Origin of the sequence: Clostridium sp. SHJSY1, assembly GCF_031626875.1 — a bacterium.
Classification (GTDB): domain Bacteria; phylum Bacillota; class Clostridia; order Clostridiales; family Clostridiaceae; genus Clostridium.
In genome coordinates, this window is sequence record NZ_JANDMF010000001.1 from 1 (window position 1) to 115343 (window position 115343).

General features: G+C 29.8%; 109 protein-coding genes. 7 read left to right on the top strand and 102 right to left on the bottom strand.

Features of this window, described 5'->3' with window-relative positions:
- The first annotated feature begins 259 nt into the window (after positions 1-259).
- Entirely contained in the window at positions 260-1600 is a 1341-nt protein-coding gene (locus tag NNC19_RS00005) for a DUF2334 domain-containing protein (RefSeq protein WP_310936529.1), read from the top strand.
- A 53-nt stretch (positions 1601-1653) separates the two neighbouring features.
- Here NNC19_RS00005 and NNC19_RS00010 read toward each other — a convergent pair whose 3' ends face one another.
- The 5 genes from NNC19_RS00010 to NNC19_RS00030 form a co-directional block, all read right to left on the bottom strand.
- On the bottom strand, positions 1654-2448 hold the full coding sequence (locus NNC19_RS00010) for a Nif3-like dinuclear metal center hexameric protein (RefSeq protein WP_310936530.1): 795 nt from the start codon (positions 2446-2448) through the stop codon (positions 1654-1656).
- Entirely contained in the window at positions 2445-3149 is a 705-nt protein-coding gene (locus NNC19_RS00015; RefSeq protein ID WP_310936531.1) for a class I SAM-dependent methyltransferase, read from the bottom strand. Before NNC19_RS00015 ends, NNC19_RS00010 begins: the two co-directional genes overlap by 4 nt.
- Before the next feature lie 62 nt (positions 3150-3211).
- Positions 3212-4324, bottom strand: a complete 1113-nt coding sequence (gene rpoD / locus NNC19_RS00020; protein WP_310936532.1) for an RNA polymerase sigma factor RpoD — start codon at positions 4322-4324, stop codon at positions 3212-3214.
- 6 nt (positions 4325-4330) lie between these two features.
- The gene (gene dnaG, locus NNC19_RS00025) at positions 4331-6127 is read right to left on the bottom strand and encodes a DNA primase (RefSeq protein WP_310936533.1); all 1797 of its coding nucleotides are present in this window, start codon (positions 6125-6127) and stop codon (positions 4331-4333) included.
- A 140-nt stretch (positions 6128-6267) separates the two neighbouring features.
- Positions 6268-7299: a deoxyguanosinetriphosphate triphosphohydrolase gene (locus tag NNC19_RS00030; protein WP_310936534.1), complete on the bottom strand. Its 1032-nt coding sequence runs from the start codon at positions 7297-7299 to the stop codon at positions 6268-6270.
- 185 nt (positions 7300-7484) lie between these two features.
- Here NNC19_RS00030 and NNC19_RS00035 point away from each other — a divergent pair, with 185 nt between their 5' ends.
- Entirely contained in the window at positions 7485-8552 is a 1068-nt protein-coding gene (locus NNC19_RS00035) for a CotS family spore coat protein (RefSeq protein ID WP_310936535.1), read from the top strand.
- A gap of 49 nt (positions 8553-8601) precedes the next feature.
- Here the strand turns inward: NNC19_RS00035 and ppdK are convergent, their stop codons facing one another.
- From ppdK to mtaB, 15 genes are all read right to left on the bottom strand, one after another.
- Positions 8602-11229, bottom strand: coding sequence for a pyruvate, phosphate dikinase (gene ppdK, locus NNC19_RS00040; RefSeq protein ID WP_310936536.1), 2628 nt, complete (start codon positions 11227-11229; stop codon positions 8602-8604).
- 71 nt (positions 11230-11300) lie between these two features.
- The gene (locus NNC19_RS00045) at positions 11301-11936 is read right to left on the bottom strand and encodes a helix-turn-helix transcriptional regulator (protein ID WP_310936537.1); all 636 of its coding nucleotides are present in this window, start codon (positions 11934-11936) and stop codon (positions 11301-11303) included.
- Positions 11937-12125: 189 nt separating this feature from the next.
- Positions 12126-12764, bottom strand: coding sequence for a DUF4342 domain-containing protein (locus tag NNC19_RS00050; RefSeq protein ID WP_310936538.1), 639 nt, complete (start codon positions 12762-12764; stop codon positions 12126-12128).
- A gap of 5 nt (positions 12765-12769) precedes the next feature.
- Complete coding sequence (gene recO, locus NNC19_RS00055) at positions 12770-13510, bottom strand: DNA repair protein RecO (RefSeq protein WP_310936751.1); 741 nt, start codon at positions 13508-13510, stop codon at positions 12770-12772.
- A gap of 19 nt (positions 13511-13529) precedes the next feature.
- Positions 13530-14420: a GTPase Era gene (gene era, locus NNC19_RS00060; RefSeq protein ID WP_310936539.1), complete on the bottom strand. Its 891-nt coding sequence runs from the start codon at positions 14418-14420 to the stop codon at positions 13530-13532.
- Between the two features lie 9 nt (positions 14421-14429).
- Entirely contained in the window at positions 14430-14831 is a 402-nt protein-coding gene (locus NNC19_RS00065) for a cytidine deaminase (protein ID WP_310936540.1), read from the bottom strand.
- A gap of 207 nt (positions 14832-15038) precedes the next feature.
- Positions 15039-15740, bottom strand: coding sequence for a diacylglycerol kinase (locus tag NNC19_RS00070; RefSeq protein ID WP_310936541.1), 702 nt, complete (start codon positions 15738-15740; stop codon positions 15039-15041).
- Positions 15741-15771: 31 nt separating this feature from the next.
- Complete coding sequence (ybeY, locus tag NNC19_RS00075) at positions 15772-16275, bottom strand: rRNA maturation RNase YbeY (protein ID WP_310936542.1); 504 nt, start codon at positions 16273-16275, stop codon at positions 15772-15774.
- Between the two features lie 22 nt (positions 16276-16297).
- Positions 16298-18361, bottom strand: coding sequence for an HDIG domain-containing metalloprotein (locus NNC19_RS00080; RefSeq protein WP_310936543.1), 2064 nt, complete (start codon positions 18359-18361; stop codon positions 16298-16300).
- A gap of 38 nt (positions 18362-18399) precedes the next feature.
- Positions 18400-19533 (bottom strand): sporulation protein YqfD, encoded by a 1134-nt coding sequence (yqfD, locus tag NNC19_RS00085; protein WP_310936544.1) that lies wholly within the window; start codon positions 19531-19533, stop codon positions 18400-18402.
- On the bottom strand, positions 19530-19817 hold the full coding sequence (gene yqfC, locus NNC19_RS00090) for a sporulation protein YqfC (RefSeq protein ID WP_396136385.1): 288 nt from the start codon (positions 19815-19817) through the stop codon (positions 19530-19532). Before yqfC ends, yqfD begins: the two co-directional genes overlap by 4 nt.
- An 86-nt stretch (positions 19818-19903) precedes the next feature.
- Positions 19904-20356: a GatB/YqeY domain-containing protein gene (locus tag NNC19_RS00095; RefSeq protein WP_310936752.1), complete on the bottom strand. Its 453-nt coding sequence runs from the start codon at positions 20354-20356 to the stop codon at positions 19904-19906.
- A gap of 30 nt (positions 20357-20386) precedes the next feature.
- On the bottom strand, positions 20387-20563 hold the full coding sequence (gene rpsU, locus NNC19_RS00100; protein ID WP_008429643.1) for a 30S ribosomal protein S21: 177 nt from the start codon (positions 20561-20563) through the stop codon (positions 20387-20389).
- A gap of 125 nt (positions 20564-20688) precedes the next feature.
- A complete protein-coding gene (locus NNC19_RS00105) occupies positions 20689-21033 on the bottom strand; it encodes a histidine triad nucleotide-binding protein (RefSeq protein WP_310936546.1) in 345 nt (114 codons plus the stop codon).
- A gap of 19 nt (positions 21034-21052) precedes the next feature.
- Positions 21053-22360, bottom strand: coding sequence for a tRNA (N(6)-L-threonylcarbamoyladenosine(37)-C(2))-methylthiotransferase MtaB (gene mtaB / locus NNC19_RS00110; protein WP_310936547.1), 1308 nt, complete (start codon positions 22358-22360; stop codon positions 21053-21055).
- Positions 22361-22653: 293 nt separating this feature from the next.
- Here mtaB and NNC19_RS00115 point away from each other — a divergent pair, with 293 nt between their 5' ends.
- Positions 22654-25539: a YhgE/Pip domain-containing protein gene (locus NNC19_RS00115; RefSeq protein ID WP_310936548.1), complete on the top strand. Its 2886-nt coding sequence runs from the start codon at positions 22654-22656 to the stop codon at positions 25537-25539.
- A 93-nt stretch (positions 25540-25632) separates the two neighbouring features.
- Here the strand turns inward: NNC19_RS00115 and NNC19_RS00120 are convergent, their stop codons facing one another.
- The 13 genes from NNC19_RS00120 to gpr form a co-directional block, all read right to left on the bottom strand.
- Positions 25633-26391, bottom strand: coding sequence for an RsmE family RNA methyltransferase (locus NNC19_RS00120; protein ID WP_310936549.1), 759 nt, complete (start codon positions 26389-26391; stop codon positions 25633-25635).
- A 12-nt stretch (positions 26392-26403) separates the two neighbouring features.
- Positions 26404-27345 (bottom strand): 50S ribosomal protein L11 methyltransferase, encoded by a 942-nt coding sequence (gene prmA / locus NNC19_RS00125; RefSeq protein WP_310936753.1) that lies wholly within the window; start codon positions 27343-27345, stop codon positions 26404-26406.
- A 212-nt stretch (positions 27346-27557) separates the two neighbouring features.
- Complete coding sequence (locus NNC19_RS00130; RefSeq protein WP_310936550.1) at positions 27558-28199, bottom strand: pentapeptide repeat-containing protein; 642 nt, start codon at positions 28197-28199, stop codon at positions 27558-27560.
- Positions 28200-28274: 75 nt separating this feature from the next.
- Positions 28275-29399, bottom strand: coding sequence for a molecular chaperone DnaJ (gene dnaJ, locus NNC19_RS00135; protein WP_310936551.1), 1125 nt, complete (start codon positions 29397-29399; stop codon positions 28275-28277).
- A 125-nt stretch (positions 29400-29524) separates the two neighbouring features.
- A complete protein-coding gene (gene dnaK / locus NNC19_RS00140; protein WP_310936552.1) occupies positions 29525-31378 on the bottom strand; it encodes a molecular chaperone DnaK in 1854 nt (617 codons plus the stop codon).
- A 68-nt stretch (positions 31379-31446) separates the two neighbouring features.
- Complete coding sequence (gene grpE / locus NNC19_RS00145) at positions 31447-32058, bottom strand: nucleotide exchange factor GrpE (protein WP_310936553.1); 612 nt, start codon at positions 32056-32058, stop codon at positions 31447-31449.
- 34 nt (positions 32059-32092) lie between these two features.
- Positions 32093-33124, bottom strand: coding sequence for a heat-inducible transcriptional repressor HrcA (gene hrcA / locus NNC19_RS00150; protein ID WP_310936554.1), 1032 nt, complete (start codon positions 33122-33124; stop codon positions 32093-32095).
- Between the two features lie 173 nt (positions 33125-33297).
- The gene (gene hemW / locus NNC19_RS00155; protein ID WP_310936555.1) at positions 33298-34422 is read right to left on the bottom strand and encodes a radical SAM family heme chaperone HemW; all 1125 of its coding nucleotides are present in this window, start codon (positions 34420-34422) and stop codon (positions 33298-33300) included.
- Positions 34423-34497: 75 nt separating this feature from the next.
- Positions 34498-34938 carry a hypothetical protein gene (locus NNC19_RS00160; RefSeq protein ID WP_310936556.1) on the bottom strand — a complete coding sequence of 147 codons (441 nt, stop codon included), beginning with the start codon at positions 34936-34938 and terminating at the stop codon, positions 34498-34500.
- Between the two features lie 162 nt (positions 34939-35100).
- Positions 35101-36906, bottom strand: a complete 1806-nt coding sequence (gene lepA / locus NNC19_RS00165) for a translation elongation factor 4 (RefSeq protein ID WP_310936557.1) — start codon at positions 36904-36906, stop codon at positions 35101-35103.
- A gap of 122 nt (positions 36907-37028) precedes the next feature.
- Entirely contained in the window at positions 37029-37400 is a 372-nt protein-coding gene (locus NNC19_RS00170; RefSeq protein ID WP_310936558.1) for a hypothetical protein, read from the bottom strand.
- A gap of 113 nt (positions 37401-37513) precedes the next feature.
- A complete protein-coding gene (locus NNC19_RS00175; protein ID WP_310936559.1) occupies positions 37514-38605 on the bottom strand; it encodes a stage II sporulation protein P in 1092 nt (363 codons plus the stop codon).
- Between the two features lie 80 nt (positions 38606-38685).
- A complete protein-coding gene (gene gpr / locus NNC19_RS00180; protein WP_310936560.1) occupies positions 38686-39660 on the bottom strand; it encodes a GPR endopeptidase in 975 nt (324 codons plus the stop codon).
- Between the two features lie 175 nt (positions 39661-39835).
- On the opposite strand from gpr, the gene rpsT reads away from it, so the two are divergent.
- Positions 39836-40099, top strand: coding sequence for a 30S ribosomal protein S20 (gene rpsT / locus NNC19_RS00185; RefSeq protein WP_310936561.1), 264 nt, complete (start codon positions 39836-39838; stop codon positions 40097-40099).
- Positions 40100-40143: 44 nt separating this feature from the next.
- Here rpsT and NNC19_RS00190 read toward each other — a convergent pair whose 3' ends face one another.
- The 4 genes from NNC19_RS00190 to NNC19_RS00205 all read right to left on the bottom strand — a co-directional run bounded on the left by NNC19_RS00190 (position 40144) and on the right by NNC19_RS00205 (position 50424).
- Positions 40144-44922, bottom strand: a complete 4779-nt coding sequence (locus NNC19_RS00190; protein WP_310936562.1) for an alpha-amylase family glycosyl hydrolase — start codon at positions 44920-44922, stop codon at positions 40144-40146.
- Between the two features lie 177 nt (positions 44923-45099).
- A complete protein-coding gene (gene holA / locus NNC19_RS00195; RefSeq protein WP_310936563.1) occupies positions 45100-46134 on the bottom strand; it encodes a DNA polymerase III subunit delta in 1035 nt (344 codons plus the stop codon).
- A gap of 74 nt (positions 46135-46208) precedes the next feature.
- A complete protein-coding gene (locus NNC19_RS00200; RefSeq protein ID WP_310936564.1) occupies positions 46209-47912 on the bottom strand; it encodes a ComEC/Rec2 family competence protein in 1704 nt (567 codons plus the stop codon).
- A gap of 22 nt (positions 47913-47934) precedes the next feature.
- Complete coding sequence (locus NNC19_RS00205) at positions 47935-50424, bottom strand: cation-transporting P-type ATPase (RefSeq protein WP_310936565.1); 2490 nt, start codon at positions 50422-50424, stop codon at positions 47935-47937.
- A 407-nt stretch (positions 50425-50831) separates the two neighbouring features.
- On the opposite strand from NNC19_RS00205, the gene NNC19_RS00210 reads away from it, so the two are divergent.
- On the top strand, positions 50832-51980 hold the full coding sequence (locus NNC19_RS00210; RefSeq protein ID WP_310936566.1) for a 3D domain-containing protein: 1149 nt from the start codon (positions 50832-50834) through the stop codon (positions 51978-51980).
- A 120-nt stretch (positions 51981-52100) separates the two neighbouring features.
- Here the strand turns inward: NNC19_RS00210 and NNC19_RS00215 are convergent, their stop codons facing one another.
- The 7 genes from NNC19_RS00215 to NNC19_RS00245 form a co-directional block, all read right to left on the bottom strand.
- The gene (locus tag NNC19_RS00215) at positions 52101-53588 is read right to left on the bottom strand and encodes an Ig-like domain-containing protein (RefSeq protein WP_310936567.1); all 1488 of its coding nucleotides are present in this window, start codon (positions 53586-53588) and stop codon (positions 52101-52103) included.
- A gap of 195 nt (positions 53589-53783) precedes the next feature.
- A complete protein-coding gene (gene sigF, locus NNC19_RS00220) occupies positions 53784-54539 on the bottom strand; it encodes an RNA polymerase sporulation sigma factor SigF (protein WP_310936568.1) in 756 nt (251 codons plus the stop codon).
- 10 nt (positions 54540-54549) lie between these two features.
- A complete protein-coding gene (gene spoIIAB / locus NNC19_RS00225; protein ID WP_310936569.1) occupies positions 54550-54981 on the bottom strand; it encodes an anti-sigma F factor in 432 nt (143 codons plus the stop codon).
- Between the two features lie 14 nt (positions 54982-54995).
- Positions 54996-55331 (bottom strand): anti-sigma F factor antagonist, encoded by a 336-nt coding sequence (spoIIAA, locus tag NNC19_RS00230; RefSeq protein WP_310936570.1) that lies wholly within the window; start codon positions 55329-55331, stop codon positions 54996-54998.
- A 188-nt stretch (positions 55332-55519) separates the two neighbouring features.
- The gene (locus NNC19_RS00235; protein WP_310936571.1) at positions 55520-57817 is read right to left on the bottom strand and encodes an AAA family ATPase; all 2298 of its coding nucleotides are present in this window, start codon (positions 57815-57817) and stop codon (positions 55520-55522) included.
- A gap of 151 nt (positions 57818-57968) precedes the next feature.
- Positions 57969-59015 (bottom strand): DNA polymerase IV, encoded by a 1047-nt coding sequence (locus NNC19_RS00240; RefSeq protein ID WP_310936572.1) that lies wholly within the window; start codon positions 59013-59015, stop codon positions 57969-57971.
- 13 nt (positions 59016-59028) lie between these two features.
- Positions 59029-59979: a DUF4003 family protein gene (locus NNC19_RS00245; RefSeq protein ID WP_310936573.1), complete on the bottom strand. Its 951-nt coding sequence runs from the start codon at positions 59977-59979 to the stop codon at positions 59029-59031.
- A 273-nt stretch (positions 59980-60252) separates the two neighbouring features.
- On the opposite strand from NNC19_RS00245, the gene NNC19_RS00250 reads away from it, so the two are divergent.
- A complete protein-coding gene (locus NNC19_RS00250; protein WP_310936574.1) occupies positions 60253-60663 on the top strand; it encodes a hypothetical protein in 411 nt (136 codons plus the stop codon).
- Positions 60664-60715: 52 nt separating this feature from the next.
- Here the strand turns inward: NNC19_RS00250 and NNC19_RS00255 are convergent, their stop codons facing one another.
- The gene (locus NNC19_RS00255; RefSeq protein ID WP_310936575.1) at positions 60716-63262 is read right to left on the bottom strand and encodes a calcium-translocating P-type ATPase, SERCA-type; all 2547 of its coding nucleotides are present in this window, start codon (positions 63260-63262) and stop codon (positions 60716-60718) included.
- A gap of 280 nt (positions 63263-63542) precedes the next feature.
- On the opposite strand from NNC19_RS00255, the gene NNC19_RS00260 reads away from it, so the two are divergent.
- Positions 63543-65186: a putative manganese-dependent inorganic diphosphatase gene (locus NNC19_RS00260; RefSeq protein ID WP_310936576.1), complete on the top strand. Its 1644-nt coding sequence runs from the start codon at positions 63543-63545 to the stop codon at positions 65184-65186.
- Positions 65187-65241: 55 nt separating this feature from the next.
- Here NNC19_RS00260 and NNC19_RS00265 read toward each other — a convergent pair whose 3' ends face one another.
- The 57 genes from NNC19_RS00265 to NNC19_RS00550 form a co-directional block, all read right to left on the bottom strand.
- Positions 65242-66012: a flagellar hook-basal body complex protein gene (locus tag NNC19_RS00265; RefSeq protein ID WP_310936577.1), complete on the bottom strand. Its 771-nt coding sequence runs from the start codon at positions 66010-66012 to the stop codon at positions 65242-65244.
- 15 nt (positions 66013-66027) lie between these two features.
- Complete coding sequence (locus NNC19_RS00270) at positions 66028-66798, bottom strand: flagellar hook-basal body complex protein (RefSeq protein ID WP_310936578.1); 771 nt, start codon at positions 66796-66798, stop codon at positions 66028-66030.
- Positions 66795-66917, bottom strand: a complete 123-nt coding sequence (locus NNC19_RS00275; protein ID WP_310936579.1) for a hypothetical protein — start codon at positions 66915-66917, stop codon at positions 66795-66797. Before NNC19_RS00275 ends, NNC19_RS00270 begins: the two co-directional genes overlap by 4 nt.
- A gap of 77 nt (positions 66918-66994) precedes the next feature.
- Positions 66995-67471, bottom strand: coding sequence for a hypothetical protein (locus tag NNC19_RS00280; RefSeq protein WP_310936580.1), 477 nt, complete (start codon positions 67469-67471; stop codon positions 66995-66997).
- A gap of 13 nt (positions 67472-67484) precedes the next feature.
- On the bottom strand, positions 67485-68210 hold the full coding sequence (locus NNC19_RS00285; RefSeq protein ID WP_310936581.1) for a FliA/WhiG family RNA polymerase sigma factor: 726 nt from the start codon (positions 68208-68210) through the stop codon (positions 67485-67487).
- Positions 68211-68234: 24 nt separating this feature from the next.
- Positions 68235-68858 (bottom strand): PilZ domain-containing protein, encoded by a 624-nt coding sequence (locus NNC19_RS00290; RefSeq protein ID WP_310936582.1) that lies wholly within the window; start codon positions 68856-68858, stop codon positions 68235-68237.
- Positions 68859-68869: 11 nt separating this feature from the next.
- On the bottom strand, positions 68870-69724 hold the full coding sequence (locus tag NNC19_RS00295) for a MinD/ParA family protein (RefSeq protein ID WP_310936583.1): 855 nt from the start codon (positions 69722-69724) through the stop codon (positions 68870-68872).
- Positions 69718-70842: a flagellar biosynthesis protein FlhF gene (flhF, locus tag NNC19_RS00300; RefSeq protein ID WP_310936584.1), complete on the bottom strand. Its 1125-nt coding sequence runs from the start codon at positions 70840-70842 to the stop codon at positions 69718-69720. Before flhF ends, NNC19_RS00295 begins: the two co-directional genes overlap by 7 nt.
- Entirely contained in the window at positions 70843-72906 is a 2064-nt protein-coding gene (gene flhA, locus NNC19_RS00305) for a flagellar biosynthesis protein FlhA (protein ID WP_396136386.1), read from the bottom strand.
- Between the two features lie 43 nt (positions 72907-72949).
- The gene (locus NNC19_RS00310) at positions 72950-74785 is read right to left on the bottom strand and encodes a fused FliR family export protein/FlhB family type III secretion system protein (RefSeq protein WP_310936586.1); all 1836 of its coding nucleotides are present in this window, start codon (positions 74783-74785) and stop codon (positions 72950-72952) included.
- Positions 74786-74801: 16 nt separating this feature from the next.
- Positions 74802-75071, bottom strand: coding sequence for a flagellar biosynthesis protein FliQ (fliQ, locus tag NNC19_RS00315; protein WP_310936587.1), 270 nt, complete (start codon positions 75069-75071; stop codon positions 74802-74804).
- Between the two features lie 11 nt (positions 75072-75082).
- A complete protein-coding gene (gene fliP / locus NNC19_RS00320) occupies positions 75083-75862 on the bottom strand; it encodes a flagellar type III secretion system pore protein FliP (RefSeq protein ID WP_310936588.1) in 780 nt (259 codons plus the stop codon).
- Positions 75855-76244: a flagellar biosynthetic protein FliO gene (locus NNC19_RS00325; protein WP_310936589.1), complete on the bottom strand. Its 390-nt coding sequence runs from the start codon at positions 76242-76244 to the stop codon at positions 75855-75857. Before NNC19_RS00325 ends, fliP begins: the two co-directional genes overlap by 8 nt.
- Positions 76245-76248: 4 nt before the next feature.
- The gene (fliL, locus tag NNC19_RS00330) at positions 76249-76731 is read right to left on the bottom strand and encodes a flagellar basal body-associated FliL family protein (RefSeq protein ID WP_310936590.1); all 483 of its coding nucleotides are present in this window, start codon (positions 76729-76731) and stop codon (positions 76249-76251) included.
- Positions 76732-76812: 81 nt separating this feature from the next.
- On the bottom strand, positions 76813-77004 hold the full coding sequence (locus NNC19_RS00335) for a flagellar FlbD family protein (protein ID WP_310936591.1): 192 nt from the start codon (positions 77002-77004) through the stop codon (positions 76813-76815).
- Positions 77005-77099: 95 nt separating this feature from the next.
- Positions 77100-79856, bottom strand: a complete 2757-nt coding sequence (locus tag NNC19_RS23475; protein WP_396136381.1) for a flagellar hook-basal body complex protein — start codon at positions 79854-79856, stop codon at positions 77100-77102.
- A gap of 84 nt (positions 79857-79940) precedes the next feature.
- The gene (locus NNC19_RS00350; protein ID WP_310936592.1) at positions 79941-80327 is read right to left on the bottom strand and encodes a TIGR02530 family flagellar biosynthesis protein; all 387 of its coding nucleotides are present in this window, start codon (positions 80325-80327) and stop codon (positions 79941-79943) included.
- Positions 80328-80355: 28 nt separating this feature from the next.
- The gene (locus NNC19_RS00355; protein WP_310936593.1) at positions 80356-81072 is read right to left on the bottom strand and encodes a flagellar hook capping FlgD N-terminal domain-containing protein; all 717 of its coding nucleotides are present in this window, start codon (positions 81070-81072) and stop codon (positions 80356-80358) included.
- A gap of 10 nt (positions 81073-81082) precedes the next feature.
- Positions 81083-82561, bottom strand: a complete 1479-nt coding sequence (locus tag NNC19_RS00360) for a flagellar hook-length control protein FliK (protein ID WP_310936594.1) — start codon at positions 82559-82561, stop codon at positions 81083-81085.
- Between the two features lies 1 nt (position 82562).
- The gene (gene fliJ / locus NNC19_RS00365) at positions 82563-83006 is read right to left on the bottom strand and encodes a flagellar export protein FliJ (RefSeq protein ID WP_310936595.1); all 444 of its coding nucleotides are present in this window, start codon (positions 83004-83006) and stop codon (positions 82563-82565) included.
- 16 nt (positions 83007-83022) lie between these two features.
- Positions 83023-84327 carry a flagellar protein export ATPase FliI gene (gene fliI / locus NNC19_RS00370; RefSeq protein WP_396136382.1) on the bottom strand — a complete coding sequence of 435 codons (1305 nt, stop codon included), beginning with the start codon at positions 84325-84327 and terminating at the stop codon, positions 83023-83025.
- A 16-nt stretch (positions 84328-84343) separates the two neighbouring features.
- Positions 84344-85069: a FliH/SctL family protein gene (locus NNC19_RS00375; protein WP_310936596.1), complete on the bottom strand. Its 726-nt coding sequence runs from the start codon at positions 85067-85069 to the stop codon at positions 84344-84346.
- A gap of 4 nt (positions 85070-85073) precedes the next feature.
- Positions 85074-86090 carry a flagellar motor switch protein FliG gene (fliG, locus tag NNC19_RS00380; protein WP_310936597.1) on the bottom strand — a complete coding sequence of 339 codons (1017 nt, stop codon included), beginning with the start codon at positions 86088-86090 and terminating at the stop codon, positions 85074-85076.
- A 5-nt stretch (positions 86091-86095) separates the two neighbouring features.
- Positions 86096-87667: a flagellar basal-body MS-ring/collar protein FliF gene (fliF, locus tag NNC19_RS00385; RefSeq protein ID WP_310936598.1), complete on the bottom strand. Its 1572-nt coding sequence runs from the start codon at positions 87665-87667 to the stop codon at positions 86096-86098.
- 21 nt (positions 87668-87688) lie between these two features.
- Positions 87689-87994, bottom strand: coding sequence for a flagellar hook-basal body complex protein FliE (gene fliE, locus NNC19_RS00390; protein ID WP_310936599.1), 306 nt, complete (start codon positions 87992-87994; stop codon positions 87689-87691).
- 11 nt (positions 87995-88005) lie between these two features.
- The gene (gene flgC / locus NNC19_RS00395) at positions 88006-88410 is read right to left on the bottom strand and encodes a flagellar basal body rod protein FlgC (RefSeq protein ID WP_310936600.1); all 405 of its coding nucleotides are present in this window, start codon (positions 88408-88410) and stop codon (positions 88006-88008) included.
- 5 nt (positions 88411-88415) lie between these two features.
- A complete protein-coding gene (gene flgB, locus NNC19_RS00400; protein WP_310936601.1) occupies positions 88416-88823 on the bottom strand; it encodes a flagellar basal body rod protein FlgB in 408 nt (135 codons plus the stop codon).
- Between the two features lie 244 nt (positions 88824-89067).
- Positions 89068-89967, bottom strand: coding sequence for a flagellin (locus tag NNC19_RS00405; protein WP_310936602.1), 900 nt, complete (start codon positions 89965-89967; stop codon positions 89068-89070).
- 140 nt (positions 89968-90107) lie between these two features.
- Complete coding sequence (locus NNC19_RS00410; protein ID WP_310936603.1) at positions 90108-91478, bottom strand: flagellin; 1371 nt, start codon at positions 91476-91478, stop codon at positions 90108-90110.
- A 407-nt stretch (positions 91479-91885) separates the two neighbouring features.
- Positions 91886-92968: a flagellin gene (locus NNC19_RS00415; RefSeq protein ID WP_310936604.1), complete on the bottom strand. Its 1083-nt coding sequence runs from the start codon at positions 92966-92968 to the stop codon at positions 91886-91888.
- 342 nt (positions 92969-93310) lie between these two features.
- Entirely contained in the window at positions 93311-93634 is a 324-nt protein-coding gene (locus NNC19_RS00420) for a hypothetical protein (protein WP_310936605.1), read from the bottom strand.
- 8 nt (positions 93635-93642) lie between these two features.
- On the bottom strand, positions 93643-95235 hold the full coding sequence (gene fliD / locus NNC19_RS00425) for a flagellar filament capping protein FliD (protein WP_310936606.1): 1593 nt from the start codon (positions 95233-95235) through the stop codon (positions 93643-93645).
- Between the two features lie 12 nt (positions 95236-95247).
- The gene (gene fliS, locus NNC19_RS00430) at positions 95248-95631 is read right to left on the bottom strand and encodes a flagellar export chaperone FliS (RefSeq protein WP_310936607.1); all 384 of its coding nucleotides are present in this window, start codon (positions 95629-95631) and stop codon (positions 95248-95250) included.
- A gap of 11 nt (positions 95632-95642) precedes the next feature.
- Entirely contained in the window at positions 95643-95921 is a 279-nt protein-coding gene (locus NNC19_RS00435) for a hypothetical protein (RefSeq protein WP_310936608.1), read from the bottom strand.
- A gap of 5 nt (positions 95922-95926) precedes the next feature.
- Positions 95927-96280, bottom strand: coding sequence for a flagellar protein FlaG (locus NNC19_RS00440; protein WP_310936609.1), 354 nt, complete (start codon positions 96278-96280; stop codon positions 95927-95929).
- Between the two features lie 11 nt (positions 96281-96291).
- Positions 96292-96507 carry a carbon storage regulator CsrA gene (gene csrA / locus NNC19_RS00445; protein WP_310936610.1) on the bottom strand — a complete coding sequence of 72 codons (216 nt, stop codon included), beginning with the start codon at positions 96505-96507 and terminating at the stop codon, positions 96292-96294.
- Between the two features lie 3 nt (positions 96508-96510).
- Positions 96511-96891: a flagellar assembly protein FliW gene (fliW, locus tag NNC19_RS00450; RefSeq protein WP_310936611.1), complete on the bottom strand. Its 381-nt coding sequence runs from the start codon at positions 96889-96891 to the stop codon at positions 96511-96513.
- A gap of 18 nt (positions 96892-96909) precedes the next feature.
- Positions 96910-97902, bottom strand: coding sequence for a flagellar hook-associated protein FlgL (flgL, locus tag NNC19_RS00455; protein ID WP_310936612.1), 993 nt, complete (start codon positions 97900-97902; stop codon positions 96910-96912).
- Positions 97903-97929: 27 nt separating this feature from the next.
- The gene (gene flgK / locus NNC19_RS00460) at positions 97930-99759 is read right to left on the bottom strand and encodes a flagellar hook-associated protein FlgK (protein WP_310936613.1); all 1830 of its coding nucleotides are present in this window, start codon (positions 99757-99759) and stop codon (positions 97930-97932) included.
- Between the two features lie 11 nt (positions 99760-99770).
- Positions 99771-100181 (bottom strand): flagellar export chaperone FlgN, encoded by a 411-nt coding sequence (gene flgN, locus NNC19_RS00465; protein ID WP_310936614.1) that lies wholly within the window; start codon positions 100179-100181, stop codon positions 99771-99773.
- On the bottom strand, positions 100181-100459 hold the full coding sequence (locus NNC19_RS00470; protein ID WP_310936615.1) for a flagellar biosynthesis anti-sigma factor FlgM: 279 nt from the start codon (positions 100457-100459) through the stop codon (positions 100181-100183). The genes flgN and NNC19_RS00470 overlap by 1 nt, the downstream gene beginning before the upstream one ends.
- Before the next feature lie 258 nt (positions 100460-100717).
- The gene (gene fliY / locus NNC19_RS00475; RefSeq protein WP_310936616.1) at positions 100718-101845 is read right to left on the bottom strand and encodes a flagellar motor switch phosphatase FliY; all 1128 of its coding nucleotides are present in this window, start codon (positions 101843-101845) and stop codon (positions 100718-100720) included.
- Positions 101838-102833 carry a flagellar motor switch protein FliM gene (fliM, locus tag NNC19_RS00480; protein ID WP_310936617.1) on the bottom strand — a complete coding sequence of 332 codons (996 nt, stop codon included), beginning with the start codon at positions 102831-102833 and terminating at the stop codon, positions 101838-101840. Before fliM ends, fliY begins: the two co-directional genes overlap by 8 nt.
- A gap of 21 nt (positions 102834-102854) precedes the next feature.
- Positions 102855-103250: a chemotaxis protein CheW gene (locus NNC19_RS00485; RefSeq protein ID WP_310936618.1), complete on the bottom strand. Its 396-nt coding sequence runs from the start codon at positions 103248-103250 to the stop codon at positions 102855-102857.
- A gap of 27 nt (positions 103251-103277) precedes the next feature.
- The gene (locus NNC19_RS00490; RefSeq protein WP_310936619.1) at positions 103278-103640 is read right to left on the bottom strand and encodes a response regulator; all 363 of its coding nucleotides are present in this window, start codon (positions 103638-103640) and stop codon (positions 103278-103280) included.
- 19 nt (positions 103641-103659) lie between these two features.
- Positions 103660-104259 (bottom strand): chemotaxis protein CheC, encoded by a 600-nt coding sequence (locus NNC19_RS00495; protein WP_310936620.1) that lies wholly within the window; start codon positions 104257-104259, stop codon positions 103660-103662.
- Between the two features lie 29 nt (positions 104260-104288).
- Positions 104289-106310: a chemotaxis protein CheA gene (locus NNC19_RS00500; RefSeq protein WP_310936621.1), complete on the bottom strand. Its 2022-nt coding sequence runs from the start codon at positions 106308-106310 to the stop codon at positions 104289-104291.
- A gap of 12 nt (positions 106311-106322) precedes the next feature.
- Positions 106323-107090 (bottom strand): protein-glutamate O-methyltransferase CheR, encoded by a 768-nt coding sequence (locus NNC19_RS00505; protein WP_310936622.1) that lies wholly within the window; start codon positions 107088-107090, stop codon positions 106323-106325.
- A gap of 8 nt (positions 107091-107098) precedes the next feature.
- Complete coding sequence (locus tag NNC19_RS00510) at positions 107099-108166, bottom strand: chemotaxis response regulator protein-glutamate methylesterase (RefSeq protein ID WP_310936623.1); 1068 nt, start codon at positions 108164-108166, stop codon at positions 107099-107101.
- 12 nt (positions 108167-108178) lie between these two features.
- Positions 108179-108661 carry a chemotaxis protein CheD gene (locus NNC19_RS00515; RefSeq protein WP_310936624.1) on the bottom strand — a complete coding sequence of 161 codons (483 nt, stop codon included), beginning with the start codon at positions 108659-108661 and terminating at the stop codon, positions 108179-108181.
- A 14-nt stretch (positions 108662-108675) separates the two neighbouring features.
- On the bottom strand, positions 108676-109134 hold the full coding sequence (locus NNC19_RS00520) for a chemotaxis protein CheW (RefSeq protein ID WP_310936625.1): 459 nt from the start codon (positions 109132-109134) through the stop codon (positions 108676-108678).
- An 11-nt stretch (positions 109135-109145) separates the two neighbouring features.
- On the bottom strand, positions 109146-111107 hold the full coding sequence (locus tag NNC19_RS00525) for a flagellar assembly protein A (RefSeq protein WP_310936626.1): 1962 nt from the start codon (positions 111105-111107) through the stop codon (positions 109146-109148).
- 110 nt (positions 111108-111217) lie between these two features.
- Entirely contained in the window at positions 111218-112009 is a 792-nt protein-coding gene (locus tag NNC19_RS00530) for an aminotransferase class IV (RefSeq protein WP_310936627.1), read from the bottom strand.
- Between the two features lie 14 nt (positions 112010-112023).
- Complete coding sequence (locus tag NNC19_RS00535; RefSeq protein WP_310936628.1) at positions 112024-112662, bottom strand: HAD-IB family hydrolase; 639 nt, start codon at positions 112660-112662, stop codon at positions 112024-112026.
- Between the two features lie 105 nt (positions 112663-112767).
- Positions 112768-113961 (bottom strand): pyridoxal phosphate-dependent aminotransferase, encoded by a 1194-nt coding sequence (locus NNC19_RS00540; RefSeq protein WP_310936629.1) that lies wholly within the window; start codon positions 113959-113961, stop codon positions 112768-112770.
- Positions 113962-113983: 22 nt separating this feature from the next.
- Positions 113984-114808, bottom strand: coding sequence for a PHP domain-containing protein (locus NNC19_RS00545; protein WP_310936630.1), 825 nt, complete (start codon positions 114806-114808; stop codon positions 113984-113986).
- A gap of 120 nt (positions 114809-114928) precedes the next feature.
- Positions 114929-115270, bottom strand: a complete 342-nt coding sequence (locus tag NNC19_RS00550; protein WP_310936631.1) for a DUF1292 domain-containing protein — start codon at positions 115268-115270, stop codon at positions 114929-114931.
- Positions 115271-115343: the final 73 nt, after the last annotated feature.

The following is a 115343-nucleotide window of genomic DNA, read 5'->3' on the forward strand; positions in this document are numbered from 1 at the left end:
GAGTTATTAAAGATAGCCTAAGAATCTGTTTTTCTATTCAACTGTAAAATTATTCAAGTTAAAATGCACTATTATAGATATTAATATACTATTCTTAATAAATAACAAACTTGTATAAACTTTTTAATTTGTTCTCTTTTTATAACTTCTAAGTACAGGCTATGCATTGTATAATATTTCAAAATTTATTATTATAGAATTATAAACATTTTATTATATATACTAAAACTAAAAATATATTATTACACAGGGGGAAACTATGAAAATAACAAATAAACTAATAATAATGGCTTTAACTTTTTTACTAATTGGATGTTCACCATCTAATAGTGATTCAAAATCTGATAACACACTCATAACTGAAAAACCATCTTTGGATTATAACGAACTTAAAGATTTGAATATACCCAAAGATGATATTAAATTAAAAATTAATGGTAAAATTTTAGAACTTTCTACTCCTATTTATTTAGAAAAAAATAGATATTATTTTTGTTTAAACGATATTGTCGATAAACTCAACGGAAGTTTTGATAAAGATAGTGATTCCTTGCATATTTCATTATTAAATAAATCTTTTGATATAGATACTTCAAAAAATATTATCAATTCAAATAATAAAGAAGTTAAATTAAAAAAATCTTTAATTTCTCAAGATGACTTTTACTTTATAGGATTATCTGATCTTTCTGACATTTTAGAAATGTATACTAGATGGGATGTAGCTACTAAAACAATATCATGCAAAACAGAGGGATACAATAACGAAAATATTACACCTTATATTTCTAAAATAGATCAAGTTGGCTATTTGCGTTTAGAAGATATAGATTTAACCACTCTTTCTTATGATAAAGAATTTCTAGAAAAACTCAGAATTATAGGTAACTATCTTTACAAAAAGAATATTCCTTATCATATAGCTTGGATACCTCGTTTTGTATCTCCTCAAAACAATATTGATATAGACCCAATGACTCAAAATGATTTTAGAAATGCAGAAATGATATTTACCCTTGATTTCTTTACAAAACATAATGGATCTATAGGTTTACATGGTTATACCCACCAATCAGATAATGAGGAGTCTGCAATAGGCACAGAATTTGGTCACAAACACCCTTCAACAGAAAGATTTAAAGAAAGAATAGAAAAAGCACTAGCTACAGCAAAATATCTTGATATTCCTATAGATTTTTTTGAGACCCCACATTATCAAATTACAGCTGAACAAAATAAAATAGCTGAACAATATTTTAAAATTTTATATCATCCATTTCAAGATGCAGGACGAAATGGTATAGATCTTACTAAACCTCAATTAAGTCCTTATAATAAATCATCATATTATATATCAACACCACTTGATTACATTCCTGAAAATAAAATTGATTCTGCCATTAATTTTATTAAAAATGCTGATATAAATAAAATGGGAAGTGTTTTCTTCCATCCAAGATTAGATTTTTCATACATCACTTTATCAGATGAGAATGGAACTCCGAGCTATAACTACACAGATAATTCTGTATTAAAAAGGGTTATTTCTGCTCTTGAAGAAAAAGGATTCAAAATGTCAAAAGTAACTGACATAAAATAAAATAAATATTCCATAAAGATAGAGGAGAATCTATCTTTATGGTTATTTTCACTCTATAAAAAACTATAGGGATCTTTACTAACCTTAGAATGTATAAATTCTATATTCTCAAATTTATCTTCTAACTTTTTCATAACATTTAGAAATACAATCCATTCTGTTGAAAAATGTCCTGGATCTAATATAGTTACTCCATTCTCTTTATAATCAGAAACAAAATGATAAGTAGTATCCCCTGTAACTATACAATCTGCTCCCAAAGCTAAAGCTTTACTAAAGAAATCTTGCCCACTTCCATTTATCACAGCTATTTTTTTTATATTTTCACTAGCTATTGCCCCTCTTATATTTTCAACTTGTAAGCATTCTTTAAGTTTCTTAACAAATGATTTTACAGGAATTTCTTCATTTAATTCCACAAATCTTCCTATTCCTGAACTTTCACATCCTTTTATAGTACTCTTTTCAATCAAAACACTCTTTTCAAATCCTAATAGTTTTACTATTTCTTCATTAATTCCACCATTAACTGAATCTAAGTTTGTATGACTTGAATATAGTGATATATCATTTTTAACTAATTCTATTACTTTCCATCCCTGTAAATCTTCTCTTACAATTTTACTTGGTTTTTTAAAAAAAAGTGGATGATGTGTGATAATAAAATCTATATCTTTATCCTTAGCTTCACAAATTACTTCTTTTGTACAATCTAAAGCTAAAAGCACCTTTTTAACTTGCTTTTCTTCTTCTCCTACCATAAGTCCTACATTATCATAACTTTCTTTCAAAAATGATGGAGCAATCTTTTCCATTTCTTTAATTATATCTCTAACTTTAGTAGTCATCTTTTTGAAACCTCCAACTTAAATTTCTTAATATAACTTAACTTTTCTTCAATTTCATTTCTTCTCTTATTAGCTGACTCACTATCATCTTTAATAAACCCAGATATTCTCTCATATTTTTCTCTCTTACTTTCTAAATAAGAATTCATCAGTTCATGTTTTTCTCTTAATAATATTGGAGAGATCTCATAAAAAATAGATTCTAATTCTATCTTTTCTATTTTATTAGATTTCCTAACTTTAAATAATTCATAATATATGCCTTCATCCAAACATAAGTCTTCTTGCATTACCTCATAACCATTAGAATATAAATACTCTCTAAGAACCTCAGGATTTTGAGCCGGTTGAAGTATAAGAAATTTATAACATAATACTTTTTCTTTATCATTTTCAAGTATATCTCTAATTAAATTTCCTCCCATACCTGCTACTACTACTGATTCAACCTCACCTTTTTTTACTGTTTCTAATCCACCACCAAGTCTAACCTCTATTTTATCTTCTAAATTCTCCAAAGTAACATTTAACTTAGCTTTTTTCACAGGCTCTTTGTTAATATCAGATGCAATAGCTCTTTCACATAAACCTTTTTTAACCACATAAATAGGAATATATCCATGATCAGTTCCTACATCAATAATACTGTCGCATTTATCAATATGATTTACAATAAACATAAGTCTTTTACTTAATTCCATAAATACTTAACTCTCCTTAGTAGTAAAAAACATCTGTCCTAAAACAGATGTTTTTATATATATTAATCTAAATAATCTTTAAGTTTTTTGCTTCTTGATGGATGTCTAAGTTTTCTTAAAGCCTTAGCTTCAATCTGTCTTATTCTTTCTCTAGTTACATTAAATTCTTTACCTACTTCTTCTAGAGTTCTTGCTCTTCCATCATCAAGTCCAAATCTAAGTCTTAGAACCTTTTCTTCTCTTGGGGTTAGGGTATCTAATACATTAATTAATTGTTCTTTAAGCATAGTGAAAGCTGCAGCTTCAGCTGGTGCTGGGGCTTCATCATCAGGAATAAAGTCTCCTAAATGACTATCTTCTTCTTCACCAATAGGAGTTTCTAATGACACTGGTTCTTGAGCAATCTTTTGAATTTCTCTAACTTTTTCAACTGGCAAATCCATAACCTTCGAAATCTCTTCTGGGAATGGATCTCTTCCTAGTTCTTGAAGCAGTTGTCTTTGAACTCTAATAAGTTTATTTATAGTTTCAACCATATGAACCGGAATTCTAATTGTTCTTGCTTGATCTGCAATAGCTCTTGTTATTGCTTGCCTAATCCACCAAGTAGCATAAGTCGAAAACTTAAACCCTTTCCTATAATCAAACTTTTCAACTGCTTTTATAAGGCCTAAATTTCCTTCTTGTATCAAATCTAAGAATAGCATTCCTCTTCCTACATATCTCTTTGCTATACTTACTACAAGTCTAAGATTTGCCTCTGCTAATTTTTTCTTTGCATATTGATCTCCAACTTCAAGTCTTTGTGCAAGCGCTATCTCTTCTTCAGAAGATAATAATGGAACCTTACCTATTTCTTTTAAATACATTCTTACTGGATCATCTATAGCAATCCCCTCTGGCACAGATAAATCTATTTCTTCTTCCTCTTCCACATCCACACCATTTAGATCTCCAATAACCTCAATCCCCATAGATTCTAGCACTTCATAAATTTTCTCAATTTGTTCAGTACCTAATTCTATATTTTCTATTTCATCCATTATTTCTTTATATGTTAAAGTTCCGTTCTTTTTACCTTTTTCAATCAAGTTTTTTACCACGGACATCTTTGAATTCTTATCTTTATTATCATTTTTCTTATTTACTGCTTTTGTCTTTATTTCTTCTGCCATTACTTGTTACCTCCTTTCGCCTTGACCACTAGAACATCTCCTTACTTTCAACTCTTCCGTTAACTCTTTAAGTTTAATAGCAAGTTTTATTGATTCTTCTATCATACCCTTTTGTTCCAATTTCTTCTGCTCCTTTTTTAGACTCTCAATCTTATCCTGTAACTTAAATGATTTAATTTTATTAATATAATCTTCTATTAGCTTTTTTGTATTCTCAGCCTCTAAAACTTCAATTTCTTTAATTTTTACCCATTCTTTTGAAGATTCTATATCATCACAATTATTTTCTACATAGGATAAAAGATTCTCAATTCTTTCTTCTCTTCCTCTACATAAAAAAGCAAATATTTTTTTATGTGCTTCTAAATTAAAATCCTCTATAGATAGAGTTTTAATTATATCTTCATAATATTCATCATTAAGCATTAATTTTATCAAGGATTTCTCTGCTTTTATATAACCTGGCTCTACATATAATTTTGTTCCAACTTCTTCCTCTTTATTCATAAAAGGCTCTTCTTTTATGTTTTTAGCCATTCTTAGCAAATCATACAAAGATTGTTCCCTCAATCCTGTATCCTCTGATATCTTTTTTATGTATACATCTTTTTCTACAGGATTCAAATCAGCTAAAATATCAGTAACTCTCTCCCCATAAATAATAAGTGATTGTTCATCTTTAAAATTAATTCCTTCTTCTGCTCTTTTTAATCTATAACTGATTAAAGGAATAGCATTATTAATTAATTTTAGAAATGCATCTTTGCCATTAGATCTAATAAATTCATCTGGGTCTTTTCCTTTTGGAATAATAAGAACCCTAACATCAAAACCAGCATCTCTTAAGATTTCAAGTCCTCTAAGAGTTGCTGTTTGCCCTGCTACATCAGCGTCATAAGAAATTATAACCTTATCAGCATATCTTTTTAGTAGCCTTGCTTGATTTACTGTCAAAGCAGTACCTAAGGATGCAACTACATTGGTAATTCCATGTTGATGAAGTGATATACAATCCATATACCCTTCCACAATTACAAAATATCTATCTTCCATTTTATTTTTAATGGCAAGATTTAACCCATATAAATTGGTACCCTTTTGGAAAACTAAAGTTTCTGGTGAATTCAAATATTTTGGCTTAGAATCATCTAAAACCCTTCCACCAAAGCCAATCACCCTACCTTTTATATCAAAAACGGGAAACATGACTCTCTTTCTAAACCTATCATAAATAGTATTCTTTTTTTCATTTTTTATAACCAAACCAGCTTCAAGCATAATTTTTTCATTGATGCCAATTCGTTTTAGATGATAGATTAAATTACTCCAGCTATCCTTAGCGTATCCTAACCCAAATTTTCTTATTGTAGATTCCTGAATTCCTCTGTTTAAAAAATACTCTTTTGCTTTTCTATCAGCCATCAAATTATTGAAGAAAAATCGCCCTGTTTCAACATTTACTTTAAACAAAACATCCTTTTTCTTTGAAATCTTGCTAGGCTCTCCATTACCTAAATCTAGAGGAATATTAACTTTTTCAGCTAAAAGTTTAATAGCTTCAATAAAATTTAAATTTCTTTGCTTCATTACAAAAGTAATAACATTTCCTGCTTCTCCACAAGAAAAGCACTTATAAATTTGTTTATCTTGTGATACTGAGAATGAAGGAGATTTATCATTATGAAAGGGGCAAAGCCCCATATAATTCCTACCTGCCCTTTTAAGCTTTACAGTTTCAGAAATTATATCTACAATATCATTTTCTTGTTTGATTCTTTCTATTATATCTTCAGAAATACGCAAGGAGTATTCTCCCTCCTTACTAAATAATTTTCACCAATTTCATATTATTCGACATTCTAATTTAAAATCCTTCTTAAAAATTAATATTTTTATATTTACTGTATTATCTTCTCTTATGCAAAGGTAATTTATTCTATAATTTAATATATTATCAACTTTGGTACATATAATTTATTAAATAAGTTCAAACAATAGTCATCACTCATTCCTGCTATGTAATCTGCTACGCCCCTTTCTTTTCCTTCTCTTTTTGAGATTTCAAAATATAATTCAGGCATTTTTTCTGGATAATTCATAAAATACTTTATTAATTGTTCTAATATAAATTTTGCTTTTTTTCTCTCTTCTTTAAGTTCTTCACCTAAATAAATATTTTTAAACATAAATGCTCTAAGCTCTCTCATCGCCTCACCAATTTCTTTGCTTAGTCCTACATCCTTAACCCCATTATTTAAATTTTCTTTAGAAGTTATAATTAAATCTGATACTAAAGTATTTATTCTATCAGAATGAGAATATCCAAGTACATTACAAATTTCTTTTGGCAACGCTTCTTCCATTAATAATCCTGCTCTAACAGAATCATCTATATCATGATTAATATATGCAATTTTATCACTATATTGAACTATTCTGCCTTCTAATGTCTTAGCTCCTTTGTTAATACTGCTACTAAGTCCACTATGATTTAATATTCCATCTATAACTTCTTCAGTAAGATTAAGTCCATTTCCTTCCCTTTCAAGTTTTCTTACAACTCTTACACTTTGTTCATTATGCCTAAATCCTTGTGGCAAAAATTCATTTAAAACTTCTTCTCCATTATGTGCAAAAGCTACATGACCTAAATCATGTCCTAAAGCAATAGCTTCCACCAGAGTTTCATTTAATCCTATCCCAACTGCAATAGTTCTTGCAACTTGGCTAACTTCTAAGGTGTGAGTCAATCTTGTTCTGTAATGATCACCGAAAGTTTTTATATAAACTTGCGTTTTATGTTTAAGTCTTCTAAAAGATTTTGAATGAAGTATTCTGTCTCTATCAACCATAAAGCAAGTTCTATAATTATCTTCTTCTTCATCCCTTTCTCTTCCTTTTGTCTCAGATGATAAAGTAGACTCTTTAACTAATGTCAACCGTTCACAACTTTCAATTTTTTCCCTTACGTTCATATATCATCACCTCTTTTTTATTATTCTATACTTATCTCATAAATCCTTTATTTATTACATGTAAATATTATTTGCATATACTTTAATTTTATATCTAAAAATACTGTTTTTTTTGAAAATCTATATAGTATATTTAAAGAATTATATTAATATCATAGTAATGAGTAATTTAAAAGGAGAATCAAATGAATAATATAGTGTGTAACCCAGATAAATCATTATTTTGTGAAGATAATATTTTGAAAAATATTTTGCCATCATTCAATATTTATGATGCAAATGTAGCTATGGTGAAATTTAAAGATACTGATAAACAAAGAGCTGTGTATAAAGTTATTTACAAAAATAATTCTTACTGTCTAAAAAAAGTATATTTTCCTGAAGAAGAATTACTATATGTTTATTCTGCATTAGAATGGCTTCATAGAAATGATTTACACGTTCCAAATCTTCTTCCCTCTTCAGATAAGGGTAGATTTGTAAAATATAATAACATGCTTTTCATACTCACTCCTTGGATTGATGGTGCAAAGTGTGATTTTGATAAATTTAATGATGTAATCTCTTCCTCCTTAGAACTTGCAAAATTGCACAAAAAATCAGAACAATTTACTCCTATCGAAGGTAGCTTAAACAGAAAAGGGTTTGATAATATATATTTATCCAATTCAAAACACTTTGAACAAATTTTACAAAATTCAAATTTAGCATTTAAATTTCATGATTTATTTTCAAAAAAATATATAGAAGATTTTGATATTAACCTACAATTATGCAAAATTTCTTTAGAAATTTCTTCAAGTATAGATTTTAAGGATTTGTCTATTTCATTATGTCATGGAGATTATGTAAATAAAAATTTAATTTTTTCTTCAGATGATGAATTGTGGATGATAGATTTTGATAAGTGCAAATTAGATTATTGTGTCCATGATCTTTCATACTTCATGCGCAGACTTTTAAAAAGGGAAAATACAAACTGGAACATAGATATAGCTCTATCAATCCTTAAATCATATACCTCATATAAACACTTAACTAAATCAGATTATAAATATATAATTTCTTATTTGGCATTCCCACAAAAATATTGGAAAATATCAAAAGACTATTATAAAAACATAAATAAATGCAATAAAATTGCGTTTCAAACACTTATTAATAAAGCAAGTTTAAGAAATAGAAATCAACTTGAATTCATTAACGATATTGTTCATATTCTTTCAGAAAACAACTGGTCAATTCCTCTTTGAAAACTAAAAATTCCTGCAATAATTATTTCTATTGCAGGAATTTAATTAATTATCTCTTATTTTTAACTTGTGCTTGAGCTGCTGCAAGTCTTGCTAAAGGAACTCTAAATGGTGAGCATGATACATAATCAAGTCCAACATTATGACAGAATTCAACTGATGATGGATCTCCACCATGTTCTCCACATATTCCTAAATGAATATTAGGTCTAGTTGCTCTTCCCTTTTCAGCTGCTAATTTAACTAACGCTCCAACACCTGTTTGATCTAACTTAGCAAATGGATCTTGTTCATAAATCTTCTTTTCATAGTATGATCCTAAGAACTTAGCAGCATCATCTCTTGAGAACCCAAAAGTCATTTGAGTTAAGTCATTTGTTCCAAATGAGAAGAACTCAGCTTCTTTTGCAATTTTATCTGCTGTAAGTGCTGCTCTTGGTATTTCAATCATGGTACCAACATGATACTCTAAATTTACTCCCTTTTCTTTCATTACTTCATCAGCAGTTTTAACTACAACATCCTTAACATATTTTAATTCCTTGATTTCACCTACTAATGGAATCATTATTTCAGGAACCACATCATATCCTTTTGAATTTCTAACTTCTATTGCTGCTTCTATTACTGCTCTAGTTTGCATTTCTGCTATTTCTGGATAAGATACAGCCAATCTACATCCTCTATGCCCCATCATAGGATTAAATTCATGTAATCCTTCAACCGTAGCCTTTAGATCAGTAAATTCCAATCCCATCTCTTTAGCTAAAGCTTCTATATCTTCATCGCTATGAGGTACAAATTCATGTAGTGGTGGATCTAAGAATCTAATTGTTGCTGGTTTTCCTTCTAAAGCTTCATAAATTTCTATAAAATCTTGTCTTTGCATTGGAAGTATTTTATCTAATGCCTTTCTTCTTTCTTCTTCATTCTTAGATACTATCATTTCCCTAACAGCCATTATTCTATCTTCTGCAAAGAACATATGCTCTGTTCTACATAATCCTATACCTTCTGCTCCAAATTCAACAGCTTGTTTTGTATCTCTAGGAGTATCTGCATTTGTTCTAACTTTTAATTTTCTAATTTCATCTGCCCATCCCATAAATATAGCAAAATGTCCTGATATTTCAGGAGAAACTGTTTTAACCTTTTCTGCATACACATTACCAGTTGAACCATCAATTGATATATAATCATTTTCTCTGTAAGTCTTTCCACCTACAGTTAATGTTCTTTTAACTTCATCTACCTTTAGTTCTCCGCAACCTGCAACACAGCAAGTTCCCATACCTCTAGCAACAACAGCAGCATGTGAAGTCATTCCACCTCTTACAGTTAAAATTCCTTCTGCCGCAACCATTCCCTCAATATCTTCTGGAGATGTCTCAAGCCTAACCAAAACCACTTGTTCGCCTTTCTCAGCTCTTTCTTTAGATTCTTCAGCTGTAAATGCTATCTTACCACAAGCAGCTCCTGGTGACGCAGGAAGCCCCTTAGCTACTGGCGCTGCTTTTTTTATCTCCGCTTGGTCAAAAGCAGGATGTAATAAAGAATCTAATTGCTTAGGTTCAACTTTTAAAATTGCTTGCTCTTTAGTAAGCATTTTTTCTTCAACTAAATCTACAGCTATTTTCAAAGCTGCTTGAGCTGTTCTCTTACCATTTCTAGTTTGAAGGAAATATAACTTACCTTCTTCTATAGTTATTTCCATATCTTGCATATCTTTGTAATGAGTTTCTAATGTGTTAATAATACCAGTTAATTGTTTATATATAACTGGATCTTGCTCTTCTAATTGCGAAATTGGTTTTGGAGTTCTAATACCTGCAACAACATCTTCCCCTTGTGCATTCATTAAATATTCTCCATATATTTTATTTTCCCCAGTTGCAGGATTTCTTGAGAATATAACTCCTGTACCTGATGTTTCACCCTTATTTCCAAATACCATTTCTTGCACATTTACAGCTGTTCCCCATTCTCCAGGGATATCATTAAGTCTTCTATATACTATAGCTCTTGGATTATCCCAAGATCTAAATACAGCTGTAATAGACTCAATTAATTGAGTTCTAGGTTCTTGTGGAAAATCTTCTCCCTTTTCACTTCTATAAAGCTTTTTATACTCACTTACTAATTCTTTTAAATCATCAGCTGTAAGTTCTGTATCATTTTCCACTCCTCTTTTTTCTTTCATCTCATCAATTTTATTTTCAAATAATCGCTTTTCAATTCCCATAACAACATCTGAAAACATTTGAATAAATCTTCTGTATGAATCATATGCAAATCTTGGATTGTTAGTAAGCCTTGCTATAACTTCTACAGCTTCATCATTTAATCCAAGGTTTAATATTGTATCCATCATACCTGGCATTGACGCTCTTGCTCCTGATCTTACCGATACAAGCAAAGGGTTTGTAGCACTACCAAATTCCTTTCCTGATAACTTTTCAAGTTCTTTAATACTTGTTGTTATTTGCTCCAATACTTCAGATGATATTTTTTTACCATCTTCATAATACTTATTACAAGCTTCTGTAGTAACAGTAAATCCTGTCGGAACTGGAATTCCTAGTGTAGTCATTTCTGCTAAATTTGCTCCTTTACCTCCCAGTAAATTCTTCATACTTGCATTTCCTTCACTAAAAAGGTAAACGTACTTTCTCTCCATCTCAATACTCCTCCGTTCAATACAAATTATATATACTAACAAAGCTAATGCTCTGAAAGTTACACCTTATGTTACTCGCTCTCTCCCATTTTTACGAATAATCTTGTGATATTGGTTTTTGAAACCTTTCCTACAATTTTATATTGACTCTTTACTCCATCTACCTTTAACGTCTCAACTATTGGTATACTATCAATCTCATGCTCTATAATTTTTTTAGCCATGTCATATGCACTGTCTTCTGAAGTTCCACATATAATATTAGGCATTCTTGTCATTATTATACCCACAGGAACCTTATGAATATCAGTACCCCCAATTGAAATCTTTAAAAAGTCCTTTCTAGATACAGCTCCCACTAAAAAGCCATTATTTTCAACAAAAACAGTACCAACATCATTTAGAAACAAGTATACGATTGCATCATAAACCATAGTATTTTCACTTATTATAGATGGTTTTGACATTATTTCAGATACCTTTATCTCATTTATATAATCTAAAAGCAAACTACTTTTAGGCTTGTCAGAAAAAACATATCCTACTTTGGGTCTTGCATCTAATATCCCTATCATAGTAAGTATAGCTAAATCTGCTCTTAATGCAGCTCTAGTAACCCCTAATTTTTCAGCTAAAGCCTCACTTGTGACAGGCTGTCCTTCTCTTACTAATTTAATAATTTCTTCTTGCCTATCTGACAATTTCATACAATCCCTCTTTTCAGAGTCAATTTAGGAATATTAAAAATTTTGTGTAGTAATCTCTCACCACAGTATAATTATACCACTTTATACTCTTTTGACTACACTTAATTTTCAGAAAAATCAAACATTTTTCTTCAATATTCCTAAATTAGTCCTCATTTATAACATTCTTAATCATTTTTACATATTATTTTAGCTATTTTTCTCTTCTTTCTCTTCTTTTTCCTCTTTATCTTCTTCAAAATTTACTGTATAGCTGTAAACAGTTCCATTACCATTGGATGCTTTTTCTTCTTTTGAAGGTTTATTACCATATTCATCCTTTGCATCATGAAATTTATTTTTTATAACATCTGCAAATTCACTAGCTTTTTCTTTAACTTCATCTGCTGCTCTATAAACATATTTATTAATAACTTCAACAGATCCATCTACCTTAGTAATTTCTATTGTAATTTTTGTAGCAACTGCAGCTACAACACCAAAAACCAATAATGCTGGCATTATTATCGCAATCACACTTACTGCAATTCCTGCATTTACAGGAACATCTACTAATATCTTTTCATCCTTTTTAATCTTTATTCTTGCTACATTACCCTTTCTAATTAATTCCTTTAGCCATATTTTAAATTCTTCTATACTTTGCCCATTGTTTTCGTCTCTTTCTTCTGATTCTTCTGCAAAATTATTATTAGTTTTATTTTCAATGAATATTATAGCATCTAATACATCTCCATCACTAAATTCTAATGCTTCTTTCGCTTGAGCATAGCTAACTCCAGTTCTTTCCTTTACCTTGTCAACGCTTTCTAATGAAATTTTCTCCATACCATTCACTCCTTTATATAATTTAGCATTTCTAAACTTTTTGGTCTTTTGGCATAACTAGAAGAAATCATAAAAGTAGTTACCTTTTCAATTTCTTTTTTTATATCATCTGATAAATTTAATTTATATATCTTTTCTGAAGGGGTCTTAATGAGGAATCTCAAAGCATTGTATGTCCCTTTAGAAATATATAATCCATGCTCCTTAGTACATTCCTCACAAACTCCTCCATAATATGATAAACTTATATAATTAGCTGATGAAATTTTCTTTTTACATATAGTGCAATTATCTAAAGTTAATCCATATCCAGTAGCCTTAAGTAACTTTAATTCAAAAGTTCTTATAAGCATTTCATAATCTATAGCATCTGTATTTAATAAATATAGTGTAGTTATAAATTCCTTAAAAAGCCACTTATTACTTTCTCCTTCTAATAAAGCTATATCAATAAGCTCACAAATATATGATGAAAAAGTAAGCTTATCAAGATTATTTAACAACCCCTGAAATGAATTAATTATTTTACCTTCTTGAAGATTGTATAAATTTTTTCCTTTAAAAATTAAATATTCTCCATAGCATAAAGGCAGGGTAACTGCAAAAAGTTTACTCTTGCTTTTTTTAGCCCCCCTTGCTATATTGGTTATTTTCCCTAATTCATCTGTATACATCCATACTAACTTATCATTTTCTTTATAATCTTGTGTTTTTATAATAACACCCTTGCACTTAAATAGTGACAGTTAAACCATCCCCTATCTGCTATTTATTTTTCTTATACCCAAGTTCTTTTAAGAGATTTTGATTATCTCTCCATTCTTTTCTTACTTTAACCCATATTTTAATATTTACTTTTGCATCTAAAAATCTTTCTAATTCATATCTAGCAGATTCCCCTATTTTCTTTAGACTTTGCCCATTTTTTCCTATAATTATACCCTTATGAGAATCCTTTTCACATATCAAATCCACTTCTATATGATATGTTCCATTTTCTTTTTGTTTCATTTGAATTACATCAACCGCTATTCCATGGGGAACTTCATCTCTTAAAGTTCTTAATGCTTTTTCCCTAACTAACTCTGCTACAACAAACTTTTCTTGAACATCTGTAATCATATCTTCAGGATAATATTGTGGCCCTTCTGGTAAACTTTCAACCATAAGTTCAACTAATTTATCAACATTCTTACCCTTTAATGCAGAAATAGGAATAATCTCTTTAAAGTTAAATTCTTGTGAAAATTTAGCTAATGACATAGCTACCTTCTCTTTTGTAGTTTCATCTACTTTATTCAAAACCAAAAACACAGGTGCTTTTGAATTCTTTAATGTTTCAAGTATAAACTTATCTCCTCTTCCAAGTTCATCATCTGGATTAGTAATAAATATTACTAAATCAACTTCCTTCATTGAATCTTTTGCAGAATTCACCATATACTCACCTAATTTATGTTTTGGCTTATGTATTCCTGGTGTATCCACAAATACAATTTGATATTTCTTTGTAGTTAAAATTGTTTGAATATTATTTCTTGTAGTTTGCGGTTTGTTAGAAACAATTGATAATTTTTCCCCCATTATATGATTCATCAAAGTTGATTTACCCACATTTGGTCTTCCTACTATAGTTACAAATCCTGATTTAAACATTCTTCCTCCTTATTTATCCAAGTCTTCTTTTGTAAAAGTGCCTGGCATTATCTCATCTAAAGTCTTTTCTAAAATTTCATTTTCATTTTTTATTATATATATCTTTGTATCCTTACTTTCCGCAAACTCTGAAATCACTTGTCTGCATATACCACAAGGATAGGTAAAAGAATTTGGATCTCCAATTAATGCAATAGCTTTAATTGTTCTATTTCCATGTGATATTCCATTAAAAATAGCTGTTCTTTCAGCACAGTTAGTTGCTCCAAATGATGCATTTTCTATATTACATCCTGTATATATTTTATCATCTTCAAACAAAACAGCTGCACCCACCTTAAAGTTTGAGTAAGGACAGTATGCATTTTCTCTAGCTTCTATAGCCTTTGATATTAATTCTCTATTAATCATAATAATTCCTCCAACACTCATTAGATATATCTTTATTAGCATACTCTTTATTTATATTATGTGTATTTTAAATTATATCACTATACAAAAATTATACAAGAAGTTAGAAATCAGTAAAATTTATATACAGATTTCTAACCAAAGAAAAACATTACACATAATAAGGTAGTTCGATTTACGAACTACCTTATTATGTGTAATATAAAACTAAATTTTAAACACAGTAAATATTAATAATGTTAGCAACATTCCAAACAAAGCACCAACAATTACTTCTGCTAATGAGTGCACTTCTGAATCCACTCTACTTTGAGCTGTTATAAAAGCCATCAAAAAACTCAACATTATACATATTGGTTCCTCTGTTATAAGCGATATAGCTGTTGCTATAGAAAATGAAAGTGCACTATGACCACTTGGCATACCACCTTTAAGTGGTGTTCCTTCTCCAAATATAGCTTTTACAATTACAGTCGAAATACAAACTATTACTAACACTATAAATATTGTATAGGGATGAGAACTTTTCACTTTATGAATTACAACATAGGAAAAGTTAGACAACTTATCCCAGAATATAACATATCCCACTACTAAAGCATTTACAGCAGTTATAAAAACTCCACCTGCTGCTGCATTCTTAGCTATTTTAGCTAAAGGATGATAATAATTTGTAGTCATGTCTATAGCCGCCTCTATAGCTGTATTAATAAGTTCTGCAGATATTACCATAGTTATTGTTACTGCTAAAACTAAAAATTCTGTCTTAGTAACATCAAAACAAAAGCAAGCTATTAAAACTGCCAATGAAGCAAATAAATGTATTTTCATATTTCTTTGGGTTCTTACAGTATCTATAACACCATCAATGGCATGATTAAAACTGTCCACTAACTTCTTTAATTTCATTTATATCACCCTTTTACACTTATAAAAATTATTATCCCCTCTTTATATTAAGTTTATTTAAGATCTCCTCTTCTCTTTTTCTCATGAACTTTTTTTCATCTTCTTCCATATGATCATATCCTAACAAGTGCAATACCGAATGTACAACCAGATATGATGCTTCCCTTTGAAATGAATGATCATACTCTTTCGATTGTTCTAATGCTTTTTCTAATGATAACACTATATCCCCAATGACTAATTCTTCTCCATCCATAAAAGTCTCATCAAACTTCTTATTTTTATAACACTCCTTATATACATTCCCTTTTGGATAATCTAACATAGGAAAAGAAAGAACATCAGTAGCTCTATCTATGCTTCTATTTTCATTATTAATTTTCCTAATATCCTCATTATCTACAAACACCAAAGAAATTTCACAAGGTACCAGAACTTCTTCTTCTCCTAATGTAAAAAGTATAGTATCTTCTAACCCTTTAATTACATTATCATCCACATCTATTTTACTTTGTCTATTATCAACGTAAATCATCTTTTCTCCTTTTTAGCATGATCTATTTCTTTAAATCCTTTATTTTTTCAGTGGGATATTCTATCCTTTGATGATAAATTCCACTTAATGATTTCAAGAAACTTTTCCTTATTTTATTTAAATCTTTCAATGTTAAATCACAATTATCTAGCTGTCCAGTATAAAGCTTATCTTTAATTATATTATTAACCATTTCTTCAATTTTTCCTTTTGTAGGATCACTTATTGACCTTACAGCCGCTTCTGTTGAATCAGCTAACATTATAAGTCCTGATTCTTTACTACTTGGTATTGGTCCTTTATACCTAAAATCTTCTTCTCTTACTTCCTCTGGATGTTCAGAATTATTTTTTACAGTATAATAAAAATACTTAACCAATGTAGTGCCATGATGCTCTGCTATTATATCTTGCAAAACTTTAGGTAATTTATACTCCTTAGCTAGTTCTAAACCTTCCTTTACATGAGAAACTATAATAAGTGTACTTAAACTTGCATTTATTTTATTATGTGGATTATCTTTACCAATTTGATTTTCTTTAAAGAAATATGGTCTTAAAGTTTTACCTACATCATGATAGTAAGATCCTATCCTTGTAACTACAGGATCTGCATCTACCTCTTCTGCTGCCATTTCTGCTAAATTAGCAACCATAACACTATGATGATAAGTACCTGGAGCTTCCATTAATAATTTTTTTAATAAAGGACTGTTCGGGTTACTAAGTTCTAATAATTTTAATGTAGTTACTATATCAAATGCACCTTCTAAAAATGGTAACAATCCAATAGCTAATATTCCAGATATAAATACACCCAAAACAGACATCAATGTGTTTAAGAATATATCCGTAATATTACTTGACAATATTACCCCTACAGTAAAACTTGTAATACCACTTAAAGTTAAAATTATTACAGATGCATATAATATATCATTTCTTTGTTGCAATTTTCTAAGAACTGTAGCTCCAAGTAACGCATTTAAAACAGCTAATATCATAATCGCTGGATTAAATTCTACTAAAGTTCCTATCAAAACAGCATTCAATGTACTTACAAACATAGACACCTTATAATTTACAAGTAATGTTATTAACATAGGTGCCCAAGCTAATGGAATTAAGTATGGAGATCCAATACTTATAACTCTTGCTAATCCCAAAGATACAACATTAAGTAAATTAATTAAAGCTAACATCTTTAAATTTGAATATATATTCTTATGATTCTTATATATATAATAATGTTCTATATAAAGAATCACTCCTGAAAATGCTGCTAGCACTAGATATAATAACGCAAATCCTTTCCCTGTATTTTCATTTAACAATCCTAAATCTGTTAAAATTTCAATCTGCCTTGCAGTAACAGGTTCACCCTCTTTTACAATGATCTGATTCTTTTTTATCAATACTTTATCAGTGCTTTTTTGAACTTCTTTCTTTTTTTCTTCTGTTTTTTGTTCATCATAAAAAAAGTTTGGTTGAATTTGTGCAGTAACTATTTTATTTAACAAAGAACTCAAATTTGAATCTAGTTTTAAATCATTTATTTTTTTAGATGCATCATCACGTGCTTCTGATAATCTATCCTTATTATCATTTTCTATGTTTTTTTCATACACACTATCAATTATCTTCGTTATATTGTCTTCTAATTCTGTTAATTTCTCCTTAGAAATAGAAATTAATATTTTACATTCACCATCAGCTAACTTTATTGGATCGTATTTTTGCAAAGATGAAACTTTCTCTGCCTCTTGCATAGATGTAGAATTAACATTAATAACTTTCTCAATAAGGCCTGTTAAATTTGATTGCGCTTGTTTTTTAACTTCTCCTTTTAAAGTAAATTGCTTATCAACACTTTCTAAAGCTTGTTTCAATTTCTCTTCTGAAGCTTTTTCATCCACGTATTCTCTAGGTGCTTTAATGTCACTTCGTGCGATTTCACCTTCACTTAAATCATATTTTTTAGGAGCAACTGAAGTAACCATTAATACAAAAATCCATAGAAATGTGACTAAAAATAAAAATATCCTCTTTGTATCATGTTTAATGTTGAAATTATATTTCATTTTCATAATTAATGTATCTCACCCTCTTATCTATACCTGTCTATTTAATTGTTAACTTTAGCTATATTCTGTTCTACTAAAAACATAACTTTAACCCTCATTTTTCCTTCTCCAATATCCTGTACATTAATTTCTTTATTTGATATTTTAGCATCATTACTTAAAGTTTTTAATAAAGATTTCTCTAATTGACTTGCTGCTTTATTGACTTCTTCATTTTTTTCTTTATTAACTTCTTTTTCTTCTCGTTCATAATATAACACTTTACTAATAAATCCTTTATTAGTATCTATTTTATCATAATACTTAAACTTGTTTATAGCTTTTTTTAAGTAAATTTTTTTACCCCAAAAATTAAGATATATATCACTATCTGTTTTCCCTGTCTTCTCAATCTTCTTACCACTCACCTGAATTTCCATCTCTTTTTCATAAAATGTATTTGCTATAACTGTGCCCTTTGCCGGAACTGCATATTCTTCCCCTTCCCTTCCTTGAACTCCGCTAATTAGAACCTCTCCTGCTTTTACTATATCACCAGGGTTTACCTTAGCTGTTCCTGAATTAACATATATCCTTTTTATTTCTCCATCTACTGCAGCAACGCATTCTCCTATAGGTGCACCAGTTATCTTAGGTGGTGTTACTTTTTCTTCTATAACAATTTTTAAAGTTGACCCTTCTATTCTTGCACGTATCCATAGTATATCACTATTTATATCCTCTAATTTTTTCTCTAAAGAATATACATTTATATCACTCTTACCTATTCCAGGCTTTACTCCAAGTTCAGTAAGCTGTTTTCTAATTTCATAAGGTGCTATATTTTCCTTAGTTGATATCTCAATAGCCCAAATCTGAGTTGATAACAAATATAAACCGCATACAAAAATAGCTCCACCAATAATCAATGATATTTGTTTTTTCATTCTATAAATTATAAATATAAAGCCTTGTCTATTAACTACTTTTATTTTACCTTTACATTTTTTTACTGCTCTTTCTACCTCTTTGTAATCCTCATAATTTACTTCTAATCTAATAGTTGTAATATCACTTCTAACAGCTCTTGATACATTCACATTTTCTTTCCATAAAAGATTCAAAAATTTCTCAGGCATAGGCACACTAACATCTAAAGTAATTTTCCCAGTTCTCATTTTATTTAATATCATCATAATTGGTTACCTTCATAAAAAATCGCTTTAAAACTTCCACTTATTGTTATAGTGTCCCCGCCTATGTATAGTATCTCGAAACTACTCCCTTGTATTTTTATAATTCCTACTCTTGAATTAATTCTTATCTCATTTTTTTCAAAAGATACTATACCTTTATGATTTTCAATAATAATTTCTTTGTCTCCTGTTACTATAATCTTTGGTATATCCAAAATCAAATCTTTTGGAATTTTAAATTTTTCAATGATAGCTTCTTTATTTTTATTTTTTTTGCTCTCCACCTTAATCTCCCTAATTATTTCTATCATTGTAATTTATGTTTGAATACAAAAAAAAATAACAAAAAGAACTCCTAAGAGTTCTTTTGCTATTTATTAGTTAAATATTCTTTAACGAATTGACTCACAAGTTTGCCGTCAGCTTTGCCTAATGTCTTAGGTCTAACTAAAGCCATAACTTTTCCCATGTCTTTTATGCTACTAGCGCCCGCTTCTATAGCTGATTCTTCTACTATTTTTTTAATTTCTACTTCACTTAACTGCTGAGGAAGGTATTCTAGCAAGATTTCTATTTCAGCTTTATTCTGATCTACCAAATCCTGTCTATTTCCCTTTTCGAATTCAAGCATAGCTTCTCTTCTCTGCTTGACTTCTCTTGCTAATATTTCAATAGTTTCTCCATCTTCAACTTTTCTATTATCAGTTTTTTCAACCAATAATATAGCTGATTTTGCAGTACTTATCACATTAGCTTTAAATTTATCTTTAGATTTCAATGCAGCTTTCCAATCTTCTTGAAGTCTCTCTTTTATTGTTGGCATATCTATACCTTCTTTCAAAAAGAAATTGTTCTACTTGAACTTTCTCTTTCTAGCAGCTTCTGATTTCTTTTTTTTCTTTACGCTTGGCTTTTCGTAATGTTCTCTCTTCCTAACTTCTGAAAGAACTCCAGCTCTAGCACATTTTCTTTTAAATCTTCTTAACGCACTTTCTAGTGTTTCGTTTTCTCCAACTTTTATCTCTGACATTAATTATCCCTCCCTCCGCTAGCTAAAATCTCTAATTCAACTCAGCTACGGGCTTAATAACACACGATATATTATACAATGATTCTCTTACTGATGTCAATAACTCTAATGAATTTATAGTAATTTTAACCTAATGAAAAATTTAATGCTTTTCCACCTAATACATGAAAATGAATATGATGTACTGTTTGACCTCCATCTTTTCCTGTATTATTAATTATTCTATAACCAGTTTTGTCAATTCCTAGTTCACTAACTAGTTTATTAATCGTTAGGAAAATATGTGAAATTATTTCTACATTATCTTCATTTATTGAATTTGCACTTTCAATATGCTCTTTTGGTATTACCAAAAAATGTGTTGGTGCTTCTGGGTTTATATCATAAAAAGCATATACTTTGTCATCTTCATATATTTTCTTGCTAGAAATTTCTCCTTTGATTATTTTGCAAAAAATACAATTTTCCATAAATTCACCCCCTTTAAAGTTATTTTAAATATGTAGCAACCGCATAATCATCAGCAGCTTCTTCTATCTTACAATTTATTATTTGACCTTTTATGTTTTCATCAATTCCATGAACTTCAACTTTTATATAATTTCTAGTATATCCTTCATAGATACCTTGTTTATCTTTAACTTCTTGTTCTATTAATACATCTAAAGTTTTCCCAATATATCTTTTTGTAAACTCCTTTTCATTTTTATTATTTAAATCTATTAAAGCTTTACTTCTTATTTCTTTTTTATTGCCATCTACTTGATTTTCCATATCAGCAGCTTTTGTGCCCTTTCTTGGGCTATATTTAAACACATGTGTTTTAGTAAGTTTAAGTCTAGTTAAAAAGTCATATGTTTCATTAAATTCCTCTTCTGTTTCTCCTGGAAATCCAACTATAACATCAGTAGTAATAGAAACATCTTTAATATTTTCCCTTAGAACATTAACTATATTTTCATATTCCTCTGCACTATATCTTCTATTCATCCTCTTTAATGTAGCATTACATCCACTTTGAAGCGACAAATGAAACTGAGGACATAATTTTTTCATATTCTTAATCTTCCCTACTACTTCTGGTGTAAAGAATGCTGGTTCTATAGATCCTATTCTAACTCTCTCAATACCTTCTAGCTTTTCTATTTGTTCTAAAAGGTCTACAAGTGTTACAGTTCCTTCTAAATCCACTCCATATGAGGCTGTATGAATTCCTGATAATATTATTTCCTTAAAGCCATGTTCACTTAATTTATTAATTTCTTCTATTACCTTTTTAGGATCTTTTGAACAAACAGACCCTCTTGCATATGGTATTAAGCAAAAAGTACAAAATCTATTACATCCATCTTGTATTTTTAAGAATGCCCTAGTTTTATCTTGATATTCTTCAATATTAAGTTCCTCAAACTTATTATTTTTCAAAACGCCATCTACATGAACTTGGACTTCTTTTTCATCTTTTGCCTTATTAACATAGTATACCACATCTCCCTTATTTCTGGTACCCAATACAACATCCACACCATCTATTGCTGAAACTTCTCCAGGAGCCATTTGCGAGTAGCAACCTACCACAGCTATAATAGCATTTTCATTCAACCTTCTAGCTCTTCCTATTATTTGTCTAGATTTTTTATCTCCCATATTTGTTACTGTACAAGTATTTATAACATATACATCAGCTACTTCTGAAAAATCTTTTACTTCATAACCATCTCTAATAAACTTTTCTGCCATAGCTTCTGATTCATATTGATTTACCCTACATCCTAATGTAGCAAATGCAACTTTCATTAAACTTTTCCTCCTAAGTCCATTTTGGACACTATATATAATATCTTCAAAGTATATCATTATTTATTGTTTTATTTCAACATAGTATTTTTTAATTGATATAAAATCATTTATTTTTGATATTAGTTTTAGCGAAACCATTATCCAAATATTGTTTTGCTGCTTAATTTTTAGTATAATACCTGGTATGTATTTCAATAAATGTAACTTTATTTAATTGAAGTTATATTTTAAAACTTACTTCATTTTATACATATATATTCAAATTTTTAATATACGAGGAGACAAGCATAGTGATAAAAAATAGTATAAAAAACGTCTTTAGAATTTACAAAAATGACATGAGAAAAGTAATAAGCAATTGGGTTGCAATAGTTATTTTGTTAGGGCTTTCATTACTTCCATCATTATATGCATGGGTAAATATAGGAGCCTCATGGGATCCTTATAGTAATACAAGTGGGATTAAGGTTGGAATAGTAGATCTGGATAAAGGATCATCAATTAGGGGCAAAACCATTGAAATTGGACAGAATATCGAAAATTCTCTAAAAGGAAATAATAAATTAGGATGGGTATTTTTTGATAACGAAGATTCCGGAAAAGCTGCAGTAGAAGAAGGGAATGTATATGCAACCATAATAATTCCAGAAGATTTTTCCCATGATATCAGTACTGTATTAGATAGTCAACCAGTAAAACCCAAATTAGAATATTATGTTAACGAAAAAATAAATGCTATTGCACCTAAGATGACTGATTCAGGTGTAACAACTATTCAAAAACAAATCACCTCATCTTTTGTAGACACTGCTATAAAGGAAGTTTTTGAAATTTTTAATCAGTTAGGTGTTGAATTAAACAATTATTATCCACAGATAGAAAAATATAAAGTAAAATTATTTGAACTAGATGAAAAATTTCCTACTCTATATGACAAATTTGATAAAATAATTAGCACTGCAAATAATGGTCTTGTTCAATTAGATAGTAAAAATCAAGACGTCAATGATATGCAAGAGGTTTTAGAAGAATTAACAAACTTCATGGATGATATTAACAAAACCTTTTCCACTGCTAACGAAAATGTAACTAATAACGAACCCCAAATAAGAGAAAATATGGCCCTAATTGAATCTATTTTATCAAATACATCAAAGACTACAAAAGAACTAGAAGAAAATACTGTTACAAATAAACCTGAAGTCATAAATGATTTAAATAATTCAATAGATGACCTAAGCCAATTGAAAAATAAATTAGATTCTACAGCTACTAAAATTGAACAAACCGGAATTGATATTTCTGGTGAAATAAAAGAAAAAACTAATTCAATTTCGAATACTATTAAGGATGATGAAGAACTTCTAAAAAAATTAAAAGAAAATATTACAAATGGACAAGCAGATACTAATGCAATTTTGGCCAATTTAATATCAACAAGTGATAGTTTAGCAACTCAAATTAATGATTTAAATGTATTAGTTGACAATTCTTTTGATAGTACAGATAAAACATTAAAAAGCATGGAAACTGTATGTGATAATATAGATAGCATATTAGTGCTATTACCATCACAAACAGACTCAATAAAAACGCAAATAAATAACTTGATTAATACAACACAAAATCAAATAAAAAATCTTCAAGATAAATATCCTAGTGTTCCTCTTGGAGAACTTTCTAAAACATTAGAAAGTATTCAACAGTCTTTAAACAACAGCACAACAGAACAGCAAATTCAAGATTTAATTAAAAATTTGACAAATTTAAATACTCAATCAAAAAAATCTATATCAAATCTTGATAAAGATTTAGAAAAACAAAAAATAGCTATAGATAATAATTTATCACAAATGGCTGAAACAACAAAAACTGTATCAAGAGTTTGTACAAATTTACAAAACACTATAAATTCAAACTTACCAGATATCATTAAAAAACTAGATTCTACTATATCCAATCTAGGAAAAGCAGATACTGAAATTAAAAGTTATAGTGAAACTTTATCTTCCACTATATCTAATGATTCAACCACTATAGGATATGATATAAAAAACATTTCTCCTAAATTAGATGAATTAAAAAATATTCTTACTGATTTAAGAAACAAGGTACAAAATCATGATAACGTAGAACAATTATTAAGTGATCTAAACGAATTAACATTTAATATGGATACATCAATACAAAAGATTATTGCAAATTTAGACGGTAACATATTACCAACAATTGAAAGTTATTTGAAATCCTCTGCAAAATTTGCACTAGATATGAAAAATATCATTTCTGATACAAATAAAGATTTAGACCAATTTAAAAACCTATTAGATTCTATAAAGAAAAATGGAACCATTACTGTAGATGAGTTAAATAATATAAAAAGTAAAGTACCTAATGTTCAAAAAAACTTAGATACTATAACAGAGAAAATAAAAGAATTTGAGAAAACTTCAAGTTTAGAAGATATAATAAACACACTTACAAAAGACGGAAACACAGAAGGAGACTTTATTTCACAACCTGTTGAACTAAACTCCCATAAAATATATCCTATTGCTAATTATGGTTCAGCAATGACACCATTCTACTCAACATTAAGCCTATGGGTAGGTGCATTGATATTAACAGCACTACTTACCACTAAAGCTAAAAATGCTAATTTTGAAGTTACTCCTAAAGAAGAGTTTTTTGGCAAATATTTATTTTTTTCTACCTTTGCTGCTTTGCAAGGTTTAATAGTATGTCTAGGAGATATATTCTTCTTGGGAGTAAAAGCCTCGCAATCAGGTTTGCTTGTATTTTTGGGTGTTTTCTGCAGTTTAGTTTTTTCAATGATAGTTTACTCACTGGTTTCAGTCTTTGGAAATGTTGGAAAAGCTACTGGTGTTGTGTTTATGGTAATACAGTTAGCTGGTTCAGGGGGAACCTTCCCAATCGAAGTAACCCCAAATTTTTTTCAAATAGTATATTCCCTTTTACCATTTACTTATGCTATAAGTGCTATGAGAGAAGCTATTGGCGGAGTTGTATTTAGCACCTTATTAAAGGATTTTGGAGTTCTTATAGGATATTTTTTATTATTTATGATTATTGGCATAACACTAAAAAAATGGGTAAACAAAATATTAAATGTTCTTAATCATAAACTTGGTGAATCAGGTGTTGTAGAACACTAATTATTCTAAGAAAGAAATTCTATGAAAAAAAACAGTCTTCTATAATAAAAGTCATTATAGAGGACTGTTTTTTAATATTTTCCATGCAATTTATTAATTTATCCCACCTAAGTCGCCTAATTCATATTGTACCAAAGCTGTAGCTGTAAATCCTGCTGTTTCAGTTCTTAATATTCTACTACCAAGTGTTATTATATAAGCTCCTTGATTTTTTAGTTCATTTATTTCTTCTTCTTCAAATCCACCTTCAGGACCTACCATTATTCCAATCTTTTTTATATTTTTTAATTTATCTTCTTTTAGATTTGATATAAGTGATTTGATTCCAAAATTTTCTGCATTTTCATATGGTACTAAAAACAAATCTAATGTCTTTAATTTTTCCAATGCCATTCGAAATGTAATAGGATCAGAAACCTTAGGAACTAAACTTCTTTTACTTTGCTTAGCAGCCTCTAAAGCTATTCTATTCAATCTATCAAGCTTTTTAAAATCACCCTTCAACTTAACATCAACTCTCTCAGTTATAGTTGGAATAAATTCTGTTATTCCAAGTTCTGTTCCCTTTTGAACTATCAAATCCATTTTTTGAGCTTTTGGCAAGCCTTGAAATAAATACACTTCTATAGGACTTTCATTGTTAATCTCAATTTTTTCTATTATCTTAACAATAACTTCTGTCTTTGAAACAGCTGAAATTTCACCTAAATATTCTATACCATTACAATTATTCAAAATTATCTTTTCACCCTCTGATAACCTTAAAACTTTATAAATATGCTTTACATCATCACCAATTATTTTGCCTTGGTCTGTACTAATATTTTCTGATGGTGTGAAAAACTTATGCATACCACTTCCTCCTTATTTAAGTTTCGCCACAATGCAATTCCATTCTCCATCTTTATTAACTGCTAAAACTTCAAATCCACATTCTTCTAACTTCTTAGTTACCATTTCAACTCTATCATGAATTATTCCCGATGATATAAAGTATCCACCTTCTATAAGAACTCTACTAACATCTTCTGTTAATATACATACTATTTCCGCTAATATATTTGCAACAACTATATCAGCTTTTCCATCTATTACTTCTATTAAATTTCCATGTAATATTTCTATATTATTTAAGTTATTATACCCTACATTTTCTATTGCTGATTCTACTGCAACTGGATCTAAATCTACACCAATTGCTTTTTTAGCCCCAAGCTTTGCAGCTGCTATAGCTAATATTCCTGAGCCACAACCTACATCTATTACTGTGCTATCTTTTTCTACATATTTCTCTAGTGACTGGATACACATTTTTGTGGTTTCATGATCTCCTGTACCAAATGCCATACCAGGGTCAAGTTCTACAACAAGATCTCCTTCTTTTTCTTCATATTCTTCCCAAATAGGCTTAACTATAATCTTTTCACCTATTTTAGCTGGCTTATAATATTTTTTCCAAGTATTAGCCCAATCTTCTTCAAACATTTCTTCAGATTCTACTAATCCTTTTCCAATATCTATCCCTAAAGCTTTTATTTCTTCAACTTTTTCTTTTATGTAAGATAATATCTCTTCTATATTATCTTCTTCAGAGAAATATCCTTTAACTACAGCTACTTCCCCCTTATGTTCTAAAACATTTATATCTGCAAAATCCCAAGTTAAAGGACCTTGTTCTCTACCTAATATATCTTCTGGATCCTCGATAGCTACTCCCTTACAGTCAAGGCTATAAAATATACCTGAAATAGGTTCTAAGGCCTCACTCTTAGTAATAACTCTAATTTCTATCCATTTTCCTTCCAAAAAAATCACATTCCTCTCTTCACTTTCTTGACTAATATATAATTTTACACTTCTGAAAAGTATTGTGTCAATATAATGCCACTTTTTTCAGCATATTCTTCACCATATATATGGTGAAGAATATTGAAAACAATTTTTCAGAAAAATTAAAGAATAACCATAAAAATAAATGTAATTACTATGGAATTTATTTTTATAGTTCTTATAGTTTCCTATTTGACTATAACTCCTAAAAGTCCTACAATTTCCATTGCTTGAGATGGAGAAATTATGGCTCCTTTTAGTTCTTTTCCAGTTAAATTTAAAGCTGATATTTCTGAATCCCTAAAGTCTATTCCTTTAAGTTCTGTATTCATAAAATCAGCCTCATTTAGTTTACACTGTTTAAAATCTATATTTTTAAATTTACTTTCTAGAAAAGTAGTTCCTTCTAAGTTACAATTATAAAAAGCAACATCTTTAATTTTGCAGTAAGCAATATCACCATATCTCAAAATCGATTCATGAAATAGAACATTTTGTATGTTACTTTCTCCAAAATTACTACCAGTAAGCTTACAATTATTAAATTCTACCCTATGAATACTTCCATTTGAGAAGTCAATATTAGACAAATCGCAATTTTCAAATTTGACATCTAATAAATCTACATCCTTAAAAATACAATTACTAAAAACTACATTTTTAAAATATGATCCTCTCACTTCTATTCGTTCTTCTACATCTTCCACTAAGTCGCCACTTATAATGCTATTTATTAACTCCCTTTCATTGGTTAAAACTTCATTTATATCTCCACTAATTACCATTAATTCTCTACTCAAATTGGGTTTATCTATTTTAACATTTCCCACTTGCAAAACCTCCAAATTATTGAATTATGTAAAAAACTATCCTAAAGATATTACATCCCTAGGATAGTTTTAATTCTATTTACGAAAAAAACCCTTTTTATGCTTTTCTTCTTTAGGAACTTCTTCTCCAGAAGCTTCCATAAACGCCTTTAAAGCTTCTTTTTGCTTTTCATTAAGATTCTTAGGAATATCAACTATAACTTTAACATATTGATCTCCTCTTCCACTAGAATTTACTCTTGGAACTCCTTTACCTTTTAATCTAAATAAAGTTCCTGATTGAGTTCCTTCTGGAATAGCATATTTAACATCACCATCTACTGTTGGTACCTTTATTTCTGTACCTAAAGTAGCACTTCCCATAGAAATATGAGCATCAACGTAAATATCATTTCCCTTTCTAGTGAATTTCTTAGAAGGAGCAACCTTTAGTCTTATATATAAATCTCCTGGTGAACCACCATTTTCTCCATGTTCACCTTGCCCTCTTAGAGGCATTACATTACCAGTGTCAACTCCTGCTGGAATATTAACAGTAATCTTTCTATTCTTTCTAGCCTTACCTTTTCCTCTACAATCATGACAAGGCTTTTCAACTATCTTACCTGTACCACCACATCTATCACAAGCTGATGTACTTACAAAGTTTCCAAGAGGAGTTTGCCTTTGCACCCTAACTTGGCCTGAGCCTCCACAATGTGAACATGTAGTTGGACTAGTTCCAGGTTCAGCCCCACTTCCATGACAAGTTTCACAAGATTCGCTTCTAGTAATAGATATTTCCTTTTTAGCACCAAATATAGCTTCTTCAAAAGTCAGATTTAGACTATATTCAAGGTCATTTCCTCTTTTAGGACCATTTCTTCTTTGTGAACCACCGCCACCACCAAAGAAAGTATCAAAAATATCTCCAAAGCCTCCCATATCTGAGAAATCAAAGCCACCAAAGCCTCCCCCTGAACCAAAGCCACCACCATTAAAATCAGCTGTACCGAACTGATCATAATGAGATTTCTTTTCAGGATCTGAAAGCACTTGATAAGCTTCATTAATTTCTTTAAACTTAGCTTCTGCTTCTGCATTTCCTTGATTCTTGTCAGGATGGTACTTTATAGCTTGTTTTCTAAAGGCTCTTTTTATTTCATCATCACTAGCACCTTTTTGTAGCCCTAGGATTTCATAATAGTCTTTATTTGCCATCTATTTATTCCACCACCTAGTATTTATATTGCTATTCATATTAAGATTTTTACTTAACAAAAGGGAAGACGACTTATTTTCTGCCTTCCCTCTTGTATTATATAAGATTAGCCTATTTCTGACAACTACTTATCTTCGTCAACCTTGAAATCTGCATCTACTACATTTTCATCCTTTGGTGCTGCTCCTTGGTTTGCTCCACCCATGTTGTTTGGATCAAATCCTTGAGCTCCTGGTTGTGCCCCAGCATCAGCATATAATTTTGAAGATATTGCATAGAATTCTTGATTTAACTCATCAACAGCCTTCTTAATAGCTTCTAAATCTTCTCCATCCTTAATCTTCTTAACTTCTTCAAGTTTAGCTTCTACCTTAGCCTTATCTTCAGCACTTACCTTGTCTCCAAGTTCACCTAAAGTCTTTTCTGTTTGGTATATAACTTGTTCTGCATTGTTATGAACTTCTATTTTTTCTTTTCTCTTCTTATCTTCTTCAGCAAACTTTTCAGCTTCCTTAACAGCATTCTCTACTTCACTGTCACTTAAATTAGTTGAAGCAGTTATTGTTATATTAGCTTCCTTACCAGTTCCTTTATCCATAGCTGATACTTTAACAATACCATTAGCATCTATATCAAATGTAACTTCGATTTGAGGAATTCCTCTTGGTGCTGGTGCTATTCCTGATAATGTGAATTGACCTAATGTTTTATTATCAGCAGCCATTTGTCTTTCACCTTGAACTACATGGATTTCAACTGAAGTTTGACCATCAGCAGCAGTTGAGAATACTTGACTCTTCTTAGCTGGTATAGTTGTATTTCTTTCTATTAAAGGTGTAGCAACCCCACCTAAAGTTTCAATACCTAGTGTTAATGGAGTAACATCTAATAATAATACATCCTTAACTTCTCCAGTTAACACACCTGCTTGAATAGCTGCACCTATTGCAACACACTCATCTGGATTAACTCCCTTTGAAGGATCTTTTCCTGTAAAGTTCTTAACAGCATCTTGAACAGCTGGAATTCTTGTTGATCCACCAACTAAAATAACTTTATCTACTTGCCCAATTGAAAGTCCAGCATCAGATAATGCTTTCTTCATTGGTTCTACAGATCTTTGAACTAAGTCATGAGTTAATTCATTAAATTTAGCTCTAGTTAAATTCATATCTATGTGCTTTGGACCAGTAGCATCTGCTGTGATAAATGGTAAGTTAATATTTGTTTGAGTTGATGAAGATAATTCTATCTTAGCTTTTTCAGCTGCTTCTTTTAATCTTTGAAGAGCCATCTTATCATTTCTTAAATCTATTCCATTTTCAGCCTTAAATGTTTCAGCTATATAGTCCATGATCTTATTATCAAAATCATCTCCACCTAATTTAGTATCACCATTTGTTGATAGTACTTCAAATACTCCATCACCAAGTTCAAGTATAGATACATCGAAAGTACCACCACCTAGATCGTATACTAAAATCTTTTCACTGTGATCAGTCTTATCTAACCCATATGCAAGCGATGCAGCTGTTGGTTCGTTTATTATTCTTAACACTTCAAGTCCTGCTATCTTACCAGCATCCTTTGTTGCTTGTCTTTCAGCATCATTAAAGTAAGCTGGAACAGTAATAACTGCTTGAGTAACTGTTTCTCCTAAATATGCTTCTGCATCAGCCTTAATCTTTTGAAGAATCATTGCTGATATTTCTTGAGGTGAATAGTCCTTACCTTCAATATTTGTTTTATGGTTAGTACCCATTTCTCTCTTTATTGATATTATTGTTTTATCTGGATTTGTTATCGCTTGTCTTTTAGCAACTTGCCCAACTAATCTTTCTCCATTAGCTTGGAAAGAAACTACTGAAGGAGTAGTTCTAGCCCCTTCTGAGTTGGCTATTACAACTGGTTCTCCACCTTCCATAACTGCTACACATGAATTTGTTGTACCTAAATCAATTCCTATAATTTTTCCCATAATTTATTTTCCTCCTTAAAATAGATTTCTCTATCACTTATTCATTTTTATATATAAATTTAAATTAATTAATTTGCAACTTTAACAACTGAATGTCTAATTACCTTATCTCCTCTTTTATACCCTTTCATAAAAACTTCTGCTATAGAGTTTTTATCAAAGTTTTCATCTTCTATATGCATTACTGCTTGATGTAAATTTGGATCAAATTCTCCTGAAGCATCAATTTCTTCTACTCCTAATTTTTCAAAAGATCCTTCTAATCCCTTTATAGTCATTTCTATGCCTTTTTTAAGGTCTTCTACACTACCATCAGCCTGAACAGCTCTTTCTAAATTATCTATAACAGGAAGTACTTCTTTAATTACATCTGCACATGCATCTGTATATATTCCTTCCTTTTCTTTAACTGTTCTTTTTCTATAATTTTCATATTCTGCTGTAACCCTTAAAAGTCTATCCTTTAGAGTTTCAACTTCGTTAGTTAGCTTTTGAACTTGATCTTTATTCTTTCTAAGCATATCTAATTCGTCCTCTTTATCTTCCTTTGAATCATTTTTAATTTCTTCTTCAGTCAAGATTTCTTCTGGATTTACTTCTAAAGTATCATCATTCTCATCTATTACTTGATTAACTTCTTTATTTTCTTCTAGAATTTCTTCCTTCTTATTTCCCTCCATAATCAATGCTACACCTCACCTCATTATAATTTTGTCACTCTAATCCTTGACCTCTTAATGCGTCATTCAGCTCTTTCATAACCTGAGCCATTATAGCTATTACCCTAGAATAATTAATTCTTCTAGGTCCTATTAACCCTATTGTTCCAATTGGTCTGTCACCTAATGAGTATTCTGCTGAAATTACGCTACAATTTTTAGCTTCAGGTATATAATTTTCATCACCAATCTTTATTGTCAAATCACCTTTTGGGGCAATAAGTTCAACTACATAATCTTTATTGTATAACAGATTTAATATTTCTTTTGCGTTATTAATATCGTTATACTCAGGATAGTTAAATATATTAGTAGTTCCTTCCATGAATATTTCAGAAGAATTATCTTCTTTTAAAGTTTCATATAATGCTGGAACAATTGCATTAAACAAATCATCATATCCCTTTAAATCACACTTTAAGTTATTAATTACTTCAAGATTTATCTCTTGAATTGTAAGGTTTGAAAGACGTCTATTAATTACTCTATTTATTTCTTGTAATTCCTCTACTGAAGGTATCTTTTTCATCCTTATTCTGTGATTTTTAATAACTCCATTATCTGTAACTATTACGGAAATCAAATTATGCTCATCTACCATAAGTAATTGTACTGATTTTATATAACTTCTCATTACAGATGGTGTTTGAACTACACAAGTTAAATTAGTTAGTTCTGAAAGCAATGTACTTGCTTGTTTAACAATTTTATCAACTTCTAGCATGGCACTATCTATAATATATTTTTTGATTTGCAACTCTTCTTCCACTGATAGCATGGATTTTTGCATTAAATTATCTACATATAATCTATAGCCTTTACTTGAAGGTATTCTGCCTGCTGAAGTATGAGGTTGCTCTAGATATCCCATATCCTCCAAATCAGACATTTCATTTCTTATAGTTGCAGATCCAACACCTAAATCATACTTTTTAGCTATTGTTCTTGAACCAACAGGTTCTCCAGTGTTAATATAGTCATTAATTATAGCTTCAAGGATCCTTATCTTTCTTCCATCAATAGCCATACCCTCACCTCTTTTTGTTAGCACTCACTATAATCGAGTGCTAATGACTATGTAATAAATATATTATTTCTTTTTTTTTTTGTCAATTATCAATATTTTCAGCTTTCTTTTATAAAAGCCAATTTCAACTAATTAAATTACTTTTCCTTCTCTTTACTTCTTTTTTCACCTTTTTACAATATCATATCACTCATAACTAGATTAGATACTTCAATGCCCAAACTAGTTAAATATATTTTTCCACCTTCTCTAATTAATAAACCTAATTTAATATTCTTATCTATAACTTTTTTGTATAGTGAATCGATTTCCACTCCAAACCTTCCAAGAAATTCATTCTCATCAATACCTTTAATCATCCTTAATCCCATAAACATGAATTCCTCTATATTGTCTTCTAAAGTATTTTCATATTCTTCTTCTATTACTGATTCATTTCTATTTATCCTTTTTATATATTCAGAAATACTATCAATATTTTTTATTCTTTTATTATTCACAAATGAACTTGATGATACTCCCACCCCTATATATTCTTTACACTGCCAGTAAACTTCATTATGAATACATTCTTTTTTTTCTTTTGCAAAATTAGATATTTCATATTGATAATATCCATTTGCTATCAACATTTCTTTTCCTGTTTTATACATATCCCTTTCTTCATCTTCTGATGGAAGAGATAATTCACCTTCTTCATACAACTTATTAAATGCTGTACCTTCTTCTATAATTAAACTATAACTTGAAACATGTTCTGGCTCTAAATTAATTATTTCTTCTAAACTACTAAGCCAATCATTTATATCTTGTTCTGGTAATCCAAACATCATATCCACATTTATATTCTTAAAACCAATTTCTCTAGCTAGATAATAATTATCTTTAAATTCTTCATAACTATGAATTCTTCCTATCTTTTTTAGCAATTTATTTTTTGTGGTTTGTAATCCAAAACTTAATCTATTAATTCCACCTAATTTTATTATTTCAAGCTTCTTCCTATTTACTGTACCAGGATTACACTCCATAGATTTTTCAGCATTTTTATTAAATTTTAAATTGCATATAACATCCATCAATTTTTTTAATGATTCTTCATCCAAATACGATGGAGTACCACCTCCTATAAATAAACTTTTTATAATATATCCTCTGCATTTTTCTTGAATTTCTTTGCATAATGCATCTATATAACCTTTCATTAAATTATCTTTGCATGCATAAGATGGAAAATCACAATAAAAACATTTTTGCTTGCAAAAAGGGATATGTATGTATAATGCTACTTCCTTCATAAAAATCTCCATTCTCAACTTTTTTTAATTTACACAAAAAAAGAGGAGATTAAAATCCCCTCTAAATTTACAAATTTATGATAACAATAATTCGGCTTCTTCTTTTAATAATTGTATTTTACTTTCTGCCTCTACAACTGAAAAATCATATACTTCTTTAAAGTTATAGAAATAGTTTGCAAAAGCAATCTTTTTAGCTCTTCTAATATCTAAATTTACAGCTATTTCATCTAAGAAATCAACTTCTTTTTCTCCATACTCACCATCTACTAGTGCTAATCCTACAAGTTCAAAATAAACTATTGACTTTGTTCTATTAGAAGAATTTTTCAATTCTTTCATTATATCTTCAAGTTCCATTGAATTTATTGAATTTTTATCTAGATTTAATTCTTCTAAGTAATCTTCAATTAATTCTTTTTCTTCTTTAGCAAATACTTCATCAATATTTGCAAATTTATTAACTAAATTAATAAACGCTTTTGCTTCATTTTCTTTTAATTCATTTAAAAACATAATATCCCCCTGTTATTCAATATACAATTTTTCTATGATTCTTAAGGTAATTATAACTTATTTCAAGCAAAATATTTCTTAAATAAATCTTAAATAACACTCTAAATTAACATTTTTACAAAACCATTACCTTGATTTTCCCATTGTTCCTTATGCTTCAAATTAATCAACCTTTAGTACTGCCATAAATGCTTCTTGTGGAACCTCTACAGATCCAACTTGTCTCATTCTCTTTTTACCTTCTTTTTGCTTCTCTAAAAGTTTCTTCTTTCTAGAAATATCTCCACCATAACACTTAGCAAGTACGTCTTTTCTCATAGCTTTAACAGTTTCTCTAGCTATAACCTTTGCTCCTACTGCAGCCTGTATTGGAACTTCAAACATTTGTCTTGGTATGATTTCTTTAAGCTTTTCAGCTATTCCTCTACCTTTATGATAAGCTCTTTCTTTTGGTACTATCATAGACAATGCATCCACTATATCCCCATTTAATAGTATATCAAGTTTAACTAACTCTGTTTTTACATATCCCTTAAACTCATAATCCAAAGATGCATACCCTCTAGTTCTTGATTTTAAAGTATCAAAGAAATCATAAACTATTTCATTTAAAGGTATATCATAATTTATAACAGCTCTTGTCTCCTCCATATATTGCATGTCAATATATGTACCTCTTCTCTCTTGACATAGTTCCATTACAGCACCTACATATTCTGTTGGAGCTATAATAGAAGCTTTAACTACTGGTTCTTCCATATAATCAATTTCTGTTGCAGCCGGAAGGTTTGTAGGGTTTGTAATATCAAACTTCTCTCCATCAGTCTTTGCAACCTTATATATAACTGATGGTGCAGTTGTAATAATATCTAAGTTAAATTCTCTTTCTATTCTTTCTTGAATTATTTCCATATGTAATAATCCAAGGAATCCACACCTAAATCCAAATCCTAATGCAACTGATGTTTCTGGTTCAAAGTTTAGTGCAGCATCATTAATTTGTAACTTTTCAAGTGCTTCTTTAAGTTCATCATATTTTGCTCCATCTACAGGATATATTCCTGAATAAACCATAGGTACGGCTGGCTTATATCCTGGAAGTGCCTTTTTTGTAGGCCTATCTGCTTCTGTTATGGTATCTCCAACTCTAGCATCTCTTACATTCTTAATCGAACCTGTTACATATCCAACATCTCCAGCACTTAGTTCAGAAATTGGCATTAACTTTGGAGTAAATACTCCAACTTCAACTACTTCATACACCTTATTTGTTGCCATTAATTTTATCTTTGTTCCAGGCTTAACTTTTCCATCCTTTATTCTTACATAACATACAACTCCCTTGTAGCTATCATAATAAGAATCGAAGATTAATGCCTTTAATGGAGCTTCCTCATCTCCCTCTGGAGGTGGAAGTCTATCAACTATTTCTTCTAATACATCTGGTATATTCAATCCTGTTTTTGCTGATATCATAGGTGCACTCTCTGCTTCAATTCCTATAACATCTTCTATTTCTTTCTTTACTTCAACCGCTCTTTGAGAAGGTAAATCAATCTTATTAATAACAGGAGCAATTTCCAAATCATTATCTAAAGCCAAATAACAATTTGCTAGAGTTTGTGCCTGAATACCTTGAGTGGCATCTACTACAAGCAATGCACCTTCACAAGCTGCCAAACTTCTTGAAACTTCATATGTAAAATCCACATGTCCTGGAGTATCTATAAGATTTAGAATGTATTCTTCTCCATTTTCTCTCTTATAAACAAGCCTTGCCGCTTGTGATTTTATAGTTATTCCTCTTTCTCTTTCAAGTTCCATATTATCTAAAACTTGTGCTTCCATCTCTCTTTGTGTTAATGTTCCTGTTGCTTCTAATAATCTATCTGCTAACGTAGACTTACCATGATCAATATGGGCAACTATTGAAAAGTTTCTTATGTATTGCTTTCTATCATTATTCATATATTAAAGCTGTTTTTCTATTAACAGCTAATTCACCCCCATTATATTAAATCAGCTAAATTATAACACAAACCACTGACCTACTGTCAACAAAAACACATACTTATTAAAAAAGGCCTCTATTACATGATAACTTTCTCCACTTTATCTTTTATTGAAGTAAAGAAATCACCTACACCATCTACCATCTTTTCTGCCTGATTAATCAAGCTTGATTCTTTTGTAATTTTATAATCTTTTTCTCCAACCTTTACTAAAATTTCATCAGAATCATCTTTATATATTTTTACAGAAGCATTATCTCTAATAAAATTTGAAAAATCTTCTCCAAATGCTTCAGATACTTTTTTATAATTTTCATTTGTATCATCTAGTGGTGATAAAGCTTTTGTATTAATTATATTAACTTTTGTTAAGCCTATAGTTACAAGAAAAATCATTAATAGGACAAATAATATTCTTAATTTAATTCTTTTTTTCACACTCTTTTTCAAAGAAAACATCCTCCAAAATACATTTAGTTAATCTCACTTTAAAGATCTTAACTTTATATCTTAAAGGATGCTCATTTTCCTATCTTTTATACATTATGGCAAATTTGGACTCGTTATTTATTAACATGCTCTGCTATTAACCTTGCAATGTACTTTGCAGATCCTTTTGCTTCTGCTGATGAATTAATGTTTGCTCCACATTCAATTAGCATACTGTTATCACTCAACCCTTCATTAAACCCATTAATTCCATGATTATAAGTTAATATCTTTATTGCGAGTCCTGGGAAAAGTGTATTTGCATTATTCATAAGTTCATCAGCTAAAGCACTATTTTTCCCATACCTAGTACTATTTTTAGCTGTTACAAACATTAACTTTGCAACATTTTCTCCATTAATATTAGCTGTAACAGCAGATTTATTTTCCACTGAATCTCTATGAAGGTCTATTATCATTTTAAAATCTCCATACTTTTTTAAATACCTATTAACCGTTTCATTAGATCTTGAATAACTATCATTGTATGATACACTATGGTTTGTTTTATCATGTATAACTGAAATACCATAATCTTCTTCTAATATTCTACCAATCTCACTACCAACTCCAACAACACTATAATTTTCATCTAGAGTATCTCCCCCTGTTTCTGCATAATTTTCTGTTGTATGTGAGTGATAAATAAGAACTTCTGGCTTTGAATTATCTAAATTTTTCTTAAGTTTAGGATTATAGGCAGGTGAAGCTTTCGTATCTACCCTATTTTGATTATTACTACCACTATCATTAGTGGTTTTATTTTCATTATTATCAACTTTAACTATAGAACTATCATTAATTTCAAATGGACTAATGCCTGTTGATGCAATTTTATCATTAGGTTTAAATCCTTGGCTAAAAAAGCTAACTTCATTATTAACTATTGCAAAGCAATTTATATTTTTTAAACCTGTTGCTTCTAAGCACACTTCTTTGATAGATAGCTTATTTTCAGCATAAGCACCCTCATCATATATCTGATTCTCTACTATAGGCATTCCAAAGTTTAATAATTGTACATAAGCAAATCCTCCTCTTTCTTTGCTATTTCTTAAAATATTAATAACTCTATAAGAAAATATACTCAATACAATCAATAATATTATTACGCCTATATTTATGTTCTGTTTCACATCTTTTCTTCTTATATTTTGTTTATACACCTACAAATCCCCCTTTGTATATCCAAATTAGATTTACTCTATATTATATGGGGATTTTACATAATTATAATTAGAATATATTAATTTAAGAACTTATTAATATCTTCAACTGTCATGCTAGGCTGAACTGCTATATTTATTCCATTTGCTATTATTTTGGATAGAGAATCTATCATTAAATCCACTTCCTTTGGCGTTACTACTAAATCACCTACAAAGGGATCTAGCACTTCTTTAATCAATATACTCTTTTCTTGTTTATCTAATTTTTTTAACATCTTATAAAAATCTTTTCCTTCTTCTGATTGCTTAATTAAATCATCTAAAACTAAATCTATAGTATCATTTGCAATAGTTGCAGCATCAACTACAGTAGGTACTCCAATGGCTATTACTTTTACACCTAATGTTTTCTCATTAATCTGCATTCTATGATTTCCAACCCCAGCTCCTGGAGATATTCCTGTATCACTTATTTGAATAGTTCTGTTTACCCTTTCTATCTTTCTAGAAGCTAAAGCATCTATGCAAATTACTACATCTGGTTTAATCCTTTCTACAATACCTTTAATTACTTCCCCAGTTTCTATTCCTGTTATTCCCAAAACACCTGGTGCAATAGCTGCAACTGGTGAGATACTATCATCAATAGTATCTGGCATTATTGATTTTAAATGTCTAGTTACCATTATTCCTTCTGTTACTTTAGGTCCTAAAGCATCTGGTGTCACCTTTCTATTTCCAAGTCCTACTACCAAAGCTAACTTATTTTCATTCATGTTTATAATTTTTTTCAGTGTTTTTCCTAAAGCTATAGAAACATCATCCATAAGCTCTCCATCATATACAGTAAACTCTGGAATTTCTAAAGTTATATAATTTCCGATGGGCTTTCCCATTTTAATAGCCCCATCTTCTGTCATTATTTTCACCTTTGTTATTTGGGTACCTTCATCCTCATATTCTTCTACAATAACCCCATCCGCATCTTTTTTATTCTCTTGTTTATAAATCTCACGAGCTTCTACAGCTAAGTCAGTTCTTACATTTATCATTTCCTCACCTCTCAATAATTTTATTGTCTTTCTTATTTTTCCGATTTACTTAAATTTAATACTTGAATCTCATAACTTTCAATGCTATAATATGGTGTGTCGAATGTGACGCTTATATGCAGATTTCCCCAAAACTGCGAGAGGCCCTATAAAATTTAGAGGGGGTGAATTAAGAATGGCAAATATCAAATCAGCAAAGAAGAGAATATTAGTTGCAGAAAAGAAGACTGCTAGAAATAGAATGGTTAAGTCTGCTTTAAAAACTGCTATAAAGAAATTTGAAGCTGCAGTATCAGCTAACAGTGCTGACGAAGCTAAAGCTTTATTCGTTAAAGCTTCTAAGTCTTTAGATATGGCTGCTCAAAAGGGAGTAGTTCATAAAAACATGGCTGCTAGAAAGAAGTCAAGATTAGCTGCAAAGTTAAACGCTATGGCGTAGTTGTAATAAAACCGACCTTATTTAAGGCCGGTTCTTTACTTTTACTATGCTTTTTTCTTTTTATATGAATACCTAAATCCTGCAAATGCTACAAACAACATACTAATTAGCAATATAAATTCATTTTCACTTGCCATATCTCCAGTCTTTGCTGTAGCGGATTTTTCTCCATTACTATCTTCATCATCATTATTTGCACTAGTTAATTTTTTATCCTTATCTTTATTTTCTGGATCTTTATTAGTTATTTCATTATCTACAATGATATAATCACTAAAATGGTTTGTGACAAATGTGAATATACCATTTTGTACTTCGCCTTTACCAGCTAGTACAAAATTATCACTACCAGCTATATAGTAACAATATAACTCTTTACCATCGTTATTTTTATCAACTGAAACTTCCAACATCATATCAGTACCTAAAGCACCATCTTTTAGATTTGTTTTAATATTAAACTTATCTATTAAATTTAAATTCTTAACTTCATTATCCAAATTATCATTAACTAAAACTTTAAAATCAGTTAATCCTTGGTCACTTAATGTTTCTTTAAGTTTTTTAACATCTTTAATTGTTATTTTTATATTTCCTCTCTTAATTACTATTTTAAGATCTTTTCCTGAGTTTACTATATACTCTAAAAGATTTCCACTTATACCTTCATTCATATTAGAAATTACTACTTCACTTCCATTTTCAGCCTTACTTATTTTATCTTCTATCTCTTTATCTGTTTCTGGTATAATCCTATTTTTAACCACTGAATCAGTATTATAAGCATCTTTTAAACCATCTTTATTAAAGTTAATTTCTTTTACTTTATCAACTAAAATGACACCTCCTAAAGCCGGAACTCTAACTGTTACCTTTCCATCCTCAACTTTATAGATTTCTTTGTCATTTAATATATTAGTAAGAGTAGTTCCTTCCTTAACTCCTGGTACTGTGAATGTAGTTTCTACTTCTTTTTCTTCTCTATTTGCTACTACTAAAGCCTTTGAATCATCATCTGATCTCAAATAAGCCATTACATCATTTTCAAACTCCTTTGGCATTTGTGGAACACTCACCTCTCCTGTTCTAAGTGATGAATAACCATTTCTTATAGCTGCAAGTTTAGCATACCACTCAACTAATTCTTTATCACCTTTTCCCCAAGTAAATGCTCTCCTATTATCAGGATCATCACATCCAACCATTCCAATTTCGTCACCATAATATATAGTTGGTGCCCCTATATAGGTCATTTGTAAAAATGGTATTAACCTCATTTTTGCTTTAGCTAAATCTGTAGCAGGATTTGCAAACCCTCTTGTTGATTTTTGAGCTCCATCTAAAGCAGATAATACCCTTTGAGTATCATGAGACCCAACTAAATTCATCATAGCTTCTAAAGCTTCTCTTGGATATTGTTCTCTCATTTTTTCAAGCTCATTCATAGAATCTTTTGCAGTTACTCTCGTTTTATTATCATCTTGAGTTCCTTTTACAAAATTTAGCATAGCTCCTCTAAATCTATAGTTCATTACTGAATCATACATATCTCCAATAATATAACTTGATGCATCTGTCCATATCTCACCTATTATAGCATTGTCACCTTCTTCTTTTACTGTCTTCCTAAATGCTCTCCAAGTTTCATCAGATATTTCATTAGCAACATCAAGCCTCCAACCATTTGATCCATCTCTAAGCCATTGTCTTGCTACAGAATTATCCCCATCAATCACTTCATTCCTCCAAGACTTTACATTATATTCTGATCCATTTAATGCTTGTATTACTGGCATTGAATCATAACCTGACCAGCCCTCATAACTATAATAATACTTTCCAGTTTCATTTCCTTTAGAATCTTTTTCAGCAGTTTTAGCATTATTTACTATAAACCAATCCTTATAATGCAAATCAGTAATTCCAATGGAATTGTAATAGTCAGTTACCTTCTTTTCTGCATCAACTTGACTTAATCCACTATTATTTATTTCATCATAAACATGTGACCAGTACTGATATGCTCCAAGCGGTCTTCCTTTCGCAACATATTTTCCATATCTATCAAAATAAACAGAATCATCAGATACATGATTATATACTCCATCAAGTATAATATGCATTCCATTTTCTTTAGCTACTTTAGCAAGATTTATAAAATCCTCCATCTTTCCAAGCTGAGCATCAAGCTTTGTGTAATCTGTAGTATCATATCTATGACTTGAAATAGATTGTCCTACTGGATTTAAATAAAGCACTGTAACTCCAACAGATTTTAAATAATTTATCTTTTCTTCTATTCCTTTTAAATCTCCACCATAAAGATCATTTGACCAAGCGTTAACATCACCTTTATTAGCATTGCTTGGATAAACATAGCCATCCTTAAGCATTAAATCTGGATCTTTAGGCAAGGAATACCAGTCACTTATAAACTCATATGGAGTAGTTCCTCTGGCATACTTTTGCATATAGTCATTATCCTTATCCCCATTAAAAAATCTATCTGGATATATTTGATATATAACTCCATTCTTTAGCCAATCAGGAGTTTTAAAGTCCTTTGTAGAAACATTAAATTCATAATTTTTCACTTCACCTAAGTTACCTACTTTTCCTTCTGCAAAATATCCATCATCATCTCCATAGGCTTTTACATCAGAGCCATTAGAAATTACAAAATAATATGAAAATGTTCCTATAGTCTCTGGAGTATAGGTGCTTGTCCATCTATCGTTGCCATCATCAAAATTTCCATTTTTGTTCATATCAATAACTTTAATTCCTTTTGGAGTACTTAAAATCATTTTTCCTTCTTTACCTATATCTTTTTTTACTTTTAACGAAAATTTTATTGGAGTTCCTACTGATACAGCACCATATGGACTCTTGTATTCTTCTATCCTAGAATTATAATATATTGAATCATTATCTACTTTTTCATCTGAAGCATCATTAAAGCATATTTCTGTCTTTGGATCATATGAAAAAGTAACAGTTCTATCCCTATCTAAAATCAATTTGTCAACCTTAACATTTCTTTCCTCTTCACCTTTGACAGTTAGATTCAAATTATCATAGCTACCTTTCTTTAAATCAACTTTTCCAGAATATACTCCATTTAATTTTTCATCAGTTAATTTTCCCAATACTTTATTCCCATCATTTAAAGTTATATTTAAAACCTTATAATCTAAATCAGTAACAACCTTATGTGAATCATCATTATATAAGAATGTTAAATCCATAGTTTGGGGAATAATTATGCTTATATTAGAACCATGATCTACTCCATTAGCACCATAATTTTCAGGATCCCATGTATAATTTAAAGCTATTTTATACTCATATCTACCTCCCTTAACACCTTTAAAAGTCTTCTTATAATTACCATTTCCTATATAATCTAATTTAAGAGCTTTATCTGCAGGATTCCATGTTCCATCTGTGCCTTCAATACCTGTAGATAAAGAACCTGGAATAGTAACATTCCTTCCTTCATATTTAGGAAAATTCACAACAGATTTCCCATCATTAACGTCCTTATTGCTTGGATCTAATATCTCCTTTCCATCTACTATAAATTTATACTGAATTTCTTTTGCATCATCTCCTACCCTTATAGTAGTTGACCACACTCCATCATCAGACCTTGTTAAAGCAGTATTATCTTTACTCCATTCATTAATATTACTAGTTAAAGAAACTTTTTTAGCCTCTGCATTTTTATAATTAAAGGTAATAGTTCCATTATCATTTACTACTGGACTTTTCACTTCTACTATTTGAGATTTAAGGCCTACTGCTAAAGCTACTTCATCTGGATTATTTATAGAATCTATAATTTTACCTTCCTTTATATCCACAATAAATACAACATTTTTTTCTGAATCAAGTTTTAATGAAACATTGTCTGTCTTTGGTATTCCTCCATCGTCAAAACTATAATTTACAATTCCCTTATATTCATAATTTCCTGCCTTCAATATAGATGTATACAAAAACTTACTAGAATCTATCTGATGCATATCAAAACTCTTACTTGTTACATCCCAATCACCATCTCCACTTCTTACAGTCCCAATAAGTGATACATTTTTCAAAATTTCAGGGTTATCTACCGAATTTTCGGTAACGTTTCCAATGCAATCTGAAAAAAATGTTACACTTTCTGTTCCTTCAGGAATTACTATCTTTTGATTTGCAGCAGCTTCTCCATTGTTCCAAGCTCCATTATATGCAATTTTAAATTCCATAGTGCCTGATTTTGTCACTTTAAATGTCTTTTTATAAATCCCTCCACCTACATAATCTAATTTAAAATCATCATCTGAAGGGTCCCATGACTTTCCACCCAAACACTTATCTAATTCACCTGTTAGTATAGCTTTTGATTTGAATTGATCTGGGTTGTTAACTGAATCATATACTTTTTTATTTTTATAATCTAATCTAAAAGTAATATCCTTGTCCTCTTTTAAATTTAACAAAACATTGTCTTGTCCACCATCTTTACCATAACTCTCATCCCATGCTCCATTCATAGCTATTTTATATTCATATTTTTCATTAGCTTTTAATTTAAGTGTAGCTTCATAAACTCCATTTTTATATTCCTTAAGTTTTCCAAAGTAGTTTTTTGGGTTCCAATCTTCCCCTAAATTATTGTCTTTCATAAGGTTTCCAACCAATACAGCAACTGAATCTGCTTTTACACTGGATTCAACTGCTCTAACTTTACTTAAAGATAAATTGTTAAACAGAGTAAATAAAAACATTACTAAAGTGAACCAAGTTATCCTTCTAAAATTATTTTTCCTCATTACTTTTCCCTCCCAGCATATATATTTATATGGAATATTATACCACATACCGTTTACATTATATATAGCTAGAGGTTTGTGCACTTCTACAAATTAATGAGTCTCCTAGTCACATTAATAGAGAGTTGAAAAAGAAAATTTAATTTTCTCCATTTTCAACTCTCTATTAATTAAACTCTATTTTTTTATCATCAATGTATTTAGAAGTAATAATTCTAACTCCATAGTCTTATCTACTCCTGAAGATTTTAGTCTTGCTTCTGTTTTTACTGAAAGTTTTATTAAATCTTCTAATTGTCTTCTTGAAAATTTAGAACTTAAATTCATTAATTTCTCACACACAAATGCTGGAACCCTAAGTTCTGACATAAAATCATTGACCTTTTTTCCTTTTTCCATTCCAAGCTTTATATTATATAATTTCTTAAATTGAGATTCTATAGATGTTACTATTAACATATGTTGATCTGCTTTAAACAATAAATCATCCATAATATCTATAGCCTTTTCTATTTTTCTTTGAGAAATAAGGTCAACTAAATCAAATATATCATCTTCACTTTTAGAAGGAATAAGTTTATCTATATCTTCTTTTTTTATTTCCCTATCCACAGTATAATCTATTAGCTTATCTACTTCCCGTCTTATAACATTAAAGTTATTTTGCACTCTTTCACAAAAATACCTTAATTCAATTTTTCCTATATTTTTACCTTTTTCACTAAAAACATCTTCAACTTTTCTTACAAATCTATCTCTTTTTAGTTTTTCAAAATGAACTATTTCTGTAATTTTATCTAAAGCCATTAATTTTTTGTTCTTCTTAGGATTTTCTCTTTTATCATTAAAGACATAGTACATTATAAATACCGTAAAGTTTGGCATATCCTTCAAATATTCTTTAATTCCATTATATAACTTAGTAGATGAACTATCTGTCTTATCTCTTAAGAAATTAGCCCTATATACTAAAACAACTTTTTTCTCTCCCATGAAAGGCATGGTTTCACAAGCATTCATAATATCATCCATAGTGGCAGTTAACCCATCTATCCTTATATAATTTAAATCTTCAAATCCACCAATTAAAATTGGTTTTGATAAAACTTCTATTCCTTCTTTAATTAGTTCTTCGTCTCCACCACAAAATACATATGAATTTTTTATAGATTTATTTTTAATTTCTTTTTCAAATATATCACTAGTAATCAAGTTAATCCGCCTTTCATCTATACACTCTCTAAGGAACAATCAAAAAGTCAGTTCGCCAGACTATTTTCATATCCCTAATAATATAAAAGTTTATCTCCAAAAACAAATAAACATTTTGATTTTTTTTCTACAAAATTAATTATATCATAAGTTCTCTTTAAGTTTTCCTTCTTATTTATCTTTAACAAATACTCTTTCCCTTTTAATTGCAATATAAAATTTTTACCTTCTGCTTTAATCTTTAATACATTTTTCATATTAATAGATTTTGCTTCTCTAATTCCTTCATCTGCTAAGTTTATCTTTTTAAGTTTTTTCATATCAATATTTCTTGTAGCAGAAATTATTTTTCTCTCTCCCATATAGGATAATAATAATCCTCCTTCTTTTAAATATTCTACTTTAGCTATAGGACTATATAAATTTATTAAAACAGTTAATACAGCTGCTATTGGTAAAATCTTTAACTTTTTAATACCTTTAAAATAAAAATATGCACCTATAAACATAGAACAATAAATCATTACCACTCCATCATTTACTATATAAGAATTGCCACTTATATCATATAAATACTCTGTACATATATCTAAAAGATTTATAACTTTTAATAACACAAATGAAATTAAATCAAATAGCTCTTGTATAGGAAGTGCTATTAATAGAAAATTACCTAATATAATTAAAATATTTAAAATTGGCTCTAAAATCAAGTTACCTAAAATAAAGGTCAAAGAACACTCATTAAAAGAATACATTATAACAGGCATAGTAAAAACTTGAGCTGCCAAAGATGTAGCTATAGTCTTTCTTATATACTTTGGTAATCTATATAATTTATTATTTAATCCTTTAGAAAACAAAATCATTCCAAGTGTAGCTAGAAACGATAATGTAAATCCTAATTGAAAAATAGCATACGGAGTAAATAATATTATAATCCCTGCACTTAAAGCTAAAGCACTTAAAGGATTATAATTCTTTTTAGCATTTGGAGCTAAAGAAAACATAACTATCATAAATAATGCTCTGAGCGCAGAAAATGCCGCTCCTGTAAGCAATACATATAATGAGGTAACCCCTAATGATATTCCTTTTCCTAAAAAAATCCTTAGTAAAGAAAACACTAACACCACATGCAACCCAGAAACACTTATAGCATGTATAACCCCTAAGGTTTTCATTTCCTCTTGATCTTCACCATCCAAATATTCAGAATAACCAAAAGCTAAAGATGCTATTAAAGCCCCTTTTCTTTGTCCTAAATTTTCTTTGAGTTTTGCATATATATTTTCTCTTATGCTGTACAGTCTTCCCACTAAACTCTTATCTAATTTTTTTACATTTTTAACACTTAAAGTCCCTACTATGCCTTTTTCTTTATCTACTTCTTTTTCAAAGTCACCTTCCACATAAATATTGTCGCCTAAAGAATATTTAGAATTTTCTCCTTGAAGGTACATTCTTTTTCCATTAAATGTACCAATTTTACTATAGCTCTTCTCTTCAATCACCTGAACTTTTCCACTAAATTTATTGCTAGAACTTATATTATAATAACTTATATTATTTACTAATCCTAAAGCAAAAAATAGAATTATAATAATAGTAAATATAGAATTTGTATTAATATATACAAATATAAAAAAAAGGCAAGCAGAGGTTACTGCTAGCCATAAAAAATCATCATATATTCCATAAATTATAGATCCAAATATTAATGATAGGGATATATAAATGATAGGCATACTAACCTTTTCTATATCTCTGATTTTCATAGATAAATCACCTCATCATTAATCATTGACATCTTTTCAATATTAATTCATATATTAAGTTAATCAAGATAATAACTCCTAATTTTATTAAACTATAGGATGTTAAAGCCAATCCATTTAAGAGAACTAATCCACCTATTGAAGCAAGCCATAAAACTATTCCAGTAATAAATAAAATCAATTGAATAGATACCTTCTTAAATGATATTGAAATATTAAAAAATACATGTATTATGATAAATGCTCCTAATGTTGCTATTAATATTTCTTGAAAATTACTATTCACATCATATAGTGCGCCCAAAACAAGCATACTATTTACAATACCTCTTAAAATATATCTTTTATCCTTACCTTTAGGCGAACTAATTAAAGCTAAAAATAATGGTATAGCTAAAACCACATTTACCACAAATATCGGTATATAATTCATCCTTATTTCAGTATTTATCATAGGTAAAGAATTAACTACAACTATTTCTGAAAATAGTAATGATATTAATGCAGTTTCAACTTTATCTATTCCTTCGTTAAATCTCTTGGCTGTATCAAATATGCTCAAAAATCCTTTTAAATAATTATTCTTAATGAATAAATCTGCTGCATTTTTTATTATCTTTGGAGCATTTCCTTTTCCTATTCCTAAGCTAGATAAACTTATTGCTGGTAAATCACCCAAGTTTTCTCCACTTGCTGCTACTTTATATTTGTCTTTAATAAATAAGCCTATTATCTTAGCTTTAAGTTCTGGAGTAACTCTTGAAAATACTCTTGTTTTTCCAACTGTATCAATAAGTTCTTCATTTCCTAAAGAATAAATCTCAACACCACTAATAACTTTACTATTTGATGAAGTCAACTTTGCTTTTTTACCTATCGAAGTTGCTACTATTTTATTATCATCAGTAATCATAATGGGTATGATACCTCTATTTTTAATTTCTTCCATATCATTTTCTAAGTCATCATTTAAAGGATTATCTAAAGCAACTAATCCTACAAAGACTAAATTATTTTCTATATTTTCTTCCCTTGATGGAGTGTAATTAAAACTTCTGTAGGCTATCCCTTGTGTAATTAATCCTTCCAAAGAAAAATTATAATCAACAGCTTTGATTCTTTCTATATCTTCAGGGGTAATTTCTTTCTCTAGCCCATCAATCATTATATGACTGCATCTATCAAGTACAGCATCAACATTTCCTCTTGAATTTGACCTTGAACCTTGCTTTACTTTGTTTACTGTTGTTATTACCCTTTTATCTGTATCCATAGGAATTTCAAAAACTCTTCTATGATCTCCCTCTAGCATAGATTTATATACCATCTTTTCATTTGCAAATTTTAAATATGCTACTTCTTTTAATTCACCCTCGCCAATATCTTGCTCTGAATCATAAGTAGCATTGTTACAAAGCACTATGGTTTCAATTAACCTTTTAACTGTAATCTCTCTATTATATGTAATTTCTTTACCGTTAACAATTCTATTATTTACATACAACTTATCTACAGTCATTTTTGCCTTTGTAACTGAACCAATTTTATCCATAAAAAGAATTTCTATTTCACTTATTATATCTAATGTAGACACATTTACTAAATCTATACCTTTTTTATGTAAATCTTTTTTTAATATTATTACATATAAAAAAGCAATGCTTATAAAAGGTATACTCTGTATAGCAAATAAAGATAAACTCAATTGATAAAAATCCTTCATAAAATAATAGCTTAAAATAGATGCAGAAACTGCAACCAACAAAAGTATAAAGATTATTTTTCCAAGTCTCTTTTCTATTTTTTTGCCTAAAGTATGTTTATTTTTATTAGAATGCATTATCAAAGTAAACATTTTTCCAAGCTCTGTTGAATCACCTGTTTCAACCACAATTCCAGATCCTTCACCTTCTATAACTACAGAACCTTTAAATAACATGTTTTTCATTTCTTCTATAGAAAAAATATCATCATCTATTTTACTATCAAATTTATCCTTTAAAAAATTTTCTCCAGTAATATTTTTTTCATCAACCTTTATCTCTGTTGCTGTAATTATTCTAATATCTGCTGGAACTAATGAGCCTTTGGAAAAATATACTATATCACCTTTTACTAACTCTTCAGATTTAATTACTTTTGTAACACCATCACGAAGTACTTTAGTATTTGTATTGTTCAAATTTTGTAAAAATTTTGTTTTGTTTGCCTTGCTCTTTGCATGAGCTATTTTTATTAATAAACTTATAAATATAATAGCAGTAGATATGCTTCCCATAACATATTCACTAAGATAAAATAAAACACCTGCTATTGCAATACTTAAAAAAATATATATACTGAAAAAATTTTTTAAAGATGTCATAATTCCTCTGTTATGCATAACAAAGACTTTATTATCACCTGACCCTTTTCTTCGTTTCTCACATTCTTCTTCATTTAATCCCTTATATATATCACTTTTAAGCATTTCAACAATAGCTTTCCAAGAATTATTGCTATAAATGTTCAAAATGCATCCTCCATTCATGTGATTCTTTATACCTTAATATATTATAATATATTTTCGAGTATCCTTACATATTTTTTATAAAAAAAATCAAATAAAAAACTAAAATACTAAATTAGCCCATATTTTATTGTTTAATCTCTAACTTTTTAGGATTAAATTTATAATCTATTATTTTTTTTAATGACACTTAATTATTTTAAAGGCACACTGCACTAGTTACATGCATTATGCATAATCCTTAAGTCATATTGCACAACTTTCTATTAACATTTCTTTTTATTATACTTTTTTGTGTTTGTTTAGCTATTTTTCTTTATAATCCAACAAATTTGTCCTTTTTTCAATATTATGTTATTATTATATGAAGAGATTGTGTTCATTCTCTAATATAAAATATAGGTGATTATATGAAAAAATTTACATCAATTGTCTTTGCAATTGTACTTTTATCAATTAATGTGCCTCTTATTGCTGAAGCTAGTCCATTAGATGATACTAAATTTGAATTTAACATTGTTTCTGATGAAGTAAGATTAATAGATGTTGATATTTCAAATTCAAAGAAAGATGTTGAAGAACTTCAAGCAGAAATAGCAACTAATGAAGAATCTATAAAAAAGATTCAAACTGAAATTAATAGTAATCAAGGAAAAATTACTTCTCTAAATGAAGAAGTTAATAAATCAGAAGATACATTGTCTATGCGATTAAGAGAAATGTATAAGAGTGGTAGTTACTCTGAATTAAGTTACTTAGCTTTTATTACTGAGGCTGAAAGTGTTGGTGACTTTTTTGAAAGGCTTAATTCTTGTAGATTGCTTATTACACAGGATAAAAAATTAGTAGATGGAATACATGAAAAAGTTAGTCAACTTACTGAATCTATTAATTCTATTACTAAGCAAAAAGAAGATTTATCATCTAAAAATAAAGAAATTCAAACAAAAATAGATGATATAAAAAAGCAAGAAGCTATAATTGCAGAAAATAAAGCTAAACTTGATGCTGAAAGAGCTCGTATAGCAGAGGAAGTTCGTCAAAATGAAGACAACCTTATTAAAAATTCAGTTTCAATTATTAATTCTAGTAATGATGCAAAAGCACTAAGTGAAGCTATTGATAATTTAAAGGGGTTATTACCTCAACTTACTACTGATTCTGTAAAAGCGACAGCTAATAATGCTATTGCAAAAGGTAATAAAAAAATAGCTGCATTAAAGCAGCCAGAAACTACTGTTTCAGGTGGAGCTCCAACTACATATAAGAAAACTTTAAGTATGGAGGCCACTGCTTATACTGCCAATTCAATAACTGCAACAGGAACAACTCCAGTTAGAAATCCTAACGGATTGAGCACTATAGCTGTTGATCCTAGAGTAATTCCTTTAGGAAGTAAAGTATATGTAGTTGGATATGGTTATGCTATAGCCGCTGATACTGGTGGAGCTATTAAGGGAAATATTATAGATTTATTTTTAAATAGTAACCAAGAATGTATCAATTGGGGAAGAAGAAATGTTACTGTTTATGTTATTGCTTATAAAGGTGAATGGTAAAATAAGCAGACAAGCTACAACTTAATTATTTGAGTTGTAGCTTGTCTATCTTATTTTCACTTTTTAGACAATTTATCTTTTCTTATTTGATTTTTTAATCATATTCTTTTATCTCTCCAATTAATTACCCAGCACATAACAAGCTATTCCATCATATTTATAATTATCATTTCCATTTCCTAACTCATTTATATTAGTTGTATAAAAATGTACTCCATCAACATATCTAGAATATCTATATAATGGTTTTGTACCATTTACTTGATTTCTGTAAACATAACACTGTATACTAACATAACTATAGCCATTTTTACCATTACCCAATTCATCAAAATTAGTTGTATAATAAAAATCATCAAGTGATGCATTATAATATCTATATAATGGACTTGTTCCATATAAGTTATCCTTATAAACATAACATTGTATCCCATCATATAAATAGTTTCCTCCACCTTTTCCCAACTCACTAAAATCAGTTGTGTAAAAATGTGCTCCATTTGAATATATATAATATCTATACAATGGAATTCTTTCATTTATTGGAGTAGTTTGCACTAATATATTATTTTCAAATACATATAAGTACAGATTACGCTCTTCTATACTACCATCATTACCTATTGATTGTACTTTCATAGTATGATTTCCAAGAGTAAAACTATTTACACTATAGCTAGTTGAAAATCCACTTGTACTAGCCCCAGGATACCCTTGATATTTTTGTTCTACATCTGCTCTTGCTCCCCCTATTGTTGCATCTTTTGAATATTTATCATCTAAATATATTTTTACTGATTTTACTCCAGATGGATTTAATGCATACCCACTTACTGGCATTGTGCCTGTATATATCTTTCCTATTTGTGGTGTTTCTATATTTAATACTGGTTTAAGTTGTGTTGTAGGCGTTATAGGTGTTGTAGAATCCACCAATTGCCCATCAATATCTATTGCATCTAATCCCATCTCATACCAAGGATATATTCCTCCATGTGCTGGACTTGTTAACTTTATCTCCACATCATGTACTCCAACAGAATTAAAGGAATATTCATATAGTAGAGCTTGTTCAACAAAACTATTACTATTACTCTCACAAATTGGCCAAAAATTATCAACCTTTGTTCCATCAATTAAAATATCCATATTTTTTGTAGGATTATACTTAGTAATATAACTTTGAGGAAGTTTCCATAGCATTCCTATAACTCTAAATTTGCTTCCATTAATTCTAAACTTAACACTATGACCTCTGCTCGCTTCATAACTCTCTGTTGAGTCATAAAACATATGGTCAATATTATCTCCACTATCACTGTAACCTTCTGTCCAACCTATTACTTTTGTATCTGTTGTATATTGTATTAAGCTATTTGTATCATCATATCTATTCCACCCTTTTTCAGGATATTTTAGTATATCATCAACTTTAGCACTATTATTAGATGTATTGTTTAAATTACTAACACCTTTCATTATTTCATTTTTGTGTACCTTACTATCAGACTTGTTAATGGCAGTCCCAGCATTTGCATATGTCTTCAATGTACATATAATAACAATTCCCATAAATATAGATATTATTATTTTGAAATTTCTTTTCATTTTTCTCCTCCTCAAACAGAAACATTTACCTATATATAGTCGAATAGTAATAAAAAAACTTTAGTTCTATATTTTAAGTTCTTTTAATCCATATAAAGAATTTACATACTTTTACTCTTCACTAAATAAAAAAAACAAAACCTCCAATCACTAACAACTTAATGATTGAAGGTCAGTTCTCAATTAATCTATCCATTAATCTTGTAGTTTTTCCCTCATAACAAGTAAAACCTTCTTCTCAATCCTAGAAACCTGCACCTGACTAATCCCTAACATCTTAGCCACCTGAACCTGAGTTTTATCCTTAAAATATCTAAGTACAATAATCTGTCTAGCCTTTTCATCTAAACTTCTTAAAGCTTCTTTTAATGCAATACTGTCAACCATTTCATCATCATCAGTTCCATTTTCACTTAGCTTATCTATTAATAGAACAGGAGCACCATCTTCTTGATGTATAGTATCATATAAATACTGTAAACTTGATGATGATTCTATAGCAAATACTATATCTTCCTTTTCTATTCCAGAATAAGTGGCCAATTCATCTATTGTTGGTTCTCTGTCTAATTTTTTAGTTAACTCTTCTTTATCAAAGTGAATCTTTCTAGCTAAACTTTTTACATTTCTACTTACCTTAATCATTCCATCATCTCTAAGAAATCTCTTGATTTCACCCATAATCATAGGAACAGCATAAGTAGAAAACTTAACATTATAGGCTGCATCAAAATTCTTTATAGCCTTAACAAGGCCAATACAACCTATTTGAAATATATCTTCATAATCATATCCTCTATTTAAGAACTTCTTACTCAAGGAGGATACAAGAGGAAGGTTCATCTCTATTAACCTATTCATAGCTAGTTCATCGCCATCTTTTGCTCGAGGAAGTAACTCAGTGTTATCTTCGTAATTATATTCCTCTCTTTTAAAATTCCCTTTCTCCATACCAATCCACCTAACTCACTGTACTAAATTTCTTCTTTAATACTACCCTTGTACCTTCTCCCCTTTTGCTTTCAACTTCCATGCTATCCATAAAGGTTTCCATAACAGTGAAGCCCATTCCAGACCTTTCAAGGTCTGGCCTTGATGTATATAAAGGCTCTTTTGCTTTTTCTACATCTTCTATTCCATTTCCATGATCAATTATTGTTATGGTAATTTCATTCTTTAATAATTCAGCTTCTATAAAAACCTTTTTGTCCTCTTTTCCTTCATAGCCATGAATGATTGAATTTGTGACAGCTTCTGATACAGCTGTTTTTACATCTGTTATCTCTTCTATTGTTGGATCTAGCTGAGATACAAAAGCTGCTATTGCAACTCTTGCAAAGCCCTCATTTTGGGACTTACTTTCAAATTCAATTTTAATTTTATTATCATACATGTAAAACCCCTCCATTAAATGCACTTTAGTGCTTCTGTCAAGTTACTATAGCTATCGATAATTTTAAATAATCCTGACAACTCAAATACTCTATTAACACCATTATTTACATTAGTTACACAAAGTGCACCACCTTTTGCTGATATCTTTTTATATCTTCCAACTACAACTCCAATTCCAGAACTGTCCATAAAGGTTACTCCTGAAAAATTTAAAATTAATTTTTGAATATTATCCCTATCGATTCTATCATCAATTTTAACTCTTACTTCTTCTGCACTATGATGATCTAGTTCACCTACTAAATTTGCAATGAGCTTATCCTCTTTTTTTTCAAACTTTAGATACATATTATGTTACCCTAGAGATTTCCCTTAGAGTAATTCACCTCCCTCAAAAGCTCTTTTTCCATATTTTATCACAGTTGTTAAATGTTAGTCAACAATATTATAATTTTTATTACATTTATTGGTATAATATTAAAAATATAAAGCGAAGCTTGTTGAAAAAATCCACTAGCTTCGCTTTATATTTCTTACTATTTTTGTTTTGTCCTATATTTATCTATTTCCTTGGAAATATCCTTAAAAAATTCTTCTATAGTTTGATTTTCCTCTAACATCATAACTTCTATTGCATCTTCTAAATTATCCATTGTATAGATATGAAATGCTCCTTTTGAAACTGCTTCCTCTACCTCTGGTTTTAAAATTATTTCTTCTCTATTTGATGAAGGAATCAAAACACCTTTATCTCCACATTCTCCCATGAGTTTACAGGTTTTATAAAATCCTTCTATCTTTTCATTTACTCCACCTATAGGTTGAACTTCTCCGAATTGATTAATTGACCCTGTTACTGCAATATTTTGCCTAATTCCATATTTGCTTAAAGCAGATAATATACATAATATTTCAGCAACAGATGCACTATCTCCATCTATTTTTCCATAGGTTTGTTCAAAACTTAAATGAAAATCTATAGGCAACTTTTCGTAAGGATTTATAATATTACTTAAAAGTCCAGAAAGTATATTTATTGATTTTTCATGAATACTTCCTGACATGTTACTTTCCTTTTGTATATCTATTATTTTCCCATCGCCCTTACATGCAATACATGTAACTTTCATTGGCTTTCCAAAACTATAATAACCCGAATTCAATACTGCTAATCCATTTATAGTTCCTACCATCTTCCCCTTTAATGAAATAAAGATTTTCTTTTCTTCATACATTTCCATTATTTGTTCTTCTATTAATTCTTCCTCATATGCTACTTTTATTATATCTTTTCCGGAAATGGATTTTCGCCTTTGATCTTTAACCTCACTACCTGATAAGATTAAAATTTTATCCACATCAACTTCATCTATACTAACCTTTTCCTTACTATTGGCTTTTCTAGATAAATATTTAATTAGTTCCTTAACACCTTCATCATCAATATCATTTAAATTATACTTTTTAACTCTTTCTTTTATATATTCTTTTATGACTTTCCCTTTTATATCTTTATAATTAATTACATTAGAAAATTCTACTCTTAAAGGGAATAATCTTCTAAAATCCTCATCTGCATCATAAAGGATATCGTAGCTCTCATAATCGCCTATTATGATTACCTTTACTTTAACAGGCATAGGCTTAGGCTTTAATCCATTAATAGATAATAGCTCTAAATAACTTCTAGCTGAATCTATATTTACTTTACCAGACATTAAAGCCTTCTTTAAAGAATAATAACTAAAATTATTGTTTACAAGCTGACTTAATCTTAAAATTATGCATCCTTCATTAGCTAAAATTAAAGATCCTGGTGTTATTAGTGAAAGTTCAGTAGTATATAATCCATTATGATTTTCATATTCTACATTTCCCATTAAATTCATTACACTTGGATCTTCCTCAAAAATCACTCTAGGCTTTTTATAATTACTATTATCCACCAAAACTGATATATCATATTTATTTAATATTTCATTAATAACACTTTCATCTTCCTCAATATTAATGGTATAGCAATCTACCAAACTTTTTTCAATATTATAAAATAACTTTTCTAAATATTCATAAACATCATCATCAGTTATAAATTTTAATAAGCATTCTTCTTTTTCCTCTTCAAGCTCTACATCCAAAAACTCTGAATATATATCCTTTAATTTTGTAATTGAAGTAAGTTCAATATCCTTTAATTTTTCCAATACAACTTCTGCCTTATTTCTAAGTTTGGATGCTCTCTTAACTATTTCATCCTTAGAATCATCAGCTAAAATGTCATATTCTTTTTCTGTCATAACTTTTCCTTCTTTTAAAGGAAGGAAAGCAAATCCACCAGTAGTGGCTTTTACATCAAAGCCTTCATCTTTTGCTATCTCAACAAGCTCACCAATGTAATTACTCCTCTTACTATGAACCTCTTCTATTATACTATCCTTTTCAGATTCTGAAGAAGTATTATAAAAATCCATAACAACTTCATAATAGCTATTTTTAATATTTTCTACTTCATTTTTAAGCTCTTTCCCTTTTCCATTAGCTAAAAAAATAGGCTCTGGCTTTTTAGGATCATCTATAGTCACATAACAAATATCTTTTGGAGAATCAGAATTTTTATAAAGATTTTCAATGAACTTGATCAAATCATTTAATTTATCTTTAGAAAAAGAATCTATTAAATAAAGATTATATCCTTCCTCTTTGATTTCAATAGCTCTTTTAACTTTTTGATATGCTAAACTTATACCAGGAATATCATTAAACTTTGCATTCTCTTCTCCTTCATTTAAATCAATATTAAATAGCACTTCATTTGGAGTTAACTCTCTTTTCATTTAATAATTACCCACTTTTAAAACTGTCTTACTCAGTCTTATTGAAGTAGTTCCCTCCTTTTTAGTAATCTACTATATTAATATTCCTATAGTTCCTATTTAGACAACACTTTTATGAAAATTTTTATTATATATTTAACATTCTTATCATCTAGAATAAACTTAATTGTTCTATTCTTGTTTCTTTAAAAGAAGACACACTAATTCCTATTAATCTGATATCTTCACTTAGTTCTTCTACTTCAAGAATTTCTTTAATAGATTCATATATTTCCTCTGCTGTACAAATATAATGATTTAATGTTTTACTTCTTGTATGGCTTTCAAAATCACCTGTCTTATATTTTAAAGTTACTGTTTTACCTAAAATATTTTTTGACATTAAAATAGAACTTACTTCTTTTGAAAAACCTTTAATATAACCTAATAATTCATCTTTATCACTTGTATTCTCCCTAAGTGTTCTCTCTTTTCCAACAGACTTTCTCTCCCTAAAGGTTTCTACTTCTCTATTGTCTATCCCCCTAATCCTATCATATACAACAAGCCCCATCTTTCCTAATCTCTCTTGTAGAAAATCTTTTGGCAACTCATATAAATCTTCTATAGTGAAAATCCCCATATTATTTAATTTCCCTACTGATTTCTTTCCAAGACCAAATACTTTTGATATAGGTAATGGCTTTAAAATGTTTGGAACCATATTTTCACTAATAAACATAATACCGTTTGGTTTATTCCAATCTGAAGCAAGCTTTGCTAAAAATTTATTGTAAGAAATACCAATAGAAAGAGTTAGTCCTAATTCCTTTCTAACTCTTTCTTTTATATATAAACCTGCTTTTTCTCCACTATTAAATCTACTATTTGAAATATCCAAAAAAGCCTCATCTATTGAAAGAGGCTCTATTATAGGAGTAACTTCTTTAAAAATTTCAAAAACTCTTTCTGAAATTTCTCTATATCTATAATATCTAACAGGCAAAAATATTCCCATTGGACATTTACTTCTAGCTAAAAAGATAGGCATGGCTGAATGCACTCCATATTTTCTAGCTTCATATGAACAAGTGGATACAACTCCTCTTTCTCCTATTCCTCCAACTATAACTGGTTTTCCTTTTAATCTAGGATTGTCTTTTTGTTCAACGGATGCAAAAAATGCATCCATATCTACATGTAATATAATTCTATTCATAACTATATTTTTTCTAAGCTAATACATCCTCTAATATACCTTGATTTTTGCTTACAAGCATTGAGTATATTCCAACAGATAAAAGCTCATTTATATACCTCTCATGTTTATAATTTCGTGAATATTCTATTATGGCAATAGCTATAAACATTCTAAATCCTTTATCCATATAAAATTCATATTGCCCTTCTTCATCACATAAGTATTTTATCACTTCATTTATTTTATTTATATATTTTTTTGGTTCTTCCTTTCCTGCTACAGATCCAAGTAAAGGTAATAATTGATGACTTACTTTTATATCTTCTTTCTCAAACTCAACTAATAAATCTTCCATCCTTTCAGCTGCAGATTCATTTTTGTTTATCATTAATGTCATAGCTAGTCCTTGTATGCTATTGTTTGAAAGCATCTCTATCTTACTATATCTATCAAATATATTATCCATATATTCTATAATATAATCTTTCTTTACATTATTTATAGCTAAAAGAGCACATTGTAAGTAGTCTTCATGATTTGTTACATTATTATATTTAGCTCTTATCCCTTCATAAATTTCTCTCATTTTTAGGATTTTTTCAATTCTTTCATCTTCTTTTGTATATTTAACTAAGGCATAACTTGCTAAAACTAGATTTTGGCTATCTTTAAATCCCAATTCCATAAGTTTGTCGTATATGGAAAGGATTTCATTTATAAACATAGACGCATTATTTTCTAAAGCTATTAATTGAGATACCATATATAAAATATCCCCTCTAAAAGAAGACATTCTTGAAGTTTCTTTATTAATTAGAATCCTAACCTCTTTTGTTTTTTCTGCCATAACTTCCTTCTTTTGCCCCGAAAAAATTAATGATGAAAAATGATTAATATAATCTCCATCAAATCTTAACTCTTCTTTTGCTTTTCTCAAATTATCTATAACTAAATCACAAATATTTCTTATTTTTAATTTCATTTTGATTCCTCTTCCCCCTTATAATTGTACATATTAATTATACTACAATAAGCACTTTAAAAACTTATTTATTCCTTAATTTATTTTCATATTATAATCTATTTCCATGATTTAATTTTATTTATTTAATTTGTCAGTGCAGTGTCAAATTAATGGTAAACATATTAATTAATTTTATTTTAATAAAATTTCAAACTATGATATAATACACATGATAAGGTTTAATTGTTATCAGGACTTATTGGTAATATTTATATAAAAAGGAGAATTGCTATGGGCTTTAGAGATAAGTTTGACAAATATTTTAGAGATTCTTATTTTCAAAAATACGGAGATAGGATAGCCAGTGCTGCTGGTACAGTTGTTTCTATTAAAATGAAAGAAAAGAATTATTTATTCTTCCATAGATTAGTAGTAGATATGATTATAAAACCAGAAGCAGGTAGAGCAGTACTTAAAGCTAGATATGTAAAAAATAGATGGTTTAAAAAAGTTGAATTTATCCCAGTAAACGTGGGAAATAAAGTTATGCTTATGGGTCTCAAAGGTGTGAAGGGCAAAAAAGATGCTGACATACTTATACTGCAAAATGTTCTTAATCTAACTACAAAGAGAGATTTAGTTCCAATAGACCACTCACAAATCAAGAAATCAAGACAACAAGCTGGAAGAATGAGATATTAAATTTAATAGCCTTAGCTTTGATATTTTTATCATGCTAAGGCTATTTTTTATACTATCTTGCTTTTATAAATAAATATATACTATTAACCATAGCAATTGTACCTGAGAAACATAGTACAATTAGCCATTGTTTTAATTCTAATGGTACTGTATGAAAAACTCCTTGTAAGAAAGGAACATATACTATACCACATAACATTATTATAGATATACTTACAGCACCTACTAAATAAATATTTGTAAATAATTTTATTTCAAATATAGAATGTCTTTCTGATCTACATTCAAATACATGGAATAATTGTGACATTACAAGAGTGGCTAACGCTATTGTCCTACAAGCTGCTAAATTCATCCCATATAATCTTGATATCATAAATGAAAGTAATGTACAAATTCCTATTAAGCATCCTCTTACCAATATTTTTTCTGCTAAACCTCTTGCAAATATGCTTTCCTTCTTTTCTCTAGGAGTTTGTCTCATTATATCTTTATCAGCTGGATCTACACCTAACGCTATGGCTGGAAGTCCATCAGTTGCTAAATTTACAAAAAGTATCTGTATAGGAGTTAATGGATTAGGCAAAGTAAATAATGATGCTAGGAACATAGTTAATACTTCACCTAGATTACAGGATAGCAAGTATCTTATAAATTTTCTTATATTATCATAAATAACTCTACCCTCTTCAACAGCTGCCACAATAGTTGCAAAATTGTCATCCATAAGTATCATAGATGATGCTTCTTTTGTTACATCTGTGCCTGATAGCCCCATAGATATTCCAATATCAGCCTCTTTGATTGCTGGAGCATCATTTACTCCATCTCCTGTCATAGCTACTACATTATTTTTCTTTTTAAAACCTCTAACTATTCTAAGTTTATGATCTGGAGATACTCTAGCAAAAACCCTAGTTGTAGTAAGTTTTTTATCTAACTCTTTATCAGTCATATTTTCTAATTCTTCACCAGTTATAACTTGTTCTTCACTATTACATATATTTAAAGATTTTGCTATAGCTAAAGCTGTATTTTTGTGGTCACCTGTTATCATTATAGGTCTGATTCCTGCAAGCTTACATTTTAATACAGCATCCCTTGCCTCTAGTCTTGGTGGATCTATACTTCCAGCTACCCCTAAAAATATCAAGCCATCTTCTAATCTTTCATTTTTAAATAAACCTTCCTCTTTATAAGCAGCTGCAATACATCTCAATGCCCTAGAAGACATAGATTCTATAAAAGAAGCCACCCTCTTTTTCTTTTGAAATGTCAAAGGTTTTATTTTATTATCCTCTAATATATAAGAACATTTTTCAATTAATCTTTCTGGAGCTCCTTTTACATAACAAGTCTCTTTTCCATTTTCTTTCATAATTACAGACATCATTTTTCTAGTTGAATCAAAAGGAATGTCAAAAACCCTTTCAGCCTTACCTATGTAATTTTCAAGCTGCTGTGGTTTATCAAAAAATAACTTTATTAACGCTGTTTCTGTTGGATCTCCACGAAGAACCCTGTCTATATATTTTTCTTTAAAGTCATAGTTACAGTCATTACAATATACTAATGCTTTTCTGAACATTTCATAATCTTTTAAATTTTCCCTCTCAAGTTCAAAAACTCTACCATTAATATATACTTCTTTTACTGTCATCTTATTTTGAGTTAAAGTTCCTGTTTTATCTGAACAAATTATTGATGTGCAACCAAGTGTTTCAACTGCAGGTAATTTTCTAATTAGTGCATTTCTCTTAAGCATCCTTGATACCCCTAAAGCTAATGCTACAGTTACTATAGCAGCAAGTCCTTCAGGTATAGCAGCTACAGCTAAGCTTACACCAAGCAAGAACATTTCAGTTATATCATTTCCTCTTATTATCCCAAGTATTGTTACCACTGCACATATAACTAAACATAAAACAACTAAAATCTTACCTAATGATTCAAGTCTTTCTTTTAAAGGAGACTTTTCATCTTTAATGTTATCTAAAAGGTTGGCTATTTTACCCATTTCAGTATTCATTCCTATTCCTGTAACCTTAAATAACCCTTTACCTTTTAATATGGTTGTCCCCATATACATATTATTATTTTTACCATTAGGTTCCTTATTAACACCAACTGATTCACCTGTTAATAATGATTCATCTACCATTATACTTGAAGCTTCCATTAGCTCTCCATCTGCTGGAACTCTATCCCCTGCTTCTAAGACCACAACATCTCCAATAGTTAAATACATAGAATTTAAAATTTTTATCCTTCCATCCCTAAATACCTTACAGGTAGGTGCTGCCAAATTTTTCAAAGCTTCTAGAGACTTTTCTGTTCTGAATTCTTGAATAAATCCAAGTATTGCATTAACTATAACTATTATTATTATAGTTATGGCGTCTGCTGTATCACCCATTATCCCAGAAATAACTGTGGCTCCTAATAGCACCCATACCATAAAATCATTAAATTGAGATAAAAAGATAACAATTGGCGAAATCTTTTTTTTATGTTGTAATTCATTTAATCCAAACTTTTTAATCCTTTTTTCAACTTCTCTTGTTGATAGTCCTGGAATAACTGTCTTTTCCTGTATCACCCTTTTTCCTCCTTAAACAAAACTCTATAATATATATATTTTTCTTTAATTAACTTAGAACATAATAAAAAATACATAATATATTTTTCTTTCTTTTATCCACAATTAACATTAAAGAATTCACAATTTAGGAGGTTCTAATTCTTAAAAATCCTCTTAAAATTTAAATACATATATTTCTAAAAGTTAAATTGCAACTCTCTTTCGACCATTTCTTTACTTTTAATCTTTTTAGCCTTAAAATATAATATGTAAATTTAAAATAAAAGGAGGAATCGTCTTGAAAAATGTAGTTTATGTAACTGGACATAAAAATCCAGATTCAGATTCTATATGTGCAGCCTTTGCATATGCTGAATTTAAAAACAAAACTAGTGAGCTTCCTGCAATTCCAGTAAGACTTGGAAATGTAAATAGAGAAACTCAGTACATCTTAGATAGATTTAATGTAAAAGCACCTGAATATCTAGAAACTGTAAAGCTTAAAGTTGGTGATTTAGATATAGATAATATAAGTGCAATTTCACCTGATATGTCATTAAAAATGGCATGGAATATTATGAAAGATAAAAATATAAAATCTCTACCTGTTGCAGATTCTAATGATCACTTGGTTGGAGTATTATCTATTTCAAACTTAACTTCATCTTATATGGATATATGGGATAATGTAATTTTAGACAAGAGTAATACAACTATAGACAATATAATTGAAACTCTTTCTGGAAAAGAAGTATACATAAATGCTAACAATCAAAGATTTCCTGGTAAGATTGTTGTAACAGCAATGCAACCTGATAGCTTAAAAGGAATGGTTGAAGAAGGTGATATTGCCATAGTTGGTGATAGACCTGATGTTCAAGAAGCCTTATTAAATATCAAAGTTTCACTAATGATAGTTACTGGTTCACATAAAGTTTCTGATGAAATCATAGAAAAAGCTAAAAAAGCTGGAGTTAATATTATAAATACTCCTCATGATTCATTCACAGCATCAAGGCTTATAATACAAAGTATTCCTGTAAGCTATGTAATGGCTAAAGATAACTTAATATCTTTCTCTGCGGATGATTTAGTTGAAGATATTAAGCAAACTATGATTGAAACTAGATTTAGAAGCTATCCTGTAACTGATTCAAATGGCAAGGTAATTGGAACAATATCCAGATACCACCTTATTTCTGATTTTAAGAAAAAAGTTATTCAAGTTGACCATAATGAAAGAGGTCAATCTGTTGATGGCTTAAGTGAAGCAGAAGTTCTTGAGATAATAGACCATCATAGAGTTGCAGATATTCAAACAAATAATCCAATTTACTTTAGAAACGAACCACTTGGAAGCACTTCTACAATAGTAGCTAAATGCTTCTTTGAAAATGGAATAAGACCATCTAAAGAAGCTGCTGGACTTTTATGTGGTGCTATAATTTCAGATACACTACTATTTAGAAGCCCAACTTGCACAGAACAAGATATACATACTTGCAAAAAGTTAGCTGAAATAGCTGGTATTTCTGATATAGAAGATTTTGCTAAAGAAATGTTTAAAACTGGTACTTCTCTACAAGGTAAAACTGTAGAAGAAATATTTAACCAAGACTTTAAACCATTTAAAATGGGTGATACAAAGCTTGGTGTAGCTCAAGTAAATACTATGGATATAGACGGTTTTATGCCTCTTAAGGAAGAAATGCTTTCTTATATGAATAGAAAAGCTGAAGAAGGTAATTTTGACACAATGATACTTCTTTTAACTGATATATTAAATGAAGGTTCTCAAGTTCTAGTAGCTGGTAAATCTCCTGAAATAGTTGAAAGAACTTTCTCTGTAACATTAGAAGATTCTACTTGCTTCCTTCCTGGAGTTCTTTCAAGAAAGAAACAAGTTATTCCACCATTAACTAATACAATATCTTTAATGTAATAATAAAAAAATTAGTGATAAACTTTTTAGTTTTATCACTAATTTTTTTTATTATTTATCTTCTCATATTGTTAATCATTCCCCACATTTCATCAGCAGTAGTTACTCCCTTAGATGAAAGCTGGAATGCTCTTTGAGCTACTATAAGATCTGTCATTTCAGTTGTTATATCAACATTTGATGCTTCCAACATACCTTGATGTATATTAGTATCTGTTGCTCTCTGTACATTTACCCCCTGCTGAGGTAAAAATAAATTTTTTCCTATAGAAGCAAATGAATTATCACCTTCTGCTGTGTATACTGGTATTTCAGCTACTTTATTAAAGTCTTGTCCTTCTTTCATAAATACATTACCTTTTGTATCTACTAAAAGATTATTTGCTGTAAACTGACAGTTTGCTTCTGATCTTCCATTTATATAATTTAACTCAATCTTATTACCACTAGAATCTACAATTCTTCCCATTCCATCTATTTTAAAAGAACCATCTCTGGTATATGCTTCAGTACCATTTGCTAATTGAACTCTAAAAAATCCAGGACCATCAAGAGCAAAATCTGTAGGAAGTTCTGTAGAAAATAAATTTCCTTGAGAATTATCACTAAATAATCCACTCACCTTTACACCAGTTCCCATAGAAGCATTTTTATCATTAACACGATATCCTTGTCTATCAAGTGATTCATTTAATAGATTCTGAAAACCTACATCTACTTTCTTATACCCAGTTGTTTCAGAATTGGCCATATTATTACCTATAACATCTAACTTAGTTTGGTTAGCATTCATTCCTGCTTTACTAGTACTTAAAATTCTATACATCCCACATCACCCCTCTTATTTAACAGATCCAACTTCATTTGCAGCTTTTCCTAAACTTTCATCTATCATAGTTATAAACTTTTGATTTGTTTCAAAGCTTCTCATAGTACTTATCATATCTACCATCTCGTTCATTATGTTAACATTAGATGTTTCTAATGCTCCTTGACGAACTAGTGCATTTGTTGCATTAATAGGATTTTCTCCAGTGTAATAATTATCTCCTGCTTTTTTAAGCTGTGAGTAATCTTGAAAATCTGCTATAGCTAACTTTTGGCTAGTTACTCCATTTACATAAATATTATTATAATCATCTATATTATAATCACCTTTACCAACATTAATTGGCTGCATAGCACCAGTTGCACTATTTATTCCAAGCACAAGATCTCCTGAGTTATTTACTAAATTACCATTATTATTAACTCTAAACTGACCATCTCTAGTATATTTAACACCATCTGCAGTTTGAACGGCAAAGAAACCTCTACCATCTATTGCAAAATCTCCAATGTTATCTGTTTTTTTTATATCTCCTTGAGTGTATGCTGTGTTAACTCCATCTATGGCTACTCCTAAACTCAATTTTCCTAGTTTTTGAGTAACATTGCTGTCTCCAACTATCTTATCTTTATTTTGAATTAACACATCCTTAAAACTCTTTGTCATAAGAGTTTCTCTTTTATAACCTGTTGTATTTGCATTAGCCATATTGTTAGTAACTGTATTTTGCTTATTTTCCATAGCTATCATTCCTGATACTGCTGTATACAGACTCCTAATCATTTACTCTCATCCCCTTTAAAAAACACTTTACATTCACCTTCATAATGCATTCCCATAGCTCTAGCTTTTTCTTCTATTTTGGCATCAGAGATAGTATTGTTATATTTATACCCAAGCATAAATATAACTCCTAGGATCAATCCAATACCAATTCCAAATAATATCTTTCTATCACTTAAAAAGTCTATTATTTCTTTTACTTTTTGAATAATCCTTTTACTAATAATACTTCCCCCTTACCTAACGAGAGCTTCTCACAAATTTCATCTTCACTAAATCCCATTTCAAGAAGCTCTTTTATTCTTTCTGTTTTACTCTTCTCTGCAATATTATTAATAACACCTTCATCTGCTCCAAGAAGATATGCTTTTTCATCTATTTCTTCATCATTTGATTCTATATCTTCTAATTCTTCATCTTTAGATTGATTTATTTTGTTTTCAACTTTATTATCGTCTATTTGCCTATGATTCTTTAGCTCTAAAATCTCTTGCTGAATTTCTAGCAAACTTTCTGCCATATCTTTTCTTACTTCCCCAATTTTAAGCTCTAAATCTGAAATATCCTCTTTTTTATATTTTAGCACATTCCCAAAGGAATTATCATCTTTTCTTATAGCTTTAAAATTTAAGTAAATTAAAAGCAGACCTATTATTATTAATATTATTGGCATATTACTCCCTCTTTTACAAATAATTCATAGAACTCATCTTTTCACGTAATTTACGAATAGCTCTACTATGTAATTGACAAACTCTAGATTCAGATACATTTAAAACAGTTCCAATCTCTTTCAACGTTAATCCTTCATAATAATATAGATTTAAAACTATTCTATCCTTTTCTTTTAATTCTTCTATAGCTTTTGCAAGTATTTCTACTTCTTCTTCTTTTTCATAACTTTGTTCAGGACTAGGACTATTTTTATCTTCTATTATACCCATTATAGTCATATCTTCTCCATCTGAAAAAATAATATCCTCTAAAGAAACTACAGAAATATAATTTATATAATTTTCTATCTCACCTATTTCATTAATTGAAAGATTCATATGTTTAGCTATCTCCTCAATAGATGGCTCTCTTAATAACTCTCTTTGTAAGTTTTCAACAGCTTCATTATATCTATTTAGCTTGTCCATCGCGCCTTTAGATATAGGTCTGCATTTTCTAATCTCATCAATAATTGCACCTTTAATTCTTATTGATGCATAAGAAGAAAATTTCATTCCTTTATCCTTATCAAATTTAGACATAGCATCCATTAAACCTATCATTCCATAACTAACTAAATCCTCATATTCCATATACTTATTTTTACCCAAACTTACCCTTGAAGCAATATATTTAACTAACGGTATGTATTTTGCAACTATTTGTTCTTTTCCCTCTAAAATATCTATCGTGGTCATAACCTCTTCCTCCTCTTAATCCTATTAATTAAGTTCTCTTTGTTTTCTCATTACAGTAAATACCTTTTTTATGATCTTGTCTCTATCTTTTTCTTCAATATCAACAAATTCAACACCACATATATAATCCTTGACACTTCTTTTATCACATCTTATTATTGTACCCATAAGTGAATATTTCCCACCTTCATCATTAAAGCTTACTTCTATTTTATCTCCCATATTAAGCTTTTCCCTAACTTTTATCCTAAAGCCTCCCCCACTTAAATCTAAAAGTTCACCTTGATACCAATCACGGTCTCCTGTATCTTCTTTTCTATAGACAGTGTATTCTAATAAATTAACTCTAAAATAATTTCTTCTTTGAATCATTTTAGCTTTTTCAGGCTTTACAAGCTTATATAGTGATACATTACCTTCTGTTAATCTTTCTATAATTTTTGTTTGAAACTCAAAGTAGTTACCACCCTCAACATAATAATTAATAGTTATAACCTCATCAGGCTGCAAAATTAAATAATTTCCTTCTTTTACTGGTAATCCAATACAAAATACATCTTTCTGTATATCTTGTATTGTACATTTATAAATATCTTCATCTTGGATAATCAAAATACTCCCATTAATATTAAGATCTAATTTTTCCATTTGTTCTCCCCCTACGTAAATAAACCGAATAGCTTTTTAAATAACCCATGCGCTCCCAATTTATTTTCTGTATTTTCTCCTAAAAGTTTTACTGAGATTTCTTCTATTGATTTTGAAGCATCAGAACTTGGATATGAGAGCACAAATGGTACCTGCTCTCTCACCCCTTGAACAAGTTTTCTATCATCCAAAATACATCCTAAATACTCCACTCTCAAAGCTAAAAATTTATGTATAGCCATTTGAAACTTATAGAAAGTTTCTTTACCCTCCTCCTTAGTATAAGCTCTATTAACTATAATTTTGGCTTTATCTTTAATTTTAAAATGATTTGTAGCTTTTAATAGACTATATGCATCAGTTAATGATGTTGGTTCTGGAGTTGTTATTACTATAAGTTCTTCAGAACAAGCTATAAATGCTAATACACTTCTACTTATACCAGCTCCAGTATCCATTAATATATAGTCAAAACCATCCAAGCTCTCTAACTTTTTTAAAAATATTTCTCTTTCATTGCTTTGAAGATCTTCTACTTGATTTAAAGCAGATCCACCTGGTAATAACATTATTCCCTCTGGACCCTCTACAAGTACCTCTTCTATATTTCTACCTTTTATTAAATCAAAAACATTGTATTTTGGATAAACACCCATAAGTACATCATCATTACCCATACCTATATCCGCATCAAAAATCAGTACTTTTTTTCCCTTTTTTTGAAGAGTTATCCCTAAATTAACTACAAAATTACTCTTACCTACTCCACCTTTTCCAGATGTTACAGTAATTATTTTTGCTTTTTTCTCTACTTCATTGTTATCTTCATTAACCAATCTTCTTAATCTTTCTGCTTGGTCTAACATAAGATTTCCTCCCCAAATATGAACCTTATAATATCATTTTTTGTGGGAGCCTTTATGTCATCTGGAACATTCTGTCCAGTAGTAACAAACCTTAAAGGCTCATTAGCAACTTTTTGAATGTTATATAAACATCCATAAACTGAAGTTTCATCAAGTTTAGTAATTATTACACTCTTATAGTCTAGTTCTTTATATCCTTCTAAAATTGTTTTAATATCTCTATTTTTAGTAGTTGCACTTATTACTAAGTTAATAGAATTTGGATTAGCTTTTTGAACAAAAGCTCTAAGCTCTGAAATTTGCATAGTATTCTTACTGCTTCTTCCTGTAGTATCTATTAATACTATGTCACAATCTTTCATTGACTCTACCGCTTCTTCCATTTCTTTCATAGTTATTACAACTTTAAATGGGATGTTCATTATTTCAGCATATGTTTTAAGCTGCTCAACAGCCCCTATTCTATATGTATCTACTGTTATTAGCCCAACTTTCTTTTTATCTATAAGAGAAAGTCTTCCAGCTAACTTTGCTATTGTTGTAGTTTTTCCTACTCCTGTAGGTCCAACAAAAACCACATTGCCATGAAGTTCATCTTCAGCTATTTCAATTTCACTTTCAATTACTTCACGAAGTTTTTTCCTTGGCTCTTCACTTCCAACCTTATCTTTTAATTCATCATAAAAATCTACATCTATATCTAAATCTTTTATAAGGGTAAGTAGTTCATCTTCTTGAGCTTCCCCCTTATCTGTATTCTTAATTACTTGATTTAAAAGTTCCTTCATCTCAGCTACTTCTGATTCAATCTTACTGCTTTCTTTCTCAACTTGAACTGGTTTCTTTTCTCCAAACTCTTTATTCATAACTTTCTTAAGATCATTTAGAGATTTTTCAAAGCTATCCTCTACTTGTTTTTCTTCTGTTTTCTTAGTTGCACCTAATGTAGAATTTTCAATAGCTGCAGTAACTTCTATCAATTTTCCTGAAAAAAATCCTTTAATCCCAGGTTTCTTAATTTTTCTCTGACTTATAATAACTGCTTCTTTACCAAGTTCATATCTAATTCTAGTAAGAGCTTCATTCATATTCTTTGCTGTATATTTTTTAATAACCATCTAGACTATTACAACTCCTTCAGTTCTTATTTCAACATCATTTGGTATTTCATTTAATGAAACTACCATAATATGAGGAAATGCCATTTCAACTAATTTTCTAAATACTGATCTAATATTAGGTGAAACTAATATTACTGGTTGATTGTTATAGAAATATACTGAATCAATGGTTTCTCTAATGTTGTGGAAAATCCTTGTCGTTGTATCTGGGTCAATTGTAGGGAATGAACCATGAATTGACTTTTGAACATTTGCCGCAACAAGCTCTTCCAGGTCAGGAGCTAAGGTAACTACTGTAACGGCTCTTTCTTCATTAACTATTTGATTACATATTGTCCTTGCAAGTGCAAATCTAACATACTCAGTTAATAATTCAATATCTTTTGTATTTCTTGAATTATCTGCTAATGACTCCATTATTGTTACCATATCTTTTATTGGAACTTTTTCCTTTAATAAATTTTGTAATACTTTTTGTAATTCTCCGATTGTCATTAAATCAGGTATCAGTTCTTCAACCACTGCACCATATTTCTCTCTGCAATTATCTACTATTAGTTTAACTTCTTGTCTTCCTAATAATTCATATGAGTGAGCTTTAATTGTTTCTGTTAAGTGTGTGACCATAACAGTTGTTGGATCTACTACAGTTAATCCTCTGATTTCAGCTTCCTCCCTTTGATCTTTATTTATCCATATAGCTGGTAAATTGAAGGTTGGTTCAACTGTCTTAATTCCTTGCATTTCTGAACTTTCTCCATTAGGATCCATACATAATAACATACTTGCCATAAGCTCTGCTGAAGCTATTACTGTTCCCCTAATCTTAATGACATATTCATTTGTCTTTAATTGAAGGTTATCTCTTATTCTTATTGGTTGAACTATTATTCCCATCTCTATTGCACATTGTCTTCTTACTGATGCAATTCTTTGAAGTAAATCTCCACCAGTTGATTCATCCGCTAAAGGAATTAGTCCATATCCAATCTCTACTTCCATAGGCTCAACTGAAATAAGATTCATTACATTTTCAGGCTCTGCTGATTTCTCCATCTCAACTAGGTCCTCTTCTTCCATAGCCATTTCAATCTGTTGCTTCTTATTCTCTTCTTTGTATAGAAGATAAGCAAGTACTCCCATGGCTAATGCCGCTGTAAAGAAAGCAAACTTTGGCATGTTAGGCACCAAACTTAAAAATAACATTACACCACTTGCTATTGCTGCTGCTATTGGAAAAGCTGTAAGTTGAGTTGCAAAAGTTTTACCAAAGTTATCTGAGCTACCAGAACGAGTTACCAATATACCAGAAGCTGTAGAAATCAATAACGCAGGAACCTGAGACACAAGTCCATCCCCTACTGACAATCTTACATATGTCTGAGCTGCTGTAGCTGCATCCATACTATGCATCATTACACCTATTATAATACCACCAACAATATTTATCGCTGTAATTATAATTGAGGCTATTGCATCACCTTTAACGAACTTTGAAGCACCATCCATAGCTCCATAAAAGTCTGCCTCAGATTGTAAATCATTTCTTCTCTTTTTAGCTGTAGCTTCATCAATAAGTCCTGAATTTAAATCAGCATCTATACTCATTTGTTTACCAGGCATTGCATCTAAAGTAAATCTTGCTGATACTTCAGATACTCTACCTGCACCATTAGTTATAACTATAAATTGAATTATGACAATAATCAAGAAGATTATTATACCAACCACATAGTTACCTCTAATAACAAATTCTCCAAAAGCTGCGATTATTTCTCCAGCATCAGCCTCTGATAAAATCAGCCTTGTAGACGATATATTCAGTGCTAATCTAAACAATGTAGTTACCAATAATAGAGTCGGAAATACAGATAATTGTAATACATTTGTTGTAAACATAGTAATGAGTATTATCACAATAGATAATGTTATATTAAATGCCAACAGAATATCTAACATTAATTTTGGCAAAGGTATAATAATCATCATAACTATAGCAATTACACCAAATGCTACTATTACATCTAAATTATTTTTTATATCAAATTTTTTTGTATTTATCGCTTGCAAATTTATCCCACCTTTGTGAATACCTGATATGTTTTTATTTTTTTAGCTTAAATACTAAAGCTAAAACTTCAGCTACAGCTTGATACATATCATGTGGTATTTCTTGATCTATCTCAACTTGTTCATAAATCATCCTTGCTAATGGTTTGTTTTCCATAATAGGTACATTATTTTCTTTCGCTATTTCTTTTATTTTTAAAGCAACCAATTCAGCTCCTTTTGCTACTACCTTTGGAGCTTCCATAGAACCATCCTCATATTTTATAGCTATAGCTAAATGAGTTGGATTTGTTATTACTACCGTTGCATCTGGTACTGAAGACATCATTCTTTTAGTAGCCATTTCTCTTTGCTTTTGTTTAATTTTACTCTTTAATTGAGGGTCACCCTCCATTTGCTTATATTCTTCTTTAATTTCTTGTTTTGTCATTCGCATATCTTTATTATAAAATCTTAATTGTACAAAAAAATCTGCTGCAGCTATAATTATTAGCACTATACTTATCTGAACAAAAATTCCAGAAAACAGATTTAAAATATCCTTTCCAAGAGAAGGAAGATATGAGCTTGACATCTGAAGTATAGAATAATAATTATTCACCACATATTTATAACTTATAAATCCTACTATAGAAACAACAATTAAATTTTTTATCAAATCTGCTAAACTTTTTTTCGAAAACATATTTTTAAGTCCTGATAGCGGATTTAATTTGCTTAGCTTTGGTTTTAAAGGCTCTCCTGTAAGCATAAATCCTGTTTGCATTATACTTCCTGCAACCCCTGCAATCATTATAGGAATAGCTACTGGAAATATTGCTTTTAATGATTCTACTATTAAATTCATGAATATATATTTTATTGACACCATATCCAAGCTTTCTAAAATTCCAGCTTGTAAAGTATGTTGCATATAATTTCTTAAATTAACAACTATCATTCCACTGAATAACATAATTACCATTGTGCAAGCTAACATAGTCATAGCTAAACCAACATCTTTACTTTTAGCTATTTGACCTTTTTTTCTAGCTTCACTCTTTTTCTTAGGTGTAGCTTCTTCAGTTTTATCATCACTTGCAACTAACATAACTAGTGGCATTGCTGCCATACTTTTTAGTACTTTACTCAACACATCTGGTATTGTTCCAAATGTTGAAACAAATATTTTTATCATTATAGGCAAAAATACTACAAAAGTTAAAAGTCCTACAACAAGTCGTACAGGCATTCCTAGTACCATTACATTAATTGCCGGTACAGTTCTTGATACTAAAGACATACAGAGATCTGTAATTAGTCCGATAATAATAATAGGCAGTGCTATTCTAACTCCTATAATGAAATATTTAATAAATGCATCAAGCACTGTGTAAAAAGTATCCTGAAATAGTATAGATTGCCCAATCTTTACAACATCAAAACTTGACATTATACACCTAATTAAAACATGATGACCATCTACTATAAAAAATATAACAGCACCTATGTAATAAGAAAAATTAGCTAGTAATGTATTATTTGTATTATCACTTGGATTTAGCATATTCATCATGGTTAAACCAAGTTGATTATCCATAAAAGCTCCAGCCATTTTTATTACATCAAAAATAGCATTGATTATATATCCTAAAATCAAGCCACTCATAACTTCACTTATTATGGCTAAGGCCAACGCATAATTATTGGAAATCTCTAGCACAACCTTGTAATCTACCCTTGCAGCAACTGCTAAAGATAAAATAATTCCTATAGCTCCCTTAAGTATGTTAGGAGTTCCCTTTGGATAAAACACCTTAACAACAAAAAAGAAAGTGGTTAATCTTAAAAATATTAAAAATATAGCAAGAAAGTAGGCTGTATCAATCAAACTGCTCTACCTCCTCCTAAATTGTAATTTTAGAAATCATTTCAAATATTCTTTCTGTAAAATTCATAACAGTATGTAGCATCCAGCTACCTAAAAATATTCCTAATGCAGCAACCCCTATTAATTTAGGAACAAAAGTAAGTGTTTGCTCTTGTATTTGTGTTGTTGCTTGAAGGATACTTATTATTAAGCCAAGTATCATAGCTACACCTAAAATAGGTGCTGATACCTCTAAACCTGTTACTATTCCATCTTTTATGATGCCAATTACTAAACTCTCACTCATTTACTCACACCTCACCCAAAACTCATAATCAAGGATTTTACTAATAGATACCATCCATCTACCATAACAAACAATAATAATTTGAAAGGTAATGACACCATAGCTGGAGGTAACATAAACATCCCCATAGACATTAATACACTACCAACTACAATATCTATAAGTAAAAATGGTAGATATATTAAAAATCCAATTTCAAATGCAGTTTTTAATTCACTAATTGCAAATGCAGGTATAATTACGTACATTGGAACTGTATCTTTATCTAGTTTATCTGCATTTGGTAAGTTGGCTATTTCTACAAATAGCTCTAAATCTTTTTGTCTTGTTTGCTTATACATAAATTCTCTTAATGGTTTTGACCCTTCATCAATAGCTTGCTGTTGAGTTATGGTATTATCCAAATAAGGTTTTATTGCTTTTTCATTCATCTGGGTATAAACTGGCATCATTATAAAAACTGTTAAAAATATTGCAAGCCCAGTTAATATTTGATTAGGTATTGATTGTGTAGCACCAATAGCACTTTTCAAAAATGAAAATACAACAACTATCCTAGTAAAAGATGTTGCCATAATAACTATAGATGGCAACACACTTAAAACAGTAAAGAATATAAGCAATTTTATGTTTGATACGTAATCATTACTTGTTCCAGCTCCACCAACATCTATATTTACATTAGGTAAATCTACTGTAGCTGGTGCAGCATTAGCTATAACGCCTGTAAATCCAATTATAGCTATAGAAAACAAAACCATATATAATAGCTTTCTCTTGTTTTTATTCATGCTTATCTTCCTTTGACTTTATTTTGCTTATAGTTAAATGAAGATTTTCCTTAATATACATGATAAATTTATCATAAATTTGTGTCATCTCTTTAAGGTATTCTTCATTGTCATTTTCAATCTTATCTACTTCTTCCTTTGATAAATCCTTTAGCTTTTCTGTATGTCCAGGGGCTGTGAGTATTACCATTCCAACCTCTCCAGTACGTACAACAGCTATAAAACTGTCTTTTGATATTTGAGTTTTATCAACTATTTTTATGTATTTTTTACTTGTACTTTTCTTTATTCCTTGCCTTCCATACTTTAATGCTATAATCATTAATCCAAAGACAACTATTAGTCCAATTACAAGTTTTATAATATCTTTGTATAATTCCATATAATTATTGAACTACGAAATTAGTACTTTTTTCTCCAGTGAATAGAACATCTATTACTTTGCCTTTGTCTAATTCCTTGTTTAATCTTTCTACTAAACCTTTTTTTAGTTCATCTTTATTTTCTGACTCAAAATCAGCAGACTGTTTTGATTTTAAATACCATACAGTAGCATCTTGAATAATTAATTTCTTTTCTTCTATTTCTTTTCCAAGATCTTTATTTGTTTTATCATAAGTTAATGCCACAGATGTTTTTAGATATTTTTTTGCATTTTTGTCACTTAAATTAATTTGTGTATCTTCCATAAGTTGATATGTAGTGGTTTCTACTTTTTCTACCTTTACAGATTCATGTGTGGACATATAATAATATACCGCACAAAAAGTAGTTACCCCCAGTATAACAAAACCTATAATAATTAGAAGTACTGTTTTATTACCCTTTTTAGGTGAATTTTCCGTTTCAGTATTTTCGTTCTTAGCCATTTAAATCACTCCCACTCTTTTTGCTCCAATTAATCAAAACTAATAAATATTGCAGTATTTTAATCCTATATTATTATTCTTCTAGAAATCGCCTTTAAATATGCTTCTTTTGTAATTAATTACCCTTTTTTTTACCTCTTCTATACTTTGCAGTACTATGTATTTTTTCCCATTTGTTAAAGTAATTATAGTTTCAGGGACTTCTTCTAACTTTTCTATATGATCTGCATTTAAAACAAACTCTTTATTATTCATACCAGTTACATCTATCATTTTTTCACCTTATTTCCATAGTTTTATTTTATAAAATTTTATTATATAGGATTAAGTTAACCTTAATCCTATATAATAATCCTATGTTTTATTAACTATCTCTTAAGATTAATGATTTCTGTTAAGATATCATCACCTGTAGATATCATTTTACTAGATGCTTGGAAAGCTTTAGTTGTAACTATCATATCTGTAAATTGCTCTGCTAAATCAACATTTGACATTTCAAGGTATCCTTGAACATTATCTCCATAACCTGCACTATTATCTTCACCTAGTGTACCTACACCACTCTTAATTACAGGGTCACCTGAGTTAACTGATTTACTAAATAAGTTATTACCTGAACTTGTTAAGCCTTCTGGATTCTTAAAGCTAGCCATAGCTATTTGTCCAAGAGCTGCAACTCTTCCATCTTCAAGTGTTGCATTGATTACACCTGTTCCAGATATTGAGTAAGTTTTTACTCTAAGTTCTGTACTTGTTCCTGCTATTGTAACCTTTTCTGGAATCTTCAATGTTTTTAGATTACCATCATAAGATTTTAAATTATTACTAGCATTTACATAATACACTTCACCATCTGTCCCTAAACTTTGTACAGAAGTACCACCATTAGTAGCTTCAGAAACCGCTACATTTTTATCTATATTTATTGAGCTACCACTTCCTAGTTTTACTCTTCCTAAACTACCTGCAGCAATTAATTTCTTATTAATCTCAGCTTCAACATCCTTTGCTGTTACAGCATCCCTTGTTACAAAATCACCACTAACTGTTATAGTTTTATCTTTAGTATCTATTGCTGCTGAAAGTGGAGTATTTGGCGAAACAGTTCCTATTTGTATCTTATAACCATTTAATGCCGCTCCCCCTGTAATATCAAATTTCATGCTTCCTAAAACATTTTCTAATGATGCTGGATTCTTATCTGAAAGACCTCCTGAAATTTTATCTGAAGAAAGTCCTGTATACATTCTTGCTGTTCCAGAAACAGTTAATTTACTTGATGCAGTTCCTAAAATAGTTGATAGCTCACTTCTTAATTTATCTCTAAGGTCGTTTGCTGATACTCCTGATCCTGATGTAAAGTCACCTGAAATTTTAACTTTTTTTGGAGTTGTTGATGAATCATACTGAACATTCAATGTATTAGAGTTAACATCTACTACTACAAACTCTAAATCATCAAAATCAGTTACATTTACTCCTGCTGCAGCTAAATCATCTGGTCCTGGAATAGAAATTGAGAATCCTCCAACAGATATACCAGTTGGTTTTGCAGAAACTTGATCTTTACCACCTGTAATATATGTTACATTTGTATTAATATCTTTAGTTGAATCATAAGACCCTGCAACACTAAATCCAACATCTGTTATTCCTTTAGCACTTAATTGAGAAGTTATTTTCGTATTTAGATTATTAAGTAATGTAGTATAGTTAATATCTGTATTCTTTATAGCTTGTACATTCCCAGAAATATTTATAACTCCTGATGTATCAACATTTACATTAACATCTCCAACATTTGATGTGTTATTTATTTTAAGGATATACTTATTAAGTGAATCTCCTTTTCCTGTAAGTGTTACATCAAATCCTGAAAGATATCCTGGTGTTGTTACTGGTGTTGATCCTGCAGAATCCATTGTTAGTGTTGGTGTTACGGCTCCTGAAGATGTTCCTGTTGTATCTTTAATAACCCCCAAGCTTATAGCACTACCTGTAACATTCTTAATTAAATTCGCACCATCTGTAGAAAGCTTATCAGCAAGAACAGTATTAAGTTGAGGTTTTAATGCCTCTTGAGTAACTTTTCCCTCTACAAAGTTACCATTAATAACAATTTTCTTCAATGTGCTATCAACATTTATCTCAAGATCTTGTCCTGTTGAGCCTCCATTAATAGACCCTATTTCAAAAGAATATCCATTTAACTTATCACTTTTTTCAAAGCTTACTGAAAATCCACCAACTTGAACTGTTCCAGGAGCAGTTGCATCAGTTCCTCCATTTATTGATATAGGATCTATTCCTTCTATTATTCTAACATTACCTGAAACCGCCATAGATTGAGATATTCCTACAGCTGTTAACGCCTTCCCTATAGCATCTTGAACTTGATCAGCCTTTAAGTTCCCACTATTTGAAAAATCTCCATTAACTACTATTTGCTTTTGTGCCACATCAACATTACAATCTGTTGAAGTTCCAGGTCCAACTTTTCCTAAAACTACACTATACCCATTTAATTGTGACCCAGGTCCAAATGCAAATTTAAGACCACCTGCTTCTACTGCTGATGGAGAGCCTGATGTTGCGCTGATAGCATTATCATCATTAGTTAATGAATAACCCATAACTCTATATCCACTAGTAGTTAACAGATTTCCTTGGCTATCTACTGTAAATCCACCATCTCTTGTAAAACTTAATTCACTTCCTGAATTCTGAAGGGATTGCTCAGTAATTGCATGCACACCTGGCTTATGGCTTACTTGAATTGTTCCATCACCATCAATTGCAGGACCACCACTTACTACAAAATATCCATCACCATCTATTGCAACGTCTAAAGCTCTATTAGTAGTTTGCATAGAACCTTGAGTCATTATTTTATCTATACTAGCAAGTTGCACACCTAATCCAACTTGTTTTGCATTAGTTCCACCCTTATTTACTGAAGGTGCCATTGCATTTGAAGCATTTTGGCTTAATAAATCAGCAAATTTTGCTCTTGAAGACTTAAATCCAGTTGTATTTACATTAGCTATATTGTTACCTATAATATCTAGCTTAGTTTGGTTAACCTTCATTCCACTTATTCCTGAGTACATTGATCTTAACATATAATTCGACCTCCATAAATTTTATATATTCTTGCTTCTATCATTCAGCAAGTGTTAGGCTTCCTCTTATTATTTAGGTCCAGCCTATAGTATCACAACACTGTCTACATTTGTAAAAACATTACTCTCTGCCCTTTTTCTATCTACCGCTGTAATTACTGTTCTGTTCTCAATACTTGCAATTAGTGCTACATCCTTATATACCATAACTGAATTTTTAGCACCTTTACCCTTAGCAAGCGCAAAACCTCTTTCTATATTTTTCATATCATTTTCTGAAAAACCTATTTCCTCAAGTCTCTCCGCTGCATGCTTTGATAAAGTATATCCGCTATTTTTATCTAATGCCTGGTTTAGTACATCTTTAAAGCTTGTCTCATTATTACTTTTTGAAGTAGATGTAGAAACCTTTTGAAAGCCACCTATATTTCCTACGGGGTATGCTTTCCCATTAATTATTCTATAGCCCACAATATCACCTTATTTCTTATACCCATACTTACTTAGTCGTTGTAGTTGATGTAGAAGTATAATCCCCAACTTTTGCGACTTTCTCATAAGAGTATTCTTTTATTTCTCCAGAATCTAATTGAACTCTAACTTTAATATCACCATTATCTTTAAACACACCTTTTACTGTACCAGCAAGAGCATTTCCACTAGCATCTTTTTCTGAAAGTTCAACCTTTTGATTTATAAAGGATGATGCTAATAAGAAAGACATATTACCATTCATAGTAGTAAGTGGTGGAATTGAATAATCTGGTACATTAACCACACTAATAATATCCTTAATATCAAAGGGCAAATATACATTTTCACCATCTTTGTTAACTTGTAACTGAATCGTTGTATCATTGCCATTCGTATTTACTGCATATACAACTCCTGTGTAGTTATTTCCATCCTTATCAACATCACTAACTGTTACACCTTTTCCTACTAAACTTTCATTTGAATTCTTAGCCAAAGTTGCATTTAAGTTATTCATTTGCTCCATAGATGCAAATTGAGCAAGTTGAGTTACATAAGCTGTTGAATCAACATCTTTTGTAGGATCTTGGTGCCCAAGCTCAGCTGAAAGTATTTTTAAAAATGAACTTTTATCCATTCCTTCGCCTTTTTTCATTATTTTAGTACCTTTTTCAGTTTGAGTAGACGAAGTTTTTGAATAGTTTAACCCAGTTACACTTGAACCTGTACTTGTTGTAGCCATCATTAACCTCCTATGCTAACATATTAATATTGCTTATATCTTCTGCTTCATTCTCAAAAGTTTCATCTTCTAAATAACTTTCTCTAGTAGTGTTTGTCTGACTATTTCCTCTTCTATTTTCTTCTTGAGAAAAATTATTTTGGAATTCACCATCTTTAAAGAATGTAGTATCATCTTCATAAACTCCTATATTAACTTCTTGAATCTTTATGTTTTGATTACTTAAATGATTCTTTATTTCAGCTGTTTGTTGAGATAATAAATTATATGTATCCTTTGCAGAAGCTTTAATACTAAGTTTCATATTTCCATCTTGTTCGATTAACTTAATAGTAATTTCTCCTAAGTTTCCTGGATTAACTTTTACTATCATCTCTTTCATATCACTAGAAGTCATAAATTTAACACTTTTTACAACATCAGCAGCCATATTATTTTTATTAATTACTTGTACATCTTTAATAGCTTCAGTATTAACTTTTGGTGCTGTGTTCATTGTAAACATGGAAAGTTTTGAAGTTTCCTTGTTATCTTCTCCTAAGATAGATTTCAATACTTTCTCATCTTTTGAAAAATTACTATTTGAATCTTTCTTTGATTCATATTCACTACTATTATTTGATTTATCATTTGTTGAGATTTGATTTGTTAAAGTATTAGCTTTTTCAGAAGTATTATTTGTTCCATCTTCATTAGTGACTGTAACATTTTCTTTTGAAATAATTAATTTATTAATGTTATCACTATTTAATACTTCCTTATTTCCATTACTGTTTAGAGCATTAATTTTATCCTTAACTTCGTTTATTAATTCATTTATAAAACTTTTTTCATCTGCAGCATTTATTCCATTAGCATTGCTCATTAAATTAGTATTGTCATCAAGTTTTAATCCTAATTGTTTAAGTAAACTTTCTGATATAGTTAAACTTTTCTGATCAAGCAATTCACCTGCATTTGTTGTATTAAGAAGTTGTAATAAATTATTAATAAGAGTAGCTGGATCTAAATTAGCGTTAGAATTATTATTTATGTTTGCAGTAATATTAGTAACGCTTTCTAAATTGTTTTGATTTAAGTTTAAAGCATTAATTAAACCATCACTAATTGATGAATTAAGTTTATTTATAATATCAACTTTCTCATTCATAGCCATGTTGCTTTCAGTAGCTTGATTTAAAGCATTAACTAGTGCTTGTAAACAAATAAGAATATCATCTTTTGATAGTTTTTCTACCTTTTCATCTGTTTCTTTTGAGTTTTCTACTTGATTATCAGTATTAGATTCGTTATCGTTTTTAGAAATATTTTTTGTATCGTTATTTGCAGTATCATTTTTTTGTGTTTCATTAACCTTCTTCTCTTTTTGAAGATAGTCATTAAACTTATTATCAGTATCTACTGACTTATTTTTTTGTGAATTATTATTCTTAGTAGAAATATCACTAACCTTTTGGATGTCAACATTTAAGTTTAAACTAGTTTGCATCTTATTCACCTCCTTTCAAAGTTCTCATGTAAGCATATAAAGCAAATTCATCAATATCTATCTGCTCTAGCCTATCCTGTTCTTTGATAAAGCTTGAATATTCATTTTCTTTTAAAGTTTCAACAGTTTTTCTTTCTACCTGTCTATCCTTTAAATCTTTTCGTCTAAACTCTAATTCTTTTTCCTTTAAAACAAGTTCATTTTCCTTTACCTTTATTCCACCTTCAAGGGCAAACAGGTAATTTCTCTTAACTTTTTGATATATTACATCTTCACCTGGTTTAATCCCTTTATAACTTTCATAGTTATCTTTCAAGTTGTTTAGTTCATTTTCAACTTTTATCTTATCACTTTGACTTTCAGAAAATAATCTCTTACTTTCTTCTTCTTTTTCCTCTCTTAATTCTAAGAGTTTTTGAAGTCTAAATTTATATTTTTGAGCCATCTTAACACCCCACTACCTAATTAAACATTGTGGTCAAGTTTCCAATACTATCTTCGTAAGTGGCTTTGTCATCTATACCTTGTCTTAAAAACTTTTCTAATGGTTCATTATATCTAATGGCTGTATCAATTTTGGGATTACTTCCTCTTACATACGCCCCTATGTTAATTAAATCTTCAGATTCTTTATATGTAGCTAATAAATCTCTGGCATATGAAGCTGCTTCTTTATGCTCATTTTCTGCTATGGATGACATAAGTCTACTTACACTATTTAGTATATCTATTGCTGGATAATGATTTTTATGGGCTAGCTTTCTTGATAAAACTATATGTCCATCTAAAATACCTCTAACAGCATCTGCTATAGGTTCATTAAAATCATCTCCATCAACTAGAACTGTATAGAAAGCAGTAATTGATCCTTTGTCTGATGTACCTGCTCTCTCCATTAGCTTAGGTAATTTTGCAAAAACTGATGGTGTATATCCCTTTGTTGCTGGTGGTTCCCCTATTGCTAGTCCAACTTCTCTTTGGGCCATAGCAAATCTTGTTACTGAATCCATCATCAAAATTACTTTTTTTCCTTGATCTCTAAAATATTCAGCTATAGCTGTAGCTGTAAGTGCTCCTTTCATTCTTATTAAAGCTGGTTTATCAGATGTAGCACATACTACTACTGATTTTTTCATACCTTCTGGCCCTAAATCTTTTTCTATAAATTCAAGAACCTCTCTTCCTCTTTCTCCAATAAGACTAATTACATTTACATCTGCTCTAGCTTCTCTTGCTATCATTCCAAGGGTTGTACTCTTACCAACACCACTACCTGCAAATATACCAATTCTTTGTCCTTCTCCTACAGTTAAGAACCCATCTATAGCTCTTACCCCTGTTGGCATTACATCTTTTATTCTTATTCTCTTTAATGGATCTGGTGGTTCATTTTCAAGTGGATAATTAACTCCTAAAAGTTCTTCTGCACTATCATAAGGATTTCCAAGTCCATCAAGTATTTTACCTAACAATTTATCTGAACAACTCACCCCAAGAGGCTTATTTTGTGGCACTACTCTACATCCTGCAGAAACTCCAGTAAGCTCCCCTAGTGGCATTAGTATTACATGTTTTTCTTTAAATCCAACAACTTCACAATTAATAGGTTTACCCTGTTGATTATATATTTTACATAACTCTCCTACAAAGGCTTTGATACCTTCAACTTCAATTGTTAACCCAATAACTCTACTAACTACACCTTCTGAGTATATTGTTGTGGTATCTTCTACTTTATCAATTAGTTCTTGAAAGTTAATATCCATTATCTCTCACTCACTCTCACACTATTATGGCTTTCTTTATACTTTCTAAACCAAAATCTATTCCTATTTCTATTTTTCCAGTACTTTTTTCAATAATTGCGTTTCCAGGCTCTATTTCATCACTAGTCAACACAAAAATTTCCCCGGAAATATTATAAGTTGTTTTCCATAATACTATCTTTTCTTTTATATTTTCTTCATGTTCTCCATTACACCTTATAATTATATTTTCTTCACCCTTTGCCATCTCAAAAGCTTCTTCAATTATTTCATTAATTCCGTCACCCATTAATACTTCTCTTTTAAGTATTTTTTCTGAAATTGCCATAGCTAATTGAATTATGTCTGCTTTTTTGTTTTCCATATAATCATTGTAATCCTGGGTTGCCCCTTGAAGAATGTTATGTGCTCTTGCTTTCATCTCCTCAGCCTCTTCTTGAGCCTGAGGAATAATACTTTCTATAGCTTCCTTTTTACCATCTTCATAGCCGTTATTTAAACCTTGTTCATAGCCTCTTTCATAAGCTTCCTTCTCTAAGATTTCTGCCTCTTTTATAGCTTGATAACGTATCTTTTCGCCATTTCTTCTAGCTTCCTCTACAATACTTTTAGCTATATTTTCATAACTAGAAATATATCTTTGCTTATCTTGATCTGTGACATTACTTTCTTCTTTTTTTCGAATATCATATTCAGTAGAAATAACTCTTGATTCACCGCTTAGAACTTGATTTTTTTTCACTAGGTTATACGATGATTGCATCTTCACCACCCCTTGAGATAATTATTTCACCTGCATCATCTAACCTTCTAATTACAGAAACAATTTTTTGTTGAGCTTTTTCAACATCCATAAGTCTTACTGGTCCTAAGAATTCCATATCTTCCTTTAAAGAAGCAGCAGCTCTTTTTGATTGATTTCTGAAAATAGCTTCGCCAACTTCTTCTGAACATCCTTTAAGTGCAAGTGCAAGATCTTTAACATCAGTTTCTCTAAGAATTCTTTGAATAGATATATCATCAAGAGTAATAATATCTTCAAATACGAACATAGAGCTCTTAATTCTATCTGCAAGTTCAGAATCTTCTCTTTCAAGACTTTCTGTAATATTCTTTTCAGTTGTTCTATCAACTTGATTTAGTATTCCAACTAATGTATCTACTCCACCAAGACTTGTCATCTCTGTTCTTACTACAGAAGACAACTTGCTTTCTAGCACTTTTTCTATTTCCTTTATTACCATTGGCGAAGTATCTTTCATAGTAGCTATTCTGAGAGCAACTTCACTTTGTGTCTCTTCTGATAATTCTGCCATTACTTGAGCAGCTTTATCAGGAGGTAAATAACAAAGTATTAGAGCTATTGTTTGAGGATGCTCATATGTAATTGCATTTAACAGTTGATGAGCATCCGCCTTTCTAGCAATGGAAAAAGGTCTGTACTGTTGAGTTGCTTCAGATACCTTTTCAAGTATTTCTCCAGCTCTTTGTGTTCCTAATGCTTTAGAAAGCAGTGTTCTTGCATATTCCATACCACCTTCTAAGACATAATCTCTTGCCTTATTAATTTCTAAAAATTCGCCTAATATATTCTCTCTTTGTTCAGTATTAACAGATGTAATATTTGCTATTTCATAAGTTATTTTCTGAATTTCCGCTTCAGGCAATTTTTTTAAAATATTTGAAGATGCTTCAGGTCCAAGTGTTATGAAAAGTATAGCAGCTTTTTGGATACCAGTTAATTTATTTGATTCTTTAGCCAACTTCATCACCTCTCATTTTCTGCTAACCAAGACTTAATAGTTTCCAATACCTGATCTGGTTTTTCTTTGGCATATTTCTTAATCTCATTTTCGATATGAGCCTGCTTATTTGGAACCTCAAATTCTATTGGGCCATATTGAGCAGTATCTTCTATTGGTAGATTATCATCTATAACAACGTCAAGAGATCTATCTTCCACTTCATCAAATAAGTCTTCTTTCTTTTTCTTTCTTCTTAGTAAAACTATACCTAATATAATTCCTATAAGTACTACACCTGCGATAACCCCTACCATTATAAGTTTATTTCTCTTATCTGTAGCTATTTCTGCATTAAAAGCATCAACTTGAGCTTGAGCTTCATCTTTTGCAGCTGTATCAAAATTCATACCTACAAGAGATATTTCATCACCTCTATTTGCATCTAAACCTATAGCATTTCCAATTGCTTTTTCTAATTGAGTTCTTGTTGCATCATCCAAAGTCCCATCTACAAATACTGATGCAGTTAATCTTTTCACTTCACCAGGAGCACTTATTGTCTCTGTTTGTGTGTTACCACTTTCATAATTTGTAGTTTGAGATTCTTTTGTTGAGGTAGATGTGGAATTGTTACCAGCTATTGTATTACTCATATTATTATCAACTGGACTTTGACTTGTAGTTCCATTTCCTGCATTGTTAGTCTCCTTATTAGTTTGTTGACTAACAATTACTTTATTAGGGTCTACAGCTTTTTCTGTTTTCTTTTTAGAATCAAAGTCTAAATCAACATTTACATTTGCAGAAACTTTACCTTTTCCTACAATTGGTTCTAATTGATTTACTATTTTTTCAGATAATTCTTCTCCTGATTTCTTTTCTAAATCATTTTGTTTCTCTAAAGATTCTGAGGTAACTCCTGTACCATCCCCATTATCTAAATTCTTTGTTAACAAGTTCATGTTACTATCAATAACTTCTATATTTTCTTTAGGCATATTTTCATTACTCATTGAAACCATAGCAACTATCGATTTTACTTGATCTTCTGTTATTTTTTCACCTGGTTTTAGTTTTAATATAACAGCAGCTTTTCCTGCTTGCTTGTCCTTAACAAAAACTGAGTCTTCAGCTGGTGTAATATTAACTTTAGCCGTTTCTACAGGGTCAAGACTTTTTATTGATTTTTCTAGTTCCCCTTGAAGCATTCTAACCTTTTTAATCTTAAATTCTTCATCAGTCATACCAAAAGAACTACTACTATCCATCAATTCATACCCTTGACTTCCTGATGTAAGATCTCCTGATAACTCAAGTCTTAATTCATCAACTTTATCTTTTGGAACTAAAATTGAATTACCTTGTACTTTCATGTCTACTTTATCTTTTTCTAATTTATCTTTCACAGTCTTTGCATCTGCTGAATCTAAATTTGAAAATAATACATCATATTTATTAGCAGATGAAGAAACCACCACACTAACTAGTGCAATAATAGTAGCTACTATAGCAACTACTATTACTATTCTCACTTTTTTACTAAAGGACATAAACTTCGACCAAAGCTTTTTAAACATTTCTGAAAGCTTTTTCATCCATCGCACTCCTTACTTTAATTATAACTGCATTTGATTTATTTCCTTATACGCATCTAATAATTTATTTCTAACTTGTACAGCAAATTGTAATGATAACTTTGCTTCTTCTCCAGAAAGCATTACATCACTAATTTCTACATCATCACCTTTGGCAAATGACTCTCCCATTTTATCTGCTGTAATCTGCTTATCATTTATCTCTTGCAACGATTTTTGAAGGGTACTTGAGAAACTTTCCACTCCATTATTGCCACTTTTTTCAGTTTTTGTATCTTTATTTATTTGAAATATTTCTTCACTTGGTACAAAACTATTTACTCTCATAAATCTATCTCCTATCTACCAATCTCTAATGCTTTCATAAACATACTTTTATTTGCATCCAGTGTATCAGCATTTGCTTCATAAGATCTTGTTGAAGCAATCATATCTGCCATTTCATTTAGAATATTTACATTGGGATAAGCTACATATCCTTCTTCATTAGCATCTGGATTTGATGGATCATATTCATATCTCAAATCTGACTTATCCTCTTCAACTCCTACTGCTTTTACACCAATTGGATTCATTTGTTTATCTAATGCTTCTTGAAAAACAGCTACTTTTCTCCTATATGGTCCCCCGTCTTCAGTTCTAGTAGTAGACGCATTTGCCATATTTGATGTTATTGTATCCATTCTTAATCTTTCAGCTGATAATCCGCTGGCACTAATTCTCATTGCATCAAAGCTACCCATTTTCTTTAATTCCCTCCATTTATAACATATCTAATATTACTTAACTTACCGTTTGCTTGTTGTATTAAAGCATTATATTTAAGTGTATTTGCAGCTTGCTCTGCTTTTTCAACATCTAAATCAACATTGTTTCCATCTTCTCTCATACTAGTACTTTCATCTTTCTCCACAGTAATATTACCCTGTGTATTACTATTAGATAGATGTTTTTCCTCTGTTGCTTTCATCCTCACATTCATCTCATTATTACCTTTGAGATTATCCTCAAAAACAACATTGAATCTTTTATAATCTGCAGTATTAATATTTGCCATATTATTAGCTATAGCTTTACCTCTTATGTTGGAAGCTTGTATCCCTTCCTTAATCAAATTATATGTACTTCCCGCATTTCCTAGTAGATTGATAGCCATATTTATTGCACCTCCCACTGTTTTGTTCTCAAACCCATAATCATCATTTAATATAAACACATAAGTCTATTATAATGCATCATCTTTTAATTTGCCACAAGATTTTACTTAAAAATTATGTTAATTAAACATTTTTTAGTATTCGCTGCATTAATAAGTAGAATTTAATCAGTTTTTTGTTAATTTGAAAAAAATAACGACTCGAAAAACTCCCAATACAAGGATTTCAAGTCGTTATTAGTAATTACACCCTTCTTAATACTGATAATGCATCTTGTGGGAATTTGTTGCTTTGAGCAATAAGTGCAATTCCCGTTTGATTTAATATTTGTGTTCTCGCAAGTTCCGCCATTTCTTTCCCAATATCAGCATCTTTAAGGTTACTATATGCTTTTTCTACAGTGATTGTATTGGATGAAAGCCTATCTGCTGATGATTCATATTTATTTTGAATAGCACCATATTGTGCCCTAATTCCTACAACTGTTTCAACAACATCATTAATTGTAGCAATTGCCTTTTGTGCACCTTCTTCATTAGAAAGATCTATATCTTTTATTTTATTACCATCTTTATCTCCAAGTATTTCAGTTGATACATTAAATGCAGGAATTCTTTGAATATCCTCAGGCAGAGCCCCTGCCATAATTTCATTGTATACTGGAAATTGATTCTCAAAAACATCCTTATTTCCAATAAGTTTAATTCCATTAAACTCAGTATTATTGGCAATATCATTAATGTTTTTTTTCATTTGATCCAATTCAATTTGTATAGCATTTCTATCCTCTGGAGAGTTACTTCCATTAGCAGAGCTAACAGCTAGTTCCTTCATTCTTGATAAAGTATTATTAAGTTCTTGTAACGCTCCATCAGCAGCTTGTATCATAGAAGCACCATCCTGTAAATTTTTTTGAGCTGCCTCTAGGCTTTTAATTTGTATCCTCATACTTTCACTTTGCCCAATTTTATTAGGGTTATCTTTTGCAGAATTAATTTTAACTCCTGAACTTATTCTATTTATTGCTTTTTCATTATTTACTAGGTTCTTTTTATACTTATTAAATAAAGTTAAAGAATTTATATTATGATTTAATCTCATATCATCACCCCATCTTTTACTCTCATTTTTATATATCGTCATTTTTCTCTTAGACTTTAGCCTTTTTTATAATTGAAATTTAAAAATAGAGAATGTTAATTGAAGTTCTTGCAGAATTTCTTAAGTTTATGTAAAAAAAAACAGCAAGGCATTCCTTGCTGTTTTTATTTATTCCTTAATTATTATCTTAATAATTGAAGAACTTGTTGTGGTTGTTGGTTAGCTTGTGCAAGCATAGCTTGTGCAGCTTGAGCAAGAATGTTGTTCTTTGAGTATGTTGCCATTTCCTTAGCCATGTCAACGTCTCTAATTCTTGATTCTGCTGAAGTCATGTTTTCTGAAGCTGTTCCTAAATTAGCTATTGTATGTTCTAGTCTGTTAGTTACAGCACCTAATTTTGATCTTTCAGTAGAAACTGTGTCTATAGCACTTTGAATTGTAGTTATAGCTGCTGTTGCAGTAGCAGAATCAGTAACTTTAATTCCAGAAACTCCTAAAGCTGCAGATCTCATATCAGCTATACCAACATTGATTGTTTGCCCTTCATTTGCTCCGATTTGTAAATTTAGTGTTCCATTACTTTTTACATTTACTGTATTGTCGGTTGATTGTGCTGAAATATCTTTTGTAACTTTTAATTGTAATCCCTTAGCTTTTCCATCTTCTATTGTTATAATATCGCCTTGTGCTGAATATTGTGTTGGAGATGTTGCATTAGTTGTATCAAATTTTACAGTAGCATCTTTTCCATATGTTATTTCTGCTTTAGCTGTTGTATCAGCTAAATCAGTGTTAATAGATGCTGCGCTTCCTACTGCAGTTGTTGTTAATGTTAAATTTCCTTTTGCAGCATCTGATGTTGCAGTTACTCCAAGTCCTGCATTATTTATAGTATCAAGAACGTTTTGAGTAGCTGCTCCTTTTTTAAAACTAAAATTAGTTCCGTTAACAGAAAAACTTAAATCATTTGCTAATTTTCCATCTGCATCAATAGTAGCATCCTTTGATGTAGCAGTTGCAGCTTTTGCAGCTGTTACATCTGTAATTGTTACTGAAGAACCAACAACAGTATCTCCTGTTCCTCCTACTATTGAAACACCCTCTAAGTTTTTCCCTACATCTCCACTTACATTAGCTCCCCCATTAAGAAGCTTCTTAGTATTAAATTCAGTTGTATTACCAATTCTATCAATTTCTGAAGTTAATTGATCTATTTCCTTTTGAATTTGTCCTCTATCGTTAGTGTTTAATGTATCATTTGACCCTTGAACTGCAAGTTCTCTCATTCTTTGAAGAATTGAAGTTGTTTCACTTAAAGCACCTTCAGCAGTTTGCATTAAAGAGATACCATCTTGAGCATTACTTGAAGCTTGATCAAGGCCTCTGATTTGTCCTCTCATTTTTTCTGATATTGCAAGTCCTGCTGCATCGTCTCCAGCTGTATTAATTCTTAGACCTGAAGAAAGTTTTTGCATAGATTTTGAAGCACTATTTGAGTTAATGCTCATGTTTCTTAACGCGTTAGCCGCACCTAAATTGTGATTAATTATCATTTTTTATTCCTCCTTGTATTTAAAAACATCCTTGTATTTTCTTTAAAGTAATTTTCTTTAAAGTAATTTGCTTTAAAGAGTATTTTTACCTTACATTTACATATTCGACCACAATTTGGATTACTTTATACTTTTTTTCTATTTTTATATTACTTTTACAATTAAGAATAATTACCCCTATTAATTTAAAAATTTCGTTTTATTTCCATCAAATATTACTTAATTACTAAATTTATCCTATATTTTTTTTCAAACAAAAAAATAGCAGATTATATCTACTACTTGAAAATTGATTATTTAAAATATTTTATGACATATAATACTTTAAAAGTTTAATCCATAATAAAAATAGTAAAGGACCAGAGAATTTTCTCTGGTCCTTTACTATTTTTATTCTATACTTCAAATTATCTTAATAATTGAAGAACTTGTTGTGGTTGTTGATTAGCTTGTGAAAGCATAGCTTGAGCAGCTTGGTTAAGAATGTTATTCTTTGAGAATTGTGACATTTCTTTAGCCATGTTTACATCTCTCACTCTTGATTCAGCTGATGTTAAGTTTTCTGATGATGTACCTAGATTATTAATTGTATGTTCTAATCTATTTTGGTATGCACCTAGTTTTGATCTTTCTGATGATACTGAATCAATTGCTGTTTGGATTGTTGTAATTGCACTATTTGCTCCTGCTTGTGTACTTACATCCACCGCATTAACTCCTAGACCTGTTGCAGACATATCTGCTATTGATAGTTGTATTTCTTGGTTTTCATTCGCTCCAATGTGGAAGTTTGCAGATCCTGCTGTTACCACTACATCTCCTACTGCAGCATCTGCTGTATATCCTGCATTCGTCTTTAATGTGATACCAAAATCAGAGAAGTTCAGCTCTTGTGCTCCATTTGCATTTGAAATTGTTTGTGTCTTTGCTCCAAATGTCATTGTTAGTTGTCCTGCTGCACCACTTGTTATTGTGTATGTTCCAGCTTTTGCTCCTGAAGTTTCCGCTGTTGCTACACCTGTCTTTGATAATACTGTTGATGTTGCTGCATTTTGATCTACTGCTCCACCTAAGTTACCATTTAATAATTTCTTTGTATTAAACTCTGTATCTGTTGATATCCTTGTTATTTCCGATTTTAATTGTGTTACTTCTTTTTGTATTTCTGCTCTATCATTTACATTGTTTGTATCATTTGATGATTGAACTGCTAATTCTCTCATTCTTTGTAGGATTGAATGAGTTTCATTTAACCCTCCTTCTGCTGTTTGTATCATTGATATTGCATCTTGTGCATTTGATGAAGCTTGATCAAGCCCTCTAATTTGCCCTCTCATTTTTTCTGATATTGCAAGCCCTGCTGCATCATCTCCAGCTCTATTTATTCTAAGTCCTGAAGATAGTTTTTCCATTGATTTCGAAGCATTTGCTTGGTTCATCCCCATCATTCTTGTTGCGTTCATTGCACCCATATTGTGATTAATTATCATTTGTATTTCCTCCTTGATTTTAAAGTGGACATCCTTTTCCACTGAATTTTTTAAGTTCTTAAAATTTACTGTTTTTTATATTTTAAGAGTTATTTTTAATATACATTTTTAGACCTTTTTTCTTTTTTCATTTACTTTCATAACCCTTACAATATATATATCGACTTTTTCACTTTCTACTTTACATCTTTTTTTGTTTTTTTATAATTATTTTAAATTCTTTTTTATATTTCAGTATTCATAAACCTCTTTTAGACAAATAAAATATTCTTCATAGTCCTATCTTTTCTCCATATAAAAGTAAGAACGAAAAAAGATGTGCCTTTTGACACATCTTTTTCTCTAAACTTTTTTAGAAAATAAACTTGTTCTTCTTGTAGCCATAGCATATCCACTATTAGCATTTTTAACTGTTTTTAGTTTATTAATCTGTTCTTTAATTTTCATCTTTTCACTTATTAAAGTTTCTTCAATCTCTTTATCTAACTTATCTAGTCCTTCAGAAAGAAATAATTCTTTTAAATCTTTTTTGCTTACATCAATATATTCTATACTTCTAAGAAGTTTTTCTCTTTCATTTAATATTTCATCTATATTTTCATCAGATTTGATAGCTTGGATTAACTTTAAATCTATTTCCTTATAAGATCTAATAAAATCTTTCATTACATACCTCAACTAAATTGTGAAGTTAAATATGCTTGTTGTGAATTATATTTATTCATGGCAGTTTCTAACTTAGCATATTTACTATAAAGTGCTTGTTCTCTTCTAGTTAAATCAGTCTGCATCTCTTTAATTTTAGTTTCATACTTTGAAATGCTTTTTGATAACTCATTGTTTACAACAGTTGATCCCTCTGATAATCCTGCCTTTTTACTTAAAGATGAACCAGATGAAATAAATTCGCTATTAATGATATCTTTCATTCTTATAAATATACCTGATTTATTATACTGTTCTGTTGTACTTAAATTACTAGAATCCTCTGGAGATGATATAAACAAGTCCATTACCCCTTGTGGATTATTTTGAAGAGCTTCAGTTAAAGCTGCATCATCTTCTATTATTAAAGTTCCATCCTTATTTCCGCCATAATCTTTAGAAAATTTTATTCCTATATTTTTAAGAAGTAAATCACTTCCTTCTATTGGGTCTATTATGCTATTTTTTAATTTATTAGCTATTGTGCTAATATTATTATCTCTTCTCAGTTGACCTGTTTCAACTTTTTCATTCCACAGCTTTACTTCAGTTTCGCTCATTTCTTTCTTTTGATCTGCTGTCAAAGGTTGATAACTTCTGTCTCTTTTATCATTAAGTAATTTATTCATCTTTTCTACAAAAGCATTATAGTCATTAACAAAATTAACTATCTTCTCTTTTATTGCAGTTACATCAGCCTTACCTGTAATTGTTGTCTCCTCAACAACCTTTACACCTGCAGTAGTAGTTTCTTTAGATTTTGAAAAGAAAGAGAATTGTACCCCATCAATAGCAACTGAATTAGTTTTTGAAGTACGGTTTCCAGCTCCATAAGTTATAGTTTCATCTTTTGAATTAGTAATAACCGCTTCTAAATTTGTACCATTATTTTTCGTCTCTGATTGAAGTTGTGTAAAACTCCCACCTGATAGAATCCCAGTTTCTATAGTAAATGTTTGATCATTTCCTGCAGTATTTGTTTCAATTGTAACTGCATTGGTAAACTCAGAATATGTAGCTTTCATATTTAAACTACCTATTGCAGTATTAACTATCTTAGCTAATGAAGCATCATCTGTAGCAGCACTTATATCTACCTCTACGCTTTTTGTTCCATAAGTAAGCTTTAATGCATTAGCATTATCAGTACCATTTGTAAGACTTTTTATATCAGCTAATTTTACAGTAGTATTAGCACCTGTTGCTAATTGTGTAACTTTTACAGTATAATTATCTACCTTTGCTCCACCTAATCCTTTTGCTGTTACTACTCCTGAATTGCTTGAATCAAATGATGCAGATGAGTAATTGGCTGACTTTACCAAGCTATCTGTTTTATTTATATCCAAATACTTACTAAATATTTTATTTCCTTCACTCATTAAATCTCTATAAAGTTTTTGTTTTATCTCAAGTACTTCTTTTTCTTGTATTTGTTTATTTACTTTTGTTTGATAAGGCTGCATTCCACTTTTTACCATAGAATCTACATCTAATCCAGTTGCTAACCCCGTAATTCTATTAGTACTTGAACTACTAGAGCTTGTACTATTTATATTCATTTTTATCTCCCCTTATTTTCCAGCTACTTTAGCCTTATTATATGCCTCATGCCAGATGTCCCTTATATCCTCTATCAAAGGTAATACCTCATCAATTATCTTTACATCTTTTTTTATATTAGCTTCTGATAATTTTTCATTAATAAACTGATACACCATAAATATTTGATTTGCCCATTCTCCTGCATTTCTATCTAGACTTGCCATAAGTTCAAAAAATATTTTTTGTGTCTTAATTAGACATTCATGAGCTTTTGATATATTTTTTTCCTCTATTGCAATTTTTCCTCTCTTTGCAAAGTTAACAGCACCATCTACCAACATTAAAAGCATTTGTTCCTTTGATGCATAATTTACACTATTAGTTTTATAAACACTGTACCCATTAGCGTACATAAAAATCCTCCTTATTTTATCTTATCTATAAATATTCCTGTAGAAGTTCTTCCTGTTTTCTCATCCATTGTAGCTTCAACTTCAAAGTTATTAGTTGCCTTTGTTCCTGTAATGGTTAAATATCTTCTTTTTCTACCTTTGGTGTTTCTATTATTTAATTTTTCTTTATATTCCAGTCTTTTCATTCTATTATCAATAAGCACTTTTTGCTTTTGGTTTACTCTATTATCTTTAGTAGCCTTGTCTATTTCTTTTCTGATGTATATTTCAGTTAAATCTAACTTATACATAGCTACTATGCCTTTTTATCGTAAATTACGCCAGCAAGCTCACACATTTTCGCCACCAAATCAAGAATTTTTTTAGGTGGCACTTCCATAATAGTTTCCTTTGTAGAATCATCAACAATTTTTATCATTACTGTTTTGAATTTATCATGTATTGAATATTCAACATGAGTATGCTCATCTTTTAGAAAATTATTAAGCTTATCAATAGCTTTTTTCAAATCTTCTGGCAAATAATCATTAACTTTTTCTCCTTGAGAAGTTTCCACTCTGACATCCTTGTCGCCTGGAAACTGTATATTTTTTGGAATTTCTGTATTAAGGTTAAAATTCTCTCCTTGACTTATAACCTTCATATTCATTTTTCACACCCCTATTTTTTTATTTTTTTTAATAAACTCAAATCAATTTTGGCTGCTTCTATATTTTCTGATTCAACTTCTTTATATAACTCTTTTCTAAGTATCACCATTTCCTTTGGTGCATTAATTCCTATTTTTACACTACCATCTTCTATCTTTGTTACTGATATTTCAATATCATCACCTATTAAAATCGATTCTCCTAATTTTCGTGTTACAACTAACATTAATTATCGCCCCTTACTTATAGGATGCTTTATCTTATATTTATCATTATCTACAATTATTTGCTCTCCTAAACCATTTTTTAAATTAATAACAATAGGTGCTCTTAAATTAGTAGTAACTTTGTCTAAATCAGAATTTAAAGTAACTGTTGTGCATAATAACACCTCATTTGGTTCTTTTATTTCAAGATTTTTAATTGTATTCTCAGAAAGCTTTATCTCATAATCTTGCATAACTTCAAAAGGAGAAATTACAACCAATCCAAGTCCCTGATTTTCTTTAGATTGTAACACATTAAATGGTTCCAACTCTTCACTCTTTTCTAAAATGTAATTTTTATATTCTTCAAGTCCAGGAATCCCGTTCTTAAATAAAACTTCCATCTACTTCACCTCTTAATTTTATAGATAATCTAATATAGTTTTTGGTAATACTTGCGCATTTACCTGAAGCGCAGCTGTATATGTTGTTTGAGCCATGTTAAATTCAATTGTTTTTTCTGTAAAATCTATATCTTCAGTTTTTGATAATATAGTTGTCATATTTAAATTTTCATCTTCATTTTTACTTTGAGCTGATTCCATTCTATTTTGTTTTGCTCCAACTTCTGATCTTATTTTTAAGATATTTGTTATTACATCATCTAATACTCCTAAATTTTCATTAGTAACTTTTGATCTATCCACAGAATTTTCTGATGATAAATTATTTTGAACATCTGATAAAAGTTTCATAACATCTATACTTTCACCATTTTCATTTTTAAACTTTAAAATCTCCATAGCATTAACATTACACTTCATAGTAACCGATTGAGAAATTTCTACATTTAATGAACCATTTATATTATCTATTTTATTTTGGGTATATGTATCACTGCTGTTTGGGTCTAATTTATTTCCATCTTGATCCACAAACATCATCTCATAATTACCTGTAACAGCATCTTTTTTAGCATCTAATGGTTTAGATGAAACTTTAGTTCCTCCAAATATATATTTCCCATCAAAATTAGTATTTAATACTTGAGTTAATTCTGAAACTCTTTCCTTTATTTCTTCATTAATACTTTTACTCTCATCACTTCCATAAGCCGCATTTCCTGACGAAACCATTAGTTCTCTAAGTCTTTGCATAACATTGGTTGCTTGATATAATGCATCATCTGTTGTATCTAACCAGTTTATTGTATCTTTTATATTAGTATTATACTGTTCATTAGTATTTATATCTGTAGTTAATTGCATACTTCTAGCAGCTTTGAAAGGATCATCTGAAACTTTATTTATCTCTTTTCCTGTTGCTAATTGATTATTAATAGTATCTAAATTTTTCATATTTCTATTCATATCTCTTAAATAATTATTAGCCATCATTCTATTTGTAACCCTCATAAATTTACCTCCTTTACCTTAAAAACTCTACTTTATAAGCCCATTTATTATAACATCAAGCAATTCACTAACTGTTGATATTACTTTTGCATTTGCACTATATGCATGTTGAAATTGTATTAAATTAGTCATTTCTTCATCTATAGATACCCCCGAAATAGAATCTCTACTATTTTCAAGTTCACTAACTGACATTTCCTTATTAGTTACTACTCTATTGGCTTCTTGAACTTGAACACCTAATGTATCTACTGTATCTTTATAATATGATCCAAACTTTGTACCACTTGTATCATTTTGTATTTTCATTCCAAAATTTGATAATACCGCTTTACCCTTTGAAGAATCAAACAAATCACTTCTTGATTTAATATTTATTCCAAAATCTTGTATTCTTACTAAAGAATCTCTAAGTTGTGCAATAGCTAAAGCTCTTGCTCCATCCCCTTCTCCATCTAACTGATTTTCTGAAGTATAACCATAATTGCTATCATGAGTTTTAGTTTTTATCTTCATTACATCATTTATTATCTCTTGATTTATAGTTATATTTTTAGCACTAATTTTACTTTCTCCCTCAAGTGTTGAATCAAGATTAATAATATTTCCGGCATTATCATATTTAGCTACATCTTTATTAACAAAGAAAGGGACCATATCTTTTTCAGGATTTCCACCTATTGCAACTGCATCTGGCATTCCACTATGTACAGCATTTACTGAAAATGCAATTGACATAGCTAATTTATCTAATTGATCCATATAACTTGTTAAGTCTTTTTGAACTGATATATTACCTGATACTTCTCCAGTTGATGGAGCAAAAGTCATAAGCTGTGCCGCTGTAATTATTTCTCCATCTTTAATTGGGAATCCATCAGATTTAGTAGCTTGTCCATTTATATCTCCCCATAGAGTTCTACTGGCTTTTATATCACTAACCTGATTATCTGTTAAGCCTGTAACCTTAATAGTTTGCTTATTATCTTCTGATGTAGTATCTCCAAGTTTATAATATGTAATAACATGTGTATTAGGTTGTGTTGGATCTGCCTCTATTGATGTAACATAAGAAAATCTTGCTGCACTAGAATTAGGAGAAGCATTTATAATATTGCAATTTGCCATATTTCCTGCTTCTGATGGTTTTACATCAACTCCATCAAAGGCCTTCTTATCAACAGTTATACCAAACTTACCACTTAATTCATCTAAAAGTTTATCTCTACTATCCATAAGGTCATTTGGAGATTGTCCTGTTGAATTTACACTTATTATTTGTTCATTAAGCTGATTTATTTGATTTAGCAAACTATTAACATCAGTAACAGATGTTTTAATTTGTTGCTGTGAATTATCTTGTAATTTTTCTAACTGAGTATATGCATGATTAAGTGCATCTGTTAAAGCTTGTGTTTGTTGTCCAACTACTGTTCTAGAATTTGAATTTTGAGGTTGTTTTGATAATTCTTGAAATGAATCAAAAAACTTTCCAATCAAAGTTGATATTCCAGTATCTGATGGTTCATTAAATATGCTTTCTACTTGAGATAGCACCTGACTCCTTATACTGGCATCACCAAGCACACTCTTTTCTCCTCTAACTTGGTAGTCTAAAAAAGTATCTCTCACTCTTGTTATAGCTTCAACCTGTGCCCCTGTACCTATCTGACCTGCTTGAACCACATCCCCTCTGGAGTTCCCCCCCATAGGTCTGCTAGCTACTACATCAGCTCTTTGTCTTGAATATCCAACCGTATTTGAATTGGCAATATTATGAGATGTTACATCGATTGTTCTTTGGCTTACTGATAAACCACTTTTACCTACATTAAATGTAGAAAATAATCCTGACATTATTCATCCTCCTATCTTGATAAAGTACCATAAGAGTTATATGTTTTTATTTCTCTCTTTGGATTTATAATATTAAGAATTTGTGCATTGTAGCTTATTTGCTGCTTTATTAAAAGCTCATTTGTTTCTTTTTGAAGCCTAACCGCTTCAAGCACTTTTTTTATTTCTCTATATGCTAGACTTAGTTCTTTATCATCAGTTCTGTTAATAATGTCTTGTATTTTTTCACTTCCAACAAGCTGTCTTCTATTAACTTCTTGTTGAGCTATTTCTTTATTACTTAATTTAATTTTTTCCACTATAGATTCTAATGCAAACACATCTTTTTTCATAATATAGTTATATTGTTCATCTAATAAGGTCAATAAATCTTCTAATGTCTTTTTTTCCATTAACACTATTTCAGTTAATTTATTTACCATTAAACCCTTCTCCCCTTAATTACATCTATAATACTTTGAGCTGTTAATTTTGCATCTACATTATATGTTCCTTTTTCTATTTTACTTTTAATCTCTGCTATTTTTTTTGTATTATCAATATTTACATCATCAAAAGCATATTCATTCAAACTTTTTCCAATATTAGATATTTCTATTGTATCTTTACTTTTTACTATTTTTTCTTTTTCAACTATTTTATTACTATTTTTATTGTATAAGTTTATAACATTATGAGATCCAATCCCCTTAATATTCATTCTTTTTTCCTCCATGTTTTATGACTATAATCTATTATCGTATGTAAACCTCTTTAGTTTAGTCAATTTTTAAAATTCTTTTAATAAAATCATCCGCAATCAGTAATATAATTATATCAAATATAAAAATTTATAATATTAAAATAGCTTTTTTTTGGAAATATTCTTTATTTTTTTTCATGTTAATAGAGTCATTTAGTGCCATAAAAAGAAATACTGCTATCTTAATCTAATTAAGATAGCAGTATTTCTTAACAATTATTTTAGTGATTTTATTCTTTCAGAACTACTAACAATACTTGTTATTCTAACTCCAAAGTTTTCATCAACAACAACTACTTCTCCATATGCAATTTGCTTGCCATTTACAAGAATTTCAACTGGTTCTTCTGCCAATTTATCTAACTCTATTAAAGAACCTGTTCCAAGATTTAGTATATCTTTTATGCTCTTTCTTGTTCTTCCAAGTACAACTGATATATCAAGAGGTACATCTAAAATCAAGTCAATATTTTGATGTGATCCTGCTCCACTACTCTGTACTAAAGGTTCAAAACTTGCTTGATGCACTTCTACAGGGGCTACAGGTTTCTCAACAATAGGCTTGCTTTGTACTGGTTGTACTTGCTGCACTGGAACATGATTTGTAGGCTGTTCCTGAGCAGAAGCTCTTCCATTGCTCGTTGGCGCCTCTTCTTTTTCTTCAGTTCCCATCATAATTGAACTGATTTTTTTTGCAGTTGCTATTGGTAATATCTGCATTATATTACTATCAACTAAATCTCCAATTGTTAAGTGAAAATTTACTCTTACTATGCTTTCTTCTCCTGGTATTATATCCGATAATTCTTCGTTCTTATCTCTCCACATTCTTGAAACAGGTGGAGATATATCTACCTTTCTTGCAAACATAGTAGCCATTGATGTGGCTGCTGAACCAATCATTTGATTCATTGCTTCTTGTACAGCACTTATCTCTAGTTCTGTTAATTCATGACTCTCAGGTCTTCCATCTCCACCCATCATCAAGTTAGCAATTACTGCAGCATCATCTGTTCTTATAACTAAAATATTTCTTCCTATAATTCCGGTTGTATATTCAACTTCCAATACTATATTAGGTATTTCAAAATGTTCCCGCATTTCATTTAATGTAGTAACAGTTACAACTGGAGTTGTTATATTAACCTGTTGATTAATAATTTGATTAAGAGCTGTTGAAGCAGATCCCATGGAAATATTCCCCACTTCACCTAACAAGTCTTTTTCTATATCGCTTAATCCATCTTCATTTGTAGCTTTATCTTCTTTTGTTGACCCACCTTTACTATTTCCACCACCTAGTAGTGAATCAATCTCATCTTGAGATAAAAATCCATTACTCATTATCGTTCACATCCTTATCTATCATATCTAATACAGCCACTCCAACATTTTTACCTATAACACCAGGTTTTGCATAATAATATTCCTGATCTTCAACGTATACTTTAATAGGATCTTTGTATTTACTATCTAGCTTTATTATATCTCCACTACCTAATTTTAAGAAATCATCAATACTAATGCTAGTTCTTCCAATTTCAGCGGATACACCAATTTCTACAGGATTTAATCCCTTTTCTAATTTCTGTTTAGATTCCTCCATTAACTCTTCATCTTCATTTTGGAACCAATACTGCACTACTAATTTATCTAATACTTTTTCTAAAGATAAATATGGTATGCATAGATTGATAAATGTACTTCGTTTACCCATCTCAACAGAAAATGTTATTAACGCTACAGGTTCATTTGGAGCTAGTGTTTGATTAATAGCAGGATTAGTTTCAATACCCTCAACTTCTGGTGCAACATCTAATATGTCTTCCCATGCTAACTTTAAGTTATCAATCAGTCCTGTTGTGACTTGTAACATTATATTTTTATCAATATCAGAAAATTCTTTCTTTATAGTCGGCCTTTCTCCAGTTCCACCCAATAGAATATCTATGACTTGAAAAGAAAATTGCGGATTTGTTTCAAATTGTATCGTTCCTGTTAAAGGTGGCATTTTAAACAATGTCATAATCGTTGGATTTGGCACAGAGTGTATAAACTCTTCATACGTTATCTGCTCTACAGTTTCTATATTTACCCTAACATTAACCCTTACTTGTGCTGTAAGATAATTTGAAATAATTCTCGCAAAATTGTCATGAATCAACTCAAGTGTTCTTATATGATCTTTTGAAAACTTTTGAGGACTTCTAAAATCATAGACTTTAACCTTGTGCTTTTCTTCGTCCTTGGGTACTTGTTCAGGCTCTAATTCTCCTGTAGATAAGGCAGATAACAATGCATCTATTTCACTCTGGGACAAAACATCTGCCATTCTTTTCCCTCTTTTCTATTTTTAATTTAAAAGTCTGTCTATATCTATAATCGTCAATAGTTTATCTTCATGATTAATAATACCTTTTATGTATGAATTGCTTTGATCACTATTCATCTTTTGTATCATTTTTTCATCAATATCTAGTACTTCTTCAACTTCATCTACAGAAATACCGATTTCTTCATCCTCTACAGTTAGTATTATTATACTATTCTGTTCTTCTGTTGAATTAACTTCTAACAATAAATTTATGTCTACTAACGATTTTATACTTCCTCTTAAGTTTATCAATCCTTTTATATAACCTGGAGCTTTAGGAACTAATGTAATTCCCATCATGTCATTAATACTTTGCACTCTGTCAGTCTCAACTGCAAAATGCTCCTCACCTAGTTTAAATACTACAATTTGCATTTAACTCCCTCCTATACCACATTCCTCTTATGCACCAAGCACTTTATTAATTGCTTCAAGTACTCTATCAGCTTGGAAAGGCTTTACTATAAAATCTTTAGCTCCTGCCTTTATTGCATCCATTACCATAGATTGTTGACCCATAGCTGAACACATAACAACTTTTGCATTTGGATCAAATTCTTTTATTGCCTTTACAGCTTGAATACCATCCATATCTGGCATTGTTATATCCATTGTAACTACATCTGGTTTTTCCTTTTTGTACAACTCAACCGCAATTAACCCATTGCTTGCTTCTCCTACAATTTCAAAATTATTTTTTTCAAGAATATCTTTAATCATCATTCTCATAAACGCTGCGTCATCAACTATTAATACCTTTGCCATATCTTTAATACCTCCAAAATTAATTTAAGCCTATAGTTTTTAATATTTTATCAATTGAACCTGGAACAGGAATATAGAAGAAATGTGCTCCTATATTATCATTATTATCATTTAAGAATATTGTTTCTATATCAAGAATATATTCATCATATTGCCCAGATTCTACAAATGTTGTTGCAAGTATTGCACTTAACATATCATATGTTACTGCTGGAACAGATGCTATTGCACTTAACCCTGTAAATTGTGATATAGCATTCATATATGCTCCTGAAAGAATGTTGCCAAGTTCACACATAACGGAATTTCCTAACTCTGTAAATTCACTTTCTGCACTTCCTGTTAACAAGTCAATAACATTTAATGCAACATCTCTTTCAAATACGATTAATATACTACCTGGTATGTCTCCAAGAACTCGAACAACTATACCTGTTACTTCTTGTTCTCCAACATTTTCTAATAATTTTGTAAACTCAATCATATTTACTGATGGCACAGTCATATCTATCTTTTTACCAAGCATCATAGAAAGAGCAGTTGCTGCATTTCCAGTCCCTATATTAGATACTTCTCTTAAAGCATCCATCTGAATATTAGAAAATTGACTTTGTTCCATATCTTCCTCCTACTTAAATTATATTATAACTATAATAATGCCCCAACATCAAGTATTAATGTAACTAATCCATTACCAAGTATAGTAGCCCCAATATATTCATTAAGAGATTTTAATGTTTTTCCTAATGGTTTTATTACTATTTCTTGTTGCCCTAGTAATGAATCTACTAATAAACCAATAGTTTTATCACCTACATTAACTATTATAACAAATTTTTTATCACTTTCATCTGCTTGAATGTCAAGTCTTTCATTTAATCTAACTAGAGGAATTACATCGTCTCTATAAACTATTACTTCTCTTCCATTAGTTCTCTTTATTTTATCTTCTTTATAATCAATTACTCTATCAATAAATCCAAGAGAAATTGCTAAAGTTTCATTTCCTACATTAACAAGTAACGCCTGTATTATTTGAAGTGTCAATGGTAATTGAATTACAAATGTTGATCCTTTTCCTTCTTCACTAATTACATCAACAGTACCACCTAATGCAGAAATTTTAGTTTTAACAACATCCATTCCTACACCTCTTCCAGAGATATCTGTAACTACTTCATTAGTACTAAATCCTTGGGCAAAGATAAGATTTTTAATATCACTCTCACTTAAGCCTTCAGTGTTTATTCCAACTTTTTCTGCTTTTGCTTTAACCTTTGCTACGTTAATACCTGCACCATCATCAATAACCTTTATAAGTGCTTTTGTACCTTCTTGATAAGCTATAAGCCTAACAGTACCTACAGGATCTTTCCCCGCAGCAATTCTTTCTTCTCTAGATTCTATTCCATGATCAGCTGCATTTCTAAGTAGATGTATAAGTGGTTCTCCAATTTCATCTATTACTGTTCTATCAAGTTCAGTATCAGCACCTTCAATTATAAAGTTTATTTCCTTATTTAACTCTACTGAAACATCTCTAATCATTCTAGGGAATCTATTAAATACAGTATCAAGTGGAAGCATTCTAATCTTCATTACTAAATCTTGAAGATCTGTTGTAGTCCTTCCTACTTGCTCTAATGTTTCTGATAATTCAGGTGACTTATAGTTTAAAACAATTTGTTCTAGTCTAGTTCTATATATTACAAGCTCCGAAACCATATTCATTAACTTATCTATTCTTTCTAAATCCACCCTTACTGATTGATGCGCTTTTTTATGCCCTTCTTTTTTAGCTGGCACTTTTTTAGCTGGAGCTTCTTCTTTTGGCTTTTGCTCTATGTTTTTAGGTTCTACAACTTTTACCTCTTCAACAGGAGCTTCTTGTTTCTGTTCTTCTTCAAAAGCCACAGTTTCAAGAATTACATTTCTAACTTCAGAAATTCCCTCCACTAATGCTTTAATATCCTCTGCACTACTCTTAGTAATTAAGACAAATGCTAAATCTAATTCAAACTCTTCATTCTCAATATCCTGTGTTTCAGGAATAGATTTAACAATCTCTCCAACCTCTTCAAGATCTTTAACAATTAGAAAAGCTCTTGCTGATTTTAGTAGAGTATTTTCGCTTAATGTAATCTTAATCTTAATTGCTTTATAACCTTTTTCTCTAGCTTGCTTTATTACTGATATATCATATTCATTTAATTCTATAATACTTGAATCATCTTTCTTACTTACATTCTCTTCAGCAACTTCTATTTCTTGAACCTCATCATCACTATCACTCGTTTCAGATATATTATTTAAAGATTTCAGTATATCTTCTATATCTATCTTATCATCACTACCATCTTCTATATTGGTAACCATTTTTTCAAGAGTATCCAAACAATCAAATAAAACAGTTACAACTTGTTGTGTTACCTTTAGTTCGCCTTCTCTAAACTTTGATAATACATCTTCCATTTTATGAGTTAATTCTGCAATGTCACTAAATCCCATGGTAGCTGCCATACCTTTTATCGTATGTGCAACCCTAAATATTTCATTTAACTTATCAACATTACTTGGCTCTTGTTCTAAGTCTAGAAGAGATTCATTTAGTGTTTGCAAATTATCCATTGATTCTTCTAAAAACATATTCATATATTGAGATGTGTCCATTATAATTCCTCCTTAAAGTTTTCTATATATAAATGTAGAAGCCTTATCAAATCCGTATTCTTTATAATTATAAATACTCTCTGTAGCCCCTACAAATAGTAATCCACCTTTTTTTAAAGAATTACTAAATTTTTGGTAAATTTGATTTTTTATATCATTATTAAAATAGATAACAACATTTCTACACACAATTAAATCATAATCATTTTCATAATTACCTAATATTAAATCATGCTTTTTAAATGTTACCATTGATTTAATATTATCTTTAATTTTGTATTTTCCATTTTCATTAATGAAATAATCACTTAAATCTTTTTGAGTAACATTTTTAAGTTCAGACTCAACATATTCTCCAACTTTAGCTTTCCCTAATATTGTGTTATCTATATCAGTAGCTATTATATTATGTCTTTTATTTTTACTTACTTTATCTAATATAATTCCTAATGTGTATGGCTCACATCCTATTGAACACGCTGCACTCCATATTTTAAGTTGATTATTTTTAGGCAAAATCTCGTTTGTGAGAATTTTTTCTAACTCTTGAAATAATTCTGGATTTCTAAAAAATTCCGTTACATTTATTGTAATAAAATCCAAAAATCTTTGTTTTTGATCTGCATCTTTTTTTATTAAGGAGGTATATTCATCTAAAGAATGAACACCAACTCTACCCATCAAACTATTTATCCTTCTATGTAACTGTTCAGGTTTATAAGCTGAAAGATCAATACCAAGTTCTCTATGTACCCATTTATGAAATTCATCAAAATTCATATTCCCAATTATCTCCCTTTTACTAAAGTATTAATTTTATTTGCTATTAATTGTAGTTGTAAAACCATATCTACTTTTCCTGTTTCATATGCAGCTTTTGGCATACCATATATAGTACATGTAGATTCATCTTCCGATATTGTTATCCCACCACTATTTTTTATAATTGCAGTCCCATTTGCACCATCTCTTCCCATACCTGTTAATATTACAGAAAGAAGATTTCCACCATATACATTTACTGCTGATTCAAAAAGTTTATCCACTGCTGGCCTAACTCCCCAAATAGTTGGTTCTTCATTAAGCCATATCTTATTATCTTTTCCAACAGTCATATGATAGCCGCCTTGAGCTATATAAATAGTGTTAATTTCAATCGGCATTCCATTTGCAGCTTCAACGGTCTTCAATTTGCAAATTCCATTTAATCTATCTGCAAAGGCTTTTGTAAAACCTTTTGGCATATGTTGGACAACAAATACCGGTACTCCAATATTTTCATTTATTTCTACAAGCACTTTTTGTAAAGCCTTTGGTCCACCTGTTGATGCTCCAATAACCACAGCTTTAATCAAATGCTTAGTTTCATTAAATGTTGTTTCCTTAATTGTTGTTTCTCTAAACATTGTTTCAGTAGCTTTTGTTGATTTTTTAGCAAAACCATTCTCTTTTCCTTTTTTAGCTATAGCTAATATCTTATTAAACATAAGTTCATTAAAAATATGATTATCGCTTATATGATTAAAAACAGGTTTTTCTATAAAATCCACAGCACCTAAATCTAAACATTCTAGAGTTTTTGCAGAATTTTCTCCAGTTAAGCTACTTAACATAATAACTGGACATTTAATGCCTGAATTTTTTAACTGTTTTAATGTATCTACTCCATTCAATATAGGCATTTCAACATCTAATGTAATTATATCTGGATTATATCTATAAAACTGCTCTATAAGATCTTTCCCATTTCTAAATTTAGCAATTACTTCTATCTCATGATGAGAATTTAAAATATCTGATAATATTTTTCTCATAAAAGCTGAATCATCAACTACTGCTACCTTAATATTTGCCATTTAAACAACCCCTTATAGCGTAACTACACCTTGCCCTACAATTCTCAACATTACCATTCCATCCTCAGAATCCACTATCATAGTCCTACCTTTATTGCCACCAGTATCTTCTGCTATTATTGGTATGGACTCCTTTTTTAATGCTAATTTTACTGACTCAGCATTTCTTTTTCCTATGTCACTAACCATACTTTTGTCTGAAAAATTAAACATGGATGCACCACCTGCAATTTTGGCTACTAAGTTTCTTTTCTTACAACCCTTTTCCTCCATTTTTTTTATCAAAATAGGAATAGCTAAATCTGCAAATTTTAGTGGCTGAAGAACATTCTTAAATTGAGTGCTATCTGGTAACATTATATGTGCAAGCCCTGCTATTTTCAAAGTGTTATCATATAAAGAAATTCCTACACAAGATCCAAGGCCTATTGTCATAATCTTACCTGGTGGCATTACTAGGTTTAAATCTGCTATACCAACTTTTATTTCACCCATGCATTTAGTTCCCCCTAAAAAATCAATTCTTCTTCATCTTCAGATAAAATCTTAACCAGATTCAAAAGAATTACTATTTTATCCTCCAGCTTTATTAGCCCTTCTATATAATTTTTTGAACTTGATGATGTTATTGTAGGTGCCTCTTCAAACGAATCACTGCTTACATTTGATACTTCATATACAGTATCAACTATTACGCCAAATTTCTTTTTGTCTCGCTTGACAACTATAATCTTCTTAACCTCTTTTTCAGCCTGTTCCTTCAGTAGCTGAAAATTAAATTTTTTACTTAAATTTATTATTGGTAATATACTATTTTCATAGTTTATTACTCCTTCAACAAAACTTGGTGCATCTGGCATTCCTGTAGGTTCAATATATCCCAATATTCGTTCTACATCACTAATATCAGTAGCATAATGTTCACCATTTAAATTAAAGATAAGTATTTTAATTTCGTTTCCTTCCATGGTTTATCCTCCTAAAGTACAAATTTATCTACTACTACTTCTCCTTCTTCGTCAAGATAAGCTTTTATTTCTTTTGATGCTATTTCTAATGTGTACCTTCTTTCTCCAAAAGCAAACACAGTATTCGGATATGCCACATCAGCTGTTATAACTCCATGTCTTTCTACTTTCAAAATGGTCATTACTCCAGCCGTACTTCCCACTACTTTTGCTTTTATTTCTTTTCCAGCACACAATACTCCACCTCTTGCTATTGCACCTTTTTCTAAAAATTCTATATTACTATCTGCATAAAGTGCTGAGACATATTGTCCTTTTCCAGTAACATATATCGTTCCAGATGCTTTAATTTTACTATCTTGACAATAATTAAAATAAACATCCACTGGATTAGATATCTTTATTTTAAGAGGTTGTAATACCTTATCTATACACTCTATTAATTCGTACAGTTCACTCAAATACTTTATACCTAAAGGTCCAGAACCTATAATCTTTTCTTTTAATATTTTTTTTATAGCATCTACTTTTTCTCCTTCAATCGTAGTGTTTTTCAGTATTTCGACAGCTTTTCTTTGGGTATCTTTTAATTTTGTTTCTAATAAAATTTTTATTACTTCCCCAATTGATTTTGAATCATTTATAAGATTTCGCCTTTTTAACTCCTCAAATGAATTCACAAGAATTTCTATATCCATTTTAAAATTTCCCAACATATTAATTGAGTTTTTAAGATTTACATCTTCAAATCCTGCAATTATCTCAGATTTTATTACACTACCTTTTATATGAACGTCTCCACTAGTTATTATTTTAGCAATTTCAACATTTTGTCCAACTTCAACACTTTCCCCTGCCTCAACTTTCATTCCTTCTTTAACACTACCTGAAATTTTTACATCTCCAACAAATGTTATGTTACCACTTGCCATATCAACATCACTTGTGGTTTCAAATATCTTGTTAACCTGAAAAACTCCACCTTTTACACTTGGACGTCCATCAATTGTTGCTATTATATTATTCTCTTCCAATATGCATCCATCTCCAGCTAAAATGGTTAATGGCTTTTTAACTTTCTTTTTTATTTCAGCTCCAAATATATTTATTCCATCCTGACCCTCACTACCCTCAATTAATTCTGCAATTATTTGATCTTTTTTTACATTTGGCATGGAATAAAGATTTCTATAATCTATATTTTCCTTAGAATTTTCTTCTACATTTCTCTTCACATTTTCAAATTTAATATCTATCTTATCTAATTCATCATGTATAACCGGACGTCCTTTAGCTACAATTTCATCTTTTACCGAAGTCTCTTTACTAATCTTATCTAATTGTTCATCTATTATTCCATAGACAATTCCTTTACCAATAAGAGCTTCTCTTAACTCATCTTTTTTATATAATGGTGGCATTTCTCCATCAACTATTTCTTGAAATAAATGCACTTTATCTTCTATTATCTTGAAACGAACTTCTTTTTTCTCTTCTGGTATATATTTAATGTCCACTGTAGCCAAGGTGTTATCTGGATTTGTATTAATCTTTAAATCTCTTTTAGCTTCAATTTTACCTGTCTCAAACCTAATGGTATCCCCTAATGTAACTTCTATTGGGGAATTTATCTCTTGCTCATTAACGAATAATTTAATTCCATATTCAAATTCTAACTTAACAACAGAATTTTCTACTATATTTAATTTAATTTCTTCTCCTTGTATAACAATATCATTATTCTGTATTTTTGTTTTATTATTATCAACTATATTAGATTCAATACTTATATCCTCAGTATGCGCTGTTTCTTTTTTATTTTCTTCATAAATAACTTTTATACAACATTTCTTTTTCAAAAATCCTTTTTCTTCCAATACTTGAACTTCAAATAATTCTCTAGATACTAACAACTCTTCTTCTGCTTTTTTTATGCATTCTTCTAAACTTTTCCCACAAAATTTATATTCCATTTTACTACTTCCCCCTTACACCATTTATGCATTTTCAGTATATACTATAGTTCTAAATTATTGTAATACTCATTCAATTCATATTAATCTAAGTATTTTTTATAATATTTTTAATATTTTTCTACCTTTTTTAAAAATAATTCCATTAATTTTCTCAACAAATAATTGTTAGTATCAAATTTTATATCTTCTACTTTACTTATTGGTAATATTTGTGGTGATGTTCCAGATATAAACATCGCATCAAATTCCATCAAATCTTTAGCATCAATTTCTCCCTCCAATACATTAATATTATTTTCATTTGCAAGCTTTATTATTTCAGTTCTTGTAACTCCAGGTAAAACTTTTTCTACTTTTGAAGTATAAATAGCATCTCCTTTTATAAAAAAAATATTAGACCGACTTCCTTCAGTTATCAAATTATTTCTATCTACTAAAATAGCTTCATATGCACCTGTTTCCTTAAGTTTTTCATTAACCTTACTTCTAAAATTTTGATTAACAATCTTAGCATTAGGATTTTCTCTTTCTCCATAGTATAATATAGTTCTAACCCCTTCTGAATACATTTCTTCACTAGGATATGAATGCTTGATATAAAACATCTTTATTTTTTTACTTTCCTTACCATATGTTATCTTTATATTTCCTTCTATAGATTTATTTGCTTTAATCAATTTTTCTATTAACTCCTTAATCGTGTCCTCAGAAAATTCTAATTTTACCTCAGCTAAACTACATGAATTAACCATTCTTTTATAATGTTCCTCATAAAATAAAGGTTTACATTTTATGATTCTTAACACTTCATATATAATTTCCTTCTCTCCATCATCTTTCCATTCTTCTAGCCCTTTTATTTGATTGTTTTCAATATAAAAATCTTGAATAGCCTCCATTTTTTATTTCCTCCCTACTTCCACTTTAATATTTCTATATCATGTTTCTTTTTATAATTTATCAAATATGATTTACCTACTAGATCAAATAAAGGTTTATCTGATAGTGAATCTGAAAACATATACGATTCTTTAAAATCTACCTGTATATTCTCATCTTTTAGAACTTCTTTTAATCTTTTAACCTTTTCTTCACCTTTACAATTCTTTCCTTCCATACTTCGCACAAACTTACCTTTACTAAAACCAAATCTAGTACCGATTATCTTATTAACTTCAGGAATTGCATATAATTCATTTAAATAAAATTCTGGTGATGCAGATATTAAATATATATCATACCCCTCCCCCTTTAACTTTTTCATCATATTTAAAGAATCTTCATATATTATTTCGCTAAGTCTATTATGATAAAATCTTTTCATCAAACTTTTAAATTCATCTTCATCAAAATTATCTAAAAACTTTAAAAAACTTTCCTTCACCTTTTTTTCATCATATATCTTTAGTATGTACATTAGTCCACTAAAAAGTGCTCTTGGTAAATATATTACATTTTTTTTATTCTCTTTTATGCTGTATTTATATAACTCCATAAGAGTTTCCTTTTTTGTTATTGTATAATCTACATCAAATATTGCTAGTTTTTTCACCATTTACCTCCTAATTTATGTATAATGTTATTATATTACATTTTGTAAATAAATCCTAATGTAATTGAAGCGAAGATGTATTTTTTTACAACTTCGCTTGTATTATTATTTTATCTTTTTTATAAAATTTTCTATTCTATCTAAACCTTTTTTAATTGTCTCCATTGAAGTTGCATAAGATACTCTTACATAATTATCTACTCCAAAACCAGCTCCTGGAACAACTGCAACATTTTCCTCCTCAAGAAGCATGGAAGAAAATCCCACTGAATTGTTAATTCTTTTATCATTTATAGTTTTTCCAAAAAACTTTTCAATATTTATCATTACATAAAATGCTCCTGACGGTTCTATACATGAAATATTTTTTATTTTTGATATCCTATCTAGCATATAATTTCTTCTTTTTTCAAATTCTTGTACCATTACCTTTTGTTCATCTTCTGGGCCATTTAGTGCTGCAACTGCTGCATATTGTGTTATAGAGTTAGTATTAGACGACATATGACTTTGTATACTTGACATAAGTTTTGATATTTCTTTACTTGCTGCTGAATACCCTATTCTCCACCCCGTCATAGCATAAGCCTTTGATAATCCATTAATTACTATTGTTCTTTTATAACTATCTTCAGATATACTAGCTATACTAACATGTTTTTCACCATCATATATCAACTTTTCATATATTTCATCTGCTATAATAATTAAATCTTTTTCCTTAGCAAAGTCTGCAATTACATTGAATTCTTCTTTTGAATAAATCGTTCCTGTAGGATTATTTGGACTATTTATTACTAATGCTTTTGTTTTATTAGTAGTATATTTATTTAATAATTCCAAGTTAAATTTATAATTGCTCTCTTTATTAGTTTCTACTATTACAGGCACTCCATCCGCTAATCTAATTAATTCTGGATAACTAACCCAATAAGGTGATGAAACCAAAACTTCATCTTCTGGATTTAATATTGACATAAATGCATTAGCTAAACATTGTTTTGCCCCTGTTGATACTACAATTTGGTCAGGTGTATAATCTAATCCATTATCTTTCTTAAATTTATTACAAATAGCTTTTCTCAGTTCTAATATACCAGGTGTTGCTGTGTACTTTGTTTTTCCTTCCTCCATTGCCTTTATAGCAGCCTCTATTATATGTTTAGGGGTATTAAAATCTGGTTCCCCAACTCCAAAGCTTACTACATCAACTCCTGCATCAGATAATTCCTTAGCTTTTGTTGTAATTGCTAATGTAATTGACGGAGTTATGTTTTCCGCCTTCTTTGAACATCCCATTTTTTCTTTCCTCCATTATCACTTATTGCTTATCTTTTATATTTATTATTTTTTCTAATAATAGCTCTGATATTCCTTGACTTCCAAGTGTACAGTCCCCATTTTTTATTTCATGAAAGTCACTTCCACCTGTAATCAACAATTTATATTTTTTACTTAAATTATAGAAACAATTTATCTGCTCTTTTGAATGGCTTGGATGATAAACTTCTATTCCTTTTAGTCCATGACATTTTAACTTTCTTACTATATTTTCAACTTCTATACTTCTGTATATTCTTCCTGGGTGTGCAAGTACTGCTATACCCCCACATTCTTCAATAAGTTTCATAACTTCTTTAAAATTTTGTTTTTTTCCTTGTACATATGCAGTTTTTCCCTTCATAAGGAATTTTGTGAAAGCCTCTTTAAAATTATCCACATACCCCATATTAACCATTTCTTTCGCAATATTACCTCTTCCTAATGAAAAGCCACCATCTCTTATTAGATTATTAATATCTATATCAATATTTACTTTTTTTAATTTATTTATTATTTCTTTTGCTCTTTCAATTCTAGCATCCCTAAGTCTCTCTATAGCCATAGATAATTTCACATTTTCTATATCTATATGATAAGCTAATATATGTATATCTTGATCATCATATTCAGTACTAAATTCTATTCCTGTTATTATATTCACTTTACTAAACTTTATTTTTGTTATATATTGTGAAGCTATGGTATCATGATCTGTTATAGAAATACACTTTAACCCTTTTCTTTCAGCTATTTCAAGAATTTCTTCTGGAGTAAAACATCCATCTGAATATGAGGAATGAATATGTAAATCAGCATACTTCATATCTACACCTTCCTTGCCATATATAAAGAATATAGCATTATTATAGGTTAATGTAAATTATACATAATAATTTTTTCTTATTTTTTTCACAATAAAAAGAGTGGAAAAACCACTCCCTTATTATTTCTCTACTAATTCCTCATTATAATAAGTAGCCACTCTATTGAACTCTTCTTCTTCTGGAACTATTAATTCATCATTTTCTGATTTAAACATATATACTGAATCATCATCTGGATGTTGAGCTAATACATATTCATTTCCTTCAAATTCAAAAGCGTCTATTATAGGACATGATACAACATTTCCATTATCATCTTCTAAATCAATAACGAAGCTTTCTTCATCATGATCATGCCCACATCCACAACCTTCGTGACCATGTTCATGATTATGTCCGCATCCACAACCTTCATTTTCATGATCGTGTCCGCATCCACATTTCTTTTCTTCTTTATCCATCTTCTTACCTCCTGAAATTTTAGTGTCATCTTCATTGTACCCTTAATTAACCAAAAATAAAAGTAATATTTCT

What these genes read in the sequence shown, in the direction of transcription:
- spoIIAA (WP_310936570.1), bottom strand. Translation starts at nt 55,331, where the DNA reads ATGTATCTAAAGTTTGAAAAAAAAGAGGATAAGCTCATTGCAAATTTA.
- NNC19_RS00245 (WP_310936573.1), bottom strand. Translation starts at nt 59,979, where the DNA reads ATGAAATTAAAAATAAGAAATATTTGTGATTTAGTTATAGATAATTTG.
- NNC19_RS00200 (WP_310936564.1), bottom strand. Translation starts at nt 47,912, where the DNA reads ATGAAAATCAGAGATATAGAAAAGGTTAGTATGCCTATCATTTATATA.
- NNC19_RS00265 (WP_310936577.1), bottom strand. Translation starts at nt 66,012, where the DNA reads ATGTATAGAATTTTAAGTACTAGTAAAGCAGGAATGAATGCTAACCAA.
- gpr (WP_310936560.1), bottom strand. Translation starts at nt 39,660, where the DNA reads ATGATAAATGTAAGAACTGACTTAGCTGTAGAAGCTCGTGAGATTTAT.
- NNC19_RS00160 (WP_310936556.1), bottom strand. Translation starts at nt 34,938, where the DNA reads ATGTTTTTAAATGAATTAAAAGAAAATGAAGCAAAAGCGTTTATTAAT.
- lepA (WP_310936557.1), bottom strand. Translation starts at nt 36,906, where the DNA reads ATGAATAATGATAGAAAGCAATACATAAGAAACTTTTCAATAGTTGCC.
- NNC19_RS00515 (WP_310936624.1), bottom strand. Translation starts at nt 108,661, where the DNA reads ATGGGTGAAATAAAAGTTGGTATAGCAGATTTAAACCTAGTAATGCCA.
- NNC19_RS00495 (WP_310936620.1), bottom strand. Translation starts at nt 104,259, where the DNA reads ATGGAACAAAGTCAATTTTCTAATATTCAGATGGATGCTTTAAGAGAA.
- NNC19_RS00190 (WP_310936562.1), bottom strand. Translation starts at nt 44,922, where the DNA reads ATGAGGAAAAATAATTTTAGAAGGATAACTTGGTTCACTTTAGTAATG.
- NNC19_RS00545 (WP_310936630.1), bottom strand. Translation starts at nt 114,808, where the DNA reads ATGAAGTATGCTGATTTACATATTCATTCCTCATATTCAGATGGATGT.
- fliQ (WP_310936587.1), bottom strand. Translation starts at nt 75,071, where the DNA reads ATGAGTGAGAGTTTAGTAATTGGCATCATAAAAGATGGAATAGTAACA.
- NNC19_RS00250 (WP_310936574.1), top strand. Translation starts at nt 60,253, where the DNA reads ATGGGCTTTAGAGATAAGTTTGACAAATATTTTAGAGATTCTTATTTT.
- NNC19_RS00035 (WP_310936535.1), top strand. Translation starts at nt 7,485, where the DNA reads ATGAATAATATAGTGTGTAACCCAGATAAATCATTATTTTGTGAAGAT.
- flgK (WP_310936613.1), bottom strand. Translation starts at nt 99,759, where the DNA reads ATGTCAGGATTATTTTCTACATTTAATGTAGGTAAAAGTGGTTTATCA.
- NNC19_RS00270 (WP_310936578.1), bottom strand. Translation starts at nt 66,798, where the DNA reads ATGATTAGGAGTCTGTATACAGCAGTATCAGGAATGATAGCTATGGAA.
- NNC19_RS00540 (WP_310936629.1), bottom strand. Translation starts at nt 113,961, where the DNA reads ATGGGATGTTCAAAGAAGGCGGAAAACATAACTCCGTCAATTACATTA.
- spoIIAB (WP_310936569.1), bottom strand. Translation starts at nt 54,981, where the DNA reads ATGTATGATAATAAAATTAAAATTGAATTTGAAAGTAAGTCCCAAAAT.
- dnaK (WP_310936552.1), bottom strand. Translation starts at nt 31,378, where the DNA reads ATGGGAAAAATTATAGGAATTGATTTAGGTACAACAAATTCATGTGTA.
- NNC19_RS00095 (WP_310936752.1), bottom strand. Translation starts at nt 20,356, where the DNA reads ATGCCAACAATAAAAGAGAGACTTCAAGAAGATTGGAAAGCTGCATTG.
- NNC19_RS00360 (WP_310936594.1), bottom strand. Translation starts at nt 82,561, where the DNA reads ATGCAAACTAGTTTAAACTTAAATGTTGACATCCAAAAGGTTAGTGAT.
- rpsU (WP_008429643.1), bottom strand. Translation starts at nt 20,563, where the DNA reads ATGTCAGAGATAAAAGTTGGAGAAAACGAAACACTAGAAAGTGCGTTA.
- NNC19_RS23475 (WP_396136381.1), bottom strand. Translation starts at nt 79,856, where the DNA reads ATGTTAAGATCAATGTACTCAGGAATAAGTGGAATGAAGGTTAACCAA.
- NNC19_RS00520 (WP_310936625.1), bottom strand. Translation starts at nt 109,134, where the DNA reads ATGGAAGGAAACGAAATTAAAATACTTATCTTTAATTTAAATGGTGAA.
- flhF (WP_310936584.1), bottom strand. Translation starts at nt 70,842, where the DNA reads ATGGTTATTAAAAAATATACAGCAAAGAATATGAATGAAGCTCTTACT.
- rpsT (WP_310936561.1), top strand. Translation starts at nt 39,836, where the DNA reads ATGGCAAATATCAAATCAGCAAAGAAGAGAATATTAGTTGCAGAAAAG.
- rpoD (WP_310936532.1), bottom strand. Translation starts at nt 4,324, where the DNA reads ATGGCAGAAGAAATAAAGACAAAAGCAGTAAATAAGAAAAATGATAAT.
- csrA (WP_310936610.1), bottom strand. Translation starts at nt 96,507, where the DNA reads ATGTTAGTTGTAACACGAAAATTAGGAGAATCGATTTTAATAGGTGAT.
- NNC19_RS00420 (WP_310936605.1), bottom strand. Translation starts at nt 93,634, where the DNA reads ATGAAAGATTTTATTAGATCTTATAAGGAAATAGATTTAAAGTTAATC.
- NNC19_RS00285 (WP_310936581.1), bottom strand. Translation starts at nt 68,210, where the DNA reads ATGACCACGATAGATATTTTAGAGGGAAAAGAACAAATAGTTGCAAAA.
- grpE (WP_310936553.1), bottom strand. Translation starts at nt 32,058, where the DNA reads ATGGAGGGAAATAAGAAGGAAGAAATTCTAGAAGAAAATAAAGAAGTT.
- NNC19_RS00550 (WP_310936631.1), bottom strand. Translation starts at nt 115,270, where the DNA reads ATGGATAAAGAAGAAAAGAAATGTGGATGCGGACACGATCATGAAAAT.
- NNC19_RS00355 (WP_310936593.1), bottom strand. Translation starts at nt 81,072, where the DNA reads ATGGCTACAACAAGTACAGGTTCAAGTGTAACTGGGTTAAACTATTCA.
- NNC19_RS00500 (WP_310936621.1), bottom strand. Translation starts at nt 106,310, where the DNA reads ATGGACACATCTCAATATATGAATATGTTTTTAGAAGAATCAATGGAT.
- NNC19_RS00105 (WP_310936546.1), bottom strand. Translation starts at nt 21,033, where the DNA reads ATGGAAAATTGTATTTTTTGCAAAATAATCAAAGGAGAAATTTCTAGC.
- NNC19_RS00210 (WP_310936566.1), top strand. Translation starts at nt 50,832, where the DNA reads ATGAAAAAATTTACATCAATTGTCTTTGCAATTGTACTTTTATCAATT.
- fliP (WP_310936588.1), bottom strand. Translation starts at nt 75,862, where the DNA reads ATGAATAAAAACAAGAGAAAGCTATTATATATGGTTTTGTTTTCTATA.
- fliJ (WP_310936595.1), bottom strand. Translation starts at nt 83,006, where the DNA reads ATGGCTCAAAAATATAAATTTAGACTTCAAAAACTCTTAGAATTAAGA.
- mtaB (WP_310936547.1), bottom strand. Translation starts at nt 22,360, where the DNA reads ATGAAAGTTGCATTTGCTACATTAGGATGTAGGGTAAATCAATATGAA.
- fliD (WP_310936606.1), bottom strand. Translation starts at nt 95,235, where the DNA reads ATGAATATAAATAGTACAAGCTCTAGTAGTTCAAGTACTAATAGAATT.
- yqfD (WP_310936544.1), bottom strand. Translation starts at nt 19,533, where the DNA reads ATGATGATATTAAATAAAATGAGAACTGGGAAAATTACTTTAGATGTT.
- NNC19_RS00030 (WP_310936534.1), bottom strand. Translation starts at nt 7,299, where the DNA reads ATGAACGTAAGGGAAAAAATTGAAAGTTGTGAACGGTTGACATTAGTT.
- era (WP_310936539.1), bottom strand. Translation starts at nt 14,420, where the DNA reads ATGTTTAAATCAGGATTTGTAACTATAGTAGGAAGACCAAATGTGGGT.
- flgC (WP_310936600.1), bottom strand. Translation starts at nt 88,410, where the DNA reads ATGGGTAGCTTTGATGCAATGAGAATTAGTGCCAGCGGATTATCAGCT.
- fliE (WP_310936599.1), bottom strand. Translation starts at nt 87,994, where the DNA reads ATGAGAGTAAATAGTTTTGTACCAAGTGAAGAAATATTTCAAATAAAT.
- NNC19_RS00295 (WP_310936583.1), bottom strand. Translation starts at nt 69,724, where the DNA reads ATGTTAGACCAAGCAGAAAGATTAAGAAGATTGGTTAATGAAGATAAC.
- NNC19_RS00335 (WP_310936591.1), bottom strand. Translation starts at nt 77,004, where the DNA reads ATGATAGATGTAACTGGTATGAATAATAAAGAGTTTGTTTTAAATGCA.
- NNC19_RS00405 (WP_310936602.1), bottom strand. Translation starts at nt 89,967, where the DNA reads ATGACGATATATAAAAATGAGAGTAAAAGATGGGGTGATGATATGAGA.
- NNC19_RS00490 (WP_310936619.1), bottom strand. Translation starts at nt 103,640, where the DNA reads ATGGCAAAGGTATTAATAGTTGATGACGCAGCGTTTATGAGAATGATG.
- flgN (WP_310936614.1), bottom strand. Translation starts at nt 100,181, where the DNA reads ATGGTAAATAAATTAACTGAAATAGTGTTAATGGAAAAAAAGACATTA.
- fliM (WP_310936617.1), bottom strand. Translation starts at nt 102,833, where the DNA reads ATGGCAGATGTTTTGTCCCAGAGTGAAATAGATGCATTGTTATCTGCC.
- fliI (WP_396136382.1), bottom strand. Translation starts at nt 84,327, where the DNA reads ATGGATATTAACTTTCAAGAACTAATTGATAAAGTAGAAGATACCACA.
- NNC19_RS00410 (WP_310936603.1), bottom strand. Translation starts at nt 91,478, where the DNA reads ATGATAATTAATCACAATTTAGGTGCGGCTAACGCGTTAAGAAACATG.
- NNC19_RS00050 (WP_310936538.1), bottom strand. Translation starts at nt 12,764, where the DNA reads ATGGAGAAAATTTCATTAGAAAGCGTTGACAAGGTAAAGGAAAGAACT.
- fliW (WP_310936611.1), bottom strand. Translation starts at nt 96,891, where the DNA reads ATGGAAGTTTTATTTAAGAACGGGATTCCTGGACTTGAAGAATATAAA.
- NNC19_RS00015 (WP_310936531.1), bottom strand. Translation starts at nt 3,149, where the DNA reads ATGGAATTAAGTAAAAGACTTATGTTTATTGTAAATCATATTGATAAA.
- NNC19_RS00070 (WP_310936541.1), bottom strand. Translation starts at nt 15,740, where the DNA reads ATGAAATTAAAGAAGTTAGTGGACAGTTTTAATCATGCCATTGATGGT.
- NNC19_RS00290 (WP_310936582.1), bottom strand. Translation starts at nt 68,858, where the DNA reads ATGGAAAAATTAGATCTTAATATTAATGGGAGTATTTTGATTATCCAA.
- flgL (WP_310936612.1), bottom strand. Translation starts at nt 97,902, where the DNA reads ATGAGGGTTACAAATAGAATGATGGCTAATAATTATTTAAGAGATATG.
- NNC19_RS00120 (WP_310936549.1), bottom strand. Translation starts at nt 26,391, where the DNA reads ATGCATAAGTTTTTCACACCATCAGAAAATATTAGTACAGACCAAGGC.
- NNC19_RS00510 (WP_310936623.1), bottom strand. Translation starts at nt 108,166, where the DNA reads ATGGCAAATATTAAGGTAGCAGTAGTTGATGATTCAGCTTTTATGAGA.
- ybeY (WP_310936542.1), bottom strand. Translation starts at nt 16,275, where the DNA reads ATGATTTACGTTGATAATAGACAAAGTAAAATAGATGTGGATGATAAT.
- hrcA (WP_310936554.1), bottom strand. Translation starts at nt 33,124, where the DNA reads ATGGCTATTGATGGAAGAAAGATAAGGATCCTTGAAGCTATAATTAAT.
- hemW (WP_310936555.1), bottom strand. Translation starts at nt 34,422, where the DNA reads ATGAAGGAAGTAGCATTATACATACATATCCCTTTTTGCAAGCAAAAA.
- ppdK (WP_310936536.1), bottom strand. Translation starts at nt 11,229, where the DNA reads ATGGAGAGAAAGTACGTTTACCTTTTTAGTGAAGGAAATGCAAGTATG.
- NNC19_RS00525 (WP_310936626.1), bottom strand. Translation starts at nt 111,107, where the DNA reads ATGGAATATAAATTTTGTGGGAAAAGTTTAGAAGAATGCATAAAAAAA.
- fliS (WP_310936607.1), bottom strand. Translation starts at nt 95,631, where the DNA reads ATGTACGCTAATGGGTACAGTGTTTATAAAACTAATAGTGTAAATTAT.
- NNC19_RS00530 (WP_310936627.1), bottom strand. Translation starts at nt 112,009, where the DNA reads ATGGAGGCTATTCAAGATTTTTATATTGAAAACAATCAAATAAAAGGG.
- NNC19_RS00005 (WP_310936529.1), top strand. Translation starts at nt 260, where the DNA reads ATGAAAATAACAAATAAACTAATAATAATGGCTTTAACTTTTTTACTA.
- NNC19_RS00435 (WP_310936608.1), bottom strand. Translation starts at nt 95,921, where the DNA reads ATGTATAAGTTAGATTTAACTGAAATATACATCAGAAAAGAAATAGAC.
- fliY (WP_310936616.1), bottom strand. Translation starts at nt 101,845, where the DNA reads ATGAGTAATGGATTTTTATCTCAAGATGAGATTGATTCACTACTAGGT.
- NNC19_RS00235 (WP_310936571.1), bottom strand. Translation starts at nt 57,817, where the DNA reads ATGAAAAGAGAGTTAACTCCAAATGAAGTGCTATTTAATATTGATTTA.
- NNC19_RS00215 (WP_310936567.1), bottom strand. Translation starts at nt 53,588, where the DNA reads ATGAAAAGAAATTTCAAAATAATAATATCTATATTTATGGGAATTGTT.
- NNC19_RS00065 (WP_310936540.1), bottom strand. Translation starts at nt 14,831, where the DNA reads ATGATTAATAGAGAATTAATATCAAAGGCTATAGAAGCTAGAGAAAAT.
- NNC19_RS00275 (WP_310936579.1), bottom strand. Translation starts at nt 66,917, where the DNA reads ATGCTTGGGTATAAATATAACAATACTATCTCTGATGCCAAAATAGAA.
- NNC19_RS00280 (WP_310936580.1), bottom strand. Translation starts at nt 67,471, where the DNA reads ATGCCAATAATATTAATAATAATAGGTCTGCTTTTAATTTACTTAAAT.
- NNC19_RS00505 (WP_310936622.1), bottom strand. Translation starts at nt 107,090, where the DNA reads ATGAATTTTGATGAATTTCATAAATGGGTACATAGAGAACTTGGTATT.
- NNC19_RS00010 (WP_310936530.1), bottom strand. Translation starts at nt 2,448, where the DNA reads ATGACTACTAAAGTTAGAGATATAATTAAAGAAATGGAAAAGATTGCT.
- NNC19_RS00080 (WP_310936543.1), bottom strand. Translation starts at nt 18,361, where the DNA reads ATGAAAATGAAATATAATTTCAACATTAAACATGATACAAAGAGGATA.
- fliL (WP_310936590.1), bottom strand. Translation starts at nt 76,731, where the DNA reads ATGGCTAAGAACGAAAATACTGAAACGGAAAATTCACCTAAAAAGGGT.
- NNC19_RS00470 (WP_310936615.1), bottom strand. Translation starts at nt 100,459, where the DNA reads ATGAATATTAAGGGGATTGGATCTCATAATGTTATAAACTTATACAAT.
- NNC19_RS00240 (WP_310936572.1), bottom strand. Translation starts at nt 59,015, where the DNA reads ATGAATAGAATTATATTACATGTAGATATGGATGCATTTTTTGCATCC.
- fliF (WP_310936598.1), bottom strand. Translation starts at nt 87,667, where the DNA reads ATGAAAAAGCTTTCAGAAATGTTTAAAAAGCTTTGGTCGAAGTTTATG.
- NNC19_RS00415 (WP_310936604.1), bottom strand. Translation starts at nt 92,968, where the DNA reads ATGATAATTAATCACAATATGGGTGCAATGAACGCAACAAGAATGATG.
- dnaJ (WP_310936551.1), bottom strand. Translation starts at nt 29,399, where the DNA reads ATGGCAAATAAAGACTATTATGAAATCCTAGGGCTACAAAAAGGTGCT.
- flgB (WP_310936601.1), bottom strand. Translation starts at nt 88,823, where the DNA reads ATGGCTATCAATCTACTAGGAAATGCGGGAAGTACATATAATTTGATT.
- NNC19_RS00325 (WP_310936589.1), bottom strand. Translation starts at nt 76,244, where the DNA reads ATGGAATTATACAAAGATATTATAAAACTTGTAATTGGACTAATAGTT.
- NNC19_RS00045 (WP_310936537.1), bottom strand. Translation starts at nt 11,936, where the DNA reads ATGAAATTGTCAGATAGGCAAGAAGAAATTATTAAATTAGTAAGAGAA.
- sigF (WP_310936568.1), bottom strand. Translation starts at nt 54,539, where the DNA reads ATGGAGAAAGGGAATTTTAAAAGAGAGGAATATAATTACGAAGATAAC.
- NNC19_RS00485 (WP_310936618.1), bottom strand. Translation starts at nt 103,250, where the DNA reads ATGCAAATTGTAGTATTTAAACTAGGTGAGGAGCATTTTGCAGTTGAG.
- NNC19_RS00440 (WP_310936609.1), bottom strand. Translation starts at nt 96,280, where the DNA reads ATGAATATGAAGGTTATAAGTCAAGGAGAGAATTTTAACCTTAATACA.